Below are 112,682 nucleotides of genomic sequence, written 5' to 3'. Positions count from 1 at the left end.
TCCAGATCCTGATTATGAGCGTAACCGCAAACGGATTAAATACGATCCATCTGTTCATAAAGGAACAAATACGGAATTTCGTGAAGTGAAGCCAGGTCACTTTGTCAGCTGTACTGAGGAAGAATTCAAAGAGATCAAAGCAAAACAATAAGAACAGAGAAGAAGCACTGCGATATCAGTGCTTCTTTTTTTATTTTACAAAAAAACAAGTTGATGGTAATTTTTATGTAAAGTGAGTAAACCAGGAGGAAATCAAATGTTGTTATGGAAGACGTTTCGCTATTCATGTCTTCACTTTTTTATCGTCACGATGCTTTTTTCAATATCTTTTTTATCGAAACCAAACGGAGGAAAGTGGATGCTCGCATTTTTAGTGCTTATTTGCATCATTTCGTTTTCGGTTGAATTTGCTCTGTATCGGCGCACGAATAAACAGAAGGAAGAAGTCCGGCGTATGAAGTACCTTTATTTCATCATGTTTCAGATCGCCATGACACTTCTTTTGTTTGCTTGCTTTCAAATGCTCATGAATCGTTCGATATAAAACTTTTTTGCTTTCTCTTGAAAAAAAGTGAAACCACTAATGGCATTGATGCGTCTTACTAGTACAGGCGTTTAAATAGCAGGAAATCGGGAATAGATAAGGAAGTGGTTCTTAACTACATCATAAGGAGCGGATCCATGAATTGGTATGAAAAGCTCAGTGAATACTTCCCGATAGAAGAAATGAAGTCAAAAGAGCATATGGAAGCTTTATTAAAGGAAAGAAGTGATATTTATCATAAAGAAGAAGGGCCTCATCATGTGATGATGTACGCTGAATTTGATTCTTTCATCTTTATTGATTATTTATTTGTTTCCAAGGATGCAAGAGGTGAAGGCCTCGGCTCAAAGCTCATTCATAAGCTGAAGGAAAAAAGAAAACCGATCTTGCTTGAGGTCGAGCCTGTAGATGAAGATGATGCAGATACTGCAAAACGCCTAAAGTTTTATCAGAGAGAGCACTTCAAGCATGCTGAATCAATTGGTTATAAACGCAGGTCACTTGCAACGAATGAAGTGAACCGCATGGAAATTCTTTATTGGTCGCCTCGTACAGATAATGAGGAAGAAATGATGGAGGCCATGAGAAAGACGTACGAAAGAATCCATACGTATAAAGACGAAGAATGGTATGGACAATCGTATGAGGATGTTGATGATGTGCTGAAGCTCGTTGAAAATAGAAAACAAAAAAATATTTTCGATCATCTCGACTAAATGAGAATGTTCAGACTTCAAACATCAGCACAAAAAGAATGAAATTGTCTAGTTTTTGTCACAAAAATTGCAAGAAAATCTGTTCACACTTACTTTTTTATAGTATAATCACTATAAAGATTACTTATTTAGAACAATTTTAATTTAAGAATACAGATCAATATTCATTCTACAAATTGAGGAGTGAAGATTTATGGTAACATTATACACATCACCAAGCTGTACATCATGTAGAAAAGCAAGAGCGTGGTTAGAAGAGCACAATATTCCATACCAAGAGAGAAATATCTTTTCTGAGCCTCTTTCAATCGATGAAATCAAAGAGATTCTTCGTATGACGGAAGATGGTACAGATGAAATTATCTCAACACGTTCTAAAGTATTCCAAAAACTAAATGTAAATGTTGAGACAATGCCGCTTCAACAATTGTATAAACTAATCAATGAGCACCCTGGTCTTCTAAGACGTCCAATTATTTTGGACGAAAAAAGACTGCAAGTTGGGTACAACGAAGATGAAATTAGACGTTTCCTTCCTAGAACGGTTCGTACATTCCAACTTCGAGAAGCTCAGCGACTTGCTAACTAATAGACAACACGAAAAGCTGCCGATCATTTGGCAGCTTTTTTTATTTATTTTCAGCCGTTTGTTCGTAAAAGAGACTGGCTAAAATAACGGTTGCGACGGTTAAAAAAGGAAGCAACAATTCAAGTGTAGTATGCTGCGCCATAAATTCATTCAGTTTTACATCACGGACAATCATTTCTCCGCCAGTAAAAGCTAAAAGGGCACTCCCTCCGTATAAAAGAATCGGAAACTTGGTTAGTGCTGCATGAATCAGCTTACTCCCCCAAATAATAATCGGGACTGAAATCATTAAGCCAAAGGCAGTGAGCACCATGTTCCCCTTAGCCGCCCCTGCAACAGCAATCACATTATCAAGTGACATAAAAAGATCTGCAATCACGATGGTCTGAACAGCACGCCAAAGGGAGCCGCTGCTTTTAATCCGAATGGATTCTTTCTTTTGTTCAATTAACAAATTGTATCCTATATAAAGGAGAAAGAGACCGCCGATAAATTGCAAATATGGGATGGTCAATAAATAAACGGCAGCACCAGTCATGGTAATTCTCATCAGCACTGCCAAAAGTGTGCCGATCCATATGGCTTTGTTTCGTTTTTCATTTGATAAGCTTCGACTGGCCATCGCAATGATTAATGCATTATCTCCGCCTAATATGAGGTCTATGCCAATAATCATCAGTAAGGATACGATCCACTCTGTTTCCATCCAGTTCACCTCATTTCACTAAAATAGCTCGTACAACCAATATATGAGGACAATTCAAATATATGTTTCTGCAAGTTTTCTCTGCAAAAAATGCGTTTTTATTTCTTTTATTCATGTTTTATCATAAAATAGACAGTACACAGCAATACCTCATTTCTTTAAATGGTTAACATGTAGACGGAACGGGTAAAGTGTAGTAAAGTACTATTAATTGGGAGCTTGTATGTCCCTTCAACATCTTATATAGAAGGGAAGGTTGGCAAAATGGAAATCGAAAGAATAAATGAACATACAGTCAAATTTTATATTTCCTACGGTGATATTGAAGATCGCGGTTTTGACCGTGAAGAGATTTGGTATAATCGTGAGCGCAGTGAAGAGCTGTTCTGGGAAGTGATGGACGAAGTGCACGAAGAAGAAGAATTTGCAGTAGAGGGACCACTTTGGATTCAAGTACAGGCACTTGATAAAGGTCTTGAAATTGTCGTGACAAAAGCCCAACTTTCTAAAGATGGACAAAAGCTCGAATTGCCGATTCCAGAAGATAAAAAAGATCAAACAGATGAAGAAAGTTTAGATGCTCTGCTTGATGATTTTCATAAAGAAGAGCAAGATCAAGAAGATCATAATGAGAAGGACAAAAAACTTCAACTTCAGTTCGTATTGAAAATGGATGACTTTGAAGATTTGATTGCACTTTCTCAATTAAATATGCAGGATTTTACGACAAGTTTATATTCGTTTGAAAACCGTTATTATCTATATGTTGACTTCCACGAGGATTTGTCAGATGAGCAGGTGGAGAATAAGCTTAGTATTCTGCTTGAATATGCTCATGAATCAGTGGTCAGCATCTACAGACTGCAAGAATACGGTCAGCTGATTGTCAAAGAGAATGCGCTTGAAACGATTCAACAGCACTTCTCGTAACAACCAAAAGTCGATTTCTATAGAGGAATCGACTTTTTTATCTGAATGAAAAAGTAAATAAAGTGATCGGCAAGGAGAAAATGAAATGAGAAATGTAGTCAAAGTTCTATTTTTTCTTATCATTACGATAGGTGCTTATTTGATTATCCAAATTTTTGCCGGTGATCTAGCGGTAAGTGTATTAAGTTCTGTCAGTGTTCTATTCACTTTATCGATTATCTTCATCGGGTTTGTCATTTTCTTAGAAAACAGAAACCCCTCTCAAACGATTACGTGGCTTGTGCTGCTTGGGAGCTTTCCGCTTTTCGGGTTTTTGTTTTATATTTTCTTTGGACGCAATATTAAAAAGCGCAGACTTTTTGAAAAGAAAGCGGTACTAGACGAACAGCTTGTCCAGGAAGATGAACGTATCCACAGAGAAGCAATTGAAAAAATGACTCATATGGGTGACCATCAGCAGCTCTTATTTAAACTGGCCCACAGACTTGGACATACCCCTATTACGTATCGCACATCCTCTAAAGTTCTGACCAATGGAGAAGAAACGTTCTCTCATATTTTTGAAGAGATCAAAAAAGCAACACATCACATTCATCTAGAATATTATATTCTCCGTCATGATGATCTGGGACAAGAATTAAAGGACATTTTAATCGAGAAAGCAAAAAGTGGTGTGATTGTCCGCTTTTTATATGATGATGTAGGCAGCCTAAAACTCTCCCGTCAATATATTGCTGACTTAGAAAAGGCTGGCGTGCAGATCGTTCCGTTTTTACCAGTGAGACTGCCCTTATTAAATAATAAAATCAATTTCCGAAATCACCGGAAAATCGTGGTGATTGATGGAGAAGTAGGATTTGTCGGCGGGCTAAACATTGGGGACGAATATATGGGTAGAAGCAGACAATATGGATTTTGGCGTGATACCCACCTGATGATTAAAGGTGAGGCCGTTCGTGATTTGCAGCAGATTTTTATGCAGGATTGGTATTACATGACCAATGAAAGATGCTCGGGTGTGGATTATTTTAAAGATTTCAGTCATATGGAGAGTCGAGCAGAAGGCGTACAAATGATTGCTGGTGGTCCTGATAAACAGTGGGAAGTCATTAAAAATCTCTTTTTCTCAATGATTATCTCCGCCAAAAAATCAATTTGGATTGCTTCACCTTATTTTGTACCTGATGATGATATTTTGTCCGCACTGAAAATTGCAGCTTTGAGCGGAGTCGATGTGCGAATCATTGCGCCGAAAAATCCAGATAAACGCATCGTATTTCATGCGTCCCGTTCATACTTCCCCGAACTTTTAGAAGCAGGTGCGAAGGTATATGAATATGATCAAGGCTTTATGCATAGTAAGTTTATCATTGTGGATAGTGAGCTAGCATCAATTGGTACAGCAAATATGGATATGAGAAGTTTTCATCTGAACTTTGAAGTGAATGCTTTCCTCTATAAAACAAAAAGTACAGAGAAGCTGGTCAACGACTTCTTAGGTGATTTAGAGCAGTCGCATGAAATTGTTCCAGAAGAATTTGCGAAGAGACCTTTGAGGGTGAGGCTGTTTGAATCAACAGCAAGATTGTTATCACCACTTTTATAAAAATTGTATTTTCCCCCCTTTTCTAAAAGGGGGATTTTTTATTTTACTAAGGGAAAGTAGGTTGAAATCGTGTTTTGATACGATAAAAGTTCATTTTCGATATTCGCTTTCTTGTGAGAGAAAAAGCTATAATACGGTCATCAAAGAGCAAGGGGCGAAATATATGAATGCAGCGATCATGGAGAATGGCAAACTGATTCGCATCACACAACATCTGACTAAAAGGCGGCTAGAGCATGTAAGAGCTACGTGCAAATTTTACTGTCCTGAATGTAGGCAGGAGGTTCTATTAAAGCTAGGTGAGCATCGTGTCCATCATTTTGCACATAAACAGCTCTCGGCATGTCCATTAGCGTCCACCGGTGAAACAGCTTATCATCAGGCAGGGAAAATGGCTCTTAAGGATTGGCTCACGCAGCTTGGATATGAGCCGTTACTAGAGAAGTATGTTTCAAACATTCAGCAGCGCCCTGATGTGACCGTTGCTATAGAAAATAAAAGCTATGCCATCGAATTTCAATGTGCAAATATTTCGTGGAAAGAGCTACATAAACGAACGGAAGGTCTCCGTGCTGCGGGGCTCTATCCTATATGGATCATAGGGGCGAATCGTTTAAAGCGAATGGGTGGCCAGCTCTTTTCATTCTCCTCCATTCATTGGGGCATTTTAAGGCAGTCAAAGAATAGGAGACTCATTTTTTATTGTCCGATCCAAAATAGATTCATCCACCTGGATCAACTTCTCGTGTTTCAGCCAACGAAAATATGTGCCTCAATGACCGTTAGACCGCCTTCAGCTTATCGCCAACTATCAGCACTCTTATCTGTTTCCTCGAGTAATCATCAATTGTATAAAGAGTGGCTCAAGTGTATTCGGCAATTTAGGGAGCGGCCACCCCGCATTTTAGCAAATGAAAGCAAGCGTTTAAGAACCATTTTTTATGAGCATCATCAAACAGCATGGCCATTTCTACCGACAGAATTATTTATCCCCCTGACAGAAGCATATATCTTTTCAAGCCCTGTTTATGTGTGGCAAGGATGTCTTTATGATTGGATGGTTAGAAAGGAAAAAGAACAAGTGACCATTCATCTTCTTTTAAAAGAAATTGAGCGATGTGTCCAGCATAAAGAAGTGAAGCTCCGATATGCCAATGTCACAATAGAAGAAATCAAAGAGGTGATCATTTCATATGTACGGGCGCTTGTGAAACTAGGGTTTTTATACATGACGAAAGAGGGTAATTATCAAGTAACGTCGAATCAAAAGCCTATACGAACAGCAGATGAAGCGATAAAACGAGATACTTTCTTATTTCATTAGCATGTTTCATGCCCACTTTGATCATGATAAGAAAAAGGTGGTGCTGCTATTGAATAGAAAGAAACGCTTTTTTCTCATTTTTTTAGTTTGTTTGGTATTTATTTCTGCATATGATTTGACAAACATAGTTCAAAACAAAGAAGATAAATACAACACCAATTTCTTTCACTTTCCGAAAGGTTGGTTCAACACAACTCATGCAAGGGGGATTCATATGACTTCACAAAATAACAACAATCATTTACCAGACAGAAGCGAAGTAAAAGAAGAAAACAAATGGCGCCTTGAAGATATTTTTGAAAGTGTCGATTCTTGGAATAAGGAATTCGAAGCTGTAAAAAAAGAAATTCCGAAGCTCGCCCAATTTAAAGGCAAGCTGGCCCATTCTGCTGATGTCTTGTATGAAGCCCTAACATTTCAGGATCAACTTTCTGAAAAGCTTGGCAAGCTTTATACATATGCGCATATGAAATATGATGAAGATACAACAAATTCATCATTTCAGGCTTTAAATGATAAAGCATCCAATTTATTTACACAGTTGTCTAGTACATCTGCCTATATTGTTCCGGAAATTTTATCTATTCAAGAAGATAAGCTGCAGCAATTCATTTTGGAAAAAGAAGAATTAAAACTTTATTCTCACGCTCTCGAAGAAATTAACAAGGAGCGTCCGCATATTTTAAGTGAAGAGCAAGAAGCTTTATTAGCTGAAGCCTCTGAACCTTTATCAACATCATCCACTACGTTTAGTATGTTTAATAATGCAGATATTTCGTTCCCTTCTGTTAAGGATGAAAATGGAAAAGAAAAGAAAATTACTCATGGCAACTTCATTACCTTTTTAAACAGTGATGATCGTGAAGTGAGAAAGAATGCTTTTAAAGCCGTTTATAAAACGTATGATCAATATAAGAATACTTTGGCGTCTACACTCAGCGGCTCGATTAAAAAGGATAATTTTTATGCGAAAGTACGTCATTACAAATCTGCAAGAGAAGCAGCGTTATCACGCAACAGTATTCCTGAAGAAGTGTATGACAATCTAATTGATACAGTTCATCAATATTTACCGTTATTACACCGCTACATTGAATTGCGTAAAAAGGTATTAAAGCTTGATGAAGTGCACAATTATGACTTGTATACACCATTAGTAAAAGATGCTGGCATGAAGCTGACCTATGATGAAGCAAAGGATTATATGCTGAAAGGGTTAGCGCCATTAGGAGAAGAATATGTTTCGGTATTAAAAGAGGGACTCGAAAATCGCTGGGTAGACGTTTATGAGAATAAAGGGAAACGAAGCGGCGCGTATTCTTCTGGAAGCTATGGTACGAATCCTTATATCTTAATGAACTGGCAAAATAATATTGATAATTTATTTACGCTGGCTCATGAATTTGGTCACTCTGTTCATAGCTACTATACAAGAAAGCATCAGCCATATCCGTACGGAAACTACAGCATTTTCGTAGCGGAAGTAGCTTCTACAACAAATGAAGCATTACTAGGTGAATACTTACTCAATCATTTAGAGGACAAAAAGCAGCGCTTGTATGTGCTCAATCACTTGTTAGAAGGATTTAGAGGGACGGTATTCAGACAAACGATGTTTGCAGAGTTCGAGCACCTGATTCATGTGAAAGCGCAAGAAGGGGAGGCATTAACGCCAGAGTTTATGACGAACCTGTATTACGACCTGAATAAGAAGTATTTTGGCGACGGTATGGTTGTGGATAAGGAAATCGGATTAGAATGGACGCGAATTCCGCATTTCTATTACAACTATTATGTGTATCAATATGCGACAGGCTATAGTGCGGCTCAGGCATTAAGTAAACAAATTTTAGAAGAAGGGAAACCTGCGGTGGAGCGCTATACAGATTTCCTTAAAGCAGGAAGCTCTGACTATCCAATCAACGTGCTGAAAAAAGCTGGTGTAGATATGGCATCAAAAGAACCAATTGAGGCAGCATGTCAATTGTTTGAAGAAAAATTAAAGGAAATGGAAGAGCTCATCTCAAAGACTGGTGAGTAACGAGAAGACTTCTGTCAGATGTGTGAGTGCAAACTCACCTTTTGGCAGGAGTTTTTTCTTGAAATAAAAAAGACCAGATTGTTGACAAAGGGCTAAAATGAACTTGATTTAAGCCCTTTGACTTCTTTTTAGCGTGATAGAAAACCTTTGCAGGACTGACACCGAATGCGAGGGTTTGCCTACACGCTAGACCTCGTCTATATGAACGAGGTTTGTACATTCAATGATTACGCTTTAAAACCTTTGAAGGTTTTTCGGTGATTCATTCGATAGAGTGTAAAGAGTATGGAAGCGAATAGGAGTGGAGATGTCAGGTAAAGAGGCAGCATCTTCATTAAGCCTAAGATATTTAAACAGAAACATAAGCCAATGGCAACAAGTCCAATGGTTGTGCTGCGCATGCAGATCCCCCCATTTTTTTGTTACTTTCACTATATGAAAGTGACAGTCCTCTTATGTTTTGTGACAAAAATATGAACATATAGTATATCGGTTGTCATAAGTCGACAAAATTTGATATACTACAGATGTGAAATTAATCACATACAAACATTACCCCTTTGTTTGACCGTGAAAAATTTCTCCCATCCCCTTTGTTGTCGTTAAGACATAGTGAAACCGCGCTTATCCCGGCGCGGTTTCTTCGTACTTATAAATAGAACAAGCGTTCTTTTTTGGGGGTAAAGAAAAAACATGGGTCAGCACCCATGTTCATTCTCACAGCGGTAAACGTCAAGATCTGAATGATTGTCTCCTTCTGTATAACGCCAAAACATTTCTTGATGTACTTGTACACGTTCTACCTTTTTAGCAAATGCGAGCTTTTTCATCTCGCGTTCAACTTCTTCAAGTGTCAGGTCATATACAACGGCAATTTCTTTTGCTGATGCAAATTGAAAGTAAGCGATAAACCATTCAATTGGCGGTCGTTCTGAAGGTGTTGGTTTTTCGCCAATCATTTCAAAGAGAATTTCCTCGTAAATATCGTAAGAATATGCACCTGAAATCTTTAATCCTTCTTCACCATTGATCGTATTAAAAAAGGCGAAAGTGGGAAGCTCAGATACATCCATTTCAGCTGCGATTTTCATATCACATTGGAGCGCTTTGACAGCACTTTGAGAATGGATATCTCGCTGGAACTCTTCAATGTCCAGTCCAGCCGTTTTTGCATTTTCTAGCAAGACTTGTTCACTGGTGACGTCCTGCTGATGGCAAAAAAGCGATTCTTGAATGAGTCGTAAAAATTTCATTCCGCATTTTCTGCCCTGAAGTTCAGCTGCTTTTAATGCAAGAGAGGCGAGATAAGGTGATGTCACAATTTGTTCAGACAGCATTTGTTCTTTTTTGGTCTGAGTTTTCGTGGCAAATTTCCCCCACGCTTCGGTTAGTAAATGTTTTTTTCGTTTCCGGTTCAAAGCATTAATACTAGAACTTGTAACCGTTCGTAAAGTGAAGAAACGGCCATATTTCATTTTCAACTTTTTAATTGATGGCTCTAATAACCAGCAGTCCGGGCTGAGAGGATCAATGAATACATAGATTTCAATCGGCTTTTGAGGATGTCCGTGACAATGTGAGAAATATTGCTCATGCGGATTGCAGCTCAAGATCGTCCGTCCTTTTCAGGTATTTGGTTGACCATGTGACGAGCCGTCAAAGACAGTCGCTCAAATAAAAAGTCACGAATATCGCCGGTTAGTCCTACTTGATCCATTGCATCCTCCATGCATTCAAGCCATGCGTCCGCTCGCTCCTCAGTAATCGGAAAAGGGAGATGTCTCGCCCGTAGCATTGGGTGACCATGCTCCTCAGTATAAAGCGGCGGTCCGCCTAAATATTGAGTTAAGAACTGTTTTTGTTTTCTTGCTGTTTCTTTTAAGTCATCCGGGAAAATAGGATGAAGCAAAGGATGACACTTTACATTTTCATAAAAAGTATCAACAAGTTGCGATAGAAGTTCCTCTCCAACCGCTTCGTAAGGTGCGTTAAACGATTGTACCATGTTGACTACTCCTTTAACTCGTAGCTAATAGGATGGCTCACCCTATTGCGAATTTCATGTATTTCAAAAGTGATATTCAGTTTGTTCTATTTTGTTGTTTCTATTCTTGTATACTTATTTTAACAACCTCTACTCAATTCCACAAACAAACCGCTTTGGTCCTTTGGGAATAGTGAGGGAGACAGGTTCCGTGTTCAATTGACCATATCATAACACATTCAGTCAAAAAAGGGTGAAAAGCGACATACAAAAAACCGAAGAGGTTATTCTCTTCGGTTTAGGCGAAATATTGAGCTGTGATTTTCTTTACATAATTTTGTGTTTCTTTAAATGGAGGAATGCCTCCGTACTTATCTACATTCCCTGAGCCTGCGTTATAAGCGGCTAAGGCAAGTGAGACATTTCCATTATATTTTTGCAGCATTTGTTTTAAATACTTCGTTCCGCCTTCAATGTTTTGGGCTGCATCAAAGGCATTGTTCACGCCAAGTGATTTAGCCGTAGACGGCATAAGCTGCATCAGTCCAAGTGCACCAGCATGGCTGACAGCATTCGTGCGATAACCGGATTCTTGCTTGATCACTGCGTGGATCAGCTTTTCTGGAACTCCGTGCTTTTGAGCCATTTGTGAGACGATCTGATTAATCTCTTTTGATGAAGAGCCTGAAACAGCTTTTTGAAGCGGCGGTGTGTAGCTATTGTTTAAGACGTTTCCAATACCATTTGCGGTATTCAATTGGCTGTCATTTGCATAAAGAGACTGAGATTGAAGCTGTTCACTGCCTGCTATCGCAGATAAATATGGGTTCATTCGTGCATATTGCGTGTTCGGAGACGTTGATGGGTCCGATCCCATGAAAGCAGAAATGGAAAGCGGGAGACGAGATAATTCTGATCCGCCTAAAAAATCTTGCAACAGCGACTGGAATGAAGTCTCAGCGCTTGATTCATGTCCAGCTGTGAGTTGTGTTTGTCCATTATCAGATTGTAACGTTTTGAGTGCTTGAAGCTGCATAAAGGATTGAAGTTGATTGACGTTCATCATGTTCCTCCTTCAAGGAATTCATCTATTCTTTTGTTTTCATTTTTTCTTCATAAAAACGTACGACTTTGTTTTTCGTGTGTCTTGGTGGGATCTGAAATTGCTGAAGCAATGCTGTGAAAGCGGCTTGTCCAATGTCTAAATCGCTCACTTCAAATTCAAGTTCATAGTCCTCTACTGTTAAATATCGGCTGTGATCCAAAACAATTAAGCCTTCTTTGATCATTTTTTCTGCTCTTGACGTTTCCAGTGAACCAAAATACACGATTTGATCCTTTTGAATGTGAAGGTGTACTAATCTGTCTGCCACTTCACCTTCAGGCAGGTGGAAATGTTCAAGACTTGCGGGAGGATCGATCGTTTGGTGAGTTTCCAAAAGGCCGATCTCATGCGGTTCCTTTAATGTGAGGACCCACTGCCCGCCTTTTTCTCTCATTCGTAATGCAGCGAATTTGGATTTTATATCAAATTGAGGTGTATCAAAATAATAGTTGGTTTGAGTGTGGAAGTCCTCGTCCTTTAATTGAAAATATTCTTTTAGCTGTTCAAATTCTTCTTTCATTAATAATTGTTTTAGTTCTATCTCAATTTCCTGTGCCATTTTGACATCAACCTTTCATTTAGAGGAAATATGATTATTGTACATGAAAAGCTTCTTTTTTTCTTATTTATTCCTTAAAAAGAGACGTATATAGATGCTAAATGAGGCAAAATGAACAACGAAATGGAGAAATCAAATTTTCTCAAAAAGTTCGGTTTATCAATATTGAACTTGATATGATAAAATAAAGCTGTACTTTGTTGTAAAGGAGATCATGATGCAAAACAGAATTGAAATCACAGAAGCAACTTTAAAAGAAGACAGGCTGATCTTGACGGTCCAGTCAGATGAGCAAATTCAAAAAGCAAAAGCATCAGGACAAATGCTTGTTGATTCTGATCACTTTGCGTTCGTTTACATACTTGAGACTGAGGAGTCTTTTACGTATCTTATTTTAGGAGAACATACATGGGCTCCATTAAAAGAAGCAATGAATCTTGAAATCCCTGTCTATTTGGCGGCGGAAGAGCAAACGTTAGAACTCATTCAACTTCATCAGGAATTAAACTATTTAATCGACAATATTAAAGACAATGCCAATTACGGAGATATGGAAGAGAAAGTGAAGAGCACATTCCTCTGAAATAATTAGGTATTTGGAATTGGGGGAAGTTTCATGGACAAAAAACAATGGGATCAATTCCTCGCACCATATAAGCAAGCAGTCGAAGAATTAAAAGTGAAACTAAAAGGCATTCGAAAACTGTATGAATTTGAGGATGACCATTCACCAGTAGAATTTGTCACTGGCCGAGTGAAACCCGTTGCCAGCATATTGGAAAAGGCAAAGCGTAAAAACATCCCGATGCATGAGATTGAAACGATGCAGGATATTGCAGGGCTTCGCATTATGTGCCAATTTGTAGAAGATATACAAGTCGTCAAGAAAATGCTTCAGTCACGAAAAGATTTCGTGGTTGTAGATAAACGCGACTACATTGCAGAACATAAAGAAAGCGGATACCGCTCGTACCACCTTGTTGTGTTATATCCGCTGCAAACGATCAATGGAGAGAAGCAGCTCCTCGTCGAAATCCAAATCCGTACATTAGCCATGAATTTTTGGGCGACCATCGAGCATTCTCTGAATTATAAATATAGCGGGAATATCCCGGAGAAGGTCAAGCAGCGCCTTCAAAGAGCTTCTGAGGCAGCATCTCTTCTTGATGATGAGATGTCTGAAATCAGAGGGGAAATTCAAGAAGCGCAAGTGGCATTTTCCCGGAAAAAGAAAAACGATAGCTGAGCCTAAGCTTGATCAAATATGATGCTGCTTTCTCGTCGCAGCAAGGTGGAAAAGGAGAAGAATTCATGAAATTTGCAGTTTCTTCGAAAGGGAATTCTGTATCTGACACACTTAAAAATAAAATACAGACCTACTTATTGGATTTTGGAATGGAATTAAATGAAGAGGAACCCGATCTCGTCATTACAGTTGGCGGAGACGGAACCCTTTTATACGCTTTTCACCGGTATAGCAACCGTCTGAACGAAACCGCTTTTGTCGGCGTACATACAGGCCATCTTGGTTTTTATGCGGACTGGGTCCCGAGTGAAATTGAAAAGCTTGTGTTAGCCATTGCCAAAACGCCTTATCATATTGTGGAATATCCGATTCTTGAAGTCATCGTCAGGTACAACGATGGGGGCAGGGAAGAAAAATATTTAGCAATGAATGAATGTACGATTAAAAGTATGGAAGGTACACTTGTGGCAGATGTTGAGATTAGGGGTCAGCTTTTTGAAACATTCAGAGGAGACGGTCTTTGTTTATCTACACCATCTGGCAGTACAGCCTATAATAAGGCACTTGGCGGGGCTATTATTCACCCATCCATTAGGGCGATCCAGCTGGCAGAAATGGCTTCAATCAACAACAGAGTGTTTAGAACGGTCGGTTCGCCGCTCATTTTGCCGGACCACCATACGTGTGTGATCAAACCGATTAATGATGTGGATTTTCAGGTGACGATAGATCATTTGTCGCTGCTGCATAAAGATGTGAAATCCATTCAATGCCGAGTGGCAGACGAGAATGTCCGGTTTGCCCGATTTAGACCATTTCCGTTTTGGAAAAGGGTGCAAGATTCCTTTATCGGCAAAGGAGAATAAGAAAGAGGTTGTTCTCGCTGGAATACTTTAAGATAAACAAAACCATATCAGCCAAAGAAGAAGGCAGGCTGCTGAAGGACTACTTAATCGATCTTGGCATTTCAAAAAGAATGCTGACAGATATTAAATTTGATGGCGGTGACCTTCTGATTAATGGAGAGCATGTGACCGTGAGATATGAGCTGCGCGAGGGAGACAGGCTCACCATTTTATTTCCCGAGGAAAAAGTGAGTGAAGGGCTAAAACCTTCGGCCATTCCACTTGATATTTTATTTGAGGACGAGCACGTGCTTGTGCTGAATAAAAAGCCGTATATCCCATCGATTCCTTCTCGAGAGCACCCTGAGCATAGTATTGCAAATGGACTGCTTCACCATTATGCTGAGCAGTCCGTTCGGCTGACTGTCCACTTGGTGAACCGTCTTGATCGTGATACTTCTGGTGTCATGTTAGTCGCTAAACATCGCTTTGCACACAGCCTTTTATCAAAGGCGCAGAAAAAAGGGGAAGTCAAGCGAACGTATAGAGCCATGACACATGGCATGATCACGCAAAAGGAAGGAACAATTAGAGCAAAAATTGCTCGAAAAGGGGACAGCATTATTGAACGAATGGTGGATGAATCTGGTCAGGAAGCCGTAACACATTATACGGTGCTGGCGGTACATACTCATTTAGATATGTCTGATGTGTCCCTCACCCTTGAAACGGGAAGAACACATCAAATTCGTGTTCACATGCAATTCCTTGGTCATCCGCTTGTTGGAGATACGCTATATGGTGGAACAAGCGAGAGAATAGGCAGGCAGGCACTTCATAGTGAAACCCTTGTTTTTCCGCATCCGATAACTGGGGAGTCCATGACCTTTTCGGCTCCTTTGCCGGATGATATGACATTATTGCTTCAGTAAACAAGTAAACCCGGTCACCTGTCAAGGTGGACCGGGTTTTTTATTGCGTGAAATGCTGAAATCTTGAATCATCATATGGCATAGATGAAGGAACAGATACTGTCTCAAGCTCTGGATATCTAAGGGCAGAGAGCTTGTGGCCAAAGACGCAGCCTGTATCAATGTTAACCGTTCTACCGATAAATCTTGGTTCTTTTACGGGTGTATGCCCGTACACAATCCATGGTTTTCCGTGATATTCCTTTGCCCAGTCCTTCCTGACAGGTCGACCGTCTGGCCATGTTTCTCCGGTGACTGCTCCAAATAATAGATAAGACCTCATCTGTTTGTTCGGTTTTTTGCCAATATCCTTTTCCTTCATTGCTGCGTGTGCAATGATCAGTTCATTCGGAATCAGTACATCATAAAGCGGTGCCTTTTCAAATAAATGTTTAAATTCACGTGATAAAATGGTTTGTTCATCATGCGGCAGGTTTTTGATTTCGTTCACCGTTGTTTCAATACCGTGCAGTAATTTTACGGGATTTCCTTTCAAATAGCGATACAGCTTAAAACAATGGTTGCCAGGCACATAGCGGATGGCACCCTTAGAATAGGCGTGTATGACAAATTGCATCACGGCAACTGATCGAGGGCCGCGGTCTGTTAAATCACCAACAAGGGCCAGTGTTCTCTTATCAGGGTGGACAGGTAGTCCGTGTTTGAGTTCGTATCCTAGTTTGTGTATGAGGGTAAGCAGCTCTTCGTAGCAGCCGTGGATATCGCCGATGATATCGAATTTCATAAAGGTTCCTCCTGATTTTTTCATCCATTTATCGGATATAAAGAAGTTTGAATTTTAGAAAATATAACGAATGGCTTTCATTTCATTTGGGCAATTGTTAGAATCAATGCTTTAACGTAAAACTTAAAAATTAAACATGAATGTTAGGAGGCTTTAGCCAATGGAGCATACATCTGTTTCATCACTCGTTGTCGTTATTATTGTAGCCTTTTTCACCCCCATTTTATTGCACCGATTTAAGCTGACCATCCCGGTCGTTGTCGCTGAAATCATCATGGGGCTCATCATTGGAAAAAGCGGTCTTCAACTAGTTGTTGAACACGACGCATGGCTAGATACGTTATCCATGCTAGGTTTTATTTTTCTTATGTTTTTAAGTGGACTTGAAATAGATTTTTCTTCTTTTGAATCAAAGAAGAAAGCGCGAGAACTGCCAAATGGTTTAAAAGAACCGAATACATTTAAAACAGCGACCATTATTTTTGTTGGCGTATTTTGTATGTCCTTTATCCTGTCTTATGCGTTTGTTCTTGCAGGGTTTATTCAAAATGCCTTTTTAATGACGCTTATTATTTCCACCATCTCATTGGGTGTGGTAGTTCCTACCTTAAAAGAGGAAAAGTTGATGCAAACGAATATTGGTCAAATCATTTTGCTTGTAGCCGTTATTGCTGATTTGGTGACAATGATTTTACTTGCTGTGTTTTCCTCCATTTATGGCGATGGAACAGGGAACATGTGGTTGCTCTTATTATTATTTGCGGCAGGTATTCTTCTTTATTTATTTGGCCGGGTATTTAAGACAAAGTCCATTTTTCAGTCCATGTCAAAAGGAACGGTGCAAATTGGGACAAGAGCCATCTTTACTCTCATTATAGTCTTAGTTGCCTTATCTGAATCACTCGGTGCTGAAAATATTCTTGGGGCTTTTTTAGCAGGTGTGCTTGTGTCTCTTCTTTCGCCTAATAAAGAACTCGTACAGCAGCTGGACTCGTTTGGCTATGGATTTTTAATTCCGATCTTTTTTGTGATGGTCGGTGTGGACCTGAATATATGGTCACTCTTTAAAGATCCAACCATCATGATCATGATTCCGCTGCTGTTTATCGCATTATTGCTTAGTAAACTCGTTCCGATTCTTTATTTAAAAAAATGGTATGACATGAAAAAAGTCATCGGTTCTGGTTTTTTATTAACCTCGACGTTATCCCTAGTTATTGCTGCTGCAACGATTGGTGAGCGGCTTGGTGTCATTGATCATAAAATGTCAGGAGCCCTTATTCTAGTCGCTGTGCTCACGAGTGTTTTAACGCCTGTTTGGTTTAAGGCGTTATTTAAACAAGAACGTGAAACCAATCATAAAAAGCGTGTGACGTTTATTGGAGCGAATCAGCTGACGTTACCTGTGACGCTTGATTTGCATCAGGATGAATATGACATCCGTATTTTGCACGTCTTTCAGGAAAATAAAGAAGCCTTGCTTGCTGACTCCATCTTTGAAGTTGAAGCGATTGAACAATATGACGATGATACGCTCAGGCAGGCTGGCATCGGGCAAGAGGATGTGCTCGTTGTGGCTACAGGCAGTGAAACGAAAAATAAGGAAATTGCTTTATTTGCAAAAGAAGAAGGGTCTAAACAAGTCATTGCAAGTGTTAACAAAGCGGAAGCCGAGCTGACTTTAAAGGAAGCAGGGATCGATACCTTTTCTAACTTCTTATCATCTAAAACGGTGCTGAGGGCATTGATTGAAGCACCTGATGCGATTCGATTGTTAACAAATGAGGATTCTTCTTTGTATCAAATTCAAATGAACAATCATCGGTATCATAACGTCATGCTGAGGGAATTTCCTTTTACCGGCGATTTGGTGTTTGTCCGTATTTTTAGAGGAATTGACAGCTTAGTACCGCATGGGGATACGACGCTTAGAAGCGGTGACCGCGTACTTGTGTCTGGCTCCCGGGAGTATGTGGCAGGACTTAGAGCCCAATTAGAGTTGCAATGAACCCTTGACCGATGAACAATTCCTGATTAAGATAGAGGTACAACAATATATGTTTGATCCACTAGGGGAGTCCTTTAAAAGGGCTGAGATAAAAGTGTAGACTTTTAGACCCTCATTACCTGAACAGGTTCATACCTGCGTAGGGAAGTGGTGCGGTGTTTGACTATGCTTTTTACAAATTCCAAACCACTTTCCACGCGGAAAGTGGTTTTTTTATATGGAAAAACAGGAGGAGAGGAACATGACATTTTCGAACGAATGTAAAGAAGCAGCAGCTAGATGGTGGAATGGGAGCTTTACACACCCTTTTGTGAAAGGGATTGGTGATGGCACACTTTCACTCGATCGTTTCACTTATTATGTGATGCAGGATTCGTACTATTTAACTCATTTTGCAAAAGTACAGTCGTATGGAGCCGCCATTAGTGAGGACTTACATACGACAGGCAGAATGGCATATCATGCGCAGGGTACGTATGAAGCAGAGCTATCACTGCATAGAAAGTTCACAGAACTGCTCCAGATCTCTGATGAAGCGCTGGCAAACTTTAAACCTTCTCCAACTGCTTATGCATATACCTCGCATATGTACCGATCTGTGAAAAGCGGTCGTTTTGAAGAAATTTTAGCCGCATTATTGCCGTGCTACTGGCTTTATTATGAGGTAGGAGAAAAACTGAAACAAACAACACCTGACCATCCGATTTATCAAGAATGGATTTTGACATATGGCGGGGGTTGGTTTAAAGAGCTTGTTTTTGAACAGGTGAACCGTTTTGATGAACTTGCAGAAAAAGCGCCAGAACATGTGCGGGCTAATATGAAAGAAAATTTCGTGATTTCAAGCTATTACGAATACCATTTCTGGGAGATGGCGTATGAAAAAGAAATGTGGCAGACAGCATGCTTAGATGGGGTTGGTGCAAATGGAACTCCACGCAGTGACAAATGATACGCTTCCTGTCAGGGAGCTCATCAAGCAAATAAAAGACATTGCGTCTGAAGTAGACTTTATTCATATTCGTGAACGATCGAAGGCAGCAGGTGAGCTGGTTCATCTTGTGAAACAACTTCTAGCAGAAGGTGTTCCGAAAGAAAAGCTGATTATCAATGACCGAGTTGATGTTGCGCTGCTGACCAATATTCACCGGGTTCATCTTCCTGGACACAGCTTTTCGCCAAAGGAATTAAGACAAAAATTTCCTCACCTCCATGCGGGGGTATCGGTTCATTCGATAGAAGAAGCCAAAGCAGCAGAGAAGAACGGGGCAGAGTATGTCATGTTTGGGCATGTGTATGATACCGCATGCAAACCCGGACTACAGGCGAGAGGCATAAAGGTTGTGGAGGAAATGACTTCTACGCTGTCCATTCCAGTTGTTGTCATTGGTGGAATCACACCAGAACGACTGCCAGAATTGATGCATGTTGATTTAAAGGGAATAGCCGTCATGTCGGGGATTTTTGCTCATCCTCAGCCGCGCAAAATGGCGCAAACATTTTCTAAAAAGCGAGAGGAGAATCCTTATGAACAAGCATTATGATGTGGCAATCATTGGTGGTGGAATCATAGGGATGTCGATCGCTTATCACCTTGCAAAAGCAGGAAAGCAGATTGTCTTATTTGAGGCAAATGAGATCGGGAAGCAAACGACGAGTGCGGCTGCTGGCATGCTGGGTGCACATGCTGAAGGAGAAGGTGATGAAGATATTTTCTTTCAAGTAGGCAGACAAAGTCAGGCTTTATATGAAAAATTAACGGTCGACCTTCAGCATGAATCGGGCATTGATATTCGGACATCAGTGGGCGGGATTATGAAGGTGGCTTTTACAGAACAAGAAAAGCGTGCGCTTTGCCGGATGCAGCATTTGCCCACATTTGAATGGCTTGAAGCAAGCAGCGTAAAAGAACGTATGCCTCAAATAGCAGATGACATTGTAGGAGCAGGCTTGATAGTAGATGATGTACATGTCGAGCCATATGCGGTATGCAGGGCTTTTTGGCAGGCGGCTGTTCGGCATGGAGCGGATGTGAAGGAGTTTACCCCCGTTATTGATGTGAAGAGGGGAAAAGAAACATTGACAGTCAGTACAGCTAAAGGCATCTTCACATGTGATCATCTGACTGTAGCAAGTGGTGTATGGTCAGGCCGTTTTTTAGAAGAACTGGGGTTATCACATTCTCTCTATCCAGTAAAAGGAGAATGCGTGTCTGTTTGGAATAACGGTCCAGCGCTTGCACACACCATCTACCATGATCATTGTTATATCGTTCAAAGGGATAGCGGTAAGCTAGTGATTGGTGCAACGATGAAACCGAATGACTGGCAGGCCGTTCCGACACTTGGCGGTATTGAAGCAGTTATTCACAAAGCATCTCAGCTCATGCCTTCTATTCGAGAGATGCCGATTGATCAATGCTGGGCAGGTCTTCGGCCAGCGACAAGCGACCGGCACCCCTATATCGGAAAACATCCAGAAGACGAGCGTATTCTTTTTGCAACGGGACATTACCGAAATGGCATTTTACTTGCGCCAATTACGGGGGAAATCATTCGCGGCTTAATAGCGGGCGAGTCTGTTCACAAGGAATGGCTTCATGCGTTTCGTATTGGGCGAAAGGAGGCATTGTTCGTATGAAAATTCAATTGAATGGAAGAATGGTTGATTTCGATAAGGAAAATGGCACGGTTTTTGATCTGCTATCAGCCTATCAACTTGAAAACCGAGTGGTGATCGTTGAAAAGAACCAAGAAATTATAGATAAAGAAGCCTTTCAACAGGTAAAAATTCAACCAAATGACACGATTGAAATCGTTCACTTTGTAGGAGGAGGATGACACCATGCTGCGCATTGGCGGAAAAACATTTACATCAAGACTATTACTAGGGACAGGAAAGTATCCATCATTTGAAGTTCAAAAAGAGGCGGTCAACGTATCAGAAGCTGAAATTTTGACCTTTGCTGTGCGAAGAATGAACATATTTGAACCATCACAGCCCAATTTTTTAGAGCAGCTCGAATTATCAGCCTATACATTGCTGCCAAATACTGCAGGGGCAAGTACAGCGGAAGAAGCGGTGCGAATTGCCCGTTTAGCGAAAGCTTCTGGACTGTGTGACATGATCAAAGTAGAAGTCATTGGCTGCTCAAGGTCTCTTCTGCCAGATCCAGTCGAAACGTTAAAAGCATCTGAAATGCTATTAGAAGAAGGTTTTATCGTGCTGCCATATACGTCAGATGATGTGGTGCTGGCAAGAAAATTAGAAGAACTTGGTGTCCATGCCATTATGCCAGGTGCTTCTCCAATCGGTTCAGGTCAAGGGCTTTTAAACCCTCTGAATCTATCGTTTATTATCGAACAGGCAAAAGTGCCAGTTATTATTGATGCGGGTGTAGGTTCGCCGAAGGATGCTGCTTATGCGATGGAATTGGGTGCTGATGCTGTATTACTGAATACAGCCGTGTCTGGCGCAAAGGACCCTGTGAAAATGGCCAAAGCGATGAAGCTGGCGATTGAATCTGGAAGACTCGGTTTCGAGGCAGGCCGTATTCCACTCAAAAACTATGGAACAGCCAGCAGTCCGCAGGAAGGAATGCCAGCATTTTGAGCACACGTTATTCACGCCAAGAGCTTTTTAGGCCGATTGGAACAGAAGGACAAAAACGGCTACATGCCTCAAAGGCCGTCATTATTGGGGCTGGGGCACTTGGAACAGCGAGTGCTGAAATGCTCGTCCGTGCCGGCGTAGGATCTGTCACCATTTTGGATAGAGATTATATTGAATGGAGCAACCTGCAGCGTCAGCAGCTATACACAGAGCAAGATGTTCTTGATCGGCTGCCAAAGGCTGTGGCTGCTGAGAAAAGACTCAAACAGGTGAACAGTGACGTTCACGTGAGAGGCATCGTCCTTGACGTGACCGCTCAAAATATTGATGAGTACGTCAGCGGGGCATCCATCATCGTGGATGCAGCGGATAATTTTGAGGTGAGAATGATTGCGAACGATGCGGCCGTCAAACATCAAATTCCGTTCCTTTACGGGGCCTGTGTCGCAAGCTATGGTATTCAATTCACAGTGATTCCTGGTGAAACACCATGTTTACACTGCCTGCTTGAGCATTTACCTGCACAAGGCATGACATGTGATACAGCAGGAATTATTAGTCCAGTAGTGCAGCAGGTTGCGGCCTATCAAGTGGCGGATGCACTGAAGCTTTTAACAGGACACCACATCACACCGGTATTAAGATCGTTTGATTTATGGACAAACGAGCGATCTGATATTCGATCCGTTACGTCTTTAAAAAAGAAACAATGTCCAAGCTGCGGTCTTAAGACATATCCATTTCTCTCATATGATCAAAGAGCAAAAGCAGATGTATTATGTGGACGAAATACTGTACAAATTCGCAGTGCACTAGGGGCACCCCCTGCGCTGCATGAAGTAGCCCGTCAGCTAAAGAAAGCAGGAATGGATGTGTTGGAAAATCCTTATTTGCTTTCGTGTCAGAAGGATGAGTACAAGCTTGTTTTATTCAAAGATGGCAGAGCGCTTGTACATGGGACAAATGATATTGCGAAAGCGAGAACGATTTATCATCAATGGATTGGCTAATGAGAGGGTGAGATGACATGACGATTAAAAAAGCATTAACCATCGCAGGTACTGATTCTGGTGGTGGAGCAGGTATTCAAGCAGACTTGAAAACCTTTCAGGAGCTTGGTGTGTACGGAATGTCCGCCATTACGGCCATTACAGCACAAAACACACTTGGCGTTCACGGTATTTATCCTCTGTCTATCGAGGCGCTCGAAAGTCAAATTGATGCAGTGGCAGAAGACTTGTTGCCAGATGCCGCTAAAACAGGGATGCTGTGGAGTGCCGACATGATCAGTGTCGTTGCTGAAAAGACGAAGCAATATGACTTGAAACTAATTGTCGATCCAGTCATGATTGCCAAAGGCGGCGCTTCTTTATTAAATGAAGATGCGGTCTCTGCTATGAAAACACAGTTACTGCCTGTCAGTTATGCAGTCACACCGAATCTCCCTGAGGCAGAAGTGCTGACAGGCATGCGCATTCAGACAAAAGACGATCGCCATAGAGCAGCAGAACGACTTTATGAGCTTGGCACGTGCTATGTTGTGATCAAAGGAGGTCATAGTCCTTCAGGCGGCCTCATTACAGACCTTTTGTACGATGGAAAAAGCTTTTTTGAACTCAGTAATGAACATATTGATACACCACATACACACGGAACAGGCTGTACATTTGCAGCGGCATTAACGGCAGAAATAGCAAAAGGTCGTTCCATGAAGGAAGCCTTTGAAACGGCAGAAACCTTTGTCCATGAGGCGATCAAATTTCCTCTGAATATTGGCGCTGGGCACGGACCGACTAACCACTTTGCTTATCAGCAAAACAGAGTCAAAGCATAAAAAGAAGACTGTCTTCACTTGTGAGGACGGTCTTTTTTCTGAAATAAAAACTTTCTTTCAACGGAAATTGTCAATATCTCATGATATGTGATAAGATTATGATCAGGTACTAATACTATGTCTTGAAAAAATAGGAGGCTTTAATACATATGAACTTTTCTTTAGAAGGCCGTAATATTGTGGTGATGGGTGTTGCCAATAAACGAAGCATCGCTTGGGGGATCGCTCGTTCACTTCACGAAGCAGGAGCTCGTTTGATTTTTACTTATGTTGGAGATCGTCTTGCAGAATCAGTAAAAGAACTAGCAAGCACGCTAGAGCGTGATGATTCCATTATTCTTCCTTGTGATGTGACAAGTGATGAAGAAATCGAAAAATGTTTTGCAACGATTAAAGAAAAAGTACAAGTCATCCATGGTGTTGCACATGCGATTGCATTTGCGAACAAAGAAGAGCTTGTCGGTGAATATTTGAACACGAACCGTGAAGGTTTCCTTTTAGCGCACAACATTAGTGCCTATTCACTAACAGCTGTAGCAAAAGCAGCACGTCCGCTCATGACAGAAGGCGGAAGCATTGTCACACTTACTTACCTAGGCGGAGAGCGCGTTGTCTCTAACTACAATGTCATGGGTGTAGCAAAAGCAGCCCTTGAAGCAAGTGTGAAATACTTAGCAGCTGATCTTGGAGCGGAAGGCATCCGTGTGAACAGCATTTCTGCTGGTCCAATTCGTACGTTATCTGCAAAAGGAATCAGCGGCTTTAATACGATCCTGAAGGATATTGAAGAGCGTGCACCGCTTCGCCGTACAACGACTCCTGAAGAAGTTGGCGATACAGCACTATTCTTATTCAGTGATTTATCCCGCGGCATGACAGGTGAGAATCTTCATGTTGATTCTGGCTTCCATATCATTGCCCGCTAAACGAATAATTGATTTGCAGCATACCAATCACTGGTATGCTGTTTTTTATTTTTCTTCTGATTTGGGGTGTCCTCTCATATATATAAGGAATGAATCATTCGGGAGGGATTAGTATGTCAAATAAAGGTGATGAGAATCAAAAGCCGCTTATGTATATTGTTCAGCCGAGCTATGATGAATCAGCGCCGGCCATGCAAAATATTGTGAGAAAGCGCAAGAAGTCAGAAAAACCTTCAGAAACCAAAAAAAGCGCCAAAGAGGATGCAATCGAAGAGAGCGTGCAAGAACCTGTATCACAGGAAGTAAAGCAGAAAAAAGAAGAGCCGCCTGCGCTACAGCAAGAGCGGGAGATCAATCAAGAAAAAGATAATTCACAAAATCGAGAGCCAGTACAAGAACAAGAAAAACAGCCAGAAGGCGTATTTCATGAAACAAAAGAAGAACCAAGAAGAAAACGAGTGAAGAAGCCGTTAAGCCAAATGAATATCGAGGAGAAAGTCGATTTTCTTACAAGTCTGCCGCATAATATGCCGAGAGCGCTTTGCCTCATTGAAGCCGATGGAAAAACATATAGAGGGATCATCATGGAGAGAAAAGACAATATGGTGGTCATCCGCACGGCAGGCGGCGGTAATCCAGTGGAATTAGCAATTGGTGATATTTCTTCTATTCATCCACTTGGTTTTTAATGAACATAAAAAAAGTCCCATAATGGGACTTTTTTTGTTAGCAGCTACGGTTGATGAGTCTTGGATTTAAGCACTCGATTGCGCAGAAGCAGTCAAGGTCTACTTCAATGCAATACTTTGATTTTTCTAAACGGAACACATCACATACGGAATCTTTATCTGTAAAATCTAAAATATGACGATCTTTGTCAAATGCAATAAGCAAGCTGAGTGTTGCGCAGTGATCAGAGATGTGTTCGACTCTGAAAAATGCAGTGCTGAAGCAAGGGCCAGCATCTACTTCTCCGACGTTTCCGAATGCGACGAATGGTTTTGATTTTGAGGTAAATAGAACAAACGGGACAGTGTCACCTAATGAATGTGATGGAGAAAGGAGATTGCTGTAACAGCTGGTCGGGCAATCCTCTTCGACGGCATTTTGTAAGTCGTTTATGTTTTCAACAGCCTCTGCTACACAGTTCCATGAATGTTTGCGGCTCATATTCAACCCTCCTATACAAGGAAATTTGTTTGAGTGTTTGAGCACTGTCATCATCATCTATAAGCTTTATTACGTGTCTCGCCGGTTGATGCATCTAATGTCAATCAATGCGGAAGCGGCCGCCTTTTGCTGACTGCTCCGCATGATTGGTTGTCATTCGTGAGGAAGGGGATGCTTTGACTTATGACAAGTTAGATGAGCGGGCGATTGGTTTAGCCGTGGTGATGATGCTTTTTATCTTTTGCCGGCATGACTCTGTCGACAAGTTCTGGATTTAAACATTGGATCGCGCAGAAACAGTTCAAATCAACTTCGATACAAAAGTCCGCTTTTTCTAAACCAAAGAAGTCAGGATCGCAAGGGTGACAAACGCTTAGCGTATGTCCGTGTACATCAACAGGTCTTAATACAGATAATGTGGCACAGCAGTCATGCAATTTTTCAACCCGGAAGAAAATGGATTCGAAGCATTGGCAATCGTCAACAAATCCTCCAATGTTTCCGAAAGTAGAGAACAATCCGCCCTTTTTATCAAAAAGTAAAAACGGAATCGTATCTTTTCCAGAAACTGTCGGGCTTAATAAATTACTGTAGCAGCTCGTAGGACATTTATCTTCTACAGCTTCCTGCTCTGCTAAAATCTTATCAACCGCATCGCATACACAGTTTTCATCATGTCGGCCATGGTGTTTTCCGCAGCTCATGGATTTCAGCTCCTTTAACAAGGTATTTGACTTTAGTCCTTAACAACATATGTATGCGCCCTCTAGTTGGTGTGGGTAAATGACTATTTATCTTTGTTGTATTTTTAGAAAAAGGAAAAGCAGAGCTTTTCGCTCTGCTTTTGTACATTAGAGGATACCAATTGCAACGATCGTCGCAACAAGTGTCTGTGTAAGCGTTTGGATGGCAATAGAGATGTCCGCATCGATTGTAGAGACTGTAACGTTTCTAGAGTTTTCGATAACAAGTTTCTGGCGATTTGTTTGTTTATGGCTAGCTGCTTGTAAGAGATCTTGCGTGACGCGGTCAGCTAGGTCACCATCAGCGATTGAGATGTTTGTAATGGTGATGATCGCTGTTTGAACAGCTGCTTGGATAGATGCTGCAACCTGTGCATCAACAGAAGAGACGTTAATGTCACAAGAATCTCTAACGATAATGACTTCCTCAGATGTCTGCTTTGTCACACTCACTTGATCAAAGTCTTGTAAAACATCTTCATCATCATAATAGTTGCCGTCACAGACTGCTTTTCTTTCGTAGTTATGATGGTAATCGCCGTGGTGTGTACAGTTACGATCTAGAGCGACCCAAGAGTATGGTTTAGAATCCATTTCTTTTCCTCCTTCCGTTTACTTTATTAAATGCTGGAATGATTGGTTTTGTCTCGGGCATTTATCCTAGCAGGCAACCCATTTTTATTTAATCGTTATTTTGCTGCGCTTGACGGCGCTGCTGGATACGATCTCGAAGTGAATTTCGTTTAGGGCGCACTTGTGGTTCAGGCTCGACCTCTTCTGCATGTTTTGCTGCCTCTGCCTGACGCTTTTTCTCCTGCTGCTGCTGTACGAAATCATCTGCTTTCTTTTGTAAATCCTGAACCAGCTTCAAAATCATCCTTCTTTGATCTTCTGAAAGGTTTGCTTTCTGATCATCTGTGACATTATTTTTGTTTAAAATATCACTCACAAGAAGGCTTGTTAATGGATCAACATCAGTGTTGATTTGAAACTCCTTTTTTTCGTTCTCTTCAGCCACGATTATTTCACCTCTTTCATACATGATGTTAGAAAAAGAAAGGGTCAAAGAATGCCGGCTTCAACTAAAAGTACATTCAGTGTTTGAGTGAGAATTTGTACGGAGTTCATAATGGATGCATCAGATAATGTAATCGTGACGTTATAACAATTGATGATTTGAATCACTGTTTTCTTTTGAACTGTCACTTGTTGTGCAGCTAAAAGCTGTTCTGTGATGTCTGCAGCCAATTCATCATCTGGTACAAGAATTTGAATTAAAAGAGTAATGATTGTCGTTACGGTCGCTTGAAGGGAGAGTGCGGCTGTTACATCTGTTTTATGAATCGTGACATTTTCGGAATCCTTGATCTCGATGAAATCATCATAATTGCTGATTAATTCGTTTAACAGTTGTGTGTATAATAAATCAGCACTTTCTTCAATAGACAATACTTTCACTCCTTTCTTATCTATACATTATTTAATGCAGCAGAGGCTCAAGGTGGAATCGGAAAGCATGAAAAAGTACAACCCAATTTTATTTGCACTCGATTCATCATGGCGGTCTTTCTTTTTGCATATATAAAGAAAGGACGGAAAAAGAAGAATGAAGGAGGTGGAGGTTCCATGAGCGGCGCTTTGTCATTTGCTATATTTGCCCTCGCATCCTTTAGGCTGACGAGATTGATCGTGTTTGATACGATTACAGCCCCCTTTCGCCGTCTATTTCATGAAGAGCAAGAAGAGGTAAACGAACAAGGTGAAGTCGAGACCTATATCGTCATTAAGGGGAAGGGACTGCGATCTTGGATAGGAGAGCTGTTAAGCTGTTATTGGTGTACGGGTATGTGGTGCACTGCTGCTTTACTACTGATATACATATTTTTTCCTGTCATCAGCATGTGGCTTAATTTACTATTAGCGATTGCCGCCGCAGCAGGCTTGATTGAAGCAGTCGTGTCGAAGCTTGTGAAATAAACAGGCATTCTGATCAGACACGCTTAAAGAAAATGCATATACTAACATGGAATAGGAAAGGAAGGGTTGCGATGAAACCAACTGAAACACCGTCACATATGCTTCAAGGGTATCCAGCGCAGTCAAATCAACAATCTGTATATACGAAGAAAATCAAGAAGACGGGCTGCGGCTGCGGGAAGAAAAAGAAACCTCAATAGGGAAAAACAAAAGCCGGATTTATCCGGTTTTTTTGTTGCCCTTTTTTTGGGTGATGCATATGTAAGAGAGAAGGGGTGACCAGAATGGATGCATTCGAACAATTAATCGGTTCCTTGTTCACTAAACCCCATGATGGGAAAGAGCAAGCGCACGAAAAAGCTGAAATGGATCTAGCGAATAAAGCGAAGGATCTTGAAGAGCACTTAAAAGCATTTGGCGAGAAAATGGATACTTTTGCGAAAGAAACAGAAGCATTCATGATCCGTCATGGAGAGGCAGATTACGTCTTTAAACAGCAGAAATAAAAATTCCGCACTTTTTTATGTGATCGTCCAAACCATTTCATGTATTTTTCATATTTTGTAAGGGAGAAGAGGAGGTGCTTAAATATGAGTTGTTACGGTTACGGTGGCGGTTATTGCGGAGGTTATGGTGGCGGCTACGGCGGCGGTTATGGTTCAACTTTTGTTCTTGTCGTCGTGCTTTTCATCCTTCTAATCATCGTTGGTGCTTCTTTCTTTAACTAAACAGTAAGAAGGTGAGGGAAGCAATAGGGAAGCCTTTTGCTTTCCTTTCTCTTTGCTAACAAGGCAGCAGGATAGGCACATATCTCGCCTATTTTCATATAGTAAGGTGATTACTCCACAAAGAGGAGGCAAAGGAATGGATAATAAATTCTTTAAAAGCGTGGAAAATAAAACAGGTGTAAATATGAATGATGTCTTTAAGCTTGCAGGTTCTTTGCAAAACGCGAACTTTAAAGATGAGAATACCGTTCGAGGTGTCATTAAAAAAGTGGCGCAGCTTGCAAACAAACGTGTACCTAAAGAAATGGAAGACAAAATCGTTCAATCGATTACAAGTGGAAAAGAAAAGCTTGATTTTAATACAATCGCTAAAATGATGAACAACAAAAAATAAACAACAGGCTCTCCATTTAAAGGGGGGCCTGTTGTTTTTGTGTGAATAATTCACGATTTTTCTTTAAAAGAGGGTACAAAAAGCGGGAGCGGTGAGCCGTTTTTCCTCTTCTATATGATGGAACGGATAGATAAAGGGATTGTTCTGCTCTCGTCATGGCAACGTATAATAAGCGCCGCTCCTCTTCGATGGCTTCTTCATCACCGCTTCTCAGCTCATCAAGTGCAAAGTCATGAGGGAGCGCCCCATCAACCACGCTCGTGATGTACACTGTTTGGAATTCTAGTCCCTTCGCACGGTGGATCGTCATGAGCTGAACGCCTGGTTCATCTGATTTTTCCTTTTCAGCAGATTTCATATGTTCGGCATGAGCGAGGAAGGCTTCAATCGTTTCAAAACGTTTCGCCGCTGTTTTCACATCTCGTACATCATCTGTTCCTTTTTCAAGCACATTCGTATCATTCACGCGTTTTTTTAAATAATCACCAAGTCCCATCCTTTGTTCAATAAACGCTACAGCTTCAGATGGCTTTAACGATTTTAACGTTCGAAACAGGGGAACGATCGATTGTAGTTTTTTGCGCTGAAACGGCTGAATGTCTGTTAGCTTTCCAAGTGCCTCTACCATAGAACAATCTTCCGTAATGGTCAGCGCCTTCATGGTATTCAGTGTTTGCTGCTTTAAAAAGAAAACGGGCAGCAGCAGCTTCATTGCGGCGACATCATCTGCATCCTGACTGAGCGAAAGAAAAGCGAGCAGCACCCGAACAATTCTTCTGCTATAAAAGGCTTTTACGCCAGCATCGGTTTGATACGGAATCGCCGATTGATGAAGACGTTCATAAATCGCACGGCCTCCTGTATTCGTTCTAAACAGCACGCAAAAGTCATTCGGTTTTGCACCGTTTTTAATTTTCTCCTGAATATCTGCTACGATCATGGTCGCTTCCTCTTCCTCGTCATATGGATAAAAAAGAGTCGGCGGAATTTTCTCCACGCGAACGGCTTTTAACGTTTTCTCGTAACGATGCTGGTTCTTCTTAATAATGGCGTCTGCACTTGCGACAATCGTATGATGAGAGCGGTAATTTGCATGTAAATGGACGATCTCGGCCGAAGGATAGTCCTGTTTGAAGTCAAGAATAAAAGCAGGATTGCTTCCTCTAAATGCATAGATGGCTTGATCATCATCGCCTACACAAAATAGCTGCTCGGATTCTCCAGCTAAAAGCTGGATTAATTGATATTGTACGGGATTAATATCTTGAAATTCATCTACTAAAATATACTTGAATCGTTCTTGATATTGTTTGAGCAATTCAGGCTGCTTAGTCAGCATGTGTAAGCAGGCAATCGCCATGTCATCAAAGTCAAATTGTTGATTTTCACGCTTTTGCTGTTCGTATGACTGATAGATTGTCCACATTTGCTTTTCTTTTTCATCTTTCAGCTCAGGAAGTTCGTCTGGCAAAAAAGCATTTTTCCAATAGCCGATTGCTTGCAGCACTTGATCGGTTGGATAGTCTTTTTCATCAAGTCCTTCATGCATGATTGCTTTTCGAATATACTGCTCTTTTTGCCAGTCGAATTTAATCAAATGCTGTCCGTTCCATTTGCCCCGATCATCGTGAAGCAGCATTTTATAAAATAGACTGTGGAATGTGCCTGTCACAACTTGGCTCGCCTGTGATGGATGAAGCTGATACTGCATACGCAATCTTTCTTTCATTTCACTGCTTGCTTTTGTGGTGAAGGTCACGAGCAGGATATGGTGAGCAGGGATTTGATGGTGCGACATCAGATAAGCAGCTCTTGCTGTCAGTACCCTTGTTTTCCCGCTGCCGGCGCCAGCCAGCACAAGCATCGGACCGTCTTTGTGTGTGACTGCTTGAAGCTGCGGTGCGCTAAAGGTGATGTGTGGAAAGAGGTCAATGGTATGGACTTCTTCATTCTTTTCTAAATGAAAGGTTTCGCCAAATTGAATGGACCGTGGTTCCTGCCAGTCATCCGATTCTTCTGTTTGTGAGATGATCTGTTTGCCGGTTGGAAAGCGAAAGCCGCCAAGTTCTTTGTAGGATGCATGTACCTCTCGTTCAGCCGGTTTCTTTTCCTCTTGTTGTTCTCTTTTTTCGCAAATCTCTTGCTGAGATATTTGCTTATGGATAAAGGCAGGTTCTTCATGTATATTTAATCTAAAAAAGACGGGTTGTCCGCAATATGGGCAAGATAAATGCCCTTTTTTTCCCTCATCATGGAGGAATTGATAGTGTTCTCTCGAATATGTATGTAATGAGATCGTTCGATCATGTCGTCGTGCGCATTTCAAAGCTAGTCCTCCAATAGTCAATCAATGTTAAAAAGAAACACATCTAATCATATCAAATGAGGCGTGTTTCAAACAGTCATAATTAGGGAATAGTAGAGTAGAAGAGAAGCAAAGGAGGCGTTCTTGATGGGATATATAGCCCCGATTCAGCCGGATCTGTATTTTCAATATATCAATCGTCCTGCTCCTCAGGATAAAGAAGACTATGCGAAAGTGACGAAGGTCACCCGCACCTTTCATGACAAGGTATACAGAGAGCTGGAGAAAAAAGAGGACTTAGTGACAGAAGCGGAAACGAAAGTACAGCAAAAAAAGCGGGAACGCTTTGTACGAGATATGTTTATGGAAGAAGGCAAGGGCGTTCATATCAATACTTACGTCTAAATGACTGCGCTTTCTTCCTGAGCGAACGAGATGGAATCAATAAAAAGCCAGAGCATCCATGATGCCCTGGCTTTTTATTGTCGTTAAACGGATAGTGTTTTTGTCATTTTGACATGTGTAATTCCTGCTTCTTCAAACGGTTCTGAAACGGCTTTGTAGCCTTTCTTTTCGTAAAAAGGAAGAGCTTGGACTTGTGCATGCATGACAGCTTCTTTCGCCCCGTTTGCCATCGCTTCAGACTCAAGTGCTTCTAAAAGCTGGTGGCCAAGACCGAAAGAGCGCGCCTCTTTTAATACACAAATTCGTTCAAGCTTTGCCTTATGACCTTCAATTATGCGCAGTCTAGCAGCAGCTTGTGGTTTGTTGTCATCATTATAAATGACAAAGTGAATGGCTTCGTCCTCAAGTTCATCAATTTCGATCTCTAACGGGACTTCTTGTTCTTTTACGAAAACTTCTTTTCGAACATAATAAGCATCTTCTCGTTGTGTTTGTTCTTTTACGATGACTGTATTCAAATGTCTTTAACCCTCTTCTCCTAAGATAAATGTTTCATAAACGGTCCAAGAACCGTTCTCTAATTGATATAAAAGATGGAAGCGGTCAACCGTTTCCTCGTGGTCAATTTTTCTCAGCTTCAATGTGCCTAGAACGTCTGAATGCTCATCGTCTGATAACTTTTGAGCCACTGTCACATGCGGAACAAATGCATATTCAGGTGTACCAGCAAGCGGATCAGTGTACAACTTCTCATTGAGAGCCATTAATTCTTCGTTCGGTTCTACTTTCATATAAATCACGTTGTTTACAGGAGCGAATGAACTGAATTTTTTAATACGTAACGTAATAGGAGAAGCATTTTTTGCGTACTCTCGCAAGGTGGAGACGACCTCAGCTGCTTCTAGATCCGTTAATTCAAAAGGTGTTCTTAATGTTAAATGAGGTGGTATGAGTGCATAGTTCGGATCATAACGTTTCCGATAAGAGTTCGCAATGTCTTGCAATTTTTTTGATGGAAATAAAACAACTCCGTATTTCATCATGTTCCCTCCTGATTAAGAAAGTATTTATTATTTTTTATTATAACAAAATTCAGTTGATTAACGAATATGGGAGCATTCTTTTTAACGAAGGTGAAATGAGCGGCTGCCAAAACGTCCATTTATGATCGCCTTCGAATGTCTCAAATAAATAATCCGCACCTGACTTCTCCAAAAGGATCTTTAATTCTTCGTTCGGCTGAATAAAGTCAAGCACTTGCCCATCTGTCGTTTTCACAGCTGTTTCTTCTAACCCGATTTGATGGATAATGGCATAATGAGCAAGGGATGATGACTGTTTGACTGCTTGCAGAACCGACTCATCCACGTAAGGAGACTGCAAAATCAGTCCGCCAAATAACGAAGGATAATCAATGGCTGTCATAAGTGAGATCGTAGCACCTAATGAATCACCAATAAATGTACGACCTGATCCAACTTGATACGTTGGATAGTGTTCATCAATATACGGAACGAGTTCATTTGCCAAAAAGCGTTTATACGCCTCGAACTTTGGTCCGTCTGGATGATACGTATTTCGCCTTTCAGTCACATTTTCATATGGGACACCAATGATAATCGAGCGTTCCATTTCTTTGTTTTGCATTAATTCTTCCGCTTGTCTGCCTATTTTACCTAAGCGGAAATAATCATGACCATCTTGTGCAATGATGACATGATATGTATAAAGGGGGGAGTAATTGACTGGCAAATAAATCAAAATGGTCATATCTGCCCCAAGTTCTTTTGACTGTAAGGTTTCTTCTTGAATGATGCCTGTTTTCTTCACCATAATCCATTCCTCCAGCTAACCAAATTCATCATAAGTGAAACGTTTCCATTCATTGTAACACGAAAAACAGCGTTGTTCCTATATGCTAACATGCAATCAAATCGGCTGACATCCAATCTAGTGCAAAATACAGAAAATTTTAATTAATCATTACATTTCCCCTTGAAAAATGAGGTTTAATGCGTTACAGTATTAAGAATTAGAACAGACAGACAACACATTCTTATCGTGAGAGGTGGAGGGACTGGCCCTTTGAAACCTCAGCAACCGGTATGCATCACTTCATGTGATGTACCAAGGTGCTAAATCCAGCAAGCAGCTTTTTTGCTTGGAAGATAAGAGGAAGCGATTAAACCCCTTCTTCTTATGAAGAAGGGGTTTTTCTGTTTTGAAATTAGATTTTTACTTAGGATGGTGTCAAATGACAGAACATGTGGAAACGAAGTTAGCGCAAATTGGAAACCGCAGCGAAGAGGCGACTGGAACTGTCAGTCCTCCCGTTTATCTTTCAACAGCTTACAGACATAGAGGCATTGGGGAATCAACAGGATTTGATTATATTCGGACAAAAAACCCAACAAGGCAGCTTGTAGAAGATGCGATTGCTTCACTCGAAGAAGGAACGGCCGGTTTTGCCTTCAGTTCGGGAATGGCTGCCATCCAAACGATCATGGCGCTGTTTGAGAGCGGGGATGAACTCATTGTTTCATCAGATTTATATGGCGGTACTTACCGTCTATTTGAAAACGAATGGAAAAAGTACGGACTGCGCTTTGTTTATGATGATTTTTCAGATGAAGACTGTTTACGCTCTAAAATGACGCCAAATACAAAAGCCGTCTTTATTGAAACACCAACAAACCCACTCATGCAGGAAGCGGATATTCAAAAGGTTGCGAAAATCGCAAAAGAACACGGTGCATTGGTCATTGTGGATAACACCTTTTATACGCCCGTCTTGCAAAAACCGATTACACTCGGAGCGGACATTGTCATTCATAGTGCCACCAAATATTTAGGCGGACATAACGATGTTCTTGCCGGACTTGTCGTCACAAAAGGAGAGAAGCTATCGGAAGACATGTTCCAGCATCAAAACGCCATTGGGGCGGTTTTATCACCATTTGACTCATGGCTTTTAATGAGAGGAATGAAAACATTGGCGCTGAGAATGCGCCAGCACGAAGTAAATGCGAAAGAATTAGCTGACTTTCTAAAGCAGCAGCCAGAAATTCAAGATGTCCTTTACCCAGGAAAGGGAGGCATGCTGTCATTCCGAGTAGCCAAAGAGGACTGGGTCAATCCATTTTTGAAGCAGCTGAAAACGATTTGTTTTGCTGAAAGCCTTGGCGGAGTCGAAAGCTTCATTACGTATCCTGCAACGCAAACCCATATGGACATCCCAGAAGAGATTCGTATTGCAAACGGTGTGTGTAACAAATTGCTCCGTTTCTCAGTCGGGATTGAGCATGTGGAGGACCTAAAGGCAGACCTGAAACAGGCACTATCAAATGTGAAAGAGGAGGTACACACGAAATGACCACACATGATTGGACACTCGAAACACAACTCGTTCATAATGCGTTTAAAACAGATCGCTCAACAGGTGCAGTCAGTGTGCCGATTCAACATGCATCGACGTTTCACCAAAGCAGCTTCGATGACTTTGGTCAATATGACTACTCCAGATCAGGCACCCCTACACGTCAGGCATTGGAGGATACCATTGCAGCGCTAGAAGGAGGAACGAGAGGGCTTGCCTTTGCGTCAGGTATGGCAGCCATTTCAACCGCTTTTCTTCTATTATCAAAAGGAGATCATGTCCTTGTCACAAGAGATGTGTACGGCGGGACTTTCCGAATGATCACCCAAGTTCTTTCAAGATTTGGGATTGAGCATACCTTTGTGGAAATGACCAATTTGAATGAAGTGAAACAAGGCATTCAATCAAATACAAAAGTCATTTACATGGAAACACCGTCAAACCCTACACTCGGTATTACGGATATTGAAGGAGTCGTACAGATTGCGAAAGAACATGACTGTCTGACTTTCTTAGATAATACGTTTTTAACGCCTGCGCTTCAGCGTCCGCTGGACCTTGGTGTAGACGTTGTGCTACACAGCGCAACGAAATTTTTAAGCGGCCACAGTGATGTACTGTCAGGCTTAGCCGTGGTGAAAGATGAGAAGCTAGGAGACGAACTTTATTCGCTGCAAAACTCCTTCGGGGCGGTACTTGGCGTACAGGATTGCTGGCTTGTGCTTAGAGGATTAAAGACCCTTCAAGTCAGATTAGAAAAAGCCAGTCAAACCGCATTAGAACTGGCTACATTCCTAAAAGAACATCCTGCGGTCAAAAAAGTATATTATCCAGGATTAGATGATCACCCAGGGGCAGACATTCAGCGGAAACAGGCGAGCGGTGCAGGTGCTGTTCTTTCATTTGAACTAGAAAACCAAGCGGCTGTCAAAGAATTGGTCGATGGCGTCACATTACCTGTATTCGCCGTCAGCCTCGGAGCAGTCGAATCCATTCTTTCCTATCCGGCCAAAATGTCCCATGCCGCTATGCCAAAAGAAGAAAGAGAAAAAAGAGGTATCTCGGATGGTTTACTTCGATTAAGTGTGGGCGTAGAAAACGGAGAAGACCTCAAAAGGGACTTCAAACAAGCACTAGATCAACTAAAGCCAGCTCTTGTAAACCAATCATAAAAGTCAGTGAAAAGCCGGTATGGATACCGGCTTTGTGCCTTTTTTGAACAAAACCATTGACGACTGATCATGATGGTTATATAATAGAGACTGTCAGTAACAGAAAGCCCAGAACTGATACATAACCCGATTCCGTAGCTCAGCTGGGAGAGCGCTACCTTGACAGGGTAGAGGTCGCTGGTTCGAGCCCAGTCGGAATCATCGTTGAAACCCTTGTGTAGCAAGGGTTTTTTTGTTTTTATCTTTTCTCATAAAACAAAGATTTAGACTTGTGGGGCCATTGTGGGGCCATTCTTTCAAAAAAAGTTATGAAATTGATCAAATGGCCTAAAAATTATTTAAATTAATTTGCGGTTTCGCTCCGAGCTGTTTTAAATACATCGAATTTATCAGCTGTATCTTTATCAACTTTTTCTGTCACATGACTATAGGTATCAGAAAGTACCTTGAGGCTTTCATGACCAGTTCTTTTTTGTATGGCTTTCATTTGAGCTCCAGCTTCAATAAGAAGAGTAACCATTGTATGCCTTAGATCATGAAGTCTTATTTTTTTATCTCAGCTTTCTTTCTGAACTTATCCCATCGAGCAGTTGGGGTTGTATAATAAAATGGTTTTCCACTTCCGTTGTGGAATAAGAATTCAAAAGTTCCACCTTCCCAATCTTCACCAACTTTCATTTTTTCTTTCCTCCACCACAAATAATATTTCTGTAAATCTTCCATATACCATTCAGGCATTGAAACGAAACCGAAGCTGCTTTGTGCATTTCTAAACTATAGCGAAATTTTTTCTAAGATCCGTCATGCCTTCAAGGTACGGGAATAAACATATTATACACTAAAATAAGAACTTGCGTTCGTTTTTTTAAAAGTATACTTAAGCTAGAGGCTTAGTTAAAACTCTGAATTTGAGATTTGTATATTTAATTCTATAAAAATATACAATTTTTGAGTAAAATGTATAAAGGTGATTATAGTCAACAATAATTATTAGCGTTCTCTTTTAAGTAAGCATTTAAATCGCAGCTTGATGAAACTATTTTATGATACTAGGGGTGTTTCTGTTTTGAGATATTTTAAAGATAAGATTAATCAAATTTTTAAAAAAAATAAACTTTTACGTCGCAATGATAGGCATATTATTTATTATTATGATTATAACAATGCTTATCAATGTGTTTGTAGATAATACTTTGTCATATAATTTTTGGGTTTTCTCAATATATTTATTAATGTATGTATTTATCATACAATCATTATTTAAAATTAACCCCGAATATTTGAAAGTACCTAAAAATATATATGAATGGTTAGATATTCCGATTCTTTATAATAAAGATCAATTTCTAAATGAAACTAAAAAAAAGAAAATTAATAAAGAAGATCTTATGGAAAATTTAGATTACTTTCGTAAACAACTCTTAACATATACTAAACATGACTTAACTAAACTAAGGATGCTCAAAGCATATGTAAGGGCTAAAAACAGTAAGGGGAATTTTGCAACAATTATGCAAACATTAATTGCATTAATTTCAGGTCCTTTATTTGTTTTTGTTATCAGACAAGAAGCTGTTATTAACTACTTTGGTAATCCTGAAGCTAATCCACTTATGAATAGTATTATGACTTATATATTTATAACCTTATTATTTGTGTTTGTTTTGATTAACATCATTTTTTTATTTTCAGGTAATAAAACCAGATTATCTTTTATAGAGGAAATGATTGAGGTTTGTATAAAAGATATCGAAGAAGAAAATAACAAATCAGCTTGATTTGTGTATTTTTGTATGGTTTCAAAGTATTTAGATAGTGTGACAGACATGATTGTTTGAAATAGTCCAAGACGGAGAGCCTGCGGACACTGATCAACACCTTTTAGTGGTGCTGATTGGTGTCCTTTTTTTATTTCTTAGAAAGGAGTGGCACCATGAATAAAAAACAGATTGAAGGACTCATTCGCAATTATCACTGGATGACGAAAGAGGTTCAGCGACTCCAGCGTGTTTTATATGGCACCGACATTCCTATGCGCAGCTGGGGCGTTGCTCAATACGGCATCGAGGCAACCTTACCGAAAGGGAGCAAAGGAAAAAGTCAAGCTGAATTGCGTGACATGGATATGAGGGAAGAAAGATTGTTTAAACGTCTTCGTGAATTTGAAGAGCGTGTATATGCAATAGAGGCAGCAGCAAGTAAAATCGAAGGAGAAAAGAACCGTGTGGTCTATGACTGCATGATGGAAGGTATGAGTTATCGTGCCATTGGACTTCACTTGGGCCTGTCTCGTGAAAAGGTCCGTCAGATGAAAGATAATATCATCGACCAATTATGCCAATATTGCCACTTTGTGCACTTGTTGAAAGAGGAAAAATCCGTAGTGTAAAATGGAAGGCAGGACGGGGAGGCGTAATATTCACGTGTCACCACAAATTAATATATTTTCACTTCCTTGCGAGCTTGGGATTCGTTCGACAAATTTCGTAGACTCCTCAACTTTATCAATCTTATCCGATAATGATATTGAGGAGTGAGTAGAGTTGGGTAAAAAAAAGAAACACGCAAAAAAAAATAAAATACGAAGTGAAAAAATAAAAAAAATAGATGATGAAATTTACTCAAAAAAGTTAATGGAGTTAGAAGATGTCATCTACACTTACCGAAATGAGGAATTACTTTCTTATTTTTTTGAAGAGTTTAAACAAGGTAAAGCAAAGAAAGATTATATAAAAAGTGTCTCATCACTCTCTGATTTAAACATTGAATGTCTAGAATTCGCAATAGCAAGATTTACTCAAATTGATAATAATTTATCTCCTGACAGAAGGTATCTAAATGTAATTATGCCTTTATTCGTAGCATTTCTTGTAATGCTTTCTAGATTAAGTGAAGTAATAAATTTTTTTGGTATTCTCCTTACAGGCGGTACGCTTTTTTATTTTCTATTTTTCCTTAATAAGGACAGAAAGAACAGAGGTTATGCAAATGCCATGTTAATAACATTTGAGCAAGTCCACGCTAGGAAACAGAAAGAAAAAGAGTGAATTTCGTTCGACAAATTATGCGAATAGTTCCCTGTGTTCGCTTTCTGCCGATAAAAAGGTGGGAGGTGAAAAAATGGAATATGTTGAGATCTTTAAAAATCATTTTCAAAATTTCATAACGGACACAAATTATGACTATTATGAGATTATGGCTAAAGGAGTTTATGAATTTATTGAGGGAGATGAAATTAAATTTATTTATTCTAAAAACCCCTTCAATATCAATAGTGCCGAACATTATTTCTTCTTAGAATCTGGTTTACTCATTGCCAAACAAAAAGAGGAACGATTCGCTTTGGATTTCTATAAGAGTAGGATTGTTAAAAAAAATCTTACTTTTAGTGGAAGAAGAGAAGCTAATTTGACTTTTACTTTTGAGAACGGTGAAAAGATTGAATTTGATTCAAAAGATTGTAATGAAGCTCATGAATTCAACTATGCTAAATCAATTAAAGAACTTTACAAACTAATTTAAGCACCCTTCGGGGTGTTTTTTGTTCTTTGTAAACTGCTTCCGATAATTCTTTACACCAAGCATCGGCTTAAAGGTAGAGTGCGGCGGCACCAGATGCGCTTGAACATTGATAAAACAAAAGCCGAAGTCGAGAAAATGGAATTAGGTGACGTTGCTCCAGTTTACATTGTTGATGATATAGGTGATGACGATGACTAAAGTATCGGAAGTGCTGGTACCGGCATTTCGTGAGTTTTGGAGATACAGAAGAGCAAAAGAGCATCTTCATTACGTTCTAAAGGGTGGCCGTGCTTCTGGTAAATCATTCAGCGTGGGTAATGATGTGGTAACAGATATTATTGAATACCCTGTTTCCGCTCTCGTGCTGCGTAAAGTACAGAATACGCTTGTTAAATCAGTTTTCGCACAGATAAAGCAAGCAACGGTAACGCTGGGTGTCTCTCATCTATTCAAGTTTGTTCCTTCTAGGTTAGAGATCATATACAAGCCAAGAGGGAACAAGATATATTTTGCAGGTGCTGATGATCCTGAAAAGCTCAAATCAATCAAAGACGCTGATTTTCCAATCGGTGTCATGTGGATAGAAGAGCTTGCAGAATTTAAGTCAGATGAAGAAGTAAGCACCATTATGAACTCGGTTCTACGTGAAGAACTAACACACAAAATAAAGACAGAGAACCCACGTAAACGAGCAGGGAAGTTTGATTATACGTTCTATTACACTTATAACCCGCCAAAGCGTAAGCAAAATTGGGTTAACAAGAAGTATGAAACGTCATTCCCTGCTGAGAACACGTATATTCATCATTCAACATACCTAGACAACCCTCATCTATCAAAAGCGTTTTATCAATGAGGCTGAGACAACTAAAGTCAAAAATGATAAGAAGTATAGATGGGAATATCTTGGGGAAGCAATTGGAACTGGCGTTGTTCCATTCGATAACCATCATATCAAGAAAGGCAGCATAACTGATGATATGGTCCGCTCCTTTGACAATATACGTCAAGGTGTTGACTTTGGTTATGGTCCAGATCCGCTTGCTTTCGTCAGATGGCATTATGACAAGAAGCGAAGCAAAATATATGCACTTGATGAATTATATGATCACAAAGTTTCTAACAGAGAACTAGCAAAGTGGATTAAATCAAAAGCTATGAAAGCAATGAGATTACAGCCGATAGCGCTGAACCAAAAAGTATAGCCGAGCTTAAAAAGGAACACGGCATTAGAAGGGTTTCAGGAGCAAAGAAAGGCCCTGACTCGGTTCAATATGGTGAGGAATGGCTTGGTGATTTAGATGAAATAGTCATTGATCCATTGAGAACACCAAATTTAGCCCGTGAATTTGAGAACATTGATTATCAAACAGATAAAGACGGCAACCCTAAACCACGTCTTGAGGATAAGATTAATTAATTTGTCTTTTTGGCCAATATCATCAACAACTACTTTGTAATCTTCAATCTATTCCAATTTCTTTTTTCTTTCATTCACTATAAACACCTCCATGTTCAAGTATTTCTAAAGAGAGGTGCCTATATGTAATTGATGGCAATAAAAAAGACCTTCAAACCAAGGCCATTAATTGAATTTCTTTTTTAATCCATCCATCATATCTGCATCATAAAAAGATTGTAAAAGCTCGTCCACATTGATTTTTTTATCCTTCTTGCTTAGAAATTGATTGATGATCTCTTCATATTCTTCTCTAGTATTTCCTTCAATATCTGAAAGGTTTAATTCTTCACCAAAGTGTCTAATGAACGCTGTCCTTGTTATATCATATGCCTTTTTGTTTTCTTCTTCACAGGTGCAAAATGCTCCTGAGAGAGTAATGAGGAATTGAACATCTTCATCGTCTAAACCATTTGATTTTTGGAACTGAATGAATTGATTTTGTGACATATTTAGTCACCATCCTTTTATCTAAAGTATGAGTAAATCAGCAGTGAGAACGATGTATTCAACAACAAGTCCAATTGTATCAGCTACACCTGAGTCTATATGTTTTTTAAGCTCTGCAGAAACAACCTTTCGAGCCCTACCAGCTGCATTTTTTGGAGTATCAATAATTTTTTCTAATTCTTTAATGATCTTGTTTGCATTTTTGACAGTACCATTTACAGCTTCCTTTCCAAAACGTTGCTGTAAAACCCATTTTGCCCAGTCGTTATTCACTAAGCCTTTAATTACTTTTATTGCTGCCTTAATAGCCGCACCCTTAGGGCCATTTGTAGTAGCAAGTGGATCATTGTTAGCATTCTCAATAGCTTTAAATGCTTGAAGCAAGTCTTCTTGTTTTTCTAAAGGTACATCCCTTAGAGCAAGTTGTTTCTGAAGTTCAGTGGGATTGATAGTTACTACCAAATCTTCTTTCTGATCGACGTTTTCTGTTGCATATGTAGCTGTTGTTGGAACAAATACTGCTGCTGATATAAGAACTAGCAACATCTTAACAAAAAACTTTTTCATTGGAATACTTCCTTTCTAATCATTTTTCAATAGTGAGGATATCACAGAAAGGAATTGATTTTACATAAATTAGAATAAATGGGCTTTAAATCACATGCTGTTTGTCTTTGTTTAATTCGATGAGTTACTAATTTCTTACATCTTGAAAAGGGCATATTTATGCATGAAAAAACCATCTACACATCAATGTAAGTGGCTATTTGTCTATCTAATTTTTTATTTATTTGATTGAATTCATTCTTTACATCATCAATGAATTCAATAATATTGTATTCAATTTCTTTTTAGATGCAAGGTTAATTGATGAGTTACTATTTGTAACAATCATGAGCACATTAGGGCTATTCCTACTGCTCATGATCGTCATTTCTAGCTGATTAGAAAAGTGTTGGCGCACTATCTAATCTGATGGGTTGGTATGCTCTGTGATACCAGCCCATTCTAACTTAATTTAGTTTGTATTCAATAGGTCGTGCATTTTACGAGGCAAGTAAAGTTTACCTCACCTAACTAAATAGAATCAGTCTATACTCCTGGATCAATGTGTTGTCTTTAGTGATGCCATTTTTAAGGATAAGACTGTCGTGGAATGCGCTAACACACGTTAAACTTAAAAGGGTAGTGACTCAGTCGATGGTAAATGAGGATAGGATACCACTATGCTTTCCTATTTGTACATGTATCTGAAAGGCGAAAGCTGCCATTAAGTGCTGAACGAAGGATGGGTGTAACTTAAAGCTACGGTATTTTTTTCATTCTATCTAAATCCTCTGTATAATTAAGGAAATAAAATTAGGGGGATTAAAAATGAAAATACTTAGCTTTAGATATGAGGATAATAGATTCGAATTACATGCAATGTTTATGAAAGATATTTTAAGCTTGGACGATCGGGTTATTCAGTATGACATGGTAATGAAAAGTAAAGCTATACTCAAAATTGCTATAGGTACTTTCGATTGTTTAAAAATAGAGAATTTAAAGCTATTTGAAGAAACCAATTCTGTGTATTGCTCATATACGTTTTGAAAGGATAACAAGAAAACATCATTACAGTAGAGATAAATTCATACAAGCAAGTAGCTGAAAAGTATTAATTTTTGATAAATGTAACCAAGTTACTGTAATTTAATCCAAGCTAATCACGGCTATAGAAACCTCAATATCTCTGTCGTATACTTTTTGATGAATTATTTGAAATCGAAAGGAAAGAAGACAGTGATTGAGGTTAAAATTGACAAAGAAGAAGTTAGAAAGATTTATTTAGAGGAGTTAGAAAAACATTTAAAAAAATTAGACAATGAGTTGCTATTTTGGAATACGAAAGAACTTGAACGTCAAACGAGCATGTGTATGAACACAATGCAAAAAGAGTTTTTCTTTGATGAGAACTTTTCTAAAAGGAAGATAGGGAACAAGTGGTATTATCCAGCAGCGCAGACGAAGAAATTTTTGTTGGAATGGATTAATCATCAATCTAGATGAAATAATCTTTGTACTGATTGAGAATTTGAAAAGAACCCATGTTATCATAGAAGAAAATGGATACTGGGGGATTGTCAATAAATGCTCAAATCAAAGTTAGTTGTTTGGACGTTTATCGTTGTGACTGGATTCTATATGCTGGTGAGTATATGGAACATTGCTGTATTTCCAGATAAGACATGGACAGATTACGCAGGACAGATTTTGATTGTAGTTTTTGGAAGTATGGTGAATGGTTTAATCGCTGCATTCTTTATGTACGCAGCAGCTATGTTGGTGAAATATATTAATGGTGATAAAGCTTAAAACAGGTGTATAAAAAGGTAACATTTTTTTCGGTTTTAAAAAAATACGAAGGAACACCAGAGAATACAGAAGGGTAAGGAAAGCTTATGTATCAAGGCTTATAAGTGAATAGAGGATATCGGTGATAATCACAGGATTCTACAACAGGGTAGAGGTCGCTGTTTTGAGCCCAGTCGGAATCATCGTTTAAACCCTTGCCTAGCAAGGGTTTTTTTGTTTTGTGGGTAATGAATATTTGTTCAGTTTTTATCCATCAGGTTGTTTCTAAGTATTCTTAGGACCAAAACGATGAAAGTGTTCTGCAAAGTGGATCGTTACGTCTGTTAAGGTTTAAGTCAGCAATCTAAGGTACTATATAGACAGGAAAAAGTTAATTCCAGCCGAAAATCGGGATTTTTGTTTAAAGTCGGTATATAATTGAGCAATAATAAAACCACTAGGTAAAAAACAGTAGGAGATGATATTAATGGAGAGTTATCCGTCCACTCGGATGAGAAGAAATCGAAACAATGACTGGAGCCGCAGATTGGTTGCCGAAAATCGGTTGTCGGCTGATGACTTCATTTGGCCAGTTTTTGTTCGGGAACAACCGGGAGAGGAAGAAATTGTTTCGCTGCCAGGGCAGTTGCGAGTCGGACTAGATCGTCTTATTGAGCACGTGGGACAGGCAGTAGAATTGGGAATTCCAGCAGTTGCGCTATTTCCTGTTATCGATCCAGAAAAAAAAGATGCTGATGGGAGTGAGGCGACAAATCCGGATAATTTGATTTGTCGGGCTGCCCGCGAGCTTAAGAGGGCATTTCCGGAACTGGGATTAATCGGTGATGTTGCATTAGATCCTTACACCACTCATGGGCAAGATGGAATTTTACGTAATGGCTATGTCGTAAACGATGAAAGTGTAAGTAGATTATCCGAACAAGCCATCATCCTTGCGGAAGCTGGTTTTGATGTTGTAGCTCCATCTGACATGATGGATGGGCGTATAGGTGCTATACGGAGTGCTTTAGAAGAAAAGGAACTGGTTAATACAAGAATTCTATCGTATGCGGTAAAATATGCATCCGGCTTCTATGGTCCTTTCCGTCAAGCTCTGGGGAATGTATTGTCTGGGGATAAAAAAAGCTATCAAATGGATTCTGCCAATAGCGATGAAGCCCTTCGAGAGGTAGCGCTTGATTTGAATGAGGGCGCGGACATGGTCATGGTAAAACCAGGGCTGCCTTATTTAGATGTCATACATCGGGTGAAATCTGAATTTAAAGTTCCTACTTTTGCCTACCAGGTTAGTGGAGAATATTCAATGTTGATGGCAGCTATTCAGAATGGCTGGCTTGATGCAAATGTTGTAATTGAAGAATCATTAATGGCGTTCAAACGCGCCGGATGCGATGGCATTTTGACTTATTTTGCTTTAGATATGGCGCAGCGATTGAGAGATGGAGAATCTCAAAACATATAGTCAAAATGAAAACAGACCCTGAATGGTCTGTTTTTTATGAGGAGGATTTGAGAACCTTCAGAAAAAGTATTGATGGAAGATAATCCGATACGGATTTTAAATATTTTCATTTATAATTCTCTATTTGTCTATACTTTTCATATCGCTGTTGTATAAGCTCTTCCGAGGATAATCGTATCAATTTTTTAAGAGATGATTCAATCACAGATTCAATCAATTTTGCCTGTGATTTTATATCATTTTGTGCTCCACCCTTCATTTCAGGAATGATTTCATCAATAATTCCTAAATGCTTTAAATCTTTTGCTGAAATTTTCATATGTTTAGCAGCTTCTGGAGCATACTTAGCATCCTTCCATAGGATAGATGCTGCTCCTTCTGGCGAAATGACCGAGTACCATGAATACTCTAACATATGGATATGGTTACCGACACTAATGCCAAGGGCTCCACCACTTGATGCTTCTCCAATTACAATACAAACAATTGGTACTTTAAGTGTAGCCATTTCCAATAGATTTCGAGCTATTGCTTCAGAAATTCCACGTTCTTCAGACCCTTTCCCTGGATAGGCGCCTATTGTATCAATAAATGTAATAATAGGGCGATTAAATTTATCAGCTTGTTTCATCAGTCTTAGCGCTTTTCTATAACCTTCTGGATGTGCCATTCCAAAATTTCTTTCTATATTTTCCTTTGTACTTCTCCCTCTTTGATGACCAATAACCGTAACGGGCATCCCTTTAAATTTTGCAATACCACCTATCATTGCTTGATCATCACCATATAATCGATCACCATGAAGTTCAAAAAAGTTTGTAAACAATAAAGGTATATAATCCAATGTCGTGGGCCGGTTACGTAGCCTTGCAATTTGAACTCGTTGAAAAGGTGTAAGATTAGAATAAATTTCATCTTGCATTTTATTTAAACGTTTTTCTAATTCTTGAATTTCTGATGATAAATCTACATTATGTTCTTTCATCATTTTCTTTAATTCATCAAATTTCTCTTTTAGTTCAATAATAGGACGTTCAAAATCCAAACTCATTTTATCCTCCAAAGGGTATGATTTACCTCACTCTAATCAAAAGACTTAGAAATAGAATCAATAAATAATTCAAAACCATCCACAACTATTTTTTGTTCTGATTCTGATAAATTATTAAGGATACGTTGATAAAATGTAAGGGATTGTTCTCTTAAGCGATTAACAGTAATGTGACCTTTTTCTGTGAGGTGCAGAAAAAGTTCTCTTCTGTTTTTTTCATTTACTTCACGATAAACAAGTCCCTTTTTTACTAACTTATCTACCAATCTACTTACAGTTGAAGTCTCTAATCTAAGTTTATTGGATAGTTGCCAAACAGTTAATTTTTCCATCTCTATTTCCTCTAACGCCATCATTTGAGAAGTTGGTAGAGGTTTTTCAAATGGTCCATTGGGCAAATTTTGAGATTCAAAAACCCCAGTTATTATAATCATTTTCTTAATATCTGATCTTAGTTTTAAGGCATCTTCTCTTTTCAAAAAGGTCACCCTCCTAAAATTCATGTATGATACATCAATTGTATTATACATGAATATGTTTTTTTCACAAGTTTAACGTAAGTCAATATTAAAATAAGAATGAGATATTTCTACTTGTTAAAATGGTATAAACCAATTTATTTTATTAATATAAATGAGAAGTAGTTGCCCAAGGTCTTTCAGTATGTAGAGCAGAAACAGTGTTTCGCTTATGCAGAAGCATGCTATATAGTATATGCAGATGAGCATGGGAAACAAGGTCGATTTGAAGAAGCTACGGCTGCTGATCAAAAGGTATTAGAAACACATCTCAAAACGTATAGGCAAAATGAAAACAGACCATGCAGGGTCTGTTTTTTTATGGGGACGGATTGGGTGCGAACCCTTTCAGTTTTCTTCAGGAGTGCACTTTTTTTATTAGAAAGGCTTAGCATAGAATCTTATTAAAACAGTCTTTTTAAGAGAACATCTGGAAGTTTCGGATAAGGTCATTCACCTTGACGGGGAGAGATCGCTGGTTCGAACCCAGTCGGATTCATATGAAAAGATGTTGATACAGAGCCATTCTTGAGATAGTCGAGAGTGGCTTTTGTATCTCTAAAACAAAAAAACATTAGTGAAATGAAAAACCACACTGTATTTTTCAGTGTGGTCAATTTAAGATACGACAGGTGAGCCATTTAACAATACAATAGTTTCATAGTGTGATTAAGATCATAAAACCGTATTTTGGTAACCTTATCTCTACTATTGAAGGGCTCATTATCGTGTTTTTCATAGCTACACCTTCGAAGAGTCATCAATCTTTCTTTTTTTGTAGTCTTTTATTAAGCTTGAAACAGTTAAACCAATTACAACAAAAGCTACTACATAAGATAAAATGTTTGTTACAGGTGTATCAATTTTTCCTAAAATCAATACAATAGCGATAATAGCGGCGGGTAAAGTAATTAACAAACTTTTTGATGCCTTATTTTCCTGTGTCACTAATCAAGTACCTCCTTATTGTTTCAACATTGTGTTTTAGTTCATTTTAAAAAAAGAACAACATGATGGTTCTAGCAACCCACCATGCTACATTTTCACTTCCATTCACTTTAAGAGCGCCTGTATAGTGTTCAAGAGTGATTAGAATGGTTTCGAATTTTGCTTCTGCAGAAGGTGTGAATAAAAAAAGTTCCTGAAACCGTGGATATTATTAAACCTTTTGAAAGTTTTTTTCATAATGAATATGTATGCATATTGGTTCTCCATCTCTAATGAATGTTATCATTTGTAAATAAATGAAGTAAATAGGTTATTTGTTATAGGGGTTGAACGGTCCTTGACAGGGGAGAGGTTGCAGGATCGAGTTTAGCCGGAATCATCATTAAAACCCTTGCTAAGCAAGGGTTTTTTGACAACAGATATTTGTTTTATTTTTTTGAAAAGGGACGAATTGGGGAAGAAGTTACTAACTCAAAACCTTTACGATGCATGTGTCATAAAAATTCTTAATGAATGTTGCTATTTATTTAGCAGAAGTAACATATACGTTCTTACCAGAATTTACACCAGTAATTAAAATTATGACTGAAATGAAGATTAGCATGAACAGAGGAACAGTCCAATGATAAGTAATGTCATGTAACCAGCCGAATAAAATAGGTCCTATCGCTGCTAATAGATAGCCTAAAGACTGTGCCATACCAGATAATTCTGCTGCTTCTTGTGTATTTTTTGTGCGTAAACTAAAAAACATCATGGCTAAGCTAAAGGCCATTCCAATGCCAATCCCAATCATTATCATCCACAGAGGTATAAGGAATGACACGCCAAATAAAATGCCCATTAAACCAACAACAAGCAAGAGAAATGAAATCCATACTAATATCTGTTGATTGCTAAAACGTCCAGCTAAAATAGGTACAATAAATGTAACAGGAAGCATTGAAAGTTGCATTAATGACAGCATCCATCCACCTTCATTAGCATTTAGCCCTTTAGTTTCAAGAATTTCAGGAATCCATGAAATGACTGTGAAAAATACAAAGGACTGAGACCCCATAAACAATGTAACATTCCACGCTAGCTTAGAACGCCAAAGGCTGATAGGTCTTTTCTTATTCTCTTTTCGAAAAAAATCCAAAGATTCTTGGTTGTTCCTTAGTTTTGGTACCCAAAATATCATGGTAAGAAGAGTTAAGATTCCCCAGCAACCCAGGGAACCTGACCATCCGAAACCTAATGATGAAGAAATGGGGGCGCTAATCCCTGAACCAATAGCGCCAAATAAATTCATAGAAACAGCATATAGGCCTGTCATCAAACCTAATTTGTTTGCAAAATGATGTTTAATGAAGCTAGGTAATAAAACATTACAAATCGCAATTGAAGAACCGATTATGACGGTTCCTAAAAATAACGTGTCCACTCTACCAAAAGAACGTATTCCAATTCCAACTAATAATAATGCTATCGACATAAACAGTGTTAATTCCATACTCAAACGGCGAGTGATCTTGGGGGCAAAAGGAGAAAACAATGCGAATGTGAATAAAATGGCTGTAGGAATTGTACCAGCTAATGTGTTAGAGATACCAAGATGATCACGAATGGAAGACAATACTGGACCGACTGATGTAATTGGGGCCCTAAGATTTGCTGCAATTAGAATAACACCAACAACAGTTAATATCTTTTTATTTGTCTGCATACTCGATCTTTTCTTTTGCTCCGTTTGTGGAATACTCATGGCAGCTATAGACCCCTCCAAATCTTTTATAACGAATTGGGGCAAGCTGGATGAAACGATTCGAACCTGCTTGCAATGAATTAATAATTATCGAATGGGAGAACGACACCTACCTACCTTTATGCCTAAAGCATTGTAATGGTTTTTAATATTGACAATCGCATGTCCACGTGTCACCTCATCGATTAGTTGATTTATTTTTTGAAGATTCACAGGCTTATTTGCAACTAAGTCACTAAAAAATGTTTGAATCTCTTTTGGATAAACATTTCCTACCATACTAGAAAGCCCGTTACATCCGTTTAATATTTTTTCAGTGAGGTTTACGTCCCCTCCAGCGAACATGATAAAGTCATCTGGTAAAGTTGTATTTTTTAGGCGTCTAACATCACTCTCTTCTTTCATCCCAACCAAATGAGAGTGTTTTTGATTCATAAGAGTGTGAAATGAGTCAGCACTTAATTCAAACCCCGTGCGCAAAGGATTATTATAAAGAACAACATGTTTTGTGGTTTGCTCTAACAATTCATTCATGTAAGACATCGCTTGTTCCTGAGTTGGTAGGATATAAGGAGGAAATTGAATGAGAATCGAGTCGAAAACTGAATCCTCAAGACGTTCAATCAATTTTATTGCATTTTTTGTCGTTGTAGCTGATACACCAAACATTAGTTCAACATGTTTAAAGTCCTGCTGATTAAAAAAATCAATAATTTGTATCCTTTCTTCAATACTCATTGAATTTTGTTCACCTGTAGTTGCAGATACGAGTAGTGAATCAATACCATTTTCAGCTAAATACTCAACGATTGGTTTAAATCCATCCAAGTACAGACTTTCATCTTCATGAAAGGGGGTTGGAATCGCGACATTTAAATTCTTCACTTTGTTTTAACCTCCTACATTAAAATTTTTATACTTTCTAAAAAATGTTACTTGTTCTCGTTATATCGACTGACCTCCTTTACATGGTTTGAAGAAATTATTTGTGCATGTAAGTCTAGCCTTCATGTAATAGTCTAAGACACTTATTTTTATAGAACAATTCAATTATTTATATAATAACTATAGTTTGTACCTATGGTTTTATTTGTATAATAATGTATATTAGATGTTAATATTTAAAAATCATAAAGTTTGTACTTGTGAAAATTTCTATTTAGGAGTCGGAAGAATGGAATTAAAGCAATTAGAGTATTTTTATACAATGTGTCAAGAACTGCATTTTACAAAAGCTGCTGAAAAGGTTGGAATATCTCAACCATCTTTAAGCCAGCAAATCAAACTTTTAGAACATGAAATTGGAACACCTTTGTTTGATCGTATTGGTAAGAAAACGACTCTTACTGAATCAGGAAAACTCCTATTAAAATATACTCGCAATATTTTTCACGAAATTGAACAAGCAAAAATATCGATTAATGAATTAAATGGGCTTCAAAGAGGATCAATCTCAATTGGGACATTGCTAACAGTAGAGAACTACCTTATTCCACCGGCATTATTTAAATTTCATCAGCAATACCCAGCTGTGAAAATTTCTGTACTAGGTCTCCGTACTGGGGATATTCAAAAACACTTAATAGAAAATAGAGTGGACTTAGGGATTGTGTTTTTACCAATGAAAGGGGATGAATTTGAAACAATCTCTTTATACACGGAAGATATGGCTTTTGCAGTACCTGTTAAACACCCCCTGGCACAACGTGAAAAGTTGGGGTTAGAAGTATTAGAAGAAACTGCTTCAATTTTGTTTCCTGAGCAATTTTACATCAGACAGTTTATCAACAAAAGTTGTAAAGATATTGGTTTTCTACCCAATCCTATTTTTGAAGTAACAACTATGCAGTCATTAATTAATATGGTGGTAGATGGCATAGGGATAACGGTCTTACCGACTCCTTATCTTGAATACTTAAACGAACCTCAATTAAAGATTATTCCTATAAAGAACGCTAATCTGATTAGAAGTGTAGGAATCGTTTATAGGAAGGATAAACATCTAGGAGCAGCCATTCACATTTTCATTGATATATTAAAAGAGATTGCTTTTGATTTGAACTATGTTTATGAGTCGAGAAAGAAATAATCGTTTTTAAGGGAATTTCAAGAGATTGTTGAAATTCTAGAAATCACAGCGCAAGGGTAAACTGATAACGTTCAGGTAAATACATTTTTGATAAAATATTTAGAGGGGGAAAGATATGAAGTCATTTTTACTAATTGGACAATCAAATATGGCGGGGCGAGGCTAGGCTTCAAACATGAAGTGCCGCCAATTTATAATGAAAGAATCATGATGCTGCGAAATGGTAGACTTTGAATAAACAGAAACATGATATATCTTGTGAAAGGATGATTGTGGTGGTAAAAACAGATAAAGCTTCCTCCTGAATACAAGCAATTACATTCAGGAGGAGATAAAAAATGTTTAAACAAACAGATGAAAATTATCCGAGAAAAGAGCACTTTCATCATTATATGACGGTAACCCGATGCACATATAGTCTGGTGATCGATCTAGACATCACAAAATTGTATGCAATATTAAAAGAAAAAAGGCTAAAAGTATATCCTGTGCAAATTTATTTGTTAGCAAGAGCTGTGCAAAAAATACCGGAATTTCGGATGGATCAAGTGAACGATGCACTTGGTTACTGGGATATTCTCCATCCTAGTTATACGATTTTAAATAAAGAAACAAAGACGTTTTCAAGTATTTGGACGCCTTATGACGAAAACTTTGCTCAGTTTTATAAAAGCTGTGTAGCCGACATTGAAACATATAGCAAAAGCAGCAACCTATTTCCGAAACCTCATATGCCAGAAAACATGTTCAATATTTCAAGCCTGCCGTGGATTGATTTTACTTCTTTTAACCTAAATGTATCTACAGATATAACTTATTTACTGCCAATATTTACGTTAGGTCAATTTAAGATGAAAGAAGAAAAAATCATCTTGCCAGTTGCGATTCAAGTCCATCATGCTGTTTGTGATGGCTATCATGTCGGTCAATATGTTGAATATATGAGGTGGCTTATTGAACATTGTGAAGAGTGGTTAAATGATTCAATGCAAATTACCTGAAGACAAAAGGTGTTCTCATGGAAATCTAGAAGATGAAGGCAGACTGAAATGAGTCTGCCTTTTTGTTTTGTGATGAGAATGAAAATGTTCCAAAGGTTTACTAAGGCTATATTTGTTCTTTTTGCGGTTTCTTTTCGGTGCTTTGTAAATTCTTGTATGTGATAATAAATGTCATATAAGGGAGTTCAGTGGAAGGGGGATAAGGGATGGAGAAAGTTCTTTCTTCACATGTAGGTGTGAAAATCAATGAATGGTATAAAATGATTCGGCAATTCAGTGTACCAGATGCAGAGATTTTGAAAGCTGAGGTCGAACGAGAAATTGAACGAATGGAAGAGGATCAAGATCTGCTCATTTATTATCAATTGATGTGTTTTCGCCATCAGCTTATGCTCGATTATATTAAACCTTCAGAAAAACGATCGCCTTCTGTTTCTGAATTGGTTGATAAAATTGAGAATTCTAATCATCAACTTTCGGGTATGCTGCAATATTACAATGCTTTTTTTAGAGGAATGCATGAATTTAGTAAGAAAGAATATGTACAGGCTATTCAATATTACAAGATCGCTGAAAGGCAGCTTGCACTGGTTGTCGATGATATTGAGCAAGCGGAGTTTCACTTCAAGGTGGCTGAAGCCTACTATATTATGAAACAAACTCATGTTTCTATGCATCACATCATAAAGGCGCTAGATATTTATAAAGAACATGAGCAGTATAAAGTTCGCCAAATTCAAAGTCTAATTGTCATTGCAGGAAATTATGATGATTTCATGAGATATGAAAAGTCGTTGCAACATTTAAAGACTGCTTATTCAATTGCTGTGGGCGCAAACGATCAACGTTTAGTAGCAAAAACATTATTAAATATTGGTAATACATATGATAGGCAATCAAAGTATACAGAGGCAATAAAGCATTATAAAGAAGTGTTAGATGTCATTTCTTCGGAAAATAGTGACATAAAGCCAATCACTCTATTTAGTTTGTGTTGGTCGCTGTACAAGTCTAATCAAACTGATGAAGCGGATCTGCTCGTTGAAGATGGACTTATATATTCCTCAAAGGTAAATGATTCGCTAAGTGTCTTGTTATTTAAAGCATTAAAAGCTATTTATATGGATACTAATGAACAAGCTTTGAAAGAAGTGTTTGATGTTTTTGAAGAAAAGAAACTACATGTCTATGTGGAAGCATTTGCTCAAAGTGTCGGATTATTTTATGAAAAAAAAGGGGACTTTGAAAAAGCTGCCGAATATTACAGAAAGGCTCTTAAGGCTCAAAATGATATTCAAAAAGGAGAGTGTCTGTATGATTATTAAAAAATTACTAATCATTTTATCCATTGTATTGTTAAGTGTTTCAACAGCAGAAACTTTAAAAATCATTGAAACGAAATCAATTCGGAATACAACAATGGAGGAACAAAAATCAAATCGAAACACGATTATGATTGATCGAAATACAACTTCTGAAAATGTATAGACAAGATTAAAACAGACTTTAAGAGTCTGTTTTTTTATGAATTAGAATGAGTAAATGAACAGTGGGTCAATGTTATACTTATCTCAGATAGATACGAGGAGGCATCCACTTTGAAATCATTCTGGGAGAAAGAAGAAGAGAGTCCTTTTACGTTAGAAAAGATAGATGAAGAACAAATTCTTGAAGCAGAAGGAACGCTTGGTGTCACTTTACCTGATACATACAAAAAACTCATTTTAGAATGGAATGGTGGTTTTACAGTTCGTAATGCTTTTCCAACCGATCGGCGAATTCATGGGCAGAGGATCATGTTCAATTCGACCATCTAAGAGGAATCGCCAAAGATGATGGAATTATGAATAGCGCTCAGTTAAGTGATGAATTGGAGCTGCCCGAGGGACTTGTTTTCATCAGCGGGGAAGAAGATACATGGATCGCCATGGATTATCGAGAAACGAAGGAACATCCTCCTATTCACTATTTCGATTTAGAGATGGAAGTGAATTTTAAGCTGGCAGATACTTTCGATGAATTTGTTGAGCGGTTATATACAGCTGACGATGCCATGGTTGATGTAATAGAGATTGAGGAGGAAGCTTCGGATTTATATATCAGTAAAGAAGAGCTTGAACTCATTTTTGAGAGAGGAGACCTTCGTCAGCAGAATCTCTTCAAAATGGCACATTATCCAATGGAAGACATTGAAGAGATCGCATGGTTTTTCTTGCGCATGAAACAGTGCATCAAACAGATAAAAGATCAACAGGTCTTGTATGAAACAGCTACTGCTATTCACTCCAACCTTCTGTTAAACCCAGATATGCCAAGGAATGACCGTATTAATCAAGAGCTGCAAGAAATTGCTGAATTTCTAGAAAATAGTGAAGATCCGAATACCGCCTTTTTGGGAGAGGACATTCATCCAGTGAAAAAACGATAGTGAAAGATGAAAAGCCCTTTCTAGGGCTTTTCGAATGTAGTTTATGATCTCTTTTTATTTAAAATTTTCATAATGAATAATGCTATATATGAAGCAATGAATGAGCCTAAAGTGTAAACAACAGCCCAGCCAAAGAAAGAGACATTAAAAAGTGTAAATGTCAGAATAAGCAAAATGATAAAGCTCACAATTGGCATGAAATAAACCTTTTGTACAAACAATGTGACGATAAAAGAAGCGATGATCATACTGACTGGAAGCAAGCCGAATGCGAATTCTAAATGAGTCATCTTCATTCTCCCTCTAGAATCACCTATTAAATATTTTGAGAACATCATTTCTATTTTGTTCTAACATGAAAAAGTCATATTCAGAAACATGATTCTTATCCAAAATTTTGTCGAGACCTTTTATCTTTAAAGAATTCAATCTTTTTCCCTTTTGGTATGAATAAGAAGATATTTCATATTCTCCGGTCTTTTTTTGGTTTAATGAATATATATGATCAGAATTTAAATAAACGAACTTAACTTCAAGTCCTTCTTTTTGTTCTAAGGAAAAGGATCCTTCTGATTTCATTGTTTTTGTGTTAAATGTATAAATCTTAGAATGTGCAGTGAAATGATATAAAATATCGTCTTTTATATAGAAGTGCTTTTCATTTGGTGGTATTAGTTGATCTTCACTTTTATAACTGCCAAGTAAATATGCTCCTCTTAATTTGTTCTTTTCTATATCAAATACGGCTACTTTAAAAGACACATCTTTTGAATCTTCAGGAGTGTGATAGAGGATAAAATAAGCTAATTTGTCCTTAATAATGATATTTGAATAAACTTCCCAGTCTTCGTTGATGGGCTTAACATGACCACCTTTTTTAAGAGTCGGTCTGTTCTGTAAATTCAATTCATGAAATGTAGAATGATCAGTATCCATATCTTGATTGATCACGTAAATTTTATCATCATCGCTTCCTGTACTAACAAAGTATCCATTTAAAAGCTGCTCTTGAAATTTTTGACTGTTGCCCCATCTGATTAAACTTTGATAATCTTTTTCTCCAAAACCTTGGTTGTTTAATGTATAAAATATTTTTTTGTTCTTTAAATATCCATTAGCTTGGCCATAGCCAGTATGTACTTTATTTTTAAACTTAAAATGGGCAGTTTTTTTTCCAAGAATATTTATTTCAGAAGGGTTCTCTTTCATTAACATCTGTTCACCTTGAGCAATAGAACCTAATTCAATTGCGCCACCTTTTGAGGTAGTTATTTCGCCTTTTTTATCTATATATACTGTGTAGCTCCCTTCACGCTGATAATCAATTGATGCTGAAAGGTAGATAGTAGCTAATTTGTCATTTAGAAATGAAGGTTTGAATTCATTTTCTGATACAGCTGTAGCATTTTCTTTGATGAATAAATGTTTAAGTAAATAATAGGAAGAAAACAAAACAAAAGCAATAAGAACGCTAATAACTAATTTTTTCTTGAATCTCATCGTCAAACAACCTTTCTAATTAGGACTGTATCATGAAAAGAATGATTTAGAAAAATTTGCTCCCTTTAGAGAGTATGAAGTCTTTCTAAAGGGAGCTTACTTTATTTAACTTTTCTCACCAACTTTGTATACCCTGAGTCACGAACATCTCGAGGATAGACCCCTAATCCTCCATTTTTGTCTATATCAATCTTTGCTTTCAATTTAAAGGCAGATTAACTTACCGTAAAAGCAGCGCAGTTATGAAGTTACAATTGCATAAAGTCATGACTCCAAAAAAGCCCTTAAAAAGGGCTTTTTTAAGTAGCTGAATCTAAGTCATGAAAAAATTGTTTAAGGTGATCAATGAAAACGGATTTGGATTTTCCCTTTTTATAGATAAACTCAATATTGATGTTGAAATTGATAGATGGATCGATAGAAATTTGTTTTAATGTTCCTTGTTCTACTTCATTTCTAACACAATGATGAGGAAGAAACGATAGTCCCATTCCTTGTAGCACTAAATTTTTTGCAGTTTCCATATGATCAACCTCAATGGAAATGTTCGGTGTGATGTTGTTTTTTTGAAATAATCGGTGGAGCATCAACCAATCAAATGACCCATAGTCAAAGAAAATAAAAGGTTGTTCTTCTAGTTCATTCATATTGATGTTGTCATGGCTGGCAAGAGGGTGATGAGTTGGGACGAACAGCCCGATTGGATCGCTGAAAATCGGGATTGATTCAATTTGAGGATGTGTTTCAGTCCTGACAATGCCAAAGTCTACTTGGTTGTTAATCACTTTTTGGACAACATCCTTTGAATGTCCTGTTACAATTTTCACTTTCAGGTTTTCGTATTTTTCTTTTAGGGCGGGCAATATATTAGGCAATAGATTATTGGAAATAGAGGATGCGCATCCAATCGTCAATTCATAAGGGATCATCGTTTGTTTGAGACTATGCTTTGCTTCTTGATACGAATGGAGAATCTTTTTGGCATGCGGGTAAAACTGTTCACCTTTTTCCGTCAGAGATAGTTTATTTCTCTGTCTATCAAATAATTTCAGGTCTAATTCTTTTTCTAACGATTGAATACGTGCCGATACAGAAGGCTGGGTTAAATACAGTGCTTCTGCAGCTTTATTGATACTGCCTAGCTGGCATACATAAATAAACGCTTCTATATTCTCAATATTCATGTTATCCCCTTATATGACGTTCTTTAAATGTTTAGCTTCTCAAGCTCATACACTAATTTTACAGCTTCTTTCGCCAAAATGACAGTAGGGTCAATCACTTTCACAGCTTTGGTTGACCTTAGAACTAAAGGAATTTCTGTACAGCCGGCAATGATGGCTTCTGCTCCTTGATTGATTAAAATTTCTGCAGCTAACGCCAGTTCACTTTCGCCTTTACTCAATTTCCCTGCTTTCACGGCATAAATCCCATTCATCACGTTTTTCTGAAGATTTTCACTAGGAGTCATGACATCAATCTTGTGATGGGCACAAGCCTTTTGATAGAGCTGGGTTTTTAATGTGCCATCAGTACATAGTAAGCCCACAGACTTATAGTGATGTTTGTTCAGGTGATTCGCGGTTTCTAATGGCATATTCATGATAGGGATATGAGTGGATTGTTGTACGTTTTCTAAAAAGAAGTGAGCGGTATTGCATGCAATCAGAATAAAGTCTGCTCCTGCGCGTTCTAATCTTTTGGTTGATGCAATCATATATTCTGTAGGATCTTCGCCTTTCCCAAATATGGCATTGGTTCTATCAGGGATTTGCGGATCATTATCAGCAATCACATGGAGATGATCCTGATCTTTAATAGCTGGTGTATGAGAGATGATTTTTTTCATCAGATCAATCGTCGCTAAAGGGCCCATACCGCCCATAATCCCAATCGTTGTAGACATCAATATCACCACATTTCATTTTTTTCTATTATAAAAAAAGAAAGGATGGTGAGTGTTATAGAAAAGTTCTATTTGTATATAGAAGGTTGATCAAAAGCGCCTTTTATTTTCTTCTTTATCTGTTTTGAGGTATGAGTTGCAATCTAATCAAAAAACATTAGAATAAAGAAAAATTGATAAAGGAGCAACCATATGAATTTCAATTTGGATGAAGCTTTAGATATGTTGAGTCGAACTCCTCGTACAGTAGAAAGTCTTTTGTCAGGTTTATCGAAGGATTGGCTTCACAGTCGTGAAGGGGAGGGAACGTGGAATCCCGTTGAAGTCATTGAACATTTGATTGAAGCAGAGAAATTCAACTGGATTCCTCGATTAAATGTCATTCTTGCTGATGGAGAGAATGCCCCATTTCCTGCATTTGACCGCTACTCCCATTTGAATCAAACTGAAAGACAGATAGAACAAGCACTAGCGGAGTTTCATCATGTGCGGATGGAGAATGTGGCATACATTCAGCGTATAACACATTCAAGTCTTGATCTAGAGAAAAAGGGCCTCCATCCAGAATTCGGCGTCGTGCAAGTGAGCGAATTACTTTCTGCGTGGGTTGTCCATGATTTCACCCATATCTCCCAAATTGTTCGGGTCATGGCGGAACGATATCGAACCGATGTGGGTCCGTGGAGCGCTTATTTAGGGATTTTGAATAGGAAATAAATGTTTAATGACGCTTCGCGGCCCACTCAGATTGAAGAATGGCATATTGATATTCATCGACCCAATGTCCCTTCGACATATAATTTTGCAGCAAATGTCCTTCGCGTCTCATGTCTAAACGTTCCAGCACTCGAATGGATTTTTCGTTGCGTACATCTGTAAAGGCAATGATTTTATGCTTGTTCAGTGTAGTGAAAATATATTCGATCATTGAATTCAAAGCTTCGTGAATATAGCCCTTTCCTTGAAATTCAGGCGCGAGTGTGAATCCTATTTCAACGATTCTAGGCTCGCTGCCGAGTGTATGAATGGCGCAATCTCCTATCAGCTGATTGGATTCAGATAAGGCAATCGCGTATTGAAACCACGTCCCTGGTTGATTAGGTTGTTGCGTCATTTGGTGTTGAACAAATAATTCAGCGTCTTCGTGCGTGTAGTTTTCCCAGGATTGAAATGTGGCAATAGAGGGATTTGATCGGTATTGATAAAATGCTTCAATATCCTGCTGACCAAACTGGCGAATCACAACCCGGTTTGTTCTTGTAAATATGCTGTTTGCATTCTTCATGTGTTACCCTCACTTTTTAGTTTGTTCTTGATTTAAAAAAGTCTATTAGCCATTCAGATAGCTGTTTTTGCGCTTTGGTCACAAATCGATCGGCATAATACGTTAATTCAAGATGCCGAACAGGAGCAGGGGCAGAAATAGGGATAGAGACAATATTAGGCCATGCTGAATGTTGCTTTAACAGCCCTCTTGGCTGGATGGTGGCACCGATCCCGGCTTCAACCAACTGCAATAATGAAGTGGCAGACCCAACATCCATGACCGTGTCCAATTCAAAACCGTGTTCTTTACATACGTCATCGACCAAATCTCTTCCTAGATAGCCTTTTGGATACATGACCAGCGCATGCTTTGTCAGCTCTTTTAGCGTCACTTCACGCCTTTTTGCCAGTTCACTGTCTGAATGAACAAACAATTCGTAGGGCTCATCGCCAAGTGGAATTTGAATCAGGCGTTTATCCGCAGGCCCGCGCAGCCCAATTCCGATATCGACTTTATGTGAGAGCACCTCGTCACGAACAAAGATGGTCGAAAAAGCCTTTAGGTTGATCTCTGGATACAGCGTTTTAAATTCTACAAAAAGCGGAACAAGCTGAAAGTCAAGATCAGAGGGAAGGACGGCAAGCCGAACGGTACCCCGCTGTTCAGATAAGAGTTCTTTCATAGCATTTTTGGCATCTCGCTCAGCCTGAAGCATTTTCATGCCATATTGATAAAGAAGCGTACCAGCTTCAGTTGCAACTACTTTTTTACCGATTCGGTCAAAAAGCGGCATCCCAACTTCAGCTTCAAGCAGCTGAATCTGTTGGCTTAATGTAGGCTGTGATATACCTAGCTGCTCTGCAGCCTTTGTGAAATGTAAATGATCGAATACAGCCATAAAATAGGTAATGTGACGAGTATCCATATGCCATCCTTTCATTAATGATAGTATTTTCCTATCATCATAATACGAATTATTGTATTGATCAATGAATGAAGCGGATTTATACTCATAGTAACCTCAACAAGATGAGAGAGGAAGAAGAGTATTGATAAAAAAAATATTTTATTTAACCGCTTTATTTTTAGCTGCCTTAAACTTGCGCCCAATCATTACATCCGTAGCTTCTATGATGAGCATGATTCAATCAGACCTTGGCGTTAGTGCACTCACGGCAAGTCTTTTAACCACTTTGCCGGTCTTGTGCATGGGAGTGTTTGCCCCTGTAGCAACGAAACTAAGCCGCCGGTTTGGATTAGAGAGAACTCTTTTTTTCTCGATTTTTCTTATCACAATTGCGACTGGACTGCGTGGTACAAGTCAAACGGTTACCATCCTTCTCATGACTGCTTTTGCAGGAGGAGTTGGAATTAGTTTTGCCGGACCATTGTTGTCTAGTTTTATTAAAAAGTATTTCCCGAAAAGTCCTGGGATTGTCAGTGTGTACTCTATATCGATGACAGTTGGAGCTGCACTTGCTTCGGGCTTGACCATTCCGATTTACCTTCGCAGTGAGCATAACCTTCCACTTGCGTTAGCCTGCTGGGCGGTTTTAGGCGTTATTGCACTGATTTTATGGCTCGGTCTAGCTCGTAAAAACCAACAAGCGGATCATGCAGACGTGCCGCTGAGATTACCACTACGAAACAAAAAAGCCATTCAATTTACTTTGTTCTTTGGCTTTATGTCAAGCATGTTCTATTCGTTAACAGCGTGGATTTCACCCATTGCGCTTAATTTTGGGAATAGTCCGCAGTATGCCGCCATGCTGCTTACGATATTTACGCTCATTCAGATTCCGGTGGCATTACTTGTTCCAGCAATCGTTAATCGTCTAGGAAAGCCGAAATTATTTCTGATCTTATGCAGTTTGTCAGAGCTGATTGGCCTCATATTCCTTCTACTGCCAATGCCGATCCTGCCAGCTGTTATTTTTCTAGGGATTGGAGCAGGTGGATTATTTCCTTTGGCGCTTATGCTGCCTATTATTGAAACGCGTACACCAGAAGAAGCCGGTACATGGTCCGCGATGTCACAGATGGGCGGGTACATCATGGGAGGATTTGGTCCATTTTTAATCGGTTTGATTTTCGATATTAGCGGACATTTTCAAGCTGCTATTGTCGCAATGCTCGCCATCGTGATGCTGATGATTGGCGTGCAGTTATCGATGAAGTTAGGGAAAAAACGTGATGAGGTATCCAATTAAAGATCAATATACCGCTGCTTTTATATCATGACTCAATTGAAATCGCCATAGCCTATTCCTAAGTAGGCTATGGCGATTATTTTACTCAATTTTTAAAAGATGCACCTGAATGGATTATCGTGCCAGATTTTTTCCAACTTTACGAGTGGCCATTTCTGCAGCCTCCATGATCATTTCACCTAATGTTGGGTGAGGATGAATCGTCATGGCTAAATCTTCTACTGTAGCACCAATTTCAATAGCGAGAGAAAGTTCTGATATAAGAGTAGATGCCTCTGCACCTACGATCTGTGCTCCTAAAATAAGGCCAGATTCAGCATGGGCCACAATCTTCACAAATCCTTCTGGTTCTTTTAATGCCAGTGCTCGACCATTAATAGAGAACATTGTTTTTCCAGTAACAGTCGGAATGGATTGCTGCTTGCAATCCGTTTCGCTGAGTCCAACACTCGTCAATTCTGGGCTAGAAAACACAACAAGTGGGATCGCTTTATAATCGATCATCGAAGGTTCCCGGCGATTGCTTCTGCTGCAACCTTCGCTTCATAGGAAGCTTTATGAGCCAGAGCAGGACCCTCGGTGATATCACCAATTGCATAAATGTGCGGAATGGAAGTTCTGCATTGTTCATCAATTTTAACTAGTCCGTTAGGAGTAATGGACAAACCGATATAATGGAGACCTAATGTTCCATCTGTATTCGGTTTTCTTCCGACAGTAATCAGTGCATATTCCGCTTGCACCGTGTAACTTTCTTTCTGTTTCTCATAATGAAGATCAATTCCGCTCATATGCTGCTCGGCACCTATGACGTTTGCTCCTGTAATCACGGTGATGTCATCTTCTTTCAATTGTCGAACAACAGGGGAGACAAGTTCACTTTCAAAGCCAGGCAATACTTGATTGCCGCCTTCCAGAATGGTGACTTTTGATCCAAACCTTGCAAACATCTGTCCGAGTTCAACACCAATATATCCACCCCCAACTACGACAAGGCTTTTAGGGATTTCGGGAAGGGATAGTGCTTCAGTGGAAGACAATATACGACCTCCGAAAGGGAGTGATTTAATTTCAATTGGACGAGAGCCGGTTGCTAATATAAGGTGTTTGAAGTTGATTCGCTTTTCACCTTTTTCGGCATGTTTAATCACCGCTGTATGCTGATCGAACAAGCTTGCCTCGCCTTCCAAAATGGTAACTCCTGCTGACTTTAACAAAAATTGGACGCCTCCAGCTTGTTTTTCCACAACAGCTTTTTTGAACGCTTGAGCTTCATTGAAAGAGCCGCCATCTTGAAAACCACCCCATTGTGTGCGGAGTTTGAACCGCTCTGCTTCTGCTATTAGCGCTTTAGAAGGGATACAGCCTACATGGGTGCATACGCCACCTAACTGATCACGTTCTACTATCGCTGTCTTCATGCCGAGATGAGCTGAACGTAACGCCGCCACGTAGCCTCCCGGACCTGATCCAATCACTAATGTATCTACTGTTTCTAAATGAATCATTTCTTGCACCTCCAATTTCAAAATATGATGATCATAATATATTATAATCATCATATTTTGGCGAAGTCAATCCCATTTGAGTGAGGAAAGATGGATTTCAGTCAATTGACACATGATAATATGATGAATATAATATTTTAATAAATACACTTAGATGAGTTAAAAGGAAGGAGGGAGAAAGAGGTTGCCTTATCCGAAAGGTCATAAGTCAAAAGTGAGAGAGCAGATCATCGCTAGTGCTGCACGAGCATTTCGAACAAATGGCGTCCGTAGTATCAGTTTGCCATACATTATGAAAGGGGCAGGTCTAACTCATGGAGGGTTTTACGCTCACTTTAAGAACAAGGATCAGTTGGTAATAGAGACTTTTCATTTTGCTATTACTGATACGATCAAGCTGCTGCAAAGTGTTGCAGATAAGAAAGTAGATCAGCCTCGAATTCAGACGATCATTGACTTTTATTTAAGTTCCGTTCACCGTGATCAGACGGAGATCGGCTGTATATTGCCTGCACTGGCAGGGGAGATTGCTCAATTATCGCAAGAGGTACGTAAAGCCTATACAGATGAATTGAAACGGTTTATGGCGTTTATAGCTGATACGGGAAACATAGATCTCTCTACCAGTTACGCACTAGTAAGCAGCATGATTGGTACAATTGCTCTTGCACGAGCTGTCAATGATTCGCAGTTCAGTGATCAATTGTTAATGGCAGGTAGAACACAGGCAAAACACATTTTAAATTCAAATTAAAAAACATAGGGGATGTTGCGATGTTGATTAGAGAAGCAAGCATAGAAGATTATCCACAATTAAGACAAATCTATTTAGAATCCCGACGTCAGAGCTTTCACTGGCTCAATACAGAAGAAATCAAACTGCAAGATTTTGATCAAGATACGAAAGAAGAGCAAATTTTCTTAGCTGAGGAGAACAATAAAATCCTTGGATTCATCTCATTATATGTACCAGATCGTTTTATTCATCTCTTGTTTGTACATCCAGAAGCTGTTGGTCAAGGGGCTGGCGATCTGTTGCTGAAACATGCGATTAAAGTGCTCGGAACACCAGTCACCCTCAAATGTGTATCCGAAAATCACAAAGCTTTGTCTTTTTATCAAAAAAGAGGATGGAAGGCTGTTGTAGAGGAAGGGGAACCTGGGGCGAAGTACTGGGTGCTTATTTATGAATAGAAGTCATGTTATCTATCATTCACACGGCCCTCTAAAGGGTCTTTTTGATTGTCAGTTTTCTGAAAGCCATTTCTTCAAAGGAAAATCAATAACAAATGAGCGGCTAAAATCCGTTCTTTTTTTATGATTAAAAATTGGACATCTTATGAATGAGAATATGAGATTCAATTATTTTTAATATCCTAATGCATTATATTTTAAAGGGTGTTACCGTTGGATGTAAGGAATGATTGGCCAATCTTCCAATAAGAGTTGGAGGGTAATCATGAATTACAAAATTGAAATGTTAACGAATATGAAAATGGTGTATATGAGAAATGTAGGACCGTATGGCAGTAAAGAGAACGTGGAGATGATGAAGAAATTTAAAAAATGGATCAATGAACATCAATTCAATGATGAATTAAAGAAACATGGCATATACGGTGTCTCTCAAGATGATCCTGCCAGAACTTTATCTGAAAATTGCAGATATGACCTCATGTTCATGACAAATAGAGATTTCTCCAAAGATCAACTGGTTCAGACTGGTCATGTTGAAGGAGGAAAGTATGCTGTGTTTACGGTGACACATACAGCCGAAAAAGTGAATTTGTTTTGGAGACAATTACCTCAAATGATCCAACACAATCAATTGAACATACGCCAGGCACCTATTATGGAGAGATATAGAGAAGAAGAAGGCGAAGATAAGGTGTGTGAATTCTTACTGCCTATCTTTTAAACATTTTATCTAACTTCAATGAAAACAGACCTCTTGTGGTCTGTTTTCATGAATATAAAATCTACACGTTTAAATAGTTTAGGACTCGTTCCTTTAAATAACGATATTGATCCTTATTCGTATCTTGAAATGCTTCTTCCCGATTTGAAGGTACATCCATATAAAAAATTTCTTCAGAGAATTGTGAAGAAGTAAAGTCAATTCTTGTTCTATTCACTACGTTGTAAAAGTGCCATCCGCTTTGTAATAAGGTCTTGTTTATTTTTCCGCCTAAAAGATCATGGACAACTAAAGAAGTGACGCCACATTGTCCGTTTGCTGGGTTGTCTTTACTCCATTTTGAACTAGATTGAGAGGACCAGGCTTTATATAAAGCATCAATGATTTCGTCTGTCGAGTAGAGATTCATCCTAAAGATCCTTTCTATTTAAAGAGTGAGATAAATATAGCATCTGTTTAGTCTATAGTAGATTTTTTCAATTAAAAACCAATAAAATCTTTTCGTTGAAGCACTTGATCCAAATGATATACTATGGCTAAAACAATAAAAGGTCATGTCAGGAGGAGCATGGTGTGATATTCATCATAGGAATTGTAATCGCTTTTATTGTTGCTATTTTAGGCATTACTGTTTTCGTGGATGTAGGTAATGGGTTGGGAACAGCTTTTAGCATTATTGGGGGAATGGTCATTTTATTCATAGCGGGAAGGCTGCAAAGACAAAAAGAAAAGAATGATCCAAACATCTTATTAGATAAGATGATGATGCTCTTTCACGAAGACGGGTTTCAGTCCTCAACATACATCTTTTCGCAAAATGTTGATAAAGGATTTGCGATTGATGACGAGCGAAAGAAAATGCGCTTTATTACATATCAACCTGGCGGCTCATCTCAAAAATTCAGGTTTGAAGTCACTGAACTTTCCTTGCAAGAGTTGAAACAAGTTGACGTGTTAGAAGATGGTAAACCGATTGAACATTCTACTGAGAGTGATAATAATGAAGAGATTTCTACACTTCAATTAAGATTAACGATGAATGATCAAGAAGCATCAACGATTACGATCACCTTCCTGCAATTTGATGTGCCAGTTCGTAAGAGCACCGCTGAATATTTGATTGAACGAGAAAATCTGGAGGAGATTTATCATCAAATTGATTCAATGATGAAATCTGCGTATTAAGTAAATTTCTGTTCATAAAGAAGAAATCACAGTTTGATTGTGGTTTCTTTTTTTATCTCAATCAAGTTAAAGCCAGTCCAGTCATTGTAGTTGAATGTTTTTCTCAAAAATGAATAAAGATAGACTAGACACGAAAACGAACAACATTGATATTGAAATGACTCATGTGATGAGGAGGAAGCATACATGCAAAAGCTTTGCAGGGAAGTCTGGATTGAAGTCAATCTTGATGCGATTAAAAGAAATATCGAAGCCATTCAAGCGCATATTCCAAAGAAGAGTAAGATCATGGCCGTCGTGAAGGCGAATGCTTATGGACACGGTTCAGTGGAGGTAGCGCGGCAGGCACTAGAAAGCGGTGCGACGGAGCTCGCAGTTGCTAGCTTAGAGGAAGGCATTGTGCTGCGAAGAGCAAAAATTGAAGCGCCGATTTTGGTTCTTGGATTTACACCGCTCGACTGTGTGAAAAGGGCCGCAGCCTGGAGAATTGATCTATCTGGCCTTCGTGAAGATTGGATTGCTCAAGCAAATGAGATCTTAGCGGAAGAAGAAAGCCAGCGCCGGCTTGGGATTCATGTCAATGTTGACACAGGGATGGGGCGATTAGGTGTACGGACAAAGGAAGAGCTGTTAGCGGTGGTGAAGGCGCTTGAAAAGAGTGAAAACCTGAGGTGGGATGGAATATTTACGCATTTCTCCACTGCGGATGAGCCTGACCCTGATTTCACGTTGCTGCAGCACAGCATCTTCATTGATTTTCTTCGGTTTTTGAAAGAAGAAGGGATCAAACTGCCGACCGTACATATGAACAATACAGCTGCTTCGATTGCGTTTCCTGAATTTAGTGCCGATATGATCCGGCTTGGTATCGGACTTTATGGATTGTATCCCTCGCAATATATTCAAAGCTTAGACGCTGTTCAGCTAGAGCCCGCTCTCAGTTTAAAAGCAAGAATTGCGTTCGTGAAGAAAATGGTGACAAAACCAAGAACCGTCAGCTATGGGGCAACCTATGTGGCAAAGCCTGACGAAGTCATTGCGACCATACCGATTGGCTATGCAGATGGATACTCACGTGCTTTATCCAATCGAGGCTTTATGCTTTTCCGCGGAGAAAGAATGCCGATTGCGGGCCGAGTCACAATGGATATGACCATGATCAGCTTAGGAGAGATGAAAGCAAAGCAAGGCGAGGAAGTCGTCATTTATGGCCGTCAAAAGGGCGGAGAAATTTCTGTTGATGAAATTGCTGAAATGCTCAATACGATTAACTATGAAGTCATTGCAACATTAAGCCGCCGTGTTCCAAGGTTTTATCGTCGAGGCGGGAAGATTATTAAAATATCGACGCCGGTGATGTATGTGTGAAGGTAAGGACAGCATGAAAGTCCAAAAATCCCCCTTTATATGGAAAGGGAGATTTTGGTTTCATGTCTTATTTCGGCTTAAGCTCGATATTCTTTATCTAAAATAAGAATTGGTTTAATCGTAGATCCGTTTTTAGAATCTTCAAAAGCTTGTTCAATCTCTTCTAATTCGTAGAATTTTGCTAGTTTCTCAACTGGGAATTGTCCATTTTTAAAGAACTTGACTAGTTTAGGAATGAATAGTTGAGGAACGGCATCTCCTTCTATCACACCTTTTAACGTGAGCGCATTGAGCATGAGATCATTGGTCACATTAAACGTTAAATCGCGTTTTCCTACTGCTACTGTTGCACAAGTTCCTTTGACACGCAGGCAGTGAAGGGCAGCTAGTGTGACTTCTGGTACTCCAGTTGTTTCAAATGAGTAATGTGCCCCTTTTCCTTCTGTGATCTCCTTAACTTTTTCAGCTGGATTCTCATGTTTACTGTTGATGACATGTGTTGCACCTAATTCTTTTGCTAGCTCAAGGCGGCTATCATGGATATCAACGGCAATAATTGGATCACAGCCTGCAATTTTTGCTGCCATTAACCCACTTAAACCAACAGCGCCTGTACCGAACACAACAAAGCTTGTACCTGGAGCTGGAGCAAGTGAATTAAGGACAGTACCGCTCCCAGTCATTAAGCCGCAGCCGAATGGTCCTAAATAACGTAAATCAGTTTCTTTGTCTACTTTTACCACATTTTTCTCATCAACCGTTGCATATGTACCAAATGACGATTGACCAAAAAATTGTGATACATCTTGATGATCATGTGTATGGATAGGCGTTTCATTATGTTTATTACGACCAGAAAAATTCAGTGGAATCATGTTTTCACATCCACCAGCGTTCCCGTCAAGACAATTATGGCAATGACCGCAATAAGCGAAACCTAGTACAACGTGGTCTCCTTCTTGAACGGTTGTGACATTAGAACCTGCTTTCACGACAATACCAGAGCCTTCATGTCCTAATAAAGCAGGACGCGGGACAGGGAGCGTGCCATCTAATACAGTGGCATCCGTATGACAAACGCCAGATGCAACGATTTTGACAAGCACTTCATCTGCTTTTGGATCATCTAGTAATAGTGTTTGTTTCTCGAAATCTTTTTCATTTGTTGTGACCATCGCTTGAATTTCCATATCATGTGCCCTCACTTTTTGTATAGTATGATATTCTGAAGAAAGGTTAGATCAAATGTCACAAAAAATTCATTTCTTTATGACTAAGTTGATTGTAGGACGAAAGATTTTCCGTTTCAATCAGCAAAAAATCTTTTTTGTATAGGTTTTCAACACAAATGAATTTATGTATCTCTAATCAACATTTTTTAAAAAGTGTCTAAAGGAGGGGCCCCATGATCAAAAAAGAGGATCGTCGTGTTGAGCGAACAAAAGAAACACTTCGTCAAACATTCAAAATACTAGTAAAAGAAAAAGGATATTCGCACGTAAAAGTGAAGGATATTGTGGAAGAGGCAAACTATAATCGGACGACATTTTATGTGCATTATGAAAGTAAAGATGAAGTAGCAGCAGATGTTATTCACCGGGAAATGGTCGATTTCGAATATGAATTTTGTAAGCCGACTCGTGAAAATCCACTGTTGGATTTAACTCGCATGAAACCAGAGGGCACCGATGTATTTCAATATATCGTTGAAAATCGCGACTATTATGATTTATTAGTGATGGAAGACCGAATTCCCCACATACAAGAACAATTGCTGAAGAAAATACAATATATCTTCAAAAATAGAATGTCATTTGTGAGTGATCAGTATGAAGAAATCAACGACAGTTATTTTGTCCAGTATCGTTCATACGGGATCTTTGGTTTTATCATTGAATGGATCAGAAATGACTACAATGCATCTCCCTCAGAAATGGCACGCCGTATTATCAATTTATTATATATTCAATCCTCACTTATGATTCAGTTGAAAGATGAAGAAGCGATTATGAAAAGGTAATGTCATATAATTGATATATGTAGAAAGATATTAATAGAAATAAGAGCGTCCTAAATTTATGACAGGCACAACGGTAAAAATTAAATTTTATTACAAATATGTCGATAAAAGGAGGGGAATTTAAGAGATGGAGGAAAGAAACGATGAAAAAAGGATTATTTTTAGTGCTTTTGACCATTTTTATGATGGTCACAATTCATCAGTTAAAAGCTCATGCAGCTGAGACAAATGGTTGGACGAAGCGAACGGACTTACCGGAAGAGCGTATCGGAGCAAGTGTAGGTGTAGTTGACGGAAAAATATATGTATTCGGTGGAGCTAGCCAGCAGTCTAAGTTCAATGATTCAACATATATGTATGATCCTAAAACTGATTCGTGGACAGAAAAATCAGCGATGCCTAGGTCAAGAACAGGTGCTGCTTATGCGACAGTAGATAAAAAAATCTATGTCATTGGCGGTCTCTATGAAACGACTAAAACAGTTCATAGAACTATGGATGTTTATGATACAGAACTTGACCAATGGACAGAAGAACCGATTAAGATGCCTGATAAATTTATATATACATCCTATACAACAGGTGCCTTACGAGCTGTTACAGTTGGAGAAAAGATTTTTATCGTATCCTCTTTATCATCCTATAAAGAAAATTTTTATTCCTATGATACGGTAAGTGGAGAGTGGGAATCTTTAGATAGTTCCCTATTAGTGAATCACCAAGGTAGAAGTATTTCAGAAATAAATGGGAAAATATATATTGCTGGTGGTGAGGCTAATGTTAGCCGAGGGAAAGATAAAGACATTTTAGAATATGATAGGTCGCTAGGGAAGTGGCAACGCTTAAAGGATGTGCAATTAAATTCTTTTGCCTATGAAGCTGCATATGCGACATATAATCATAAACTATTTATCATTGGTGGACAGCAAATTGGTGATAGATCTAGCAAATTATTAAAACAAGTTCAAATATTTGATCCAAAAACTGGTCAAGTTAAAGATTCTTTATATGAAATCCCTGAAGGTAGAGTTGGATCTGTGGCAGTTATTGCTGATGATCAATTATATGTTATTGGTGGAAGAGACTATGCTGAATCAATTGGTAGTCATTCTGTCAAAAACAATTTTAAATCTGTTATCTCTATTCCATTAAAAGATCTGCAAAAAGTGTCAACGGATCAGGAGGAAACAAAACCAGATGATGGTACAACCGAAGAACCGAAAGATCAGGACGGGACACAGCCAGATGATGATACAACCGAAGAACCGAAAGATCAGGACGGAACAAAGCCAGGTGATGGTACAACAGAAGAGCCAAAAGATCAGGACGGAACAAAACCTGGTGATGGATCAACCGAAGAACCGAAAGATCAGGATGGAACAAAGCCAGGGGAAGAATCAACAAAAGGTATACTTTCAATTACTATGATAAACGGACTGCAAAAGGATTATCTGCTCTCAATGAAAGAAATCAACAATTTTCTTAACTGGTACAAAGAAAGAAGCTTTGGAATTGGGATGAACTTCTATGAAATCAATGATGAGCATAATAAAGGGCCTTTTACAAGTAAGAAGGATTATGTGGTGTACCAAAATATCCTAATGTTTGATATCAAACAATACTGATATTCATATAATGAAAAAACTGCTGGTGAAAGATCAGCAGTTTTTGTTTTTGTGAAATTGTTAAAATTAGGACTAATATCATTAAAAATGCGTTATTTTTTAAAAAATCTGTTAAACATCCTATAACCATGTCCGATATTAAAATTGACAGGGGTGATAAGCCCTAGAACGAAGGACTTTTTTCAGACAAGGACGTCTGTCAGGTCCCACATACATGGAGGTAATAGGAAATGAGAATTAACCACAATATCGCAGCACTTAACACATTAAACCGTTTGTCTGCAAACAACGGTGCGAGCCAAAAGAATATGGAGAAACTTTCTTCTGGTCTTAAAATCAACCGTGCAGGAGATGACGCAGCAGGTCTAGCGATCTCTGAAAAAATGCGTGGACAAATCCGCGGATTAGAAATGGCTTCAAAAAACGCCCAAGATGGTATCTCACTTATCCAAACAGCTGAAGGTGCATTGACTGAAACTCACTCAATCCTTCAACGTGTACGTGAGCTTGTTGTTCAAGCTGGAAACACGGGTACACAAGACGATACAGATCTTGGTGCAATTCAAGAAGAAATCAAGAACCTTGTCCAAGAAATTGGTAATGGTTCTGAGAAGAATGGTATCTCTGATCGTACTGAGTTCAACGGTAAAAAATTGTTGAATGGTGCTTTCGCTAATGGTACAGCTACTTTAACTTTCCAAATCGGTGCAAATAAAGCACAAAAATTAGAAGTAAATATCGAAGCAATGTCTTCTGATAAAATTGGTGCTACTCAACCAGATGGAACTCTTGTAACTGGTCAAGCGGTCTCTAACATTGATGTTACACAATTCGCTGCTGCTACACCAACACTTACATTTGATCAGCAACTAGACATCGTAGATGGTGCAATCGAACAAGTTTCAAATCAACGTTCTAAACTAGGTGCGGTTCAAAACCGTCTAGAGCACACGATCAACAACCTTGGTGCTTCTGGTGAAAACTTAACAGCTGCTGAGTCTCGTATTCGCGACGTTGACATGGCGAAAGAAATGAGTGAGTTCACTAAGAACAACATTCTTTCTCAAGCTTCACAAGCAATGCTTGCACAAGCGAACCAACAGCCACAAAACGTACTTCAATTACTTCGTTAATGACAGGCCCCTTTATGGGGCTTTTTTGTTTTGTTCCTATTCACTTTAATACAGGTTATGTGCTCATCACTTGAACGAAGAGAATAATAGAAATCTATTTAAAACTAAATGGTGAATAAAGATATGTAAAATCGATCAATATATATTAAAAAATGTTAAACTTCCTATGAAATAATCCGATAAAAGAATTGTCAGGGTTGATAAGCCCTAGAATAAAGGACTTTTTTCAGACAAGGATGTCTGTCAGGTCCCACATACATGGAGGTAATAGGAAATGAGAATTAACCACAATATCGCAGCACTTAACACACTGAACCGTTTATCTGCAAACAACGGTGCAAGCCAAAAGAACATGGAGAAACTTTCTTCTGGTCTTAAAATCAACCGTGCAGGAGATGACGCAGCAGGTCTAGCAATCTCTGAGAAAATGCGTGGGCAAATCCGCGGATTAGAAATGGCTACTAAGAACGCACAAGACGGTATCTCTCTTATCCAAACGGCTGAGGGTGCATTGACTGAAACTCACTCAATCCTTCAACGTGTTCGTGAACTAGTGGTTCAAGCTGGAAACACGGGTACACAAGACGATACAGATCTTGGTGCAATTCAAGAGGAAATCAAGAACCTTGTCCAAGAAATTGGAAATGGTACTGATAAAAACGGTATCTCTGATCGTACAGAATTTAACGGAAAGAAATTACTTGACGGTACGTTCAGCGCAGCTGGTGCTACACCAAAATCATTAACTTTCCAAATTGGTGCAAATAAAGCACAAAAATTAGAAGTTAATATTGAAGCAATGTCTTCTACAGCACTTGGTGCGGTTGATCCCGGTACTGGTGCTCTTATTGCAGACCACGCAGTAGCTGACATCGATGTAACACAATTTGCTGATCCAGCTGCTGCTGGCGCACTTTCTTTTGATGATCAATTAGATATCGTTGATGGGGCGATCAAACAAGTATCTGACCAACGTTCTAAACTCGGTGCAGTTCAAAACCGTCTAGAGCACACAATCAACAACCTTGGTGCTTCTGGTGAAAACTTAACAGCTGCTGAGTCTCGTATCCGTGACGTTGACATGGCGAAAGAAATGAGTGAGTTCACAAAGAACAACATTCTTTCTCAAGCTTCACAAGCAATGCTTGCACAAGCAAACCAACAACCACAAAACGTACTTCAATTACTACGTTAATGAAGAGCCCTTTATGGGGCTTTTTTTGTTTCCTAACTTCATACAGTTCATAAAACTGAATATGTTAAAATGCGATAAAAAATATTAAAGAATGTTAAACTTCCTATAAAATAAACCGATAATACACTTGTCAGGGTATATAGACCCTAGAAAAAAGGACTTTTTTCAGACAAGGACGTCTGTCAGGTCCCGCATACATGGAGGTAATAGGAAATGAGAATTAACCACAATATCGCAGCACTTAACACATTAAACCGTTTGTCTGCAAACAACGGTGCGAGCCAAAAGAACATGGAGAAACTTTCTTCTGGTCTTAAAATCAACCGTGCAGGAGATGACGCAGCAGGTCTAGCAATCTCTGAGAAAATGCGTGGGCAAATCCGCGGATTAGAAATGGCGTCTAAAAACGCACAAGACGGTATCTCACTTATCCAAACAGCTGAGGGTGCATTGACTGAAACACACTCAATCCTTCAACGTGTTCGTGAACTAGTGGTTCAAGCTGGAAACACGGGTACACAAGACGATACAGATCTTGGTGCAATTCAAGAGGAAATCAACAACCTTATCAAAGAAATCGGTGGCGGAACGGATGGAAATGGAATTTCTGATCGTACTGAATTCAACGGTAAAAAATTGTTGAATGGCGACTTTGAAACAGATACATTAACATTCCAAATTGGTGCAAACAAAGCTCAAAAATTAGATGTGAACATCAAAGCGATGTCTGCTGATAAAATTGGAACAGATCCAACTGACGCTACTAAAACAGTATCTGCTATTAAAGTAACTGATTTTGCAACAACTAGTTTCGATGATCAACTAGATATCGTTGACAATGCAATTAAACAAGTATCAGACCAACGTTCTAAACTTGGAGCAGTCCAAAACCGTCTAGAGCACACAATCAACAACCTTGGTGCTTCTGGTGAAAACTTAACAGCTGCTGAGTCTCGTATCCGTGACGTTGACATGGCGAAAGAAATGAGTGAGTTCACAAAGAACAACATTCTTTCTCAAGCTTCACAAGCAATGCTTGCACAAGCAAACCAACAACCACAAAACGTACTTCAATTACTACGTTAATGAAAGGCCCCTTGATGGGGCTTTTTTTTATGCTGTTTTTTCCTTCACATTTTCTCCAGTCTTATGATTCTTAAATCCCTCTGATAAATCATGAAAAATGACCTTTAAATTTGGCATACTCTAGCGAAACGATCATAATGAGTAAGTCTTTTTCCTTATTTATTCCTTTTTTGTTAAACATATTCCATTAAAGTTCGATAAATGGATTGTAAGGCTTACAAAAAAATTCTAATTTAGAACTTTTAGACATGGATGTCTAATTGGTTCAAACACATGGAGGTCATTTAATATGAGAATTAACCACAATATCGCAGCACTTAACACACTGAACCGTTTGTCTGCAAATAATGGAGCAGGGCAAAAGAACATGGAGAAGCTTTCTTCTGGTCTTCGTATCAACCGTGCAGGAGATGACGCAGCAGGTCTTGCGATTTCTGAAAAAATGCGTGGACAAATCCGGGGGTTAGAAATGGCGTCTAAAAACGCACAAGATGGTATTTCTCTTATTCAAACAGCTGAAGGTGCATTAACTGAAACACATGCGATTCTTCAACGTATGCGTGAGTTGACAGTTCAAGCGGGTAACGTAGGTACACAGCAGACTGAGGATTTAACGGCGATTCAAGATGAGATTAAAGCACTTGTTGAAGAGATTGATGGTATCTCAAGCCGCACAGCATTTAACGGAAAGAACCTTTTAAATGGAGATGTTACAGACGGATTCCAATTCCAAATTGGTGCGAACAAGGAACAACATATTATTGTTGAAATTGGCAAAATGGATGCAGAAACATTAACAGTTAAAGATATTGATGTAAGTGTTGATGGCTTCAATTTCGATACTGAAATTGAAAAAATCGATGCGGCAATCGGCGCTGTATCTAAACAACGTTCATCACTTGGGGCGGTCCAAAACCGTCTAGAGCACACAATCAACAACCTTGGTGCTTCTGCTGAAAACTTAACAGCTGCTGAGTCTCGTATTCGCGACGTTGACATGGCGAAAGAAATGAGTGAGTTCACTAAGAACAACATTCTTTCTCAAGCTTCACAAGCAATGCTTGCACAAGCGAACCAACAGCCACAAAACGTACTTCAATTATTACGTTAATTAAAAGCCCCCGTTGAGGGGCTTTTTTTATGTTGATTTTAGCAATTGATGTAATTGAAAGTCTGGAACAGCTTCGTAGAAGAAAGCTTGATTTAATTCATCATTCTTTTGATCCCACCTCTGCCACCAGTGGCCGACCTCACCAGTGGAGTCAGCTTGAATCATGTCTTGCAGCTGCTCTAGGTTGATGATGTTTCTCGGTTCTATTAAGAATGAATGCATACGATGATATGCCTCAAGGTATTTAGTTTGTTTTGTTTGAACGGCATATTGTACATAATAATTGAAAAATTCTTGTACAAATGTCAGATGGGGAATGGGGGTTCCTTTTAACTCGACGCCTTCCCATGCCATATCCGCAATTGCACAAAGCCACCAGCCAAGTTCATTGGCGTGCTGCATTTGTTGTAAGGTATGCCGTTCAAAAGAAATAAGCTCATTTTCTTGTGCTTGTTTGAGCATACGCTCAAGTGTCTGTGCCTCAAGAGCTGCCTTTGTCATTCCCTGACCATGTATTGGATCTAATGTGCATAAGGCATCACCCATGACCAATAAACCGCTTGGCCAATCTTCCATTTGTTCATAGTGGTTTCTGACACAAGCCGGAACTCTAAATCCTTTTGGTTTCGTATAGGGAATTAAATGAGTGATGGCTTCTGCTATCGAGGGATTGGTCAGCCTAGCGGTCTCTGCATCAAACTGATCAGCGTCCGTTGTTGGATAATGAGAGCCGCCAGCTGCTGAGAGAAGAACCGCTACTAAATCATGATCTACTCGTTCAAACAGTCCTGTTGGAATTTTCTTATTTGGCTGTCCAACGATGACCATTGGTTCCAGATTCGGTGCCTCAGGTGGTATTTGGTAGTATCTTGTGCTATAGCCAAGAGACACGATTAGCTCATCTGTCTGCGGCAAGGTTCGCCCTGCGCTTTTCAGCCATTTTGGCAATTTAGACATTCTTCCAGACGTATCAATGACTAAGTCCGCACTTATTTTGTTGATGATTCCAGGCTTTATCCTCCGATCTTTGACCTGTAATCCACTCACTTTAGTCGTTTCTTCTTCAAAAAGAAGAGCGATCGCTTCATGTTTTTCTAAAAATTGAACACGTTCCTCACGTAACATTCTTTGCATCAGCACCCACTCTAGCATGGCACGTCGTGTGACAGCTGTTTCTTCAGTATCGGTGAGTACTAACTCGCCATCTTTTGTCAAAAATCGAGATGTCTGATGCCATGTGTTGTACCCGCCCATTTCGAGTAATTCTTTTGTATAACCAGGAAATAGACGTTCCACTATTTGTTTGCCTAGTGGCAGCATTCTATGTGGATGAAAAGCTTGAGGCGTGCCAAGACGATTCTCAGGAGAGTCTGGCAATTCGTCCTTTTCAATAATCAATACTTCAAGGTAAAAACTTGATAAAACCTTTGCAGCGAGCATTCCCGTTATTCCGCCTCCGATGACGATCGCCCGCTCATACTTCATGGGTTGTGTCACAACATGCGCCTCCAGTGAATATATAAAATGGTTACATGACCATTTCATCATATGTTGATTTTATAAGTATAGCAAATTCTCGTTTTTTTGAATATAGAAAGGAATTGGCATACTTTTTACTCGTAAATATGAAAAAAACTTCAATCTTGATCATTATTTTTAAAAAATAATAATCAAATTTGAGAGGAATGACCGATAAATACATTAAGGGGGTAGAGAGAATGGATATACTACAGAGTATTGTAACCGCAGCACCTTATATGATGAAGATTTTAAAAGATGAAGTGACGATGGGTGTCATTGATCGAGAAAAATTCTTGCTGTATTTGCCATCAAAAGATGTGGATTTTCAAATACGGACAGGAGATCCCATTAAACCAGATGATCAGAATATGAAAAATGCGCTTAGAGGAGAAACATCAAGTACATTCGTACCTGAATCGGTGTATGGGACGCCTTTAAATGCAATGGGATTGCCGATTTTCGATGAAAATCAACAAGTCATTGGTGCAATCGCTTTAGGTTTTCCACTTAAAAATCAAATAGAACTTGAGGCGTATATGGAGTCATTGAACGACATCATTCAAAGTATTCAAGAAAAAGTACATGTGGTGGCGGCTCATTCAGAAGAGCTCTCTGCGACAAGTGAGGAAATGACATTACAAACACAGCAAACACTTGAAAGCTCGAAAAAAACTTCAGATATTACTAAAATGATCAAAGGTATCTCTAAACAAACGAGTTTGCTAGGATTGAATGCTTCAATTGAAGCGGCCAGGGCAGGAAAAGAGGGAGCGGGTTTTAGTGTGGTAGCAAGCGAGGTTCAAAAGCTCTCAAGCGAAACCTCACGTGCAACGGAAAATATAGAAAGCTCATTACAAGGGATTTCCTCTAATATACATACATTACTTGAGAGTATGGGCCATATGAAAGGGTCATCTTCAGAACAAGCCCAACTTGTGATGGAGTTTAGTGAAATTGTAGACCGGTTGACGACGGTTAGTAAAGAAATGAAAGAATTTATGCAAAAGGTGATGTCAACGTAAAAAACGAATCCAAAAAGGGTTCGTTTTTTTGCTGGCTCGTTATTTTCTGTTTTTCTGATCAAAGCGATAATCGTATGTTTCACCTTTGACCACATTTAAAAACTCATGTCCAATTTGAACGAGCTGTGCATTTTCCCATTTAATCAGAGGATCTTTATCAGGGTACTTCCAGTAGATTGTTTTCTTGTGATGGGTGAGCTTGTTTTCAATTTCTGCTCTGACCGCATTCTCTTTTAGCTTTCCTCCGCTATGTCGATATGTGTTAATGGTATAGGTTCCATCAGGTGATGATATCGAGCGGATGAATGTTCCGTGAGACACGCCTTGAAGAGAGAAGCATTTCCAGTAAATAATTCCGGCGAAGCTAAGACATAAGATGGCAAGGATGATGGTGGTTTTCTTTTTAAACATGAATTCCTCCAAGTGTAGATCGCAATATTCTAATATATGAGAGAGATGACAAAAAGATTCATATAGTCCAAAAGTTCTATTCATTTCAATTATCGGTCATTTTTTCTCAACATTCAACAGTTAGCCCGTAAAGATAAGGAAAATTTAAGGATGCATTCAGATCACACTGGTCATTCGAAAACACTTTACAAAAGAATTTGCGATCAGTAGACTTATGCTCATATAGAGAAATGGGGCAGATGGAATGAATCAAATCATAGATACGTATCAAAATTATGAAGAGCTTTCCGCTCATGAAAGAAAAGGGGTCGACTATCAAATTCTTCATCAGCGGAAAGGGGATCAGCTTCTCGTCCTGTCACCTCATGCGGGCGGAATTGAATCTGGTGTGAGCGAGCTGGTCCATGAAGTAGCAACCGATTATTCTATGTATTTATTCGAGGGCCTTAAAGTGAAAGGCAATCATGTTCTTCATATTACGAGCACACGTTTTGATGAGCCGATTTGTCTTTCTCAAGTGCATACACATCATTATACGTTTGCACTCCACGGCTATGGAGAAACAGATGTCCTACAAACTTTAGTTGGCGGTACCGACAGGGAAAAAGCTGCTGAAACAGTGAAGTGTCTCACACAAAATGGCTTCCATGCCTTGCTTTTATCTGAATCGGATCAATTTGCTGGAACACATCCTCAAAATATTAATAATCAATGCCTCACAGGAAAAAGTGTTCAAATTGAAATTAGCCAAGCTCAGAGAAGAGCTTTCTTTCAAGACTTTAGGCGGAGCCGTAGGCGTGATACACAAACCGAACAATTTTATCAATACACAAATGCGCTGAAACAAGTGTTAAGCCTTTATGAATAAACTTCTGACGTCACGTGTGCTGACGCTTTTGTTTGATATGTAGCTTCATTTTCTGCCACCTTGCCGGCTCTCATTAAATAAGAAGTAAATTCTTTTTGAAATTGAATGCCGGCTCTTCGCTGTTCAAATAGAGCAAGCCGTTTTTCAGCAAAAGCCCGAGTGACATGAAATGTTTGAGCAATATGCAAAATGGCTTGCTGCCTAAGGTTTGGGAGCGTCATTTGCAGCAGCATAAAAGTCGGAACACAAAAATGATACATGAATTGTTTTGCTTGAAACTCTTGCAGTTCTCGAAAGAGCTTGTGCATGTTAAAGTGGTTGCCTGTATGCTTCAGCACATGACAAAGCTCGTGGGCGAAATCCTGCCACTGTTCTTCAGACGATAAGGCTCTGTTTAAAATAATACTGTAAAGACCTTGATGTTTGATCATCATGCTGCCAGTATCCTCGTAGTGTACCCATACATGAAATTCAGCTGCGATCCTATGCATGTCTACATAGGCAGGACCGCTTATTTGCAGTTGAGTGTATAACCGTTTAATATCTTCTTCTAAATGGGTTAAAAAATAAGTCATGTCAAAACCTCCATACAAACGTATGTTCTATTTTTGCCGTAAAAGAAAAGTCCATATAGGACTAAATGGCTAATAAAGCTATCGCTTACTTTTTATATCGGCTTATTTTTAACAATTTTAACATAAAATCAAAGAAAATTGGAAGTTTTTCCTGTTTTTTATTCTAATTTTTTATTTTTTACAAAGATAAAACGGCGATTGAATTCAAATTCTACCATAGTCTTATGACGAAAACAAACAAATTTGTCTTACGTTTGCCACCGATTGATGAGCAAGATCAAACATCAATTTAGCAAAAAGGAGTGCAAAACATGGTACAAATTTATCAAGATTTTATTCCAGTTGGAAACGGAAATCGGCCAGGATATGCTATGACGCCGCTTTATGTAACTGTGCATAACACAGCCAATACATCTAAGGGAGCTGACGCAAAAAGTCATGCGGCATATGTCAAACGCTCAACAACAGAGGTAAGCTGGCACTTCACAGTGGATGACCGGGAAATTTTTCAGCATCTCCCTTTAAATGAAAATGGGTGGCATGCTGGGGATGGGCATGGAGATGGCAACCGAAAATCGATTGGCATTGAAATTTGTGAAAATGAGGACGGAAACTTTCAACAAGCTGTCAAACATGCCCAGTGGCTTATTCAAAAGCTTTTAAAAGAACATGGCATTCCATTAGCAAATGTGGTGACGCATCAGCATTGGTCAGGAAAAACATGTCCACGTCTGCTGCTAGCTACATGGGATGAATTTAAAAGAGGAATTGAGACTGCAGGTGATCCGGAAACGGTTATCACATATGTGGTGAAAAGCGGGGATACGCTAACGAGTATTGCCAAAGCCCATGGTGTCACAGTGAGTGATTTACAGACATGGAATCAGATTAGTGACCCAAACATGATTCGAGTTGGACAAGTTCTCAAGATTTATCATGCAGAAGAAAAGCTCAGTTATGAACTGCCGGATGGGGTGTTAAAGGTGACATCACCTCTGACAAAGGGGGAGCATGTACGTCTCGTCCAAAAAGCGCTTGCTGCTGTGTATTTTTATCCTGATAAAACAGCTGTAGATAAGGGCATTGATGGCGTTTATGGGGAAAAAACAGCCAATGCCGTCGCGCGATTTCAACTGATGAATGGTCTAACAAGTGATGGAGTATACGGTCCTAAAACAAAAGTGAAGTTGCTTCAACTATTAAATCAGTGAGTCTTTCTTTTTGGCCGCTTGAATGACGGCTTCACTTTTTTCATGTAATCGGCAGATATAAGGGGATGGCTTAAATTCAGCAAACTGAACATACCTCAATTGTTTAAGTTTCTTTTTCATATTGGCACCTCAATCGTTGCAGCAGTTGGTTTTATTGTATGCAAGTAGATGTGAAAACGGAAGTAGGACGCGGATAAAGTTCCGCGTCCTTTAGTGTAATCAAGCTTTTTTATTTTTATACTCATCTAGGAGCTGTTCATTCTTTTTGAAAATACGCTCCGTATGGGGACTTACTTTGTAATCAGCCATACTAATATGGCGCTTTTTCTTTAAAATCTTAAATGGGTTTTTCTTGCGATTGTTATTATCCCCTTGAAGTGCGTGTTCCATCTTCATCACCTTCCTCTTCGTCAGGCAAGATTAGGTCATAAATCGTTGTAAGTGAAGTCATTAATAAATAGTCGAATTCAGTGACAATATCCTCAGAGGTCAGCTTAATCACAAAGTGTGCATCCGCTACTGAAAACGGGATGAGAACCAATTTGCCGAAATCATCGTAATACACTTCCTGCCTGTCAAGCTTTGCTTGAATAAGTGCTCTCTGATCAAGTGTCCGCAGCAGGTCATCTTTTTGCTCCTGCGTATCATAAGGACAAAGAACTGCTTGAATATTCATTTTTTCTGCAAAAGAATAGATCAGTCGTTCAATTCCCTCTATATATGCTTCTATACTTCCATAATATACATGGATCGGTTCATTTTTCAATAGGTATTGGTACGTTTTTAGTTTATTGAGGTAAGAATGAAGCAGGTCGTTATTTTGTTCTAGGAGTTGATGGGTGTCGGTTTCAAGTTCATGATTTCCAAGTTTTTTAATATAGGAGCTGAGGAAAATAAAGGCATCAGTTAATGCGAAAAAAACAGCAATAATCAGGTAGTGCATCCAATCGGTGAAGATTGAAGCAGGGTCATTTGTCCAGTATACAACAGCACCCGCTACATAAATCCAATACCACGTTTTACGAATCGCAAACATCTTTTCTTTTACTTTTTGTTCAAAGCGCCATACCGCAAATACATATACAGCAAGAGCACCTAGCAATAACCAAACAGTCAATTGAAAAAATAATAGCATGTTCTTCTCTCCCATAGACAGATGGATACTTATTTATTTCTATGGATATGATTGGAAACCCTGCTTCATGAAAAAATGGCTTGCAGAAAAAGAGGATGCAAACAAATAAAAAAAGACCTGTTAGACAGGTCTTTGATATTAAAGAATCGCATTTAACACAAAGTATATAAGTGCCCCTAGAGTTCCCGAAATCGGTAATGTGATCACCCAAGTGACAAGCATACGTTTTGCCGTACCCCAGTTGACCCCTTTTACTCTATGTGCAGAACCTACACCTAGAATAGAAGATGAGATCACGTGAGTGGTACTAACCGGTAAGTGAATAAATGTTGCACCGAAGATAATAGCTGCACCCGTTAAGTCTGCAGATACTCCGTTTACTGGACGAATCTTCATGATTTTACCGCCGACTGTTTTAATAATCTTCCAGCCGCCAATAGACGTACCAAGTCCCATTGCAAGCGCACAAGAGAATTGTACCCAGAAAGGAATGTCGTCTGTTGTATGCAAATTACCTGCAATTAAAGCCATCGTAATAATTCCCATCGCTTTTTGCGCATCGTTTGTTCCGTGGGTATACGATTGCAGTGCAGCCGTTAAAATTTGAACACGTCGGAATTGTTTATTTGTTTTTGCGAGATTATTGTTTCGGAATATAATTTTGATAATGGTATACACGATATATCCCAAAACAAAAGCCAGGATAGGTGAGAGCAAAAGTGCTTGAATGATTTTAATGAATCCCGAATAGTTTAAAGCGCCAAAACCAGCAGAGGCAATAACAGCTCCTGCAATTGATCCGATCAGTGCATGTGAAGAACTACTCGGAATCCCGTAATACCAAGTAAGCAAGTTCCAAGTAATCGCTGCAATTAAAGCAGCCAAAATGACGACAGATCCGTTTTGAAGTGTAAAAGGATCTGCGATGTCTTTTGTAATGGACTTTGCCACACCTGTAAATGTCATTGCTCCTAAGAAGTTCATAAACGCTGCCATAATAATAGCATGTCTTGGCTTTAACGCCTTTGTTGAAACTGAAGTAGCAATGGCATTTGCTGTATCGTGGAATCCGTTAATGAAATCAAAAGCAAGTGCACAAATGACAATAAGTATGGTAAGGATGAGTAATGTATCCATGTTTAACTAACCCCGTTACGCATTCTTCATAATGATTGTTTCTAGATTGTTGGCAACACTTTGACAGGAATCTGCGATTTCTTCAAGTGTTTCGTAAATTTCTTTGTATTGAATGACCTTAATTGGATCTGTTTCTTTTCCAAACAAGTTCTTTAGTGATTTGCGGTGAAGATTGTCACAATTATGCTCAATCTCTTTAATTTTGATTGCGTGCGGATGAATATCTTTCAAGCGATTATCAGCCAGTAATTCAATAGTCGTTAAAATTTCTTTCGCACATTCTCTGATGTAGTGGCTGAATTTGTCGATATGTTCGTCAGAGCTTGTAATTGAATAAATTTCTAAAGTTGCTGAAAAATGCTCAATGCCGTCTAAAACATCGTCGAGGCTATTCGTCAATTGAAGAATGTCTTCACGTTCAATCGGTGTAATAAAGGCTTTATTCAGCTCTTTAATCATGGTATGAACATGATTATCACCTTTTGTCTCATATTCCTTCAATGTGTCAGAAAATTCTTTCAGAGTGGTTTGATTTGTTACTTTATAGCTAACAAAATACTCAGCAGTTTCATCTAAATTTTTAGCAATTTCCGTTAACAAGACGGAAAACTTGTCTTTTTTCCTTTTTAACATGTAAAAACCCTCCATTGTATAAATGAGACAATGCACACATCAAATAATTATATATTCTTTTGTCGAAAAAAAACAGGTGTAGTCGAAAATTTCTTCACTTTTTCTATTTGATCTTATTCTGACCTAAAGATGTGATCTCAACTCACCTTTTTCAGAAAGGGGAAAAGAAAGCAAAAAAGCGGACCATTTTTGGCACCGCTTAAACGTTAAGAAGCTGAATAAACAAGCTTAAACCGCTCACAAACAAGAAGCATATCTTCCTTAAATGTTAATCCGTACGGCTTAAGGGCTTCTGTGAAAAATTCTTCATGTTCTTTGTACCAATAGTCATATGAAAGATCGCCTTCACCTTCTGCTTTTGCAAATGATTCAGGAACCTCATTCATTGGCGTGATATCTACTTGTGTGATCTCTATGATGGCTTTTGGTTCCTCCTGGCTGTCCAAAATGACCGCATATTGACCGGGTTTTGGAAGAGGCTCTTGTTCTTTTTCGTAAAAAAGGTATCCAGAACAAGTGGCTGTTTTTTTTCCTTGTTGTACAAGGTCAAGCAAGTGATCTGGATCTGCGCCAAATGCCCAAGCAGAAACAGAGGCGTGATCAGGAGTTTTTCCTGATTTTTCTTCCCAATAAGATTCCCAAAATAAAGTGCTTTTGTGGTTCATCCTTTTTCCCCCTTTGTTATGAGTTTATTATATCGTGAAGTTTCAAACTTGGAAATTGTATGTCTTTATTACTACGAACTGTGCATGTCATATGTTTTGAAAACATGCGTTTTGTTTGGCAGATATAGGATGATAGAATGAAAAATTTTGAAATTTTAGAATAATCTATTGTATTCTGGTCAAGAAGTCGGTAAGGTCAAAGTAAGAATATGGAAGGGGTGTTGTTCATGAAACGCATTTCTCTAACTGTTTTGTCCATATGTCTGTTTGTTTTCTCGTTTTTCCTGCCGGTCAGCCAAGTCACTGCAAACGAAACTCATGGGAATAAAGTAGCTGTTGGTAAAGATGGTATGGTGGCTACTGCACATCCGCTTGCATCGGAGATTGGTGCTGACGTATTGAAAAAAGGTGGGAACGCAGTGGATGCTGCTGTTGCCATTCAGTACGCACTTAACGTAACAGAGCCAATGATGTCAGGAATTGGCGGTGGCGGATTTATGATGGTTTATGATGGGAAAACAAAGGAAACTTCCATCATCAATAGCAGAGAGCGAGCACCACAGGGCGCAACACCTGACATGTTTTTAACAGATGATGGAAAAGTGATTCCGTTTGCTGAGCGATCTACACATGGAAATGCGGTAGGTGTTCCAGGGACTGTAAAAGGTCTTGAAGCTGCATTAGATAAGTGGGGTACTCGTTCTATGAAGGAATTGATTGAGCCCTCCATTCAACTTGCAGAAGATGGTTTTAAAATTGATTCTGTCTTGGCAAAAGCGATTGATGATCATCAAGGAAAATTGAAAAAAACGGCCGCAGCGCCAATTTTTCTTCCGAATGATCAGCCGCTCGAAGAAGGAGATCTGCTTGTCCAGCCAGGTCTTGCAAAAACATTTAAACTCATTGCGAAAAAAGGAAGCAAAGCGTTTTATGAAGGGAAAGTAGCAAAGGCACTTGCAAATACAGTTCAAGATTTTGGCGGGACGATGACTTCAAAAGATATCAAACGTTATGAAGTCAAGACTGACAAGCCAATCTGGGGAGACTATAAAGGATATCAGCTTGCAAGCATGCCTCCACCAAGCTCAGGCGGGGTGTTTATGCTACAAATTCTCAAAATACTTGACCATTTTAACCTGTCTCAGTATGACCCCAAATCATTCGAAAAATATCAGCTGCTTGCTGAAACAATGCACCTCTCCTATGCTGACAGAGCCGCATATGCCGGCGACCCCGAATTCGTAGATGTTCCACTAAAAGGACTACTAGACGATGATTACATTTCAGAAAGAGCCTCTCTCATTCAATTAGATCAAATGAATCGCAGCCCGAAAGAAGGAGATCCTTGGGCATATGAGGATGAGAAAAATCCATCCCCAATTGTTCCTCAGCCAGAAGATAAAACCATCGGTGAGACGACCCATTTCACTGTTGCAGATCAGTGGGGAAATGTTGTGTCATTTACAACAACCATTGAACAATTATTTGGTACAGGGATTCTTGTTCCAGAGTATGGATTTTTCTTAAATAATGAACTAACTGATTTTGATGCACGACCTGGCGGTGCAAATGAAGTCCAGCCAAATAAACGTCCATTATCAAGTATGACCCCGACGATCATTTTTAAAGATGGAGAGCCTGTCATGACTGTTGGATCTCCTGGTGGAACGACGATCATTGCTTCTGTTTCACAGACGATTCTCAATTTACTTGAATATGACATGGAGCTTCAGGATGCGGTAGAAGAGCCAAGAATCTACACAAACAGCTTAACTTCGTATCGTTATGAAGTAGGTGTCCCTCTAGATGTAAGAACAAAGTTAAATGATATGGGTCACCAGTTTGGCAGTTCCCCTATTGATATAGGGAATGTGCAAGCTTTACTGATTGATCGAAAAGCAGGGACATTCACTGGAGTAGCTGATTCAACGAGAAATGGAACTGCTGTTGGTGTCAATCTAAAGGTAGCTGCAGATCAATAGCATTTCCCGGGAAAAGGAGCGCCTCATCAAGACGGCGTTTCTTTTGTGTTTTCATTAAAATAAAAACAAAGTTGACACCTGTGAATAGTTTGAATAATATATAGACTAACATCAATCATACATAGCTGATCGGACAACCGAAGGCTCTTGGCATTGACGTACAGGACTTTTTTGTACTTCAATCGCTGAGGGCCTTTTTTGCGTATAGAACTGAAAACGGCAAGGTTGGTGTCACTATTCAATGTGAAAGGGAGCGGATAACATGAAAAAAATGATATGGATGTCTATTGCGATGACACTTTTCATCATCACAAGTGCTGCATGCTCAAATGCGAATGAAGCCTCAAAGCAAAAGGGAAAGATTGAGCTGTTGAATGTGTCATACGATCCTACACGTGAATTGTATCAGGAATACAATCAAGCCTTTCAGACTTATTGGAAAGACAAAACCGGTGAAGATGTGACGATACAGCAGTCTCATGGAGGGTCAGGTAAGCAGGGGAGATCGATTATTGATGGACTCGAAGCAGACGTGGCTACACTTGCTCTTGGGTACGACATTGATGCCATTGCAGATCGAGGGCTACTTTCAAAGGATTGGCAAAAAGAATTTCCGAATCAGTCCACACCTTATACGTCTACGATTGTGTTTCTTGTGAAGAAAGGGAACCCCAAAAAAATTAAAGACTGGGATGACTTGATTCAGCCAGGTGTATCCATCATCACACCTAATCCAAAAACGTCAGGCGGTGCAAGATGGAATTATTTAGCCGCATGGGCATATGCCGATAAAACCTTTCATGGGGATGAAGAAAAAACGAAGGATTTTGTGAAAAAGTTATATGAGCATGTCGAGGTGCTCGATTCAGGTGCTCGCGGCGCCACAACAACTTTTGTCGAGCGCGGTCTTGGTGACGTGTTAATTGCTTGGGAAAATGAAGCCTATTTGACACTGCATGAATTAGGCAAAGACAAATTTGAGATTGTCAGTCCCTCCATTAGTATTCTAGCAGAGCCGCCCGTTGCCGTTGTCGACCAAAATGTGAAACGAAAAGGAACAGAGAAAGTGGCAAAGGCTTATTTAGATTATTTGTATTCTAAAAAAGGACAGGAAATTGCGGCGAAAAACTATTATCGACCAAGAAATCAAGAAGTGCTAAACAAATATAAAGATCAATTTAAAGAGATTGATATGGTGACCATTGATCAGGCATTTGGCGGATGGCGAAAGGCGCAGAAAAGATTTTTTGATGATGGCGGATTATTTGATCAAATATATAGCGGACAAAAATAGGGGGCGACGTGATGAAGAAAGGCTATACTGCCGCCAATAAAAGAAAACGTGTATTGCCTGGATTCGGGCTGAGTCTCGGAGTGACACTTGTTTATGTCAGTGCGATTGTCGTGATTCCTTTATCTATGGTATTTATTTGGACGGCTTCATTAGGAGCAGAAGGAATTTGGAATGTCTTTAGTGATGCGCGGGTGCTAAAGTCGCTGCAGCTTACGGTTACGACTTCTTTTGCAGCTGCACTCATCAATGCAGGTTTCGGTGTACTGATCGCATGGGTTCTCACGCGGTACTCGTTTCCAGGAAAGAACATCCTGGATGCCCTCATCGATTTGCCGTTTGCTCTTCCAACGGCAGTGGCTGGCATCGCTTTGACGACTCTATATTCTCCGAATGGGTGGATTGGGCAATTTTTGCATGTGAAGGTGGCTTACACCCCGCTCGGTATTATTTTGGCACTGATTTTTATTGGCATTCCATTTGTCATAAGAACGGTTCAACCGGTCATTGAGGGGCTTGAGCAGGAAGTGGAAGAGGCCGCAACCATACTTGGTGCTACAAGAAAACAGACCTTTTTTCATGTACTGCTGCCTGCCTTGTTTCCAGCGGTGCTGACTGGATTTTCTCTTGCATTTGCAAGAGCACTCGGTGAATATGGCTCCGTTGTGTTTATAGCGGGAAATATTCCGTTTAAAACAGAGATTACACCACTGATGATCATGTCTAAGCTTGAGCAGTATGATTATCAAGGTGCCGCAGCCATTGCCTGTTTCATGCTGCTCTTATCATTTGTCATTTTGTTATTGATTCACGGATTGCAGTGGTTTGTCGAGCGGAAAAAACAAGTGGAAGTGAGGTGAGACGATTGGAAAGGGAGCTTCTTAAAGAGCACCGCATCAAGTACAGGAGTCCTGTGACGGAATCAAAAGCGGTGAAGAGTATGTTGATTAGTGTGGTGTATGCTTTTTTGATTTTGTTTTTACTCATGCCGTTGATTGCTGTGTTTTCAAAGGCTTTTGAGAAAGGATGGAGTTCTTATCTTCTTGCCATCTCACATCCAGACACGCTTGCGGCAATTAAATTGACTGTTTTCATTGTGATGATCACATTGCCGCTTCAAATGATTTTTGGGATCAGTGCTGCTTGGCTCATCACAAAATTTCATTTCCCGGGAAAACGTTTGTTAACGACTGTCATTGATCTTCCGTTTGCGGTGTCACCTGTCATTGCAGGACTTGTATTTGTACTTTTATTTGGTTCAAATGGACTTTTAGGACCGTGGCTTTTAGCAAATGGATGGAAAGTGATTTACTCTGTACCGGGGATGATTCTTGCGACCATCTTTGTGACATTTCCTTTTGTTGCGAGAGAGTTAATTCCGTTTATGCAAAATGAAGGCATTCATGAGGAAGAAGCATCGCTTACGCTTGGTGCCAGTGGGTGGAAGACCTTTTTCCTTGTGACACTTCCAAATATAAAATGGGCCCTTTTTTACGGCGCCATTTTAGCGGGGGCTAGGGCAATTGGTGAATTTGGTGCAGTGTCGGTTGTATCTGGTCATATCCGCGGAATGACGAATACGATGCCGCTTCATATAGAAATTCTATACAACGAGTATCAATTCCAAGCGGCTTTTGCTGTGGCCTCTCTCATGGCGTTTGTAGCGGTCATTACATTAATCATCAAGCAGATCATTCAGCAGAGAGATCACAGGCTTGGCAAGCGTTCAAAATGAATGGAGGGATCAGCCTTGGGGATTACAGCGAAACAAATATCAAAGCAATTTGGGCAGACGAAGGTTTTGCAAAACGTGGATTTGACGATCGGAAATGGGGAATTAATATCCTTACTAGGACCATCAGGATCAGGTAAGACGACTTTATTAAGAATTATTGCAGGGCTTGATGATGCGAATGCAGGACAGATCTTATTTGGAGAACAGGATTATACTCACATCCCAGTGCGAAAACGGCAAATTGGTTTTGTCTTTCAGCAATATGCACTTTTTCGAAATATGACGGTATTTGATAATGTGGCTTTTGGATTGAAGATGAAACCTAGAGGTGAAAGGCTGCCTAAAAAAGACATCAAAGAGCGGGTGCATGAGCTGCTGAAAGTCGTTCAATTAACGCAGTATGCACACCGTTATCCAGAGCAGCTGTCAGGTGGACAAAAGCAACGTGTAGCACTTGCACGTGCTCTAGCCGTTAAACCGAAAGCTCTTCTCTTAGATGAACCTTTTGGTGCACTAGATTCAAAGGTGAGAAAAGACTTAAGACATTGGCTGAAAAAAGTTCATCAAGAATTTCAAATGACGACCATCTTTGTGACGCATGATCAAGAAGAAGCGTTTGATATCGCTGATCGTGTTGTGGTGATGAATGAGGGCAGAATCGAAAAAATCGGCACAAAAAAAGAAATGGCAGAGCAGACAGACAACCTTTTTGTAGCTGAATTTTTAGATATAGGAAGCCATATTTAACAAGAAGTTGATGTGATGTAATGAAAGAGATGCGGCAAAAAGCTGCATCTTTTTTTATAAAAATTTTCCTAGGAACATTGACTTATAATTTCGAATATTATAATATCTTTACAAAGGTAACAGTATTGAACATTTTATAAAACATCCATTTGTAAGCGCTTTAAAAAAGGTTCTATTTTAAAATGTTCATTCTTTTTGTTACATGTGTTCATATTTATACCAAATGAAAGGGGTGGTTGTTTGAACAGTTTGTTTGAGTTAGATCAACAGCTGATTGAGCTGCAATACGAAGCATCTTCAAGTGAGGAGGTGACTGCCTATTTAGCAGAAAGGTTAGAAACTGGAGGTTATATTAAATCGAGCTTTTTACCAGCAGTGCTTGAAAGAGAAAAAACATATCCGACCGGTCTTCCTCTTGCGACCTTTGGGGTAGCCATTCCCCATACAGATCCTGAACATGTAAACAAACCGGCGATCAGTGTAGCGACATTAAAGGAACCTGTTATTTTTCATAAGATGGGAAGCCCTCATGAGACAGTTCAAGCCAAAATTGTGTTCGTTCTGGCAATCTCTGAACCTAGTAAGCAGCTCGTGATGTTAGAGAAACTGATGACGCTTTTCAGAAAAGAAGAAGTGATGACAAGTTTATCTCACATGACATCGTATGAAGAAGCTGTTGATGTACTTCAAAAAGAATTAAACCAATAGCTATTCATGACATAATGTAAGCGCTTTATTTAAAATCAGGAGGTGGATGTATGATCAAGCAAGCCGTCGATTTCATCTTAGACTTAGGGCCAACAATTATGCTCCCAATTATTATGACGTTATTCGGTATGATTTTAAGGCAAGGATTTAAAAAATCCTTCCGTGCAGGTATTACGATCGGAATTGGATTTGTCGGGGTCAATCTTGTCATTAATTTACTCGTAAGCGGTCTTGGACCAGCAGCCAAAGCCATGGTCAATTCTCTTGGATTAAAGCTTGATATTTTAGATGTCGGCTGGCCGATTGGAGCCGCCATTTCATTTGGTACACCTGTTGCCCCTTTGATGATTCCTCTTGTGCTCTTGTTAAATGTCATTTTGCTGTCTGTTAACTTTACGAAAACATTGAATGTGGATATTTGGAATTTCTGGCATTTGATTTTCGCTGCTTCTGTTACTTACTACGCTTATCATAATATGTTCTTAGCCCTTGCCGTTGGTTTAATCGTTTCTGCGATTACACTAAAACTAGCCGATTGGACGGCACCGACGATCGAACACCATTTCGGATTAAAAGGCGTATCGATGGCTCATGCTGAAACGGTCAACTTCGCTCCGCTGATGTATGCGTCAAACCGAGTGATTGATAAAATCCCTGGTTTAAACAAAATTCATGCGGATCCAGAAACTTTGAAAAAACGTTTTGGCATCTTTGGTGAACCGCTTGTGATGGGTCTTATACTTGGTATCATTATTGGTCTTCTTGGTGGCTATGATGCAAAAGGTGTCATGACCCTTGGAATTCAAATGGCTGCAGTGCTTGTGTTAATGCCAAGAATGGTTGCTTTATTAATGGAAGGACTTATTCCAATCTCTGAGGGTGCTCGTTCTTATATTCAAAAGCGTTTCCCTGGAAAAAATGTGTATATTGGTTTGGATACAGCGATTGTCATTGGTCATCCAGCGAATATGGCTGTAGCCCTTTTGATGGTGCCAATCACCATTTTGCTCGCTGTTGTCCTTCCTTACAATGGTATGCTGCCGTTTGCAGACTTATCGGTTCTGCCATTTACAGTGGTATGGGCAGTAGCAGCCGCTCGTGGAAATATTATTCGCGGCCTCATTAACAGTATTTTTACTTTAATGATTGTTTTCTTCATTGCAACGAACCTTGCACCACTCGCCACAACAATGGGGAAAGCAGTTGGTTTCGATTTCCCAGAAGGGGCAAATATGATTTCTGGTATTGATCTCGGTTCTCACGTCATTCCTTGGATCATGGTGAGACTTCTTGATCCGAGCAATCCTTACTTCATTGCAGCGATTGTCTGTGCACTGGCATATGCGCTTCTTTGGTACTGGGTGCGAAATGATATTAAAAAGCAGTATGCAAAAGAAATGGGCTTAGATCAGAAAGATCAATAAATGAGCTGGAGGGATTCTCATGGCAAAAAAAATATTAGTATCTTGCGGAACGGCAGTTGCGACGTCAACGGTTGTGGCAAAAAAGGTAGAAGAGACATTAAAGGAAAAAGGATACGATGTCATCGTTGAACAATGTAAGGCATCTGAGGTTCCGCAGAAAGCGGAGGGTGCTGATTTAATTGTGACGACAACGCCTGTTAGTGATACAAAAGGAACACCTGTGATTCAAACGTTATCTTTTTTAACGGGATTTGGTATTGAAGAAGATATTGAAAAAATTATCGATCATATTAAGTGAACGATGATTGCGTGGAGGAGCTGCGAAAGCTCCTTCCATGTCATTTGAAAGGAGGAGCTCTCATGCAGCAGCATGCTTATAGCCGAACGTCTGCCATGTTTTCTATTTTCCTTCCGGCCTTGTTAATATGTGTGTTTTTTCTCTGGTCTCTTTATACGTTGATGTCGGCAGGACCTGAGCCATTAGCTGTGTTAGGTGTCTATACGCTGCCTATCCTTATGCTTTCTAGCATCACAGGCCTGAATCAGCCAACGAATATCATGATTAGTGAAGATGAGCTGAAAATAGGTGCTTTTGGTAGGTGGCACACATATGCCGTGTCCGATATTAAAGGAACATTGTTTTTAAAACCATATCCTCATATCGGGAAAGTATATGTCAGAGTGGGACCTGCGCGAATATTTGGCGGACGCTACTGGATTTCAAGTGAGATGAGTGAGTACAAGCAGCTCGTTCAATCCTTGCAGAGTCTTGCGACATGTGATGAAAAGGAGGATGCGGCTAAATGAAATCAGCTGTCTTTTATTCTTCAGAGGACATTCGTTACGAGGAGCGGAAGCGGCCAGCCATTGGTGATGATGAAGTATTATTAAAAATGCGTGCCTGCGGCTTATGCGGGACGGATATTTATAAAGCGACACATGAGACGGTACCTCCTGGCACAGTGCTAGGGCATGAAATCGCTGGTGACATTATCGAAACAGGCCGTCACGTCACACATGTTCAAACGGGAGACAGGGTGTATGTAGCGCATCATGTCCCTTGCTTTACTTGTGACTTTTGTCAAAGAGGATTTTATACAATGTGCCCGCAATTTGCAGCCACAAATGTAGAGCCGGGCGGTTTTTCGGAATATATTCGTGTTCCTGCTTTACATGTTAAGCATACAATGGGCAAGCTCCCACATGGCGTCTCATATGAACAAGGAGCGATGGTTGAACCGGTTGCCTGCTGTCTTCACGGCTTTGAAAGGGCGCCCGTTCATCCTGGAGATTCTGTCTTGATTCTTGGAGCGGGGCAAATTGGCTGCATTCAATTACAGCTTGCCAAATATTATTTGGCTGGAAAAGTGTTGATCACAGACGTAAATGAGAACAGGCTCCTTCAAGCAAGAAATCTTGGGGCGGACGTCGCCTTTCATCCAGCATCTGAGCCAGTAGAAAACCGCGTCATGAAAGAAACAGATGGAAAGGGAGCGGACCTTGTCATTATTTCTGTGGGGAGCAGTGCGCTTTTAAAAGAAGCATTTCAAGCTGTTGCAAGAGGCGGAACGATTTTGGTCTTTGCTCACTTTCCGAAAGGGGATGTCTCCATTCCAGCAGAACGTTTTTTCCATGATGAAGTGAAAGTAGTCGGAGCTTATTCGTCGCATCCATACCATTATCGTGAAGCGCTGGAGCTCTTAAAAGCAAAGGTCGTTCATACAGAAAAAATGGTGACGCATCGATATCCATTAAGTCAGCTTCGTCAGGCGATAGAATGCGCTAGGCATCCAGAAGGTGAAAGCGTCAAAATCATGATGTATCCAGATGAATGAGAATGTACGAGATGGAGAGAAAGAGAAGGTCTTTGGAAAAGGGCTTTGCCTTTCTCTTTTTTTCTGAAAAAAGATGAAAACGCTTAAAAAATAAACGGAAATGCTTGACTTCAATGAGAGTTAAACGTATGATAATTACAAATGTAACATATAAGAACAAATGTAAAGGGGAGAGAAGAAATGCAAAAACAAATCACTTTGCCTGAACAGATTAGTCATGAGAAATTAGCAGATTTATATAAACAAATGTGGTTAGTAAGATATTTTGATGAAAAGGTCGATCAATTCTTTGCTAAAGGATTAATCCATGGAACGACCCATTTATGTGTTGGACAGGAAGCATCGGCTGTTGGATCTATTGCTGTGTTAAAGGATGAAGATAAGATTGTCAGTACACACCGCGGACATGGTCACTGTATTGCAAAAGGTGCAGAGGTCAATAAAATGATGGCTGAACTATTCGGACGTGAAACAGGTTACTGCAAAGGAAAAGGCGGTTCCATGCATATTGCCGATTTAGAAAAAGGAAACCTTGGGGCAAATGGAATTGTTGGCGGCGGTATTCCGCTTGCAACAGGTGCGGCGCTCACGTCCAAGATGAAAAAGGAAGGCTTTGTGGTCCTTTGTTTCTTCGGAGACGGTGCCACAAATGAAGGTAGCTTCCATGAGGCGCTGAATCTTGCTTCCATTTGGGATTTACCTGTTGTGTTTATTTGTGAAAACAACCAATACGGCATGTCTGGTCCTGTGAAAGAAATGATCAACATTGAAGACATCTCAACGAGAGCAGAAAGCTACGGAATGCCAGGGAAAACAGTTGATGGAAATGACATGGTTGAGATCATGAATACAGTAGATGAAGCGGTAAGCCGTGCAAGAGCTGGAGAAGGGCCATCACTCATTGAAATGAAAACGTATCGCTGGAAGGGTCACTCAAAGAGTGATGCGAAAAAATACCGTACACGTGAAGAAGAGACAGAATGGAGACAAAAAGACGGAATTAAACGCTTTAAGTCACTCTTAATGGAGCTAGATGTTCTGACAGAAGAACAGGCTGCTCGTTTACAAGAAGAAGCGAAGCAAGAGATCGAGGCATCTGTTGAATTTGCGAAAAATAGTAAAGAACCATCAATTGACACACTATTAGAGGATGTATACGCCTAATTAGGAGGGGAATCACGTGACAAACACGACAGTGAGAGAGATTTCATATTTAGAAGCCGTTCGAGAAGCAATGAGTCAGGAAATGAGAAAAAATCAAGATGTCTTCATTTTAGGTGAAGATATCGGCGTATACGGTGGCGCATTTGGTGTCACGCGCGGGATGATCGAGGAATTCGGTCCAGAACGCGTCCGCAATACGCCGATTTCAGAGGCTGCCATCGCAGGAGGCGCAGTCGGAGCGGCTTTGACAGGGATGCGTCCGATTTTAGAACTACAATTCTCTGACTTTATTACAATTGCAATGGATCAGCTTGTAAACCAAGCAGCGAAAACACGTTACATGTTTGGCGGAAAAGGAAAGGTGCCGCTTGTTGTCAGAACACCAGCAGGTTCCGGGACAGGTGCCGCAGCGCAGCACTCCCAAAGCTTAGAAGCGTGGATGGCTCATATTCCTGGACTAAAGGTGGTTCAGCCTTCAACAGCTTATGATGCAAAAGGACTTTTAAAAGCAGCAATGGATGATGACAACCCTGTCATTTTCTATGAACACAAGCTTTTATATAAAACAATTGGTGAAGTACCAGAAGAGCAGTATTCGATTCCTTTAGGGAAAGCGGATGTGAAGAGAAGCGGAAAGGACGTCACAATTGTCGCAACAGCCATTATGGTGCACAAAGCGCTCGAAGCAGCGAAGGAACTAGAAGCGGAAGGAATCGATGTCGAGATCATTGATCCGAGAACGCTCGTCCCATTAGATGAAGAAACCATTATTGAATCTGTGAAAAAAACAGGCAAATGTATCGTTGTGCATGAGGCAGTGAAACGCGGCGGCTACGGCGGAGAGATTGCGAGTATGATAGCGGAGAGTGAAGCCTTCGACTATTTAGATGCACCTATTAAACGACTTGGCGGTCTTGCCGTCCCAATACCGTACAACCCAACGCTGGAAAAAGCAGTCATTCCACAAGTGCCAGATATTATTGAAGCAGCAAAAGAGCTCGTGCGCTCTTAAGTAAAGGGGAGAAGATCATGCCAAAAGAGATATTTATGCCGAAGCTAAGCAGTACGATGGAGATCGGTACCTTGCTTCAATGGTTTAAAGAAGAAGGAGATTCGGTTGAAATCGGTGAGCCTCTATTTGAAATTATGACAGACAAAATCAATATCGAGGTTGAAGCCTATGATGATGGCGTTTTTCTAAAGAAATATTACGAAGCAGATGATCAGATTCCAGTCAATGCTGTCATTGGATATATCGGAGAGGCAAATGAGCAGGTACCGAGCGAGCCGCCAGCGCAGTCAGATGAAGCATCTTCTGAAGACAGCGGAACGTCATCACCATCTGAATCATCTGTTTCGACTGACGTTGAACCAACGGTGAGTGAGAAAGTACGCGCAACACCTGCAGCGAGAAAAACGGCAAAAGATCACCAAGTTGCCATTCACGAAGTATCTGGTACAGGACCAAAAGGCAGAATTCAAAAACGGGATGTCGAAGCGGCCCTTCATACGAACGAGGAAGGCCAGCGCGTATCACCACTTGCAGGAAAAGTGGCTGCTCGTGAAGGAATCGACTTAGCGAATGTTGCTGGTTCTGGCGCTCACGGCAAAATCATGAAGAGTGATGTGACAGCAGCAGGCGCACTAAAGGCAGAGGCTGCTCCAGTGAGAACACAAAAACTAGCCGGGATGAGAAAAGTGATCGCAGATCGCATGTCACAAAGTGCCTTTACAGCGCCGCACGTCACATTAACAAGTGAAATTGATATGACAAAAGCAAAAGAAGTGCGCAAACAGCTGCTCCCAGCGATAGAAAAAGAGACAGGCTACAGATTGTCGTTTACAGAAATCATCATCCATGCGGTCAGCAGTGTCCTCACGCGCCATCCGCAAATCAATATGACGTTTGAACAAAATGAGCTCCATTTCCATGAGGATGTGCACATTGGTCTTGCGGTTGCTGTGAAAGACGGCTTAATGGTTCCGGTCATCTCTCATGCAAATCAAAAAGGGCTGAAACAGCTCACAAAAGAAGCAAAAGAAATTGGTCGAAATGCACGCGATCAAAAACTGCTGCCAGACCAGTTGAAGGGGTCTACTTTTACCATTAGTAACTTAGGGATGTATGCCATTGACACGTTTACCCCAATTATTAATCAGCCGGAAGTGGCGATTTTAGGCGTTGGACGCATTCAAGAAAAACCTGTAGTGATCGATGGAGAAATTCAGGTGCGGCCAATGATGGGCGTCAGTTTATCATTTGATCATCGAGTGGTAGATGGTGCACCAGCAGCAGCCTTTTTAACAGACCTTAAAAAAGTGCTTGAACAACCATTTGAATTGCTAATGTAGGAGATGAATCGGATGACAAAAACGTATGATCTGACAGTCATTGGCGGAGGGCCTGGCGGGTACACTGCCGCCCTTCAAGCCGCTGAACGTGGACACAAGGTTGCATTGATTGAAGAGGATTTTCTAGGGGGGACTTGTTTAAATCGAGGCTGTATCCCTTCAAAGACACTGCTCAAACATGCAGAAGTCATTGAATCCATTGAGAAAGCAAAAAGCTGGGGAATCGAAACAGGTGAGATGGTTCTTTCCTTCGATAAAATGAGAAAACGTAAAGATGATGTCATCGAAAAACTCAGGGGTGGAATCGCCTTTTTATTAAAGCAAGGAAAGATTGATGTATATAACGGCAGAGGAACAGCTGTGACAAAAAATCGCATTGACATTGAAAAACAAGATGGGTCAGAAACGATTGAAACAAAAGAGCTGATCATTGCCACTGGCTCATCACCTGCTATTCCGCCTATTCCAGGGCTCAAAGAGATTCAATTTGACACAAGTGATACGATCTTTGACATCCCAGATATTCCTGCATCTGTCGTCATTATTGGCGGGGGTGTAATTGGTCTTGAGCTGGCATGCATCTTCCAGAGTCTCCAATCAAAAGTCACCATTATAGAAGCCGCTCCGTCGATTATTCCGCAGGAAGATGAAGAAGCGTCGAAATTACTAGAAAAAGAATTGAAGAAAAAAGGCATCCATATCGCAAAGAAAACGACGGTGACAGAAGTAACAGAAAGCGAAGGAGTCAAAGCGATTCATGCGACAGACGATAAAGGAGAGACGCACATCTTTACGGCTGAAAGACTGTTAGTTTGTGTCGGAAGAAGACCAAATGTATCTGCTGTCAGTCAGCTGGATCTTCAGCTGGATGGCCCTTTTATTAAAGTAAACGACGAGATGAAGACAAGTGCTGAAGGTGTATATGCAATTGGCGATGTAGCCGGCGGCTATCAGCTCGCTCATGCGGCGATGGCAGAGGCAGCCGTTGCAGTTAGCAATATATGCGGCGAGCCTGAAAGAATGAATCACGACATCGTTCCTAGATGTATTTATACATTGCCAGAGGTAGCGAGTGTTGGACTGACTGAGAAAGAGGCGAAAGCCAAAGGGCTGAACGTGCGGGCAGAGCGATTTGATTTAGCTGCAAGCGGAAAAGCGTTGGCAGCAGGTGTTCAAACAGGTTTTATTAAACTCGTGTACGATACCGTATATGGTGAAGTCATTGGTGCTACAATGGTTGGTCCGCACGTAACGGAGATGATATCAGAGGCTTCCTCATTTATGTATTTAGAAGGAACAGCTGAAGAGATGGCCAAAATGATTCACCCGCATCCAACCATCTCAGAAGGCTTTTATGAAGCAGCTCTTGATATTGTGAGTAAGCTGAGAAAATAAATGCCAAACAAGGGATAGGGAGGAGATCCGTGTGCACGTCCAGCTTCATCAGAAAGTGGCACTTGTGACAGATAGCACAGATGGATTTGGAGAAGCCATCTGCCTGGCTTTGGCCCGGGCAGGTGCACATGTTTTCATACACGCTTTTCGTGATGAATCAAAAGCAAAGTCGATAAGCGAAGACATTGAAAAATTAGGCGGCCAATCGACTGTTGTCATCAATCCGCTTGAGACACCGCGTGATGCCACGCTGATGCTAAGACAAGTCATCGATACATGCGGCAAACTTGATATTTTAGTCAATCAAGCCGAGCAAACAGCAGATGGGGAGATTGATGACGTAAGTCCTGAGATATGGGTCGATGAAGTGGAAAGGTCCGTAAATACAGTCTTTCTTTCCAGTCAAGCCGCAGTGTGGCATATGGTGGATCAGAAGAAGGGCTGCATCATTAATATTTCCTCATCAGGCAGCATAACAGGTGATGGCGGGATCTCACATGCTACATCAAATAGTATGTTGAATGCCATGACAAAAGGATTAGCGCGCGAATTTAAAGACAAAGGCATCCGGGTATTGGCACTACTTCCGCCGCCTCTCCATTTGCTTCCTGACAAAGAGCAAATCAAGGAGACGGTGGCTCATATGACGGTTTTCTTAAGTACATCGTACGGCGCATTTACAGATGGAGCAGCGATTATGCTTGATGGGGGTGAGAGCGCTGGCTAATCAACAAAAACCAGTTCTCATCGTAGGTGGCGCCCAAGGGATCGGCAAAGAAATTGCTCAGCGTTTTTTAAAAGAAGGGCATCGTGTAGCTGTGTCAGATATAGATGAACAGGGACTTTCGCTTTTAAAACAACAGCATCCTCAGCTGCTGACGTTCCAAGCTGACGTTTCATCGTGGGAAAGTGTTCAGCAGATGACGTCTGCAGCTGAAAGGGAGCTGGGTGGCATTGGGCATTTTGTCTATTCAGCAGGAATGACGAAATCCCTTCCTTTTTTAGATGTTGATTTTTCACTTTGGAAAAAGACACTGGCTGTGAATCTATATGGTCTTTTCTACTGCATCAAAGCATTAGCACCCTATCTATGTGAGCGGAAAGAAGGTAGCGTCGTCATTATTGGATCAGGATCTGCGATAACAGGCTCTGGCGGCGGCATCCAGTATTACGCGTCAAAAGCCGGGGCATTTGGTCTCATGCGTTCGCTTGTAAAGGAATTGGGTTCCCATCATGTCCGCATCAATGTCATTGCACCACGCGTCATTGAATCTCAGATGCTTGATACGCTCTATCCGACTGAGCTTGAGAAAAGTCAGCTTCGATCACTTATTCCTATCGGGAGATTAGGAAAACCGGAAGATATTGCTGGAGTCACTTTATTTCTCGCAAGTGATGAGGGAAGCTATTTGCACGGACAGATACTGTTATTAGACGGCGGGAGAACGTATCAGCCTAAATATAGCGAGGGAAAAAGAGCGGAGAGTTGATCGCTCTTTTTGTCATTTTCATAACAATTGTTCCAATTAGAAACGAATGTTTGGTATACTGGTAATCATAGTATATTAAAAGGATGATGTCACATGCTGAATTGGGAAGAAAGACGACAGCTCGTCAAGGTTGCTCATCTTTATTATACAGACGGGTGGACGCAGCAAGAGATTGCAAAAAAGCTCAATGTCTCAAGACCAGTCATTTCAAAGCTCTTACAAAAAGCAAAAGATGTAGGAATCGTTGAAGTGTACATTAAAGACGAAAGTATTCATACAGTGGAACTTGAAAAGCAGCTGGAAACGACTTTTCAATTAACGGATGCTGTCGTTGTCCCAAGTGTCGGGACAATGTCTGAGATGGTCAAACGGGCAGTCGGTCAAGCGGGCGCCTATTATCTTTCTAAAAACATGAAAGGCGCTGAGAAAATCGGTATTTCATGGGGAACCACACTTGCCGAGCTCGTGAAGGAATATCCATTTGAGCGAAGAAACGATGTCAAAGTCATTCCTTTAGAGGGCGGAATGGGCAGGCAGGCAGTCGACATTCACGCGAATCAGCTGGCATATGAGCTGGCAAAGAAGATGAATGGTACGTGTTCCTATTTATATGCACCTGCGATTTTAGAAACAGAAGAATTAAAAGAGCGGCTGATGGCGATGCAGGACATAGAAGCTGTGCTTGAAGAAGGCAGAAATGTTGATATTGCCCTGATCGGTATTGGGAATCCGCATAAAGGCTCTACATTGAAAACAGTCGGTTATTTAAAAGAAGAGGATTTGTCTGGTTTAAGGCAATCAGGAGCTGTTGGTGATATTGGTTTTCGTTTCTTTGACGGGGAAGGGAAACCAGTCCAAGATGAGCTGAACCAAAAGGTGATTGGATTATCGTTAGAACAATTAAAGAGCGTGAAAAAAGTCATCGCAGTTGTAGAAGGAACCCATAAGGCTGAAAGTATTTTAGGGGCCTTAAACGGCGGCTTTATTCAGGTGCTCGTCACCGATGAATTGACTGCGGCAGCTATTTTAAAGGAAGCATCTGTCCAATAAACAGCTGACAGCTATCGTATTGTATAAAAAGAGCAACATCAAACGAGAAAGGGGCTGTGTATCTTGAAGAAAACCGAAATGGAAGCAAACCTACACTGTACTCGGTGCCAAGAAGAGACCCTCCACAGCATCGTTTATGTGAATGATCAGATGAAAAGCGTTGAGTGTACAGAGTGTCATCAGAAGATCAGTGTGCAAGTCGACATCATGAAGGAATTTTACAAAGAAGTATATGAAAAAATTGCCACAAAGCCGAAGCGGATGACGCAGGAGTATAAGGCGAATCTGAATGGATTTATTTCAAGACTCCCCATCCGGGTTTTAAGTAAGCCATACCGGCTGATGAGATATTTAAACGAATCTTATAAGGTCATTAAGCAATATAAAAAATAAAGCAGAGGCTGTCTTAGCGCTCTGCTTTATTTTGTGTTTTTTTCATGTAGTAATAAATCGGCAGTCCAGCAATGCCGATCAGCATGGAGATCAGGCAGCTTTGCCAATCGGTGATCATGGTGCTGATTAAGACAAAGAAAGAGCCGATAATCGCAATGATCGGTGTGAGCGGGTAAAGTGGTACGCTATAAGCGCGCTTCATTCCCTTGTTTTGTTTTCTTAGCTTAAAGACAGCGAAAAAGGCCATCACATAAAAGATGTAAATCATGAAAATCGAAACCTCTGACAGCTTCTCAGGATTACTGACGATCATAAACACAATGGCAATCAAAATCTGTACAAATACAGCGATCCAAGGTGTTTGAAAAGTAGGATGAATGCGTGAAATGGCTTTGGCAAACGGAATTTGTTTTCGTTCTGCCATTGCAAAAATGACACGCGGGAACGAAAGAACCTTTCCATTCAAACAGCCAAAGATACTAATGATGATTCCGATACTAATAATTTTACCGCCAATGGGACCAAAGAGCATTGTAGCAGCTGTGCTTGTGGCATTTTCACCTAGTTGAACGATTTGATCAGCTGGTAACACATGCAAAAGGGCGATGTTAATAAAGAGATAACATGCTGTGACAATTAAAATACCGCCTGCCATCGCGCGAGGAAGCAGTTTCTCTGGATTTTTCATTTCACCGCCAAGCGCTGCAAGCAAAATCCAGCCATCATAGGCGAATAATGTTGCCAAAATTGCTGCACCGAAGTTCATCTGAGCGATACTCTCATTGACGGCTGTGAAAATATGTTCATTTCCTTTCCATAAGCCAAACACAATAATTGCTGCAATTGGAACAAGCTTTCCGATCGTGGTCAGTCCTTGGACAAAACCACCGTATTTCGTTCCCATGATGTTGATCACACATAAAAAAAGAACGGTGATAATGCCAATGGTTGTAGCCCATATAGATGAAAGAGAAAATAAATTAGCTAATAATGAACCAAAATAAAGACCAAGAGCACCAATAATCGCTGGTCCGTAAATAATAATTTGCACCCAGCCACATAAGTAGCCCCAAAATTCACCGTATACTTCTTCAAGATAGGCATATAAACCGCCAGTACGCGGGATTTGTGTACCAATTTCAGCGACTGTGAGTCCGCCTGCAAGGGTTAAGATCCCGCCTAACAGCCATGCGAATAAGGCGATGCCTGAGCTTCCTGAATAAGAAAGGACGTTGCCAGGCTTCATAAAAACGCCAGATCCAATAATTGTTCCGATGACAAGAGATAGGGCAAAAAATAAGCCGATGTCTTGTTTTAACGCTGGTTGTTCTTTGTTCATTACACACGACCTCCTGCATCACTTTCGTACGTTACTGTGACATGTATTTTGTTCATTGTAATACGATTTTAGGAAAACAAGAATTAAAAAAATTTTCTGATTTTCGTATTTGTATTTAAAAGTGTTCGTTTATTGGAGATATTAGGATGAATGTTATCTTAAAAGCGAACAATATAAGAATATATTTGATGTAATGTTAATTTAACGGGCGAAAACCGAACATCCAATAAAGATGCAGCCGAATGGTTGACTTTTCTTCTAAAATGACCTATTTTATTCATAAGGATATTATCTTGAATTCGAGATATTTTATAATAGGAGTGAACACAATGAAAATAAATGGGATTCACCACGTATCAGCACTAACAGCAAATGCTCAGAAAAACGTTGATTTCTACCGCCAAATCCTTGGCTTAAAACTGGTGAAAAAAACAGTCAATCAAGATGATCCATCGATGTATCATCTATTTTATGGAGATGAGGTCGCCTCACCTGGTACAGAGCTGACGTTTTTTGAAATACCGATGCTCGCCCGCCGGCTGGACGGAACAAATGCGATCTCACGCACAGGTCTGATTGTCACTTCAGAAGAGGCACTCACTTTTTGGGAAAAGCGCTTTGAAGAAAAAGGTGTAAAGAAAGAAACAGCTTCTTTAAGAGGCGGCAGACCTGCCTTGAAATTTACAGATCCAGAAGGACAGCAGCTGTTTTTGACTGTAGAACCAAGCGTGCAAGATGGAGCGAAGCCGCCAGTGCATGATGAGATTCCTGCTGATTTTGCGATCAGAGGTTTGGGACCAGTAGAATTAACAGTCGCAGAAGCAGATAAAACGATCAGTGTGTTAACGAGCATTCTTGGTTTCACAGAAAAAGCACGAGAACAATCAAATGATGGGGAAATCGTAACGATTTTTGAATCAGGACAAGGCGGAGCTGGAACAGAGATTCATGTCATTGAAAAAGCAGAAGGACCTGCTGAGCGATCTGGCAGAGGGAGTGTTCATCACGTAGCCTTTCGTGTAGCGGACGCAGAAGAGCTTGAAAAATGGCATGATAAAATAGCCAAAGCCGGTTTCACCAACTCTGGTGTTGTAGAACGTTTTTATTTCAAAGCCCTATATTTTAGAGAGCCAAACGGCATTTTGTTTGAAATCTCAACAGACGGTCCGGGATTTACAGTGGATGAAAGCGTGGATGAACTTGGTGATCAATTAGCACTTCCACCATTTTTAGAGCACAAACGAGCAGAAATTGAACAAAGATTGGTCCCAATCAAGTGAACATGAAAAAAGCAGCTCTTAAAAATTGAGCTGCTTTTTTCGTTAAGAGCTGACTTGCTTTGATTCAGATTGTGTTAATGTCACTTGTTTTGTTTCTTCTGTTCCATTACGAACGAGTGTGATGCTGATGGTATCTCCTACTTTTGCATTCGTGTAAAGCTCGTGGCGTAATTCACTGCCGGTTGTCACTTTTTTGCCATTGATGGCGGTGATGACATCCTCTGTCTTTAATCCAGCTTTGGCAGCAGGTGAGCCAGCAGCGATTTCTTTTACGTACACGCCTTTATCGAGCTGACTGCTTGTCAGTCCAAGCGTTTCCTTCTGATAAGCATCTGGTACTTGTTCGAGATCCAGCATGCTGATACCGATATAAGGTCGTTCGATTTTTCCTTTTGTGAGAAGCTGATCTGCAATTGGTTTGACATCATTGATTGGGAGCGCAAACCCGATACCTTCCACACCTGTTTCAGAAATTTTCATACTGGTGATCCCCACAACCTTTCCGTCTGTTGTTAACAGCGGCCCGCCGCTGTTGCCGGGGTTAATGGCGGCATCTGTTTGAATGACATTAATACTGCTTTCGCCAGCTGATGTATCCATAGACACTGTTCGATCGACACCGCTGACAATTCCTTGTGTCACTGTTCTTGATAAATCTTCACCAAGCGGATTTCCGATTGCAATGACGGTTTCTCCCGCACGAAGGGATGAGGAGTCTCCAAGTTCAGCGACTTTTGTAACGATGCTGCTGCTAATTTCCACGACAGCAAGATCAGTTAGCGGATCAGAGCCGACTACTTTTCCTTCCACCGTCTTGCCATTATGCAAGGAGACTGTTAATTTATTTGCTCCTTCAATCACATGGTTGTTTGTTAATACATAGGCTTTACTGCCAGATTTTTTGAAAATAACCCCTGATCCGGTACCGCTTTCTTGCTCTTGACTGCTACTGTTTTGATTTTGCTGTGATCCATCAAAAGGAGTGTTCATATCACCAAAATCTGAGGTTGTTTGACTTTGTGTTTGATAGTTTGTAATGCCGACGATGGCTGGCGATACGTTTTCGACCATATTGGAAATACTGCTGGTCGAATTGGATGTTTGTGACGCTGTTGTTTTTGACGAATTTGTACTTGTATCATTTGTTGATACAGCGGCTGTTTTCGTTGACGAATCAGTTGAATGATTTTCTGAATGCTGAGCATATGGAGTTAGAACGTAAACACCTAACGCTAACGTACCGCCTACAATCCCGCTGACAAATGGCTTCAGCCAGCCACTTGGCTTCTTCTGTGTTTTTTTCGGCTGTTCAATGGTTTGTAATTCATAAGAAGTGTGTTTTTCATCTTTGTGTTGTGTCATTAAGATCACTCTCTTTCATCGATTTTTACATGTATGTGTTCAAGATGTTTGACCGTATGTGGTGGATACTGACTTTATCGTAAGAAAAAAGTGTGGGATAAAAATGAAAACATTGTGGGAAATTGTTAAAATAAGTAGTGAATCTAAGCAAAATAGAGGAGATTAAACTGTGGAGACTATTGGAATCATTGGATATGGAAGCATGGCAGATATGATGGTACAAAAATGGCTGGATAAAGGAGTACTTCATGCAAGTCAGTTTATGATCCATACAAGAAGTGAAACGGAGCGTCTGCAACAGCTGAAAGAGAAGAACCAGCATGTCAACATTTGCTCTTTAGATGACATCTCTGCATCATGTGATGTCGTGTTTGTTTGTGTACCACCGCTTGCTGTACTTGATGTCTTAGATCAGCTGAGCCCCGCAAAGACATCTCTTCATATCGTATCAGTGGCAGCGGCTGTCACGTTAGACAAATTAATGCAACATACGAATCAGCCGGTGTCTAGATACATTCCCACTTTGACATCAGCCGTAGGAACGGGTGTATCCCTTGTGGCGCATGGTGAAACCGCTGGGCAGGAGGCGCAAGAACGACTCCACCGCCTGCTTTCAGCTTTTAGTATCGTCAGGGAAGTGGAGGAGGACCGGTTTGATGCGGCGAGTAATTTGACAAGCTCTTCTCCGGGCTTTATTGCAGCAATCTTTGAAGAAATGGCGAGAGCAGCTGTTCGGAATAGTGAGCTTTCTTTAGAAGAAGCCTATGAATTTTTAACATATGCGCTGCTCGGTACAGGACAAGTTCTTGTTGAACACGGACTGACATTTGCTGAAACGGTGAACAGGGTCGCAACAAAAGGCGGGATTACAGGAGAAGGCGCTGCAGTCATCCAGCAGCAGGCACCTCAAATGTTCGATGACTTGTTTACACAAACGATGAAAAAATATGCGCAGCTAAAATCGCAAATCGATGAAGCAGACAAACACCACTAAAGACATAGCTAGTGGTGTTTTTTCTGTCAAATAAATCCTTTCGCATCAATGCTTTTGACCTGTATTACCTGAGTCTAATTTCCTTATTTTCAGACATTGTATTGAAAAATCAATCAAGTTCTCATATAATTTTTTAGAAAATTTAGAAAAATATACACAAATTTTAAGTTTAATTAAAGGGGGATGGGGATGAAGCTCTATTTATCAGTCGATATGGAGGGAATTACTGGTCTAGCTGATCATACATTTGTTGATAGCCGCCAGCACAATTATGAGCGCGGGAGAAAAATCATGACAGGTGAAGTGAACGCCTGTGTAGAAGCTCTTCTTACACATGGGGCGACCGATATTTTAGTGAATGATAGCCATTCTAAAATGAATAATCTGTTGATTGAAGATTTGCATGAGGAAGCATCTCTCATATCAGGTGATGTAAAGCCTTATTCAATGGTCCAAGGATTAGATCAAACGTATGATGCCGCTGTTTTTTTAGGCTATCATGCAAGGGCATCAATGAAAGGTGTGATGTCTCACAGTATGATTTTTGGTGTCAGACATTTTTACATAGATGATCATCCAGTTGGTGAAATGGGCTTTAATGCGTATGTCGCAGGCTATTATGGTGTTCCGGTCATTCTTGTATGCGGAGACGATCAAGCGGCACTTGAAGCAGAAAAGTTAATGCCTGGCGTGAAAACAGTGGCGGTGAAAGAAACCATTTCAAGATCTGCTGTGAAATGCTTAACACCAGCGAAAGTGAGCACCCTCATCTCTCAGCAAGTGGAAGCTGCCATGAAACAAATTCATCAAATGAAGCCGCTCACGCCTCCTGAGCAGCCAGTGCTGAAAATCGAGTTTGCCAATTATGGACAAGCTGAATGGGCGAATTTAATGCCGGGTACGGCCATCATTGAAGGGACAACAACGGTGACGTACCAAGCGGAGAATATATTAGAAGCCTACCAAGCGATGCTTGTCATGACAGAGCTTGCCGCACGTACAACATTTTGTTAAGCGAGGGGGAGACAGCAGATGGCCAGCTTTTTGCTCAAGCGTTTGATTGCGATGATTGCCACGATTTTAACGATTACGACGTTAACGTTTATTTTAATGAAGGTCATCCCAGGATCGCCCTTCAATGAAGAACGAAATACAAACGAAACTGTCCAGCGAAACCTCGAAAGCTACTATCACTTAGACGAACCACTCTATGTTCAATATATGATCTATTTAAAATCCATCGTTACTTTTGATTTTGGTCCTTCCATTAAAAAGCCTTCTGAAAGTGTCAATGATTTATTGGCGAGAGGTTTTCCAGTCTCATTAGAACTTGGTCTTATCTCTATTTTGATTGCTGTCATCTCCGGCATCTTGCTCGGAATCATGGCTGCCCTCCGGCATAATGGCTTGATTGATTATATCGCCATGACGATTGCTGTTTTCGGTATATCCATACCAAACTTTATCTTTGCTACCTTATTAATTCAGCAGCTTGCTGTGAATGTAAAACTCTTTCCTACAGCGATGTGGACAAGTCCAATGCATATGGTGCTTCCTACCATTGCACTGGCGGTAGGTCCAATGGCGATCATTGCCCGATTAACGAGATCGAGCATGATTGAAGTGCTGTCGCAGGACTATATTCGAACTGCAAAAGCAAAAGGACTTTCCCCTTATAAAATTGTGTTTAAACATGCCCTGCGGAATGCACTTTTACCTGTCGTCACGATCCTCGGCACACTTGTCGCAAGTATTTTAACAGGCAGTTTTGTGATTGAAAAAATCTTTGCGATCCCTGGAATGGGAAAATACTTTGTCGAGAGTATTAATAACCGTGACTATCCTGTCATCATGGGAACCACTGTTTTTTACAGCATCATCTTAATTACCCTTCTTTTCATTGTAGATGTGACATATCGTCTGCTTGATCCAAGGATCCAACTGCATCAGAAAGGAGGAAAGGCATGAGCATACACCTTCAGCATGATCAAATGAATCAAGCGCATGAAGTGCCAGATGAATGGTTTGCGCCTAAAGAACAAAAGACATCTGAAGTCCATGCCATTAAAAGACCTTCACTTTCGTATTGGGCAGATACTTGGCGACGGTTAAAACAAAATAAACTCGCTATGTTTAGTTTATCGGTGCTGATTTTTCTTTTCGTCATGGCTATATTAGGCCCACTCCTTGCACCGAATAGTGTGACAGAACAGCGGCTTTCCATGCAAAACTTGCCACCGTCAGCTGCTCACTGGTTTGGAACAGATGAACTTGGACGTGATGTGTTTACACGTACTTGGTACGGCGCACGCATTTCATTATTTGTGGGCGTGATGGCCGCTCTCATTGATTTTGCAATCGGTGTCATCTATGGCGGTATTGCAGGCTATAAAGGCGGGAAGTATGACCATGTCATGATGCGGATCGTCGAGGTGCTTTACGGTCTGCCGTATTTACTCGTCGTCATTTTATTGATGGTCCTGATGGGGCCTGGGCTTGTCACTATTATTGTGGCGCTCACTGTCACAGGGTGGATCGGGATGGCAAGAATCGTGAGAGGTCAAGTCCTTCAGCTGAAAAGCCAAGAATATGTCCTTGCCTCGAAAACCTTTGGCGCAAAAAGTTTGCGCATCATCCGCAGAAATTTACTGCCGAATACGATGGGACCGATTATTGTCCAGATGACGCTAACTGTACCGACAGCGATCTTTGCTGAAGCATTCTTAAGTTTTCTCGGTTTAGGGATTCAAGCGCCGTTTGCAAGCTGGGGTGTGATGGCCAATGATGCCTTGCCGACAGTGCTGTCAGATAATGGTCACTGGTGGCGTTTATTCTTTCCGGCATTTTTTATTTCGCTGACGATGTTTTGCTTTAATAATTTAGGTGATGGCTTGCAAGATGCGCTTGATCCGAAGATGAAGAGGTGATGGCGTGATGAAAAAAATGCTTCGGATTATCGATCTGCATGTTAGCTTTCGGACATATGGCGGTTCTGTTCAAGCGGTACGCGGGGTGAATGTGGATGTGTATGAAAAAGAAACCCTCGCCATTGTAGGAGAATCAGGCTGCGGGAAAAGTGTGACGTCTCAAAGTATCATGCGGCTTCTCCCTGCATACAGTGCACAAGTCGATCAAGGGGAAATTTGGTTTGGTGATCGCAACTTGCTGTCATTATCTGAAAAAGACATGCGCAGCATCCGTGGTGTCGATATCTCCATGATTTTTCAAGATCCCATGACGGCACTCAACCCGACGCTAACAATTGGAGATCAGCTGATGGAAGCTGCAAAAGTGCATCAGAAGCTGACAAAAAAAGAAGTGAAAGAAGAGGCGCTTCGTATGCTTGACTTGGTGGGGATACCGCAGCCGAAAGAGAGGCTGAAGCAATATCCGCATCAATTCAGCGGTGGCATGAGGCAGCGGCTCATGATTGCAATGGCTCTTATTTGTGAGCCGAAGGTGCTGATTGCAGATGAACCGACAACTGCACTAGATGTCACCATACAGGCGCAGATTTTAGAACTATTTAAAGAGATTCAGAAAAAAACAGGCGTGACGATTATTTTAATCACACATGACCTAGGGGTCGTAGCACAAGTCGCTGATCGAGTGGCCGTCATGTACGGGGGGAAAATCGTTGAAGTTGGGACAAGGCGAGATATCTTTTACAGTCCGCAGCATCCCTATACAAAAGGGCTACTGCAATCCGTTCCAAGGCTGGATATGAAAGATGAGCTCATTCCTATTGAAGGAAGCCCGCCTGATTTATTTGCTCCGCCAAAAGGTTGTCCATATACCGATCGATGCCCGTCTGCGATGAAAGTGTGTGATCATATTATGCCGCATGAAACGCAGCGTTCACCTACACATGCAGTACATTGCTGGCTTCAAGATGAACGAGCGAAGCAAACGGTTTTATCTTCAACACAAAGGGGGAGTTTTTCATGAGAAAAGCAGGTTGGATTCTCAGTATTTGCTTTATCGCAGTGATGCTGCTTGCAGGATGTACAGCCAATGAGCAAGCAGGCAAAAGATCTTCAAGCAAGGGCGATGAGAAAGTTTTGACATTAAATAACGAAAACGAACCGACATCATTTGATCCGCCCATTGGTTTTAATAATGTGTCCTGGCAAGGGCTCAATAACTTAATGGAAGGATTAACGAGACTGAATGAGAAGCACGAACCATCTGCTGCCATGGCGGAAAAATGGGACATTTCAAAGGACGGAAAAACGTACACGTTCCATTTAAGGGATGGGATTAAGTGGTCAAATGGTGACCCAGTCAAAGCAAGTGACTTTGAATATGCGTGGAAGCGGCTGCTAGATCCAAAGACG

127 protein-coding genes, 1 tRNA gene, 5 pseudogenes and 2 riboswitches (2 of these 135 running past the window's edge) are annotated in these 112,682 nt (G+C 40.0%); of the genes and pseudogenes, 87 read left to right on the top strand and 46 right to left on the bottom strand.

What is annotated here, in order from left to right:
* The 4 genes from FXF70_RS10885 to spxA all read left to right on the top strand — a co-directional run.
* Positions 1-151, top strand: the 3' end of a protein-coding gene (locus FXF70_RS10885) for an ABC transporter ATP-binding protein (RefSeq protein WP_007499016.1). Its footprint begins 767 nt before the window's first position; only the last 151 of its 918 coding nucleotides appear in the window; the start codon falls outside the window, past its left edge; its stop codon occupies positions 149-151.
* 105 nt (positions 152-256) lie between these two features.
* Positions 257-544 carry a hypothetical protein gene (locus FXF70_RS10880; protein WP_148780237.1) on the top strand — a complete coding sequence of 96 codons (288 nt, stop codon included), beginning with the start codon at positions 257-259 and terminating at the stop codon, positions 542-544.
* A gap of 137 nt (positions 545-681) precedes the next feature.
* Positions 682-1,260 (top strand): GNAT family N-acetyltransferase, encoded by a 579-nt coding sequence (locus tag FXF70_RS10875; protein WP_024720065.1) that lies wholly within the window; start codon positions 682-684, stop codon positions 1,258-1,260.
* Between the two features lie 193 nt (positions 1,261-1,453).
* Positions 1,454-1,849, top strand: coding sequence for a transcriptional regulator SpxA (gene spxA, locus FXF70_RS10870; protein ID WP_003211421.1), 396 nt, complete (start codon positions 1,454-1,456; stop codon positions 1,847-1,849).
* A 40-nt stretch (positions 1,850-1,889) separates the two neighbouring features.
* On the opposite strand, the gene FXF70_RS10865 is transcribed toward spxA, so the two are convergent.
* Positions 1,890-2,555, bottom strand: a complete 666-nt coding sequence (locus FXF70_RS10865) for a TerC family protein (protein WP_007499010.1) — start codon at positions 2,553-2,555, stop codon at positions 1,890-1,892.
* Between the two features lie 264 nt (positions 2,556-2,819).
* Here FXF70_RS10865 and mecA point away from each other — a divergent pair, with 264 nt between their 5' ends.
* From mecA to pepF, 4 genes are all read left to right on the top strand, one after another.
* Positions 2,820-3,485, top strand: a complete 666-nt coding sequence (gene mecA / locus FXF70_RS10860) for an adaptor protein MecA (RefSeq protein WP_008348474.1) — start codon at positions 2,820-2,822, stop codon at positions 3,483-3,485.
* An 85-nt stretch (positions 3,486-3,570) separates the two neighbouring features.
* The gene (cls, locus tag FXF70_RS10855; RefSeq protein WP_008348473.1) at positions 3,571-5,091 is read left to right on the top strand and encodes a cardiolipin synthase; all 1,521 of its coding nucleotides are present in this window, start codon (positions 3,571-3,573) and stop codon (positions 5,089-5,091) included.
* Between the two features lie 163 nt (positions 5,092-5,254).
* Complete coding sequence (locus FXF70_RS10850) at positions 5,255-6,415, top strand: competence protein CoiA (protein WP_249670281.1); 1,161 nt, start codon at positions 5,255-5,257, stop codon at positions 6,413-6,415.
* 214 nt (positions 6,416-6,629) lie between these two features.
* On the top strand, positions 6,630-8,456 hold the full coding sequence (gene pepF, locus FXF70_RS10845; RefSeq protein ID WP_283775701.1) for an oligoendopeptidase F: 1,827 nt from the start codon (positions 6,630-6,632) through the stop codon (positions 8,454-8,456).
* Positions 8,457-8,683: 227 nt separating this feature from the next.
* Here pepF and FXF70_RS10840 read toward each other — a convergent pair whose 3' ends face one another.
* The 5 genes from FXF70_RS10840 to FXF70_RS10820 form a co-directional block, all read right to left on the bottom strand.
* Complete coding sequence (locus tag FXF70_RS10840) at positions 8,684-8,857, bottom strand: hypothetical protein (protein ID WP_008348466.1); 174 nt, start codon at positions 8,855-8,857, stop codon at positions 8,684-8,686.
* Positions 8,858-9,154: 297 nt separating this feature from the next.
* On the bottom strand, positions 9,155-10,066 hold the full coding sequence (locus tag FXF70_RS10835; protein WP_007499002.1) for a ClpXP adapter SpxH family protein: 912 nt from the start codon (positions 10,064-10,066) through the stop codon (positions 9,155-9,157).
* Positions 10,063-10,461 carry a globin domain-containing protein gene (locus FXF70_RS10830; RefSeq protein ID WP_007499001.1) on the bottom strand — a complete coding sequence of 133 codons (399 nt, stop codon included), beginning with the start codon at positions 10,459-10,461 and terminating at the stop codon, positions 10,063-10,065. Before FXF70_RS10830 ends, FXF70_RS10835 begins: the two co-directional genes overlap by 4 nt.
* Before the next feature lie 277 nt (positions 10,462-10,738).
* On the bottom strand, positions 10,739-11,503 hold the full coding sequence (locus FXF70_RS10825) for a lytic transglycosylase domain-containing protein (protein WP_148780235.1): 765 nt from the start codon (positions 11,501-11,503) through the stop codon (positions 10,739-10,741).
* Between the two features lie 25 nt (positions 11,504-11,528).
* Positions 11,529-12,104, bottom strand: coding sequence for a CYTH domain-containing protein (locus FXF70_RS10820; RefSeq protein ID WP_007498999.1), 576 nt, complete (start codon positions 12,102-12,104; stop codon positions 11,529-11,531).
* Positions 12,105-12,321: 217 nt separating this feature from the next.
* On the opposite strand from FXF70_RS10820, the gene FXF70_RS10815 reads away from it, so the two are divergent.
* The 4 genes from FXF70_RS10815 to FXF70_RS10800 all read left to right on the top strand — a co-directional run bounded on the left by FXF70_RS10815 (position 12,322) and on the right by FXF70_RS10800 (position 15,127).
* On the top strand, positions 12,322-12,687 hold the full coding sequence (locus tag FXF70_RS10815; protein WP_148780234.1) for a UPF0738 family protein: 366 nt from the start codon (positions 12,322-12,324) through the stop codon (positions 12,685-12,687).
* Between the two features lie 33 nt (positions 12,688-12,720).
* On the top strand, positions 12,721-13,350 hold the full coding sequence (gene yjbM, locus FXF70_RS10810; protein ID WP_008348457.1) for a GTP diphosphokinase: 630 nt from the start codon (positions 12,721-12,723) through the stop codon (positions 13,348-13,350).
* Between the two features lie 65 nt (positions 13,351-13,415).
* The gene (locus tag FXF70_RS10805; RefSeq protein WP_008355343.1) at positions 13,416-14,216 is read left to right on the top strand and encodes an NAD kinase; all 801 of its coding nucleotides are present in this window, start codon (positions 13,416-13,418) and stop codon (positions 14,214-14,216) included.
* Positions 14,217-14,233: 17 nt separating this feature from the next.
* On the top strand, positions 14,234-15,127 hold the full coding sequence (locus FXF70_RS10800; RefSeq protein WP_187424769.1) for an RluA family pseudouridine synthase: 894 nt from the start codon (positions 14,234-14,236) through the stop codon (positions 15,125-15,127).
* Between the two features lie 40 nt (positions 15,128-15,167).
* Here FXF70_RS10800 and prpE read toward each other — a convergent pair whose 3' ends face one another.
* Entirely contained in the window at positions 15,168-15,911 is a 744-nt protein-coding gene (gene prpE / locus FXF70_RS10795) for a bis(5'-nucleosyl)-tetraphosphatase PrpE (RefSeq protein ID WP_017359667.1), read from the bottom strand.
* A gap of 160 nt (positions 15,912-16,071) precedes the next feature.
* On the opposite strand from prpE, the gene FXF70_RS10790 reads away from it, so the two are divergent.
* From FXF70_RS10790 to FXF70_RS10745, 10 genes are all read left to right on the top strand, one after another.
* Positions 16,072-17,919, top strand: coding sequence for a monovalent cation:proton antiporter family protein (locus tag FXF70_RS10790; protein WP_007498989.1), 1,848 nt, complete (start codon positions 16,072-16,074; stop codon positions 17,917-17,919).
* Positions 17,920-17,972: 53 nt separating this feature from the next.
* A riboswitch (TPP riboswitch) is annotated at positions 17,973-18,082 on the top strand.
* Positions 18,083-18,160: 78 nt separating this feature from the next.
* Positions 18,161-18,871: a thiaminase II gene (gene tenA, locus FXF70_RS10785; protein WP_148780232.1), complete on the top strand. Its 711-nt coding sequence runs from the start codon at positions 18,161-18,163 to the stop codon at positions 18,869-18,871.
* Complete coding sequence (gene tenI / locus FXF70_RS10780) at positions 18,846-19,463, top strand: thiazole tautomerase TenI (protein ID WP_057079694.1); 618 nt, start codon at positions 18,846-18,848, stop codon at positions 19,461-19,463. The genes tenA and tenI overlap by 26 nt, the downstream gene beginning before the upstream one ends.
* Positions 19,447-20,559: a glycine oxidase ThiO gene (gene thiO / locus FXF70_RS10775; protein ID WP_148780231.1), complete on the top strand. Its 1,113-nt coding sequence runs from the start codon at positions 19,447-19,449 to the stop codon at positions 20,557-20,559. Before tenI ends, thiO begins: the two co-directional genes overlap by 17 nt.
* On the top strand, positions 20,556-20,759 hold the full coding sequence (thiS, locus tag FXF70_RS10770; RefSeq protein WP_024720130.1) for a sulfur carrier protein ThiS: 204 nt from the start codon (positions 20,556-20,558) through the stop codon (positions 20,757-20,759). Before thiO ends, thiS begins: the two co-directional genes overlap by 4 nt.
* Positions 20,760-20,763: 4 nt before the next feature.
* On the top strand, positions 20,764-21,531 hold the full coding sequence (locus FXF70_RS10765; RefSeq protein ID WP_148780230.1) for a thiazole synthase: 768 nt from the start codon (positions 20,764-20,766) through the stop codon (positions 21,529-21,531).
* Positions 21,528-22,541, top strand: a complete 1,014-nt coding sequence (locus FXF70_RS10760; protein ID WP_148780229.1) for a thiazole biosynthesis adenylyltransferase ThiF — start codon at positions 21,528-21,530, stop codon at positions 22,539-22,541. Before FXF70_RS10765 ends, FXF70_RS10760 begins: the two co-directional genes overlap by 4 nt.
* Positions 22,542-22,558: 17 nt before the next feature.
* The gene (thiD, locus tag FXF70_RS10755; RefSeq protein ID WP_148780228.1) at positions 22,559-23,365 is read left to right on the top strand and encodes a bifunctional hydroxymethylpyrimidine kinase/phosphomethylpyrimidine kinase; all 807 of its coding nucleotides are present in this window, start codon (positions 22,559-22,561) and stop codon (positions 23,363-23,365) included.
* Positions 23,366-23,514: 149 nt separating this feature from the next.
* Positions 23,515-24,291: an enoyl-ACP reductase FabI gene (gene fabI / locus FXF70_RS10750; protein WP_003211867.1), complete on the top strand. Its 777-nt coding sequence runs from the start codon at positions 23,515-23,517 to the stop codon at positions 24,289-24,291.
* A gap of 113 nt (positions 24,292-24,404) precedes the next feature.
* On the top strand, positions 24,405-24,980 hold the full coding sequence (locus FXF70_RS10745; protein WP_047945549.1) for a CotO family spore coat protein: 576 nt from the start codon (positions 24,405-24,407) through the stop codon (positions 24,978-24,980).
* Between the two features lie 37 nt (positions 24,981-25,017).
* On the opposite strand, the gene FXF70_RS10740 is transcribed toward FXF70_RS10745, so the two are convergent.
* From FXF70_RS10740 to FXF70_RS10720, 5 genes are all read right to left on the bottom strand, one after another.
* Positions 25,018-25,461, bottom strand: a complete 444-nt coding sequence (locus FXF70_RS10740) for a CotY/CotZ family spore coat protein (RefSeq protein WP_008348434.1) — start codon at positions 25,459-25,461, stop codon at positions 25,018-25,020.
* A 212-nt stretch (positions 25,462-25,673) separates the two neighbouring features.
* Complete coding sequence (locus tag FXF70_RS10735) at positions 25,674-26,165, bottom strand: CotY/CotZ family spore coat protein (RefSeq protein WP_025207165.1); 492 nt, start codon at positions 26,163-26,165, stop codon at positions 25,674-25,676.
* 147 nt (positions 26,166-26,312) lie between these two features.
* Positions 26,313-26,798, bottom strand: coding sequence for a spore coat protein (locus FXF70_RS10730; protein WP_008355374.1), 486 nt, complete (start codon positions 26,796-26,798; stop codon positions 26,313-26,315).
* A gap of 88 nt (positions 26,799-26,886) precedes the next feature.
* A complete protein-coding gene (locus tag FXF70_RS10725; protein WP_008355377.1) occupies positions 26,887-27,222 on the bottom strand; it encodes a hypothetical protein in 336 nt (111 codons plus the stop codon).
* 44 nt (positions 27,223-27,266) lie between these two features.
* Entirely contained in the window at positions 27,267-27,653 is a 387-nt protein-coding gene (locus FXF70_RS10720; protein WP_007498962.1) for a spore coat protein, read from the bottom strand.
* A gap of 177 nt (positions 27,654-27,830) precedes the next feature.
* Here FXF70_RS10720 and FXF70_RS10715 point away from each other — a divergent pair, with 177 nt between their 5' ends.
* The 5 genes from FXF70_RS10715 (at position 27,831) to spoVIF (ending at position 29,303) form a co-directional block, all read left to right on the top strand.
* Positions 27,831-28,181 (top strand): DUF1360 domain-containing protein, encoded by a 351-nt coding sequence (locus tag FXF70_RS10715; protein ID WP_035700339.1) that lies wholly within the window; start codon positions 27,831-27,833, stop codon positions 28,179-28,181.
* Positions 28,182-28,252: 71 nt separating this feature from the next.
* Complete coding sequence (locus tag FXF70_RS19260; protein ID WP_008348422.1) at positions 28,253-28,381, top strand: hypothetical protein; 129 nt, start codon at positions 28,253-28,255, stop codon at positions 28,379-28,381.
* Positions 28,382-28,465: 84 nt separating this feature from the next.
* Positions 28,466-28,687: a hypothetical protein gene (locus tag FXF70_RS10710; protein WP_008348420.1), complete on the top strand. Its 222-nt coding sequence runs from the start codon at positions 28,466-28,468 to the stop codon at positions 28,685-28,687.
* Positions 28,688-28,771: 84 nt separating this feature from the next.
* Positions 28,772-28,909, top strand: coding sequence for a YjcZ family sporulation protein (locus tag FXF70_RS10705; protein ID WP_008348419.1), 138 nt, complete (start codon positions 28,772-28,774; stop codon positions 28,907-28,909).
* 136 nt (positions 28,910-29,045) lie between these two features.
* Positions 29,046-29,303: a sporulation-specific transcription regulator SpoVIF gene (spoVIF, locus tag FXF70_RS10700; RefSeq protein ID WP_008348417.1), complete on the top strand. Its 258-nt coding sequence runs from the start codon at positions 29,046-29,048 to the stop codon at positions 29,301-29,303.
* A 16-nt stretch (positions 29,304-29,319) separates the two neighbouring features.
* Here the strand turns inward: spoVIF and FXF70_RS10695 are convergent, their stop codons facing one another.
* On the bottom strand, positions 29,320-31,629 hold the full coding sequence (locus tag FXF70_RS10695) for an ATP-dependent helicase (protein WP_148780227.1): 2,310 nt from the start codon (positions 31,627-31,629) through the stop codon (positions 29,320-29,322).
* A gap of 126 nt (positions 31,630-31,755) precedes the next feature.
* Here FXF70_RS10695 and FXF70_RS10690 point away from each other — a divergent pair, with 126 nt between their 5' ends.
* Positions 31,756-32,013, top strand: a complete 258-nt coding sequence (locus FXF70_RS10690) for a hypothetical protein (protein ID WP_008348414.1) — start codon at positions 31,756-31,758, stop codon at positions 32,011-32,013.
* 83 nt (positions 32,014-32,096) lie between these two features.
* Here the strand turns inward: FXF70_RS10690 and FXF70_RS10685 are convergent, their stop codons facing one another.
* From FXF70_RS10685 to FXF70_RS10675, 3 genes are read right to left on the bottom strand one after another with little or no spacing between them, the layout of a single operon-like run.
* Positions 32,097-32,531, bottom strand: a complete 435-nt coding sequence (locus tag FXF70_RS10685; protein ID WP_008348412.1) for a GNAT family N-acetyltransferase — start codon at positions 32,529-32,531, stop codon at positions 32,097-32,099.
* A 6-nt stretch (positions 32,532-32,537) separates the two neighbouring features.
* A complete protein-coding gene (locus FXF70_RS10680; RefSeq protein ID WP_017359656.1) occupies positions 32,538-33,053 on the bottom strand; it encodes a YjcG family protein in 516 nt (171 codons plus the stop codon).
* Between the two features lie 52 nt (positions 33,054-33,105).
* Positions 33,106-33,846 carry an esterase family protein gene (locus tag FXF70_RS10675; protein WP_035700344.1) on the bottom strand — a complete coding sequence of 247 codons (741 nt, stop codon included), beginning with the start codon at positions 33,844-33,846 and terminating at the stop codon, positions 33,106-33,108.
* A gap of 220 nt (positions 33,847-34,066) precedes the next feature.
* Positions 34,067-34,188: riboswitch (SAM riboswitch) on the top strand.
* Between the two features lie 79 nt (positions 34,189-34,267).
* On the opposite strand from FXF70_RS10675, the gene FXF70_RS10670 reads away from it, so the two are divergent.
* From FXF70_RS10670 to FXF70_RS10660, 3 genes are all read left to right on the top strand, one after another.
* A complete protein-coding gene (locus tag FXF70_RS10670; protein ID WP_148780226.1) occupies positions 34,268-35,386 on the top strand; it encodes a methionine biosynthesis PLP-dependent protein in 1,119 nt (372 codons plus the stop codon).
* Positions 35,383-36,561, top strand: coding sequence for a cystathionine beta-lyase (gene metC / locus FXF70_RS10665; RefSeq protein ID WP_148780225.1), 1,179 nt, complete (start codon positions 35,383-35,385; stop codon positions 36,559-36,561). Before FXF70_RS10670 ends, metC begins: the two co-directional genes overlap by 4 nt.
* A 128-nt stretch (positions 36,562-36,689) precedes the next feature.
* Positions 36,690-36,762, top strand: a tRNA-Val gene (locus FXF70_RS10660).
* Positions 36,763-36,904: 142 nt separating this feature from the next.
* On the opposite strand, the gene FXF70_RS19255 is transcribed toward FXF70_RS10660, so the two are convergent.
* Both FXF70_RS19255 and FXF70_RS19250 read right to left on the bottom strand, forming a co-directional pair.
* Positions 36,905-37,081 carry a hypothetical protein gene (locus FXF70_RS19255; protein ID WP_080770808.1) on the bottom strand — a complete coding sequence of 59 codons (177 nt, stop codon included), beginning with the start codon at positions 37,079-37,081 and terminating at the stop codon, positions 36,905-36,907.
* 23 nt (positions 37,082-37,104) lie between these two features.
* Positions 37,105-37,239, bottom strand: a complete 135-nt coding sequence (locus tag FXF70_RS19250) for a hypothetical protein (protein WP_255201842.1) — start codon at positions 37,237-37,239, stop codon at positions 37,105-37,107.
* Positions 37,240-37,724: 485 nt separating this feature from the next.
* Between FXF70_RS19250 and FXF70_RS10650 the strand changes: the two genes are divergently transcribed.
* The 5 genes and pseudogenes from FXF70_RS10650 to FXF70_RS10625 all read left to right on the top strand — a co-directional run.
* Positions 37,725-38,339, top strand: coding sequence for a hypothetical protein (locus tag FXF70_RS10650; RefSeq protein WP_052006297.1), 615 nt, complete (start codon positions 37,725-37,727; stop codon positions 38,337-38,339).
* Positions 38,340-38,494: 155 nt separating this feature from the next.
* Positions 38,495-38,950, top strand: coding sequence for a hypothetical protein (locus FXF70_RS10645; protein WP_008348394.1), 456 nt, complete (start codon positions 38,495-38,497; stop codon positions 38,948-38,950).
* Between the two features lie 154 nt (positions 38,951-39,104).
* A complete protein-coding gene (locus FXF70_RS10640) occupies positions 39,105-39,608 on the top strand; it encodes a hypothetical protein (RefSeq protein WP_035700353.1) in 504 nt (167 codons plus the stop codon).
* A gap of 73 nt (positions 39,609-39,681) precedes the next feature.
* Complete coding sequence (locus FXF70_RS10635) at positions 39,682-40,083, top strand: hypothetical protein (protein ID WP_035700356.1); 402 nt, start codon at positions 39,682-39,684, stop codon at positions 40,081-40,083.
* Positions 40,084-40,267: 184 nt separating this feature from the next.
* Positions 40,268-41,500: pseudogene (locus FXF70_RS10625) on the top strand (PBSX family phage terminase large subunit); the annotation flags it as partial.
* 168 nt (positions 41,501-41,668) lie between these two features.
* Here the strand turns inward: FXF70_RS10625 and FXF70_RS10620 are convergent.
* Both FXF70_RS10620 and FXF70_RS10615 read right to left on the bottom strand, forming a co-directional pair.
* Positions 41,669-41,992: a hypothetical protein gene (locus FXF70_RS10620; protein WP_008348386.1), complete on the bottom strand. Its 324-nt coding sequence runs from the start codon at positions 41,990-41,992 to the stop codon at positions 41,669-41,671.
* Between the two features lie 21 nt (positions 41,993-42,013).
* Entirely contained in the window at positions 42,014-42,559 is a 546-nt protein-coding gene (locus FXF70_RS10615; RefSeq protein ID WP_008348384.1) for a hypothetical protein, read from the bottom strand.
* An 807-nt stretch (positions 42,560-43,366) separates the two neighbouring features.
* On the opposite strand from FXF70_RS10615, the gene FXF70_RS10610 reads away from it, so the two are divergent.
* From FXF70_RS10610 to hemB, 4 genes are all read left to right on the top strand, one after another.
* On the top strand, positions 43,367-43,588 hold the full coding sequence (locus tag FXF70_RS10610) for a hypothetical protein (protein ID WP_017359646.1): 222 nt from the start codon (positions 43,367-43,369) through the stop codon (positions 43,586-43,588).
* Positions 43,589-43,777: 189 nt separating this feature from the next.
* A complete protein-coding gene (locus FXF70_RS10605; RefSeq protein ID WP_098680907.1) occupies positions 43,778-44,044 on the top strand; it encodes a group-specific protein in 267 nt (88 codons plus the stop codon).
* Between the two features lie 81 nt (positions 44,045-44,125).
* A complete protein-coding gene (locus FXF70_RS10600; protein ID WP_017359644.1) occupies positions 44,126-44,350 on the top strand; it encodes a hypothetical protein in 225 nt (74 codons plus the stop codon).
* 466 nt (positions 44,351-44,816) lie between these two features.
* A complete protein-coding gene (hemB, locus tag FXF70_RS10595; protein ID WP_017359643.1) occupies positions 44,817-45,812 on the top strand; it encodes a porphobilinogen synthase in 996 nt (331 codons plus the stop codon).
* 106 nt (positions 45,813-45,918) lie between these two features.
* On the opposite strand, the gene FXF70_RS10590 is transcribed toward hemB, so the two are convergent.
* The 5 genes from FXF70_RS10590 to FXF70_RS10570 form a co-directional block, all read right to left on the bottom strand.
* Positions 45,919-46,863, bottom strand: a complete 945-nt coding sequence (locus FXF70_RS10590) for an acetyl-CoA carboxylase carboxyltransferase subunit alpha (RefSeq protein ID WP_148780224.1) — start codon at positions 46,861-46,863, stop codon at positions 45,919-45,921.
* A 32-nt stretch (positions 46,864-46,895) separates the two neighbouring features.
* Positions 46,896-47,342: a MarR family winged helix-turn-helix transcriptional regulator gene (locus tag FXF70_RS10585; protein WP_008348375.1), complete on the bottom strand. Its 447-nt coding sequence runs from the start codon at positions 47,340-47,342 to the stop codon at positions 46,896-46,898.
* Between the two features lie 780 nt (positions 47,343-48,122).
* Positions 48,123-48,329 (bottom strand): hypothetical protein, encoded by a 207-nt coding sequence (locus FXF70_RS10580; RefSeq protein ID WP_148780223.1) that lies wholly within the window; start codon positions 48,327-48,329, stop codon positions 48,123-48,125.
* A 523-nt stretch (positions 48,330-48,852) separates the two neighbouring features.
* Positions 48,853-50,076, bottom strand: a complete 1,224-nt coding sequence (locus tag FXF70_RS10575; protein ID WP_148780222.1) for a CynX/NimT family MFS transporter — start codon at positions 50,074-50,076, stop codon at positions 48,853-48,855.
* A gap of 87 nt (positions 50,077-50,163) precedes the next feature.
* A complete protein-coding gene (locus tag FXF70_RS10570) occupies positions 50,164-50,961 on the bottom strand; it encodes a dihydrodipicolinate synthase family protein (protein WP_148780221.1) in 798 nt (265 codons plus the stop codon).
* Positions 50,962-51,250: 289 nt separating this feature from the next.
* Here FXF70_RS10570 and FXF70_RS10565 point away from each other — a divergent pair, with 289 nt between their 5' ends.
* The 6 genes and pseudogenes from FXF70_RS10565 (at position 51,251) to FXF70_RS10540 (ending at position 55,594) form a co-directional block, all read left to right on the top strand.
* Positions 51,251-52,165, top strand: a complete 915-nt coding sequence (locus FXF70_RS10565; RefSeq protein WP_148780220.1) for a LysR family transcriptional regulator — start codon at positions 51,251-51,253, stop codon at positions 52,163-52,165.
* A 115-nt stretch (positions 52,166-52,280) separates the two neighbouring features.
* Positions 52,281-52,393: pseudogene (locus FXF70_RS19245) on the top strand (sialate O-acetylesterase); the annotation flags it as partial.
* Positions 52,394-52,503: 110 nt separating this feature from the next.
* Entirely contained in the window at positions 52,504-53,166 is a 663-nt protein-coding gene (gene catA, locus FXF70_RS10555; RefSeq protein ID WP_148780219.1) for a type A chloramphenicol O-acetyltransferase, read from the top strand.
* 206 nt (positions 53,167-53,372) lie between these two features.
* Complete coding sequence (locus FXF70_RS10550; protein ID WP_057079666.1) at positions 53,373-54,491, top strand: response regulator aspartate phosphatase; 1,119 nt, start codon at positions 53,373-53,375, stop codon at positions 54,489-54,491.
* On the top strand, positions 54,481-54,654 hold the full coding sequence (locus tag FXF70_RS10545; RefSeq protein ID WP_148780218.1) for a RapH phosphatase inhibitor: 174 nt from the start codon (positions 54,481-54,483) through the stop codon (positions 54,652-54,654). Before FXF70_RS10550 ends, FXF70_RS10545 begins: the two co-directional genes overlap by 11 nt.
* A 110-nt stretch (positions 54,655-54,764) precedes the next feature.
* Positions 54,765-55,594, top strand: a pseudogene (locus FXF70_RS10540) (SMI1/KNR4 family protein).
* Positions 55,595-55,635: 41 nt separating this feature from the next.
* Here FXF70_RS10540 and FXF70_RS10535 read toward each other — a convergent pair.
* The 5 genes and pseudogenes from FXF70_RS10535 to cuyB form a co-directional block, all read right to left on the bottom strand.
* Positions 55,636-55,884, bottom strand: coding sequence for a DUF2651 family protein (locus tag FXF70_RS10535; RefSeq protein WP_035392368.1), 249 nt, complete (start codon positions 55,882-55,884; stop codon positions 55,636-55,638).
* A gap of 19 nt (positions 55,885-55,903) precedes the next feature.
* A complete protein-coding gene (locus FXF70_RS10530; RefSeq protein ID WP_065864795.1) occupies positions 55,904-57,094 on the bottom strand; it encodes a hypothetical protein in 1,191 nt (396 codons plus the stop codon).
* 101 nt (positions 57,095-57,195) lie between these two features.
* Positions 57,196-57,309: pseudogene (locus FXF70_RS19240) on the bottom strand (hypothetical protein); the annotation flags it as partial.
* 84 nt (positions 57,310-57,393) lie between these two features.
* Positions 57,394-58,278: a LysR family transcriptional regulator gene (locus tag FXF70_RS10525; protein WP_148780217.1), complete on the bottom strand. Its 885-nt coding sequence runs from the start codon at positions 58,276-58,278 to the stop codon at positions 57,394-57,396.
* A gap of 23 nt (positions 58,279-58,301) precedes the next feature.
* Entirely contained in the window at positions 58,302-59,000 is a 699-nt protein-coding gene (gene cuyB, locus FXF70_RS10520; protein WP_148780216.1) for a cysteate racemase, read from the bottom strand.
* Between the two features lie 192 nt (positions 59,001-59,192).
* On the opposite strand from cuyB, the gene FXF70_RS10515 reads away from it, so the two are divergent.
* Entirely contained in the window at positions 59,193-59,717 is a 525-nt protein-coding gene (locus FXF70_RS10515; RefSeq protein WP_017367052.1) for a DinB family protein, read from the top strand.
* A 4-nt stretch (positions 59,718-59,721) separates the two neighbouring features.
* On the opposite strand, the gene FXF70_RS10510 is transcribed toward FXF70_RS10515, so the two are convergent.
* Together FXF70_RS10510 and FXF70_RS10505 are read right to left on the bottom strand one after the other, a co-directional pair.
* Positions 59,722-60,285: a GNAT family N-acetyltransferase gene (locus tag FXF70_RS10510; protein WP_148780215.1), complete on the bottom strand. Its 564-nt coding sequence runs from the start codon at positions 60,283-60,285 to the stop codon at positions 59,722-59,724.
* Positions 60,286-60,301: 16 nt separating this feature from the next.
* Positions 60,302-61,207 (bottom strand): LysR family transcriptional regulator, encoded by a 906-nt coding sequence (locus tag FXF70_RS10505; RefSeq protein WP_019743043.1) that lies wholly within the window; start codon positions 61,205-61,207, stop codon positions 60,302-60,304.
* A 112-nt stretch (positions 61,208-61,319) separates the two neighbouring features.
* Between FXF70_RS10505 and FXF70_RS10500 the strand changes: the two genes are divergently transcribed.
* Positions 61,320-62,477, top strand: coding sequence for an MFS transporter (locus tag FXF70_RS10500; protein WP_148780315.1), 1,158 nt, complete (start codon positions 61,320-61,322; stop codon positions 62,475-62,477).
* 114 nt (positions 62,478-62,591) lie between these two features.
* Here FXF70_RS10500 and lpdA (FXF70_RS10495) read toward each other — a convergent pair.
* Positions 62,592-63,985 (bottom strand): annotated as a pseudogene (gene lpdA, locus FXF70_RS10495) (dihydrolipoyl dehydrogenase).
* Between the two features lie 184 nt (positions 63,986-64,169).
* Here lpdA (FXF70_RS10495) and FXF70_RS10490 point away from each other — a divergent pair.
* The 3 genes from FXF70_RS10490 (at position 64,170) to FXF70_RS10480 (ending at position 65,903) form a co-directional block, all read left to right on the top strand.
* Positions 64,170-64,739, top strand: coding sequence for a TetR/AcrR family transcriptional regulator (locus tag FXF70_RS10490; protein WP_057079659.1), 570 nt, complete (start codon positions 64,170-64,172; stop codon positions 64,737-64,739).
* A gap of 20 nt (positions 64,740-64,759) precedes the next feature.
* Positions 64,760-65,179 (top strand): GNAT family N-acetyltransferase, encoded by a 420-nt coding sequence (locus FXF70_RS10485; RefSeq protein WP_148780214.1) that lies wholly within the window; start codon positions 64,760-64,762, stop codon positions 65,177-65,179.
* A gap of 265 nt (positions 65,180-65,444) precedes the next feature.
* Positions 65,445-65,903, top strand: a complete 459-nt coding sequence (locus FXF70_RS10480) for a GyrI-like domain-containing protein (protein ID WP_057079657.1) — start codon at positions 65,445-65,447, stop codon at positions 65,901-65,903.
* A 61-nt stretch (positions 65,904-65,964) separates the two neighbouring features.
* On the opposite strand, the gene FXF70_RS10475 is transcribed toward FXF70_RS10480, so the two are convergent.
* Positions 65,965-66,312, bottom strand: a complete 348-nt coding sequence (locus FXF70_RS10475) for a YunG family protein (RefSeq protein WP_057079656.1) — start codon at positions 66,310-66,312, stop codon at positions 65,965-65,967.
* A gap of 164 nt (positions 66,313-66,476) precedes the next feature.
* Between FXF70_RS10475 and FXF70_RS10470 the strand changes: the two genes are divergently transcribed.
* Both FXF70_RS10470 and alr read left to right on the top strand, forming a co-directional pair.
* Positions 66,477-67,088 (top strand): hypothetical protein, encoded by a 612-nt coding sequence (locus tag FXF70_RS10470; protein ID WP_148780213.1) that lies wholly within the window; start codon positions 66,477-66,479, stop codon positions 67,086-67,088.
* Between the two features lie 186 nt (positions 67,089-67,274).
* Entirely contained in the window at positions 67,275-68,456 is a 1,182-nt protein-coding gene (gene alr, locus FXF70_RS10465; protein WP_148780212.1) for an alanine racemase, read from the top strand.
* Positions 68,457-68,533: 77 nt separating this feature from the next.
* Here the strand turns inward: alr and FXF70_RS10460 are convergent, their stop codons facing one another.
* Entirely contained in the window at positions 68,534-69,646 is a 1,113-nt protein-coding gene (locus FXF70_RS10460) for an NAD(P)-dependent alcohol dehydrogenase (RefSeq protein WP_007498906.1), read from the bottom strand.
* A gap of 215 nt (positions 69,647-69,861) precedes the next feature.
* On the opposite strand from FXF70_RS10460, the gene FXF70_RS10455 reads away from it, so the two are divergent.
* The 6 genes from FXF70_RS10455 to hag (FXF70_RS10430) all read left to right on the top strand — a co-directional run bounded on the left by FXF70_RS10455 (position 69,862) and on the right by hag (FXF70_RS10430) (position 76,626).
* Complete coding sequence (locus FXF70_RS10455) at positions 69,862-70,476, top strand: TetR/AcrR family transcriptional regulator (RefSeq protein ID WP_148780211.1); 615 nt, start codon at positions 69,862-69,864, stop codon at positions 70,474-70,476.
* Between the two features lie 143 nt (positions 70,477-70,619).
* Positions 70,620-72,101, top strand: a complete 1,482-nt coding sequence (locus FXF70_RS10450; RefSeq protein WP_148780210.1) for a Kelch repeat-containing protein — start codon at positions 70,620-70,622, stop codon at positions 72,099-72,101.
* 230 nt (positions 72,102-72,331) lie between these two features.
* Positions 72,332-73,234: a flagellin Hag gene (hag, locus tag FXF70_RS10445; RefSeq protein WP_148780209.1), complete on the top strand. Its 903-nt coding sequence runs from the start codon at positions 72,332-72,334 to the stop codon at positions 73,232-73,234.
* 274 nt (positions 73,235-73,508) lie between these two features.
* Entirely contained in the window at positions 73,509-74,429 is a 921-nt protein-coding gene (gene hag, locus FXF70_RS10440; protein WP_008346310.1) for a flagellin Hag, read from the top strand.
* Positions 74,430-74,642: 213 nt separating this feature from the next.
* Positions 74,643-75,515 (top strand): flagellin Hag, encoded by an 873-nt coding sequence (gene hag, locus FXF70_RS10435; RefSeq protein WP_008346308.1) that lies wholly within the window; start codon positions 74,643-74,645, stop codon positions 75,513-75,515.
* A gap of 289 nt (positions 75,516-75,804) precedes the next feature.
* The gene (gene hag, locus FXF70_RS10430; RefSeq protein WP_008346306.1) at positions 75,805-76,626 is read left to right on the top strand and encodes a flagellin Hag; all 822 of its coding nucleotides are present in this window, start codon (positions 75,805-75,807) and stop codon (positions 76,624-76,626) included.
* Between the two features lie 27 nt (positions 76,627-76,653).
* Here the strand turns inward: hag (FXF70_RS10430) and FXF70_RS10425 are convergent, their stop codons facing one another.
* On the bottom strand, positions 76,654-78,123 hold the full coding sequence (locus FXF70_RS10425) for an NAD(P)/FAD-dependent oxidoreductase (protein ID WP_017359607.1): 1,470 nt from the start codon (positions 78,121-78,123) through the stop codon (positions 76,654-76,656).
* A gap of 221 nt (positions 78,124-78,344) precedes the next feature.
* On the opposite strand from FXF70_RS10425, the gene FXF70_RS10420 reads away from it, so the two are divergent.
* On the top strand, positions 78,345-79,169 hold the full coding sequence (locus tag FXF70_RS10420) for a methyl-accepting chemotaxis protein (RefSeq protein ID WP_148780208.1): 825 nt from the start codon (positions 78,345-78,347) through the stop codon (positions 79,167-79,169).
* Between the two features lie 39 nt (positions 79,170-79,208).
* Here the strand turns inward: FXF70_RS10420 and FXF70_RS10415 are convergent, their stop codons facing one another.
* The gene (locus FXF70_RS10415) at positions 79,209-79,580 is read right to left on the bottom strand and encodes a DUF5412 domain-containing protein (protein WP_017359605.1); all 372 of its coding nucleotides are present in this window, start codon (positions 79,578-79,580) and stop codon (positions 79,209-79,211) included.
* A 244-nt stretch (positions 79,581-79,824) separates the two neighbouring features.
* Here FXF70_RS10415 and FXF70_RS10410 point away from each other — a divergent pair, with 244 nt between their 5' ends.
* The gene (locus tag FXF70_RS10410) at positions 79,825-80,448 is read left to right on the top strand and encodes a poly-gamma-glutamate hydrolase family protein (RefSeq protein WP_057079649.1); all 624 of its coding nucleotides are present in this window, start codon (positions 79,825-79,827) and stop codon (positions 80,446-80,448) included.
* On the opposite strand, the gene FXF70_RS10405 is transcribed toward FXF70_RS10410, so the two are convergent.
* Positions 80,439-81,023 (bottom strand): ImmA/IrrE family metallo-endopeptidase, encoded by a 585-nt coding sequence (locus FXF70_RS10405; protein ID WP_057079648.1) that lies wholly within the window; start codon positions 81,021-81,023, stop codon positions 80,439-80,441. The two genes, FXF70_RS10410 and FXF70_RS10405, sit on opposite strands and share 10 nt — an antisense overlap.
* Positions 81,024-81,334: 311 nt before the next feature.
* Between FXF70_RS10405 and FXF70_RS10400 the strand changes: the two genes are divergently transcribed.
* Positions 81,335-82,234, top strand: coding sequence for an N-acetylmuramoyl-L-alanine amidase (locus FXF70_RS10400; protein WP_079920023.1), 900 nt, complete (start codon positions 81,335-81,337; stop codon positions 82,232-82,234).
* Here the strand turns inward: FXF70_RS10400 and FXF70_RS19235 are convergent.
* The 6 genes from FXF70_RS19235 to FXF70_RS10375 form a co-directional block, all read right to left on the bottom strand.
* The gene (locus tag FXF70_RS19235; protein ID WP_255201815.1) at positions 82,223-82,354 is read right to left on the bottom strand and encodes a hypothetical protein; all 132 of its coding nucleotides are present in this window, start codon (positions 82,352-82,354) and stop codon (positions 82,223-82,225) included. The genes FXF70_RS10400 and FXF70_RS19235 overlap by 12 nt on opposite strands.
* A 99-nt stretch (positions 82,355-82,453) precedes the next feature.
* Positions 82,454-82,630 (bottom strand): type II toxin-antitoxin system SpoIISB family antitoxin, encoded by a 177-nt coding sequence (locus FXF70_RS10395; RefSeq protein WP_008346289.1) that lies wholly within the window; start codon positions 82,628-82,630, stop codon positions 82,454-82,456.
* Entirely contained in the window at positions 82,599-83,369 is a 771-nt protein-coding gene (locus FXF70_RS10390; protein WP_019743468.1) for a type II toxin-antitoxin system SpoIISA family toxin, read from the bottom strand. The genes FXF70_RS10395 and FXF70_RS10390 overlap by 32 nt, the downstream gene beginning before the upstream one ends.
* Before the next feature lie 138 nt (positions 83,370-83,507).
* Entirely contained in the window at positions 83,508-84,506 is a 999-nt protein-coding gene (locus FXF70_RS10385) for an inorganic phosphate transporter (protein ID WP_017359158.1), read from the bottom strand.
* Positions 84,507-84,521: 15 nt separating this feature from the next.
* Positions 84,522-85,139 (bottom strand): DUF47 domain-containing protein, encoded by a 618-nt coding sequence (locus tag FXF70_RS10380; RefSeq protein ID WP_017359157.1) that lies wholly within the window; start codon positions 85,137-85,139, stop codon positions 84,522-84,524.
* Positions 85,140-85,345: 206 nt separating this feature from the next.
* A complete protein-coding gene (locus FXF70_RS10375; protein WP_129548243.1) occupies positions 85,346-85,804 on the bottom strand; it encodes an ASCH domain-containing protein in 459 nt (152 codons plus the stop codon).
* Between the two features lie 227 nt (positions 85,805-86,031).
* Between FXF70_RS10375 and ggt the strand changes: the two genes are divergently transcribed.
* The 18 genes from ggt (at position 86,032) to FXF70_RS10285 (ending at position 103,370) form a co-directional block, all read left to right on the top strand.
* A complete protein-coding gene (ggt, locus tag FXF70_RS10370; RefSeq protein WP_148780207.1) occupies positions 86,032-87,786 on the top strand; it encodes a gamma-glutamyltransferase in 1,755 nt (584 codons plus the stop codon).
* Between the two features lie 280 nt (positions 87,787-88,066).
* On the top strand, positions 88,067-89,080 hold the full coding sequence (locus FXF70_RS10365) for a sulfate ABC transporter substrate-binding protein (protein ID WP_395947862.1): 1,014 nt from the start codon (positions 88,067-88,069) through the stop codon (positions 89,078-89,080).
* A gap of 11 nt (positions 89,081-89,091) precedes the next feature.
* Complete coding sequence (gene cysT / locus FXF70_RS10360; protein ID WP_148780205.1) at positions 89,092-89,937, top strand: sulfate ABC transporter permease subunit CysT; 846 nt, start codon at positions 89,092-89,094, stop codon at positions 89,935-89,937.
* Positions 89,938-89,942: 5 nt separating this feature from the next.
* A complete protein-coding gene (cysW, locus tag FXF70_RS10355; protein WP_017359152.1) occupies positions 89,943-90,812 on the top strand; it encodes a sulfate ABC transporter permease subunit CysW in 870 nt (289 codons plus the stop codon).
* 15 nt (positions 90,813-90,827) lie between these two features.
* Positions 90,828-91,559 carry a sulfate/molybdate ABC transporter ATP-binding protein gene (locus FXF70_RS10350; protein ID WP_170916879.1) on the top strand — a complete coding sequence of 244 codons (732 nt, stop codon included), beginning with the start codon at positions 90,828-90,830 and terminating at the stop codon, positions 91,557-91,559.
* 240 nt (positions 91,560-91,799) lie between these two features.
* The gene (locus tag FXF70_RS10345; RefSeq protein WP_008346265.1) at positions 91,800-92,267 is read left to right on the top strand and encodes a PTS sugar transporter subunit IIA; all 468 of its coding nucleotides are present in this window, start codon (positions 91,800-91,802) and stop codon (positions 92,265-92,267) included.
* Between the two features lie 50 nt (positions 92,268-92,317).
* Positions 92,318-93,691 carry a PTS galactitol transporter subunit IIC gene (locus tag FXF70_RS10340; RefSeq protein WP_007498866.1) on the top strand — a complete coding sequence of 458 codons (1,374 nt, stop codon included), beginning with the start codon at positions 92,318-92,320 and terminating at the stop codon, positions 93,689-93,691.
* A 19-nt stretch (positions 93,692-93,710) separates the two neighbouring features.
* Complete coding sequence (locus FXF70_RS10335; RefSeq protein ID WP_008346262.1) at positions 93,711-93,989, top strand: PTS sugar transporter subunit IIB; 279 nt, start codon at positions 93,711-93,713, stop codon at positions 93,987-93,989.
* Positions 93,990-94,051: 62 nt separating this feature from the next.
* Positions 94,052-94,498, top strand: a complete 447-nt coding sequence (locus FXF70_RS10330; RefSeq protein ID WP_017359148.1) for a hypothetical protein — start codon at positions 94,052-94,054, stop codon at positions 94,496-94,498.
* Positions 94,495-95,526: an alcohol dehydrogenase catalytic domain-containing protein gene (locus FXF70_RS10325; RefSeq protein WP_045034933.1), complete on the top strand. Its 1,032-nt coding sequence runs from the start codon at positions 94,495-94,497 to the stop codon at positions 95,524-95,526. Before FXF70_RS10330 ends, FXF70_RS10325 begins: the two co-directional genes overlap by 4 nt.
* A 180-nt stretch (positions 95,527-95,706) precedes the next feature.
* Positions 95,707-96,690 carry a pyruvate dehydrogenase (acetyl-transferring) E1 component subunit alpha gene (pdhA, locus tag FXF70_RS10320; RefSeq protein WP_008346257.1) on the top strand — a complete coding sequence of 328 codons (984 nt, stop codon included), beginning with the start codon at positions 95,707-95,709 and terminating at the stop codon, positions 96,688-96,690.
* A 31-nt stretch (positions 96,691-96,721) separates the two neighbouring features.
* Positions 96,722-97,702: an alpha-ketoacid dehydrogenase subunit beta gene (locus tag FXF70_RS10315; RefSeq protein WP_026050078.1), complete on the top strand. Its 981-nt coding sequence runs from the start codon at positions 96,722-96,724 to the stop codon at positions 97,700-97,702.
* A gap of 17 nt (positions 97,703-97,719) precedes the next feature.
* The gene (locus FXF70_RS10310; RefSeq protein ID WP_148780204.1) at positions 97,720-99,042 is read left to right on the top strand and encodes a dihydrolipoamide acetyltransferase family protein; all 1,323 of its coding nucleotides are present in this window, start codon (positions 97,720-97,722) and stop codon (positions 99,040-99,042) included.
* 12 nt (positions 99,043-99,054) lie between these two features.
* A complete protein-coding gene (gene lpdA, locus FXF70_RS10305; protein ID WP_008346251.1) occupies positions 99,055-100,437 on the top strand; it encodes a dihydrolipoyl dehydrogenase in 1,383 nt (460 codons plus the stop codon).
* 31 nt (positions 100,438-100,468) lie between these two features.
* Entirely contained in the window at positions 100,469-101,164 is a 696-nt protein-coding gene (locus FXF70_RS10300; protein WP_017367080.1) for an SDR family NAD(P)-dependent oxidoreductase, read from the top strand.
* The gene (locus FXF70_RS10295; protein ID WP_148780314.1) at positions 101,142-101,927 is read left to right on the top strand and encodes an SDR family NAD(P)-dependent oxidoreductase; all 786 of its coding nucleotides are present in this window, start codon (positions 101,142-101,144) and stop codon (positions 101,925-101,927) included. The genes FXF70_RS10300 and FXF70_RS10295 overlap by 23 nt, the downstream gene beginning before the upstream one ends.
* A gap of 93 nt (positions 101,928-102,020) precedes the next feature.
* On the top strand, positions 102,021-102,977 hold the full coding sequence (locus FXF70_RS10290; RefSeq protein WP_007498849.1) for a sugar-binding transcriptional regulator: 957 nt from the start codon (positions 102,021-102,023) through the stop codon (positions 102,975-102,977).
* 63 nt (positions 102,978-103,040) lie between these two features.
* The gene (locus tag FXF70_RS10285) at positions 103,041-103,370 is read left to right on the top strand and encodes a hypothetical protein (RefSeq protein WP_008358910.1); all 330 of its coding nucleotides are present in this window, start codon (positions 103,041-103,043) and stop codon (positions 103,368-103,370) included.
* Positions 103,371-103,383: 13 nt separating this feature from the next.
* Here the strand turns inward: FXF70_RS10285 and FXF70_RS10280 are convergent, their stop codons facing one another.
* Positions 103,384-104,709 carry an APC family permease gene (locus FXF70_RS10280; protein WP_019743458.1) on the bottom strand — a complete coding sequence of 442 codons (1,326 nt, stop codon included), beginning with the start codon at positions 104,707-104,709 and terminating at the stop codon, positions 103,384-103,386.
* 329 nt (positions 104,710-105,038) lie between these two features.
* Here FXF70_RS10280 and FXF70_RS10275 point away from each other — a divergent pair, with 329 nt between their 5' ends.
* Positions 105,039-105,989, top strand: coding sequence for a ring-cleaving dioxygenase (locus tag FXF70_RS10275; RefSeq protein ID WP_025207212.1), 951 nt, complete (start codon positions 105,039-105,041; stop codon positions 105,987-105,989).
* A gap of 42 nt (positions 105,990-106,031) precedes the next feature.
* Here the strand turns inward: FXF70_RS10275 and FXF70_RS10270 are convergent, their stop codons facing one another.
* The gene (locus tag FXF70_RS10270) at positions 106,032-107,351 is read right to left on the bottom strand and encodes a S1C family serine protease (protein WP_148780203.1); all 1,320 of its coding nucleotides are present in this window, start codon (positions 107,349-107,351) and stop codon (positions 106,032-106,034) included.
* Between the two features lie 169 nt (positions 107,352-107,520).
* On the opposite strand from FXF70_RS10270, the gene proG reads away from it, so the two are divergent.
* The 6 genes from proG to FXF70_RS10240 all read left to right on the top strand — a co-directional run.
* Entirely contained in the window at positions 107,521-108,345 is an 825-nt protein-coding gene (gene proG / locus FXF70_RS10265; RefSeq protein ID WP_061418776.1) for a pyrroline-5-carboxylate reductase ProG, read from the top strand.
* 189 nt (positions 108,346-108,534) lie between these two features.
* Entirely contained in the window at positions 108,535-109,359 is an 825-nt protein-coding gene (locus tag FXF70_RS10260) for a M55 family metallopeptidase (protein WP_113747293.1), read from the top strand.
* 18 nt (positions 109,360-109,377) lie between these two features.
* On the top strand, positions 109,378-110,313 hold the full coding sequence (locus FXF70_RS10255) for an ABC transporter permease (protein WP_008346233.1): 936 nt from the start codon (positions 109,378-109,380) through the stop codon (positions 110,311-110,313).
* Positions 110,310-111,272, top strand: coding sequence for an ABC transporter permease (locus FXF70_RS10250; protein ID WP_148780202.1), 963 nt, complete (start codon positions 110,310-110,312; stop codon positions 111,270-111,272). Before FXF70_RS10255 ends, FXF70_RS10250 begins: the two co-directional genes overlap by 4 nt.
* Before the next feature lie 7 nt (positions 111,273-111,279).
* Positions 111,280-112,293 carry an ABC transporter ATP-binding protein gene (locus FXF70_RS10245; protein WP_148780201.1) on the top strand — a complete coding sequence of 338 codons (1,014 nt, stop codon included), beginning with the start codon at positions 111,280-111,282 and terminating at the stop codon, positions 112,291-112,293.
* On the top strand, positions 112,290-112,682 hold the start of the coding sequence (locus tag FXF70_RS10240) for a peptide ABC transporter substrate-binding protein (RefSeq protein ID WP_148780200.1). Its footprint extends 1,227 nt past the window's final position; only the first 393 of its 1,620 coding nucleotides appear in the window; the start codon lies at positions 112,290-112,292; its stop codon lies off the right edge, out of view. Before FXF70_RS10245 ends, FXF70_RS10240 begins: the two co-directional genes overlap by 4 nt.

It is taken from the genome of Bacillus sp. Y3 (genome assembly GCF_008123875.1).
GTDB lineage: Bacteria > Bacillota > Bacilli > Bacillales > Bacillaceae > Bacillus > Bacillus altitudinis.
This window is presented reverse-complemented; position numbering and strand designations above follow the sequence as displayed.

What these genes read in the sequence shown, in the direction of transcription:
- FXF70_RS10515 (WP_017367052.1), top strand. Translation starts at nt 59,193, where the DNA reads ATGAATTTCAATTTGGATGAAGCTTTAGATATGTTGAGTCGAACTCCT.
- FXF70_RS19235 (WP_255201815.1), bottom strand. Translation starts at nt 82,354, where the DNA reads ATGAAAAAGAAACTTAAACAATTGAGGTATGTTCAGTTTGCTGAATTT.
- FXF70_RS10610 (WP_017359646.1), top strand. Translation starts at nt 43,367, where the DNA reads ATGAAAATACTTAGCTTTAGATATGAGGATAATAGATTCGAATTACAT.
- FXF70_RS10805 (WP_008355343.1), top strand. Translation starts at nt 13,416, where the DNA reads ATGAAATTTGCAGTTTCTTCGAAAGGGAATTCTGTATCTGACACACTT.
- FXF70_RS10510 (WP_148780215.1), bottom strand. Translation starts at nt 60,285, where the DNA reads ATGAAGAATGCAAACAGCATATTTACAAGAACAAACCGGGTTGTGATT.
- FXF70_RS10815 (WP_148780234.1), top strand. Translation starts at nt 12,322, where the DNA reads ATGCAAAACAGAATTGAAATCACAGAAGCAACTTTAAAAGAAGACAGG.
- FXF70_RS10615 (WP_008348384.1), bottom strand. Translation starts at nt 42,559, where the DNA reads ATGAAAAAGTTTTTTGTTAAGATGTTGCTAGTTCTTATATCAGCAGCA.
- FXF70_RS10645 (WP_008348394.1), top strand. Translation starts at nt 38,495, where the DNA reads ATGAATAAAAAACAGATTGAAGGACTCATTCGCAATTATCACTGGATG.
- ggt (WP_148780207.1), top strand. Translation starts at nt 86,032, where the DNA reads ATGAAACGCATTTCTCTAACTGTTTTGTCCATATGTCTGTTTGTTTTC.
- FXF70_RS10880 (WP_148780237.1), top strand. Translation starts at nt 257, where the DNA reads ATGTTGTTATGGAAGACGTTTCGCTATTCATGTCTTCACTTTTTTATC.
- FXF70_RS10505 (WP_019743043.1), bottom strand. Translation starts at nt 61,207, where the DNA reads ATGAAAGGATGGCATATGGATACTCGTCACATTACCTATTTTATGGCT.
- FXF70_RS10840 (WP_008348466.1), bottom strand. Translation starts at nt 8,857, where the DNA reads ATGCGCAGCACAACCATTGGACTTGTTGCCATTGGCTTATGTTTCTGT.
- FXF70_RS10705 (WP_008348419.1), top strand. Translation starts at nt 28,772, where the DNA reads ATGAGTTGTTACGGTTACGGTGGCGGTTATTGCGGAGGTTATGGTGGC.
- FXF70_RS10650 (WP_052006297.1), top strand. Translation starts at nt 37,725, where the DNA reads ATGCTTATCAATGTGTTTGTAGATAATACTTTGTCATATAATTTTTGG.
- FXF70_RS10415 (WP_017359605.1), bottom strand. Translation starts at nt 79,580, where the DNA reads ATGTTTAAAAAGAAAACCACCATCATCCTTGCCATCTTATGTCTTAGC.
- FXF70_RS10820 (WP_007498999.1), bottom strand. Translation starts at nt 12,104, where the DNA reads ATGGCACAGGAAATTGAGATAGAACTAAAACAATTATTAATGAAAGAA.
- FXF70_RS19255 (WP_080770808.1), bottom strand. Translation starts at nt 37,081, where the DNA reads ATGGTTACTCTTCTTATTGAAGCTGGAGCTCAAATGAAAGCCATACAA.
- FXF70_RS10600 (WP_017359644.1), top strand. Translation starts at nt 44,126, where the DNA reads ATGCTCAAATCAAAGTTAGTTGTTTGGACGTTTATCGTTGTGACTGGA.
- hag (WP_008346308.1), top strand. Translation starts at nt 74,643, where the DNA reads ATGAGAATTAACCACAATATCGCAGCACTTAACACATTAAACCGTTTG.
- FXF70_RS10260 (WP_113747293.1), top strand. Translation starts at nt 108,535, where the DNA reads ATGAAGCTCTATTTATCAGTCGATATGGAGGGAATTACTGGTCTAGCT.
- cls (WP_008348473.1), top strand. Translation starts at nt 3,571, where the DNA reads ATGAGAAATGTAGTCAAAGTTCTATTTTTTCTTATCATTACGATAGGT.
- FXF70_RS10295 (WP_148780314.1), top strand. Translation starts at nt 101,142, where the DNA reads ATGGGGGTGAGAGCGCTGGCTAATCAACAAAAACCAGTTCTCATCGTA.
- FXF70_RS10680 (WP_017359656.1), bottom strand. Translation starts at nt 33,053, where the DNA reads ATGAAATACGGAGTTGTTTTATTTCCATCAAAAAAATTGCAAGACATT.
- FXF70_RS10395 (WP_008346289.1), bottom strand. Translation starts at nt 82,630, where the DNA reads ATGAAGATGGAACACGCACTTCAAGGGGATAATAACAATCGCAAGAAA.
- FXF70_RS10535 (WP_035392368.1), bottom strand. Translation starts at nt 55,884, where the DNA reads ATGACTCATTTAGAATTCGCATTCGGCTTGCTTCCAGTCAGTATGATC.
- FXF70_RS10290 (WP_007498849.1), top strand. Translation starts at nt 102,021, where the DNA reads ATGCTGAATTGGGAAGAAAGACGACAGCTCGTCAAGGTTGCTCATCTT.
- FXF70_RS10245 (WP_148780201.1), top strand. Translation starts at nt 111,280, where the DNA reads ATGAAAAAAATGCTTCGGATTATCGATCTGCATGTTAGCTTTCGGACA.
- FXF70_RS10325 (WP_045034933.1), top strand. Translation starts at nt 94,495, where the DNA reads ATGAAATCAGCTGTCTTTTATTCTTCAGAGGACATTCGTTACGAGGAG.
- pdhA (WP_008346257.1), top strand. Translation starts at nt 95,707, where the DNA reads ATGCAAAAACAAATCACTTTGCCTGAACAGATTAGTCATGAGAAATTA.
- FXF70_RS10635 (WP_035700356.1), top strand. Translation starts at nt 39,682, where the DNA reads ATGGAATATGTTGAGATCTTTAAAAATCATTTTCAAAATTTCATAACG.
- FXF70_RS10400 (WP_079920023.1), top strand. Translation starts at nt 81,335, where the DNA reads ATGGTACAAATTTATCAAGATTTTATTCCAGTTGGAAACGGAAATCGG.
- FXF70_RS10710 (WP_008348420.1), top strand. Translation starts at nt 28,466, where the DNA reads ATGGATGCATTCGAACAATTAATCGGTTCCTTGTTCACTAAACCCCAT.
- hag (WP_148780209.1), top strand. Translation starts at nt 72,332, where the DNA reads ATGAGAATTAACCACAATATCGCAGCACTTAACACATTAAACCGTTTG.
- FXF70_RS10875 (WP_024720065.1), top strand. Translation starts at nt 682, where the DNA reads ATGAATTGGTATGAAAAGCTCAGTGAATACTTCCCGATAGAAGAAATG.
- FXF70_RS10460 (WP_007498906.1), bottom strand. Translation starts at nt 69,646, where the DNA reads ATGGAAATTCAAGCGATGGTCACAACAAATGAAAAAGATTTCGAGAAA.
- thiO (WP_148780231.1), top strand. Translation starts at nt 19,447, where the DNA reads ATGAACAAGCATTATGATGTGGCAATCATTGGTGGTGGAATCATAGGG.
- FXF70_RS10450 (WP_148780210.1), top strand. Translation starts at nt 70,620, where the DNA reads ATGAAAAAAGGATTATTTTTAGTGCTTTTGACCATTTTTATGATGGTC.
- FXF70_RS10455 (WP_148780211.1), top strand. Translation starts at nt 69,862, where the DNA reads ATGATCAAAAAAGAGGATCGTCGTGTTGAGCGAACAAAAGAAACACTT.
- FXF70_RS10670 (WP_148780226.1), top strand. Translation starts at nt 34,268, where the DNA reads ATGACAGAACATGTGGAAACGAAGTTAGCGCAAATTGGAAACCGCAGC.
- FXF70_RS10255 (WP_008346233.1), top strand. Translation starts at nt 109,378, where the DNA reads ATGGCCAGCTTTTTGCTCAAGCGTTTGATTGCGATGATTGCCACGATT.
- FXF70_RS10480 (WP_057079657.1), top strand. Translation starts at nt 65,445, where the DNA reads ATGAATTACAAAATTGAAATGTTAACGAATATGAAAATGGTGTATATG.
- FXF70_RS10250 (WP_148780202.1), top strand. Translation starts at nt 110,310, where the DNA reads ATGAGCATACACCTTCAGCATGATCAAATGAATCAAGCGCATGAAGTG.
- FXF70_RS10545 (WP_148780218.1), top strand. Translation starts at nt 54,481, where the DNA reads ATGATTATTAAAAAATTACTAATCATTTTATCCATTGTATTGTTAAGT.
- metC (WP_148780225.1), top strand. Translation starts at nt 35,383, where the DNA reads ATGACCACACATGATTGGACACTCGAAACACAACTCGTTCATAATGCG.
- FXF70_RS10715 (WP_035700339.1), top strand. Translation starts at nt 27,831, where the DNA reads ATGAGCGGCGCTTTGTCATTTGCTATATTTGCCCTCGCATCCTTTAGG.
- FXF70_RS10380 (WP_017359157.1), bottom strand. Translation starts at nt 85,139, where the DNA reads ATGTTAAAAAGGAAAAAAGACAAGTTTTCCGTCTTGTTAACGGAAATT.
- thiS (WP_024720130.1), top strand. Translation starts at nt 20,556, where the DNA reads ATGAAAATTCAATTGAATGGAAGAATGGTTGATTTCGATAAGGAAAAT.
- yjbM (WP_008348457.1), top strand. Translation starts at nt 12,721, where the DNA reads ATGGACAAAAAACAATGGGATCAATTCCTCGCACCATATAAGCAAGCA.
- FXF70_RS10420 (WP_148780208.1), top strand. Translation starts at nt 78,345, where the DNA reads ATGGATATACTACAGAGTATTGTAACCGCAGCACCTTATATGATGAAG.
- FXF70_RS10340 (WP_007498866.1), top strand. Translation starts at nt 92,318, where the DNA reads ATGATCAAGCAAGCCGTCGATTTCATCTTAGACTTAGGGCCAACAATT.
- cuyB (WP_148780216.1), bottom strand. Translation starts at nt 59,000, where the DNA reads ATGTCTACAACGATTGGGATTATGGGCGGTATGGGCCCTTTAGCGACG.
- FXF70_RS10850 (WP_249670281.1), top strand. Translation starts at nt 5,255, where the DNA reads ATGAATGCAGCGATCATGGAGAATGGCAAACTGATTCGCATCACACAA.
- FXF70_RS10620 (WP_008348386.1), bottom strand. Translation starts at nt 41,992, where the DNA reads ATGTCACAAAATCAATTCATTCAGTTCCAAAAATCAAATGGTTTAGAC.
- spoVIF (WP_008348417.1), top strand. Translation starts at nt 29,046, where the DNA reads ATGGATAATAAATTCTTTAAAAGCGTGGAAAATAAAACAGGTGTAAAT.
- FXF70_RS10735 (WP_025207165.1), bottom strand. Translation starts at nt 26,165, where the DNA reads ATGAGCTGCGGAAAACACCATGGCCGACATGATGAAAACTGTGTATGC.
- FXF70_RS19260 (WP_008348422.1), top strand. Translation starts at nt 28,253, where the DNA reads ATGAAACCAACTGAAACACCGTCACATATGCTTCAAGGGTATCCAGCG.
- FXF70_RS10575 (WP_148780222.1), bottom strand. Translation starts at nt 50,076, where the DNA reads ATGAGTATTCCACAAACGGAGCAAAAGAAAAGATCGAGTATGCAGACA.
- alr (WP_148780212.1), top strand. Translation starts at nt 67,275, where the DNA reads ATGCAAAAGCTTTGCAGGGAAGTCTGGATTGAAGTCAATCTTGATGCG.
- mecA (WP_008348474.1), top strand. Translation starts at nt 2,820, where the DNA reads ATGGAAATCGAAAGAATAAATGAACATACAGTCAAATTTTATATTTCC.
- FXF70_RS10280 (WP_019743458.1), bottom strand. Translation starts at nt 104,709, where the DNA reads ATGAACAAAGAACAACCAGCGTTAAAACAAGACATCGGCTTATTTTTT.
- FXF70_RS10740 (WP_008348434.1), bottom strand. Translation starts at nt 25,461, where the DNA reads ATGAGCCGCAAACATTCATGGAACTGTGTAGCAGAGGCTGTTGAAAAC.
- FXF70_RS10330 (WP_017359148.1), top strand. Translation starts at nt 94,052, where the DNA reads ATGCAGCAGCATGCTTATAGCCGAACGTCTGCCATGTTTTCTATTTTC.
- hag (WP_008346310.1), top strand. Translation starts at nt 73,509, where the DNA reads ATGAGAATTAACCACAATATCGCAGCACTTAACACACTGAACCGTTTA.
- spxA (WP_003211421.1), top strand. Translation starts at nt 1,454, where the DNA reads ATGGTAACATTATACACATCACCAAGCTGTACATCATGTAGAAAAGCA.
- FXF70_RS10865 (WP_007499010.1), bottom strand. Translation starts at nt 2,555, where the DNA reads ATGGAAACAGAGTGGATCGTATCCTTACTGATGATTATTGGCATAGAC.
- FXF70_RS10335 (WP_008346262.1), top strand. Translation starts at nt 93,711, where the DNA reads ATGGCAAAAAAAATATTAGTATCTTGCGGAACGGCAGTTGCGACGTCA.
- thiD (WP_148780228.1), top strand. Translation starts at nt 22,559, where the DNA reads ATGACGATTAAAAAAGCATTAACCATCGCAGGTACTGATTCTGGTGGT.
- tenI (WP_057079694.1), top strand. Translation starts at nt 18,846, where the DNA reads ATGGAACTCCACGCAGTGACAAATGATACGCTTCCTGTCAGGGAGCTC.
- FXF70_RS10275 (WP_025207212.1), top strand. Translation starts at nt 105,039, where the DNA reads ATGAAAATAAATGGGATTCACCACGTATCAGCACTAACAGCAAATGCT.
- FXF70_RS10405 (WP_057079648.1), bottom strand. Translation starts at nt 81,023, where the DNA reads ATGACTTATTTTTTAACCCATTTAGAAGAAGATATTAAACGGTTATAC.
- FXF70_RS10270 (WP_148780203.1), bottom strand. Translation starts at nt 107,351, where the DNA reads ATGACACAACACAAAGATGAAAAACACACTTCTTATGAATTACAAACC.
- fabI (WP_003211867.1), top strand. Translation starts at nt 23,515, where the DNA reads ATGAACTTTTCTTTAGAAGGCCGTAATATTGTGGTGATGGGTGTTGCC.
- FXF70_RS10690 (WP_008348414.1), top strand. Translation starts at nt 31,756, where the DNA reads ATGGGATATATAGCCCCGATTCAGCCGGATCTGTATTTTCAATATATC.
- FXF70_RS10365 (WP_395947862.1), top strand. Translation starts at nt 88,067, where the DNA reads ATGTCTATTGCGATGACACTTTTCATCATCACAAGTGCTGCATGCTCA.
- FXF70_RS10410 (WP_057079649.1), top strand. Translation starts at nt 79,825, where the DNA reads ATGAATCAAATCATAGATACGTATCAAAATTATGAAGAGCTTTCCGCT.
- FXF70_RS10765 (WP_148780230.1), top strand. Translation starts at nt 20,764, where the DNA reads ATGCTGCGCATTGGCGGAAAAACATTTACATCAAGACTATTACTAGGG.
- FXF70_RS19250 (WP_255201842.1), bottom strand. Translation starts at nt 37,239, where the DNA reads ATGAAAGTTGGTGAAGATTGGGAAGGTGGAACTTTTGAATTCTTATTC.
- FXF70_RS10730 (WP_008355374.1), bottom strand. Translation starts at nt 26,798, where the DNA reads ATGGATTCTAAACCATACTCTTGGGTCGCTCTAGATCGTAACTGTACA.
- FXF70_RS10390 (WP_019743468.1), bottom strand. Translation starts at nt 83,369, where the DNA reads ATGCTATTATTTTTTCAATTGACTGTTTGGTTATTGCTAGGTGCTCTT.
- FXF70_RS10590 (WP_148780224.1), bottom strand. Translation starts at nt 46,863, where the DNA reads ATGAGTTTGGATTTTGAACGTCCTATTATTGAACTAAAAGAGAAATTT.
- FXF70_RS10530 (WP_065864795.1), bottom strand. Translation starts at nt 57,094, where the DNA reads ATGAGATTCAAGAAAAAATTAGTTATTAGCGTTCTTATTGCTTTTGTT.
- FXF70_RS10550 (WP_057079666.1), top strand. Translation starts at nt 53,373, where the DNA reads ATGGAGAAAGTTCTTTCTTCACATGTAGGTGTGAAAATCAATGAATGG.
- hag (WP_008346306.1), top strand. Translation starts at nt 75,805, where the DNA reads ATGAGAATTAACCACAATATCGCAGCACTTAACACACTGAACCGTTTG.
- FXF70_RS10675 (WP_035700344.1), bottom strand. Translation starts at nt 33,846, where the DNA reads ATGGTGAAGAAAACAGGCATCATTCAAGAAGAAACCTTACAGTCAAAA.
- FXF70_RS10830 (WP_007499001.1), bottom strand. Translation starts at nt 10,461, where the DNA reads ATGGTACAATCGTTTAACGCACCTTACGAAGCGGTTGGAGAGGAACTT.
- FXF70_RS10310 (WP_148780204.1), top strand. Translation starts at nt 97,720, where the DNA reads ATGCCAAAAGAGATATTTATGCCGAAGCTAAGCAGTACGATGGAGATC.
- pepF (WP_283775701.1), top strand. Translation starts at nt 6,630, where the DNA reads ATGACTTCACAAAATAACAACAATCATTTACCAGACAGAAGCGAAGTA.
- FXF70_RS10745 (WP_047945549.1), top strand. Translation starts at nt 24,405, where the DNA reads ATGTCAAATAAAGGTGATGAGAATCAAAAGCCGCTTATGTATATTGTT.
- FXF70_RS10385 (WP_017359158.1), bottom strand. Translation starts at nt 84,506, where the DNA reads ATGGATACATTACTCATCCTTACCATACTTATTGTCATTTGTGCACTT.
- tenA (WP_148780232.1), top strand. Translation starts at nt 18,161, where the DNA reads ATGACATTTTCGAACGAATGTAAAGAAGCAGCAGCTAGATGGTGGAAT.
- FXF70_RS10375 (WP_129548243.1), bottom strand. Translation starts at nt 85,804, where the DNA reads ATGAACCACAAAAGCACTTTATTTTGGGAATCTTATTGGGAAGAAAAA.
- FXF70_RS10825 (WP_148780235.1), bottom strand. Translation starts at nt 11,503, where the DNA reads ATGAACGTCAATCAACTTCAATCCTTTATGCAGCTTCAAGCACTCAAA.
- FXF70_RS10525 (WP_148780217.1), bottom strand. Translation starts at nt 58,278, where the DNA reads ATGAATATTGAGAATATAGAAGCGTTTATTTATGTATGCCAGCTAGGC.
- catA (WP_148780219.1), top strand. Translation starts at nt 52,504, where the DNA reads ATGTTTAAACAAACAGATGAAAATTATCCGAGAAAAGAGCACTTTCAT.
- lpdA (WP_008346251.1), top strand. Translation starts at nt 99,055, where the DNA reads ATGACAAAAACGTATGATCTGACAGTCATTGGCGGAGGGCCTGGCGGG.
- FXF70_RS10790 (WP_007498989.1), top strand. Translation starts at nt 16,072, where the DNA reads ATGGAGCATACATCTGTTTCATCACTCGTTGTCGTTATTATTGTAGCC.
- FXF70_RS10475 (WP_057079656.1), bottom strand. Translation starts at nt 66,312, where the DNA reads ATGAATCTCTACTCGACAGACGAAATCATTGATGCTTTATATAAAGCC.
- FXF70_RS10485 (WP_148780214.1), top strand. Translation starts at nt 64,760, where the DNA reads ATGTTGATTAGAGAAGCAAGCATAGAAGATTATCCACAATTAAGACAA.
- hemB (WP_017359643.1), top strand. Translation starts at nt 44,817, where the DNA reads ATGGAGAGTTATCCGTCCACTCGGATGAGAAGAAATCGAAACAATGAC.
- FXF70_RS10565 (WP_148780220.1), top strand. Translation starts at nt 51,251, where the DNA reads ATGGAATTAAAGCAATTAGAGTATTTTTATACAATGTGTCAAGAACTG.
- cysT (WP_148780205.1), top strand. Translation starts at nt 89,092, where the DNA reads ATGAAGAAAGGCTATACTGCCGCCAATAAAAGAAAACGTGTATTGCCT.
- prpE (WP_017359667.1), bottom strand. Translation starts at nt 15,911, where the DNA reads ATGAAATTCGATATCATCGGCGATATCCACGGCTGCTACGAAGAGCTG.